This is a genomic window from Acinetobacter sp. HY1485 (assembly GCF_027568475.1).
Lineage (GTDB): Bacteria > Pseudomonadota > Gammaproteobacteria > Pseudomonadales > Moraxellaceae > Acinetobacter.
This window is the reverse complement of sequence record NZ_JANKZG010000006.1, coordinates 57,672-139,542: the sequence shown is the minus strand read 5'-3', so window position 1 is coordinate 139,542 and position 81,871 is coordinate 57,672. Positions and strand designations below refer to the sequence as shown.

The following is an 81,871-nucleotide window of genomic DNA, read 5'->3' as shown; positions in this document are numbered from 1 at the left end:
TCTTATTGGTTTGGCTGTGCAAGCACTGTACGGCTACCTGTAATTGTAGCAAATACACGACGGTTCATCGCACGACCTTCTTTTGTGCTGTTATCAGCAATCGGTTGATCCCATGCAAAACCTTGTGTGCTTAAACGAGCTGCATCAATGTTGTACTGACCTACCAACGCAGATTTAACAGAGTTTGCACGTGCAAGTGATAAACGTTCGTTTAACTTACGTGGACCTGTGTTATCTGTGTGACCATCAATACGCGCTGTTGCATTTGGATACTCATTCAGTTTCTCTGCAACTTTTGCAATCTCTGGACGGTATTGCGCTTTGATATCTGACTTGTTCGTGTCAAAGAACACACGAAGTTCCATGTTCAAGTCTTCTGTCAATTCTTGTGGCTGTGGCGCAGGCTCAACCACTACTGGCGCTGGTGCAGGTGTTACTGGCTGTACATCAACTACTGGTGCAGCTGGCTTCAAGTGACCGCCAATTACAACGTTTAAACCAGCAAGTGCTGTATAGTTCCAGAATTGCTCATCAAAGTTATATGTTGCACGTGCTTCTGTACGTAGTGATAAAGCATCGTTCAAACGCCAAAATGCACCAATACCTGTGTTTGCAAGTGTACCTTCTTCTTTGTTACCACGATTGCGTGTACCATCTGTATTTACACGCTCAACGCCATCAAATGTATATTTGTAGTGACCTGCACCACCTAAAATATACGGCTTGATTTTGCTGTCATAGTTCTTCGTGATTAAATCAGAAGTAACGTAAAAGTTACCATTGATTTGTTGTTGTTTGTATTCTGCACCTTGCTCTACACGGTTTAAACCGTTTGAACTTGGCTTAGCATCTACATCGCCTTTAACCTGCATGTATTCTGCTTCAAAACCTAACCATGGCGTAAGTTCAACACCAATTGACGCACCTACTGCTAGTGCATCTTGTGCTTCACCTTGACCTAATTTAGATGATAATAATTGTGATTGACCATTATTATGTTTTGAGTCTTGGAATGTATAACCAAGTAATAATGGTGTTACTGTTACGCCTGCATTTGCAACAAATGGAGCCGCTGCAAGTACTGTAGCTAAAGCAAGACGATTTAATTTCATGGATATCCTCCAGAGATAACAATTATTTTTAAGCTCAGCCTAAAATTTTTGTTCGATTTACTGAGATCCTTTTTATGTATCTCAGCTTTATTAAACTAATGAATAGATATAATACAAGGTCTGTTTAAAAAATTAAACTTTTTCTCACAATATCATAAACCAATTATCAGCTTTATTTAAGCTAAGTATTATTATTTTATTGTTAAACATAAAAAAATAGCATCCCTTGGGATGCTATCTTTTTTTAATCTATCTTATTGGTTTGGCTGTGCAAGCACTGTACGGCTACCTGTAATTGTAGCAAATACACGACGGTTCATCGCACGACCTTCTTTTGTGCTGTTATCAGCAATCGGTTGATCCCATGCAAAACCTTGTGTGCTTAAACGAGCTGCATCAATGTTGTACTGACCTACCAACGCAGATTTAACAGAGTTTGCACGTGCAAGTGATAAACGTTCGTTTAACTTACGTGGACCTGTGTTATCTGTGTGACCATCAATACGCGCTGTTGCATTTGGATACTCATTCAGTTTCTCTGCAACTTTTGCAATCTCTGGACGGTATTGCGCTTTGATATCTGACTTGTTCGTGTCAAAGAACACACGAAGTTCCATGTTCAAGTCTTCTGTCAATTCTTGTGGCTGTGGCGCAGGCTCAACCACTACTGGCGCTGGTGCAGGTGTTACTGGCTGTACATCAACTACTGGTGCAGCTGGCTTCAAGTGACCGCCAATTACAACGTTTAAACCAGCAAGTGCTGTATAGTTCCAGAATTGCTCATCAAAGTTATATGTTGCACGTGCTTCTGTACGTAGTGATAAAGCATCGTTCAAACGCCAAAATGCACCAATACCTGTGTTTGCAAGTGTACCTTCTTCTTTGTTACCACGATTGCGTGTACCATCTGTATTTACACGCTCAACGCCATCAAATGTATATTTGTAGTGACCTGCACCACCTAAAATATACGGCTTGATTTTGCTGTCATAGTTCTTCGTGATTAAATCAGAAGTAACGTAAAAGTTACCATTGATTTGTTGTTGTTTGTATTCTGCACCTTGCTCTACACGGTTTAAACCGTTTGAACTTGGCTTAGCATCTACATCGCCTTTAACCTGCATGTATTCTGCTTCAAAACCTAACCATGGCGTAAGTTCAACACCAATTGACGCACCTACTGCTAGTGCATCTTGTGCTTCACCTTGACCTAATTTAGATGATAATAATTGTGATTGACCATTATTATGTTTTGAGTCTTGGAATGTATAACCAAGTAATAATGGTGTTACTGTTACGCCTGCATTTGCAACAAATGGAGCCGCTGCAAGTACTGTAGCTAAAGCAAGACGATTTAATTTCATGGATACTCTCCAAACTGCAACATTAATTATTAGACTTACAAAAATGTAAGGATATGAGTTGTTAACCCTATTATTGAAAAATTTACTTACATATTCCGTTGTATTTTTGTATTTATAACATTATGTTTCAAATATCATATATTTATTTTTATAATATAATTTCATGGATTTATTTCGTGGTTTTACTTTATTTGAGTGTATAGTTGTCATTTTTATTCTTAGTATAATTAGTTTTTACGCAGTGCCAAGCTTTCAAAACTACCAAGCATTGCAAGAAAGTAAATTTATCTTAGAACAATTTCAAAATCATTTAAATTTCTGTAAGAATCATGCTCGTTTATATAAAACTAAAATTATGATCTGCCCAAGTAGCGATCAAAGAACATGTAACACAAACAATTGGAATGAAGGATATTTAGTTTATTCAGACTCAAACTACAATAATCAATTAGATACAAATGAACTCATTCTTCACAATGTTCATTTAAATTTAAAATATGGAACATTAAAATGGGTTGGACTTCACAAAAAAATAGCTTTTCAAAATGATACTGGATTACCACGTGGTTCAAATGGCAGTATCGAATATTGTAGTAATACAACCCACCACAAGAGACTCGTTCTTAGTATGATGGGTCATACTCGTATTGAAAAATTTAAAAAATGCGCTTAGTGGTCACTTTAGGTAACTGTTCTAGCTGATTCAAAAGTTTATCTGCAATGGCAGAATAATGCTCAGAAATCGTATTTTGTTGTAAGGCTGTGGGATTACCACTGTCAACATCTGATCTAATTGTTGCATTTAATGGTAGATGCCCTAACAGTGGAATCTTGTATTGTTGAGAAATTTCGTCTCCACCACCTTGTCCGAAAATTTGCTCCTCAAAACCACAATTTGAACAAATATGAGTCGACATATTTTCAATAACACCTAATACAGGAATCGATACTTTCTTAAATAGTTCAATCCCTTTCACAGCATCTAACAATGCAATATTTTGAGGTGTAGTCACAATTACAGCACCCGACACAGGAATGCGTTGAGCAAGCGTGAGTTGAATATCACCTGTACCTGGTGGCATATCAATAAGTAGAACATCTAAATCTGGCCATAATGTTTGATTAAACAGTTGCATTAGAGCACCCGTTGCTTTTGGACCACGCCATGCTACTGGTGTATTGTTATCTCCTGTTAAATGCCCAATAGACAGTACAGGCATACCATGTGCTTCTAATGGTACAAATTGCTCTGCTTCAATCAGTGGTGTTTGTCCTGCATTACCTAGCATCGTTGGAATACTTGGGCCATATATATCGGCATCTAAAATACCAACACGTTGTCCTAACTTTTTAAGAGCAAGTGCAAGATTCACTGTCGTTGTTGATTTACCTACACCACCTTTACCTGACGATACTAAAATAATATGCTGAATACGTGGATGAGGTTTCAGGTCTTTTTGTTGAGGAACTGCATTGGTCACTTGTGGCTGTTTTTTTTGTTGAACCACATGTAAATTTAATTCATGTATGCCATGCGGTTGTAACTGTTGCACAAGTTCGTCATGTACTTTTTGCAAGTTTTCTTCTTTGTACGCTTTAATCGTGAGTTGTAAAACGTTCCCTTGTAATTGTATAGCGGTGATTCTTTCTTTTAGCGCTACACCTGAAATTTGATAATTTTGTAGTACCTGCTGTATATCGTTTTCGTTTATCTCTGGTGCAGGCGAAAAAACAGATTTAATCGAAGATAACCACGACATACTTTACTCCAAGAATTTTTGCCTTAGTTTAACAGCAAAAAAAAAGCCCCGCTGATGAAAAGCGAGGCAATTTAGATTATTTCTTTAAGTTGTCGAGTTTGTCATGTACTGCTTTTTTGAACTCATCAAACTTTTCTGAAGCTTCTTCTTTAAGATCATGCATTTTCTCTTTAGCTTCGTCTACTTTTTCCTCAAAACATGACTTTGTTTCATCGTGTTTTGCTTCTGTATCACGTTTAAGGTCAGAAACTGCTTTCTCACCTTTTAATTTTGCTTCTTCAGCTTCGTGTTTCAAATCACTTACAGCTTTTTCACCATCTAATTGAGCTTGTTTCGCTTTATGTTTTACATCATCGCCAAATTCTGCTGCTTTTTGTTTCATATCATCTAAGTTTGACATGTGTTTTTTCCTTATATAAATCAAAACTTAATTATTAATACTCTGCTAAAATATTGTTATATTCAATAGCAGATATAAATACGCTACGTTTTAATAACAAACAGTATACATTAAGGTAGATTTATCATTTTTTAGCACGCTTGTCTTCACTGAAATTGCACATGCAAGAAACCATAAACTCAGGTAAAATCACCCACTTGTGAATACGACTAAGAGAATGATTTCCGTGCGTAAAATACTTGTTACAAATGCTCTTCCTTATGCAAATGGCCCAATTCATATGGGACACCTACTTGGCTATATCCAAGCCGATATTTGGGTGCGTGCCATGCGCGCAATGGGACATGACGTAACATATGTATGTGCAGATGATGCACACGGCACCGCAATCATGCTACGTGCTCAAGCCAATGGAATTACACCTGAAGAACAAATTGCGAATGTTCAAAAAGAACATGAACGTGACTTTGCAGGCTTTGGGATCAGTTTTGATCATTACGATTCAACACATAGCAAAACAAACCAACGTTTAGCACAAGAAATTTATATTAAAAACCGAGAAGCCGGACACATAGCTGTACGCCCTGTAAGTCAATTATTTGACCCCGAAAAACAAATGTTTTTATCTGACCGCTTTATTAAGGGAACCTGCCCAAAATGTGAAGCAGAAGATCAATACGGTGACTCATGTGAAGTGTGTGGTACAACCTACAATGCCATAGAACTGATTAACCCACGTTCTACACTCAGTGGTGCAACACCTATTGAGAAATCATCAGATCACTATTTCTTTAAATTACCTGATTTTGGGAAATATTTACAAACATGGACACGTGATGAAGGACGTTTACCTGTTTCGATTGCTAACAAATTAGATGAATGGTTTGAAGCAGGACTAAATGATTGGGATATCTCACGCGATGCACCCTATTTTGGCTTTGAAATCCCTGATGCACCCAATAAATATTTTTATGTTTGGGTAGATGCGCCAATTGGTTATATGGCAAGTTTTGAAAACTACATTAAAACCAAACGCCCAGACTTAAACTTTGATGACTATTGGAAAAAAGACAGCCAAAACGAAGTCTATCACTTTATTGGTAAAGATATTGTGTACTTCCATGCCCTCTTTTGGCCAGCAATGCTTGAAGGTGCAAATTACCGTACGCCAAGTGGTTTATTTGTAAATGGCTTCTTGACGGTAAATGGTCAAAAGATGTCAAAATCTCGTGGCACATTTATCAAGGCAGAAACATATCTTGAGCATTTAAACCCTGAATATCTACGCTACTACTTTGCATCTAAACTGTCTGATAAAGTAGAAGATTCAGATTTAAATCTTGATGATTTTACGCAAAAAGTAAACTCAGACCTTGTGGGTAAAGTGGTTAACATCGCAAGCCGTTGTGCCAAATTTATTAACAAAGACTTCAATAACACATTGTCTGCAACATGTGCAGAGCCTGAGTTAGTTCAAAGTTTTATTGATGCAGGTCACTCAATTGCTCGTGCTTATGAAGCTCGCGAATTTAGTACCGCCATTCGTGAAATTATGGCGCTTGCCGATAAAGCTAACCAATATATTGATGAGAAAAAACCGTGGGCATTGGCAAAAGTTGAAGGAAACGAACAACAAGTACATGAGGTTTGCTCTGTTGGCATTAACTTATTCCGTCAATTAGCCATATACCTTGCACCTGTATTACCCGAACTTGCAACTCAAGTGCAATCTTTCTTAAAGCTTGAGCAATTTGACTTTGCATCTCGTACGCAACTTCTAACTCAATACGAAATTGAAGCATTTAAGCCTCTAATGCAACGTGTAGATAAAGCCAAAGTTGAAGCAATGGTCGATGCCTCTAAAGACTCTTTAGTTACAGAAGCACCAAAACCAGTTAAAAAAGTGAAAGAGAAAAAACCTGTGCAAGCAGCAGAGATCATCAATATAGATGATTTTGTTAAAATTGATTTACGTGTTGCGAAAGTTTTAAGTGCAAGTACGGTAGAAGGCTCAGATAAACTTTTACAACTAACACTAGATGCAGGCGAAGCTGAACCACGCAATGTATTTAGTGGTATCCGTGGTAGTTATGCCCCTGAAGATTTACAAAATAAATTGGTGGTATTGGTCGCAAACCTTGCACCACGTAAAATGCGTTTTGGTATTTCTAATGGTATGGTGCTTTGTTCAGGCAATGGGCTCATTGTATCCCCTGCAGGTGATGCAAAACCTGGCGATAAAGTTTCTTAAATCTTAAACCTGCCCCGAAAGGGGCTCTTATTCTTATGACTGCACCTATTAATTTTCAAGCAATTCAAACCATTTATGCTTTAGAACACAAAAAAGATTTCTTTTATTTACGCGTTTCACCCTTTTTCTTAACCCAGTTCAATTTCGACTTCTGTATTCAAAGTCTCCTCGATATTCAAACTGGCTTACTCCATAGCCATACATATTGGGATGAAGATGAATTACGCTGTCTCGCATTCTATATTGTAGAAATATTTGCACGTATAAAAGCATACAATATTATCTGGGAAGGAGATTTTGGAGATTATCATGCAGTTTTTTCAGATCAAGAGCAGGTTATTCTGAATCTTGCTATTTTTGAAGACTTAGAACAGAGTGTTGTTGATTTAATTTTTAATCTTTCACAAGAGTTCAATATAGATTTAATAAAAGAAACCGACCTCACAACGCCTTTACGCTTTAAAGCAACAAAAAGCACAAAACACTTAGAAAAAGTAACTAATTTAACCACCAAGCAAAAACAACAACTTTATACAAAAAAACCTGCATGGCTAGTCTCTCAACAAAGAGATTCTTTACACGATTATTTTGAAAAAATTCCTACACTGCTTGAACGTGGCTATAAAGCCAAGGCACATATAGTCCAAGCCAATCAATTACTGTTTAATCCTGATTCAATAGAAAGTTGTCCTGCTGAGGTCGTTTTTGACTTACAAAATCGTCTGACTTATACCGATCTTAAGAGCATTATTAACTATTTATTTGACTTACGTTCTCGTGCACCTGAAACACTAAATAGCGATGAAAGAAGATATGCAAGTCATTTAAACCATGAAAAAGATCGTTGTTTTTTCTATCAACTTCCTTATGAATTATTAGGCTATCCTTTACGCAGTTCTACTATTTTCATTGATCGAAGCTATTTACCAACTCGTTCATTAATTACAGGCGAAATCGAAATTCTACTCAATCCCGAAAAAATACGCTATGTCATGTTATATCCCTCTATATTATGGGAAGCAGAAAAAATTAATGAATGGAAAGCACTAGCACAGGCAGAAAATGAATCACCTCTACCTAAATTTAAACTTAAGCACTCTATACTACAGGTATTTGCCAATATCAAAGCAGTTTGTGTAGAACACCCAATTTGGACGTTTTTCGTCCTGATGTTCGTCATCAAAATAATGGCTGCAATTGCAAAAACAATTGAGTAACTTTTATTTGAAATTTCAATAAGCAAATCATAATCTCTGTATTTGCTTTATTTTCCAATCTTTACGGTAATAATTTATAGCCAAATACACCACTTCACTTTATTAATCTAAACACAAGTTAGTTAGGTTTTGCTATGCTATGCAAACGCATTAAGCCCACCTCATTTTTGCTCTGTATAAAACTTGTTTTTAAAAAATCAAATAATAAAAAGTCAATCTTGATCTTAATAAAAAGTCAATCTTGATCTTCAATTTTTTTTACCGTATCTTGTGCCTAAATCAAATCTAAACCACTAAGTCTTGTGTTTATCCCTCATCTATCGTGTTTTTTAATACGGTGCAAACGGTCCATAAACATAACAATGGAGCTAAGCTGACATGAGCGTAATCTCATCAACCCCAGGTCAACTGCAAGTGATTAAACGCACGGGCGATGTTGTCTCTTTTGATGCAGAAAAAATTTCTGTTGCAATCGGTAAAGCCTTTTTAGCAGTAGAAGGTCAACAGAGTGCTGATTCAAGCCGTATCCACGACCGTATTACCGAACTTACCGAAATGGTAACCAACACATTTAACCGTCGTCTCCCATCTGGCGGTACAATTCACATCGAAGAAATTCAAGACCAAGTTGAATTGGCACTGATGCGTACAGGCGAACAAAAAGTTGCTCGCTCATATGTTATTTACCGTGATCAACGCTCAACAGCTCGTCAGCAACGTAACGAAAATCATCATCCAACACTACAAGTAACGGATCAAAATGATCAGCTTCAACCTTTAGACTTATCTGCTTTAACCGCAGAAGTAGCAAAAGCTGCCGAAGACTTAGAAGGCATTAGCGTTCAAGCCATTGTTGATGAAACTGTAAAGAATTTATATAACGGCGTAAAACAAAGCGATATCGCAACCACCATGATGATGGCAACGCGTACTCGTATCGAACAAGAGCCAAACTATAGCTATGTAACTGCACGTTTGTTACGTAACGAGCTTGTAAAAACAGGTTTAGAATTTTTAGGTTTAGACGCAGAAACTTCAGAAGCAGATGCACTTGAAGCATTCTTGAAAAAAGGTGCAGAACTTGACCTTCTTTCTCCAGAACTTCTTAAATTTGACCTTAAGAAACTCTCTGATGCGATTAAACCTGAACGTTCAAATCAGTTTACCTACTTAGGTCTACAAACATTATTTGACCGTTATTTTATTCATTCAAACGGCGTACGCTTTGAACTTCCACAATTGTTCTTTATGCGTGTTTCAATGGGCTTAACGCTCAACGAAGAAAACCGTGAAGAACGTGCAATTGAGTTTTATGACTTACTGTCTAGCTTTGATTACATGGCGTCTACACCTACCCTGTTTAACTCAGGTACGTTACGTCCACAACTTTCAAGCTGTTATTTAACTACTGTACCAGATGACTTATACAACATTTATGGTGCAATGCGTGACAATGCCATGCTTTCTAAATGGGCAGGCGGTTTAGGTAACGATTGGACACCTGTACGTGCTTTAAACTCATATATCAAAGGCACAAATGGTAAATCTCAAGGTGTTGTACCGTTCTTAAAAGTAGCAAACGATACAGCAGTTGCGGTGAACCAAGGTGGTAAGCGTAAAGGTGCAGTATGCGCATACTTAGAAACATGGCACTTAGATATCGAAGAGTTTTTAGAACTTCGTAAAAACACAGGTGATGACCGTCGTCGTACACACGATATGAATACAGCAAACTGGGTACCTGACTTGTTCATGCAGCGTGTGATTGAAGACAAAGAATGGACACTCTTTACGCCATCAGAAACACCTGACCTACACGATATGACAGGTGATACATTTGCTGAGCGTTATGCACACTATGAAAGCATTGCCAAAGAGCAAAACATGCTTCACAAAAAAGTACGTGCAAAAGACTTATGGCGTAAAATGTTGTCGATGTTGTTCGAAACAGGACACCCATGGATTACCTTTAAAGACGTATGTAACTTACGCTCACCACAACAACACGTAGGCGTTGTACATTCATCAAACTTATGTACAGAAATTACGCTGAATACAAGTGCTGATGAAATTGCTGTATGTAACTTAGGTTCAATTAACCTAGTACGTCATATTCAAAATGGTAAGCTAGACCGTGAAAAGTTACAACGTACCATTAAAACAGCAGTACGCATGCTAGACAACGTGATTGACATCAACTATTACGCTGTCCCACAAGCAAAAAATTCAAACATGAAACACCGCCCTGTGGGCATGGGTATCATGGGCTTCCAAGATGCACTATACGAAATGGGTATGGCATACGGTTCTAAAGAAGCTGTAGAATTTGCTGATGAATCTATGGAAGTGATTAGCTACCATGCAATCCAAACGTCTAGTGAGTTAGCTGTTGAACGTGGTGTTTACTCAACGTTTAAGGGTTCGCTGTGGGATCAAGGTGTTTTACCAATCGATTCATTAGAACTTGTTGCAAAATCACGCCCTGAAAAAATGTTTGAAGTTGACCGCACACAACGTCTTGATTGGGATACATTACGTACCAAAGTGCAAAAAGATGGTATGCGTAACTCAAACGTGATGGCGATTGCTCCAACAGCAACCATTTCTAATATTTGTGGTGTATCTCAATCGATTGAGCCAACATTCCAAAACTTATATGTAAAATCTAACCTTTCTGGCGAGTTTACAATCATCAACCCGTACCTTGTTCGTGCATTAAAAGAACGTGGTTTATGGGATGTGGTGATGGTAAATGACCTTAAACATTACGAAGGTTCTGTACAGAAGATTGCGCGTATTCCTGAAGATTTAAAAGCAATGTTTGCAACAGCGTTTGAAGTAGAGCCACGCTGGATTGTAGATGCTGCATCACGTCGTCAAAAATGGATTGACCAAGCACAATCACTTAACTTGTACATCTCTGGTGCAAACGGTAAAAAGTTAGATATTACGTACAAAATGGCATGGTTACGTGGTTTAAAAACAACGTATTACCTCCGTGCATTAGGTGCAACATCAGCAGAAAAATCAACAATCAATACGGGTGCATTAAACGCAGTAAAACCAAATGCACCACAAAAAGTTGAAGAAGAATTTGCACAAGCAGCACCTGTGCCACAAGCATGCTCAATCGACAATCCTGATTGCGAAGCGTGCCAATAAATTTAGTTTAAGAGGTCGTCTTGTGCGACCTCTTTGTCATATAGGCAAAGACGATGTTTGATCATTTATCTGCAAATTATGAATTAGGTTTAATCTTATACGTCTTTACCTATATTTTTCTTTGTATCCCTATTGCTTATATCTTTTTCCACTTACGCAAAGAAAAACGTAAACAAGACAAACGTCTTGACGAAAAAAGATAACACAACGAAGAGAGCATCAATATGTCAATCCTCAGTTGGGACGATTTTGAAGATGATTCGAAAACACAGACTAAATCAACCGAGTCTAAAAGCGTCGAACCGCAAAAAGCGCCTGAGCAGAAAGTGGTATCTCATTCGCAGCCATCGTCGTCGGATATGGCTGATTCTGAATCCGCTCGAACCCATCAAACAACCACAAACCATTCAACCGATTCGTTGGTTCGAGCATCTGAAGCACTAAAAAATTTAGATGTTGCACCAGGTCTAGAAGAACTTGAAATGGGTGCAGGTCGTGTAGAAGTTGATGATAAAGCAATGATCAACTGCCGTGCAGACTTGAACCAACTTGTCCCATTTAAATACGAATGGGCATGGCAAAAATACCTAGATGGTTGTGCAAACCACTGGATGCCGCAAGAAGTAAATATGAACCACGATATTGCATTGTGGAAGTCTGAAAATGGCTTAACTGATGACGAACGTACGATTATCAAACGTTCTCTAGGTTTCTTTTCAACAGCAGATTCGTTGGTTGCAAACAACCTTGTACTTGCCATTTACCGTTTGATTACAAACCCTGAATGCCGTCAGTACATTTTACGTCAAGCATTTGAAGAAGCCATTCATACACATGCTTACCAATACTGTATTGAATCATTGGGAATGGACGAAGGCGAGATCTTCAACATGTACCGTGAAATTCCATCAGTTGCAAAAAAAGCAGCATGGGGTCTTAAATATACAGAATCGTTAAGTAATCCAACGTTTCAAACAGGTACTATCGAAGCAGATCGTCAGCTTCTTCGTAACCTAATTGCGTTTTATTGTGTACTTGAAGGTATTTTCTTCTACTGTGGCTTTACCCAAATTTTAAGTATGGGTCGTCGTAATAAAATGAATGGTGTTGCCGAGCAATTCCAATACATTTTGCGTGATGAATCTATGCATGTGAACTTTGGTATCGATATGATTAACCAAATCAAAATCGAAAATCCACAGTTATGGACAGCAGAATTCCAAGAAGAAGTGACTCAAATGATTCTTGAGGGTACCTTGCTTGAAATCGAATACGCTCGTGACACAATGCCACGTGGTGTATTGGGCATGAATGCTGCGATGATGGAGGAATATTTAAAATTCATCTGTAACCGTCGTTTGGCACAGCTTGGCTTACCAGAACAGTATCCAGGCGTAAACAATCCATTCCAGTGGATGTCTGAAATGATGGACTTACGTAAAGAGAAAAATTTCTTTGAAACGCGTGTAACGGATTACCAAACTGGTGGTGCGTTAAGCTGGTAATAACCAATAAGAACCGCTAACTAAAGCGGTTCTTATAAACCAAACTGTTTTTTATTTTACACCACCTACTTGTACATTTAAGCGATACAAAGATGTCCCTCCCGCCACATACATAATCTTTTTACCATTTTTATCAGTGGCAAAGACCATATTAGCTACTGTGGTTGGAAACTGTAAGTTGCCTAACGGTTTACCCTTTTGATCGAACACATGAATATATTGACCGCCTGTTACCCAAATATTGCCTTTTTCATCAACCGCAATACCATCGGGTACACCTGTGTCAATCTGTGCAAGCATTTTTCCGTTAGTTGTTTGCTTGTTCTTGTCGATGTCATAAACAAACAGATGACGATGTAGACCAGTATCTTTTTGATCATGCGCAATTTGAGAATCAGTTAGGTATAATTTTTTACCATTAGGACTAAATGCAATTCCATTTGGTGTTTTTACTTCAGGTGTATTTAAACGCACAATTTCATTGGTTTTAGGCGAAAATCGATAGCTAAACTCACCACCCACTACGGCATTACCACCATAACCCTCATCTGCTTTTTTAATGCCAAATGTCGGGTCAGTGAACCAAATGTCACCATCATGATCTACAATCACATCGTTTGGACTATTGAGTTTTTTATCGCCATATAAATCAACCAATACACGCCAAGAACCATCTGTCTCTAAACGCTCAATTGCACGCTTACCATGAGAAGCAGCAATAATACGTCCTTCTTGATCAATCGCATGTCCATTTTGAAACTGAGCAGGCGCAAACCAAGTTTTTACACCTTCTTTTTCATTCCACTGTAAAACACGGTTATTTACAATATCACTCCAAACCACTGTACCATCTTTAAGTACAATAGGTCCTTCACTCCATTTGGCCTGATCAGTTAAACGTTCAATTTTGGCATCTTGCGCAACAGGAAACTGTGCCTGTGCATAAAAACTGACAGTACAAAGTACAGCTAAAAATGTTTTTTTAAACATAATACAACCTCACTTATTATAGTAAGTGAGGATTATATCAAGCTTTTCCTGTTTGATAGTGAGCGTCTGTTACAGCCAAAGATTTTTGATAAGGTACTTTAAAGTCTTGCAAGCCTTTTGCTGTATCTTCGATATCTTTACCTTCTTTTACTGTAAAACTATCAAAACCTGAACGTTTTAAGTAGTTCAATACATCTTTAAAAATATCACCTACCGCACGTAACTCGCCTTCAAATCCATAGCGACGTAATAGTGTAGCCGTAGAGTAACCTCGCCCATCGTTAAATCCTGCAAAATCAATAAAAAAGGCATCTACGTCTAATGGAAGTTGGTCTAAAGCGACATCGGGTGTTACAAAAATTGCTTTTTTTCCTGTTATTTCAGGTAGCAAATCTAGTTGCTCAAACGTGAGTAATACATCGCCTTGTGGTAGTTGCTCTGTTACAGTTTGATAAGTATCTTCGATAATCGTGCCATCTTTTAAAATTACATTAAGCATATGCACGCTCCTTAAATGGCTTAATCCCAACACGGCGATAGGTCTGCAAAAATTGCTCATCTTGCTCACGCAAATCTAAGTAGGTATTGAGTATTTCTTCAATCACATCAGGTACTGCATCTGCGGCAAATGATGGTCCTAAGATATCGCCAATAGAAGCATCATGGTCAGAATTACCACCTAACGTAATTTGATAAAATTCAGCACCTTTTTTATCAACACCTAAAATACCAATATTGCCAACATGGTGATGACCACACGCATTCATACAACCTGAAATATTCAGATCGAGTTTACCTAAATTATAGATAGTGTCTAGATCGTCAAAACGACGTGTAATTGCTTCAGAAATAGGAAGCGATTTGGCATTGGCAAGAGAGCAATAGTCTCCACCCGGACAACAGATAATATCGGTTAAAAAGCCAATATGAGCACGTGCTAAATTCTGTGCTTCTAATTTTTGCCATAATTCAAATAACTTACGCTGTTGCACATCTACAAGCGAAATATTTTGCTCATGTGTTGTACGTAATTCACCAAATGTATATTCATCTGCCAAATCAGCAATAAACTGCATTTCTTGTGTTGTCATATCACCAGGTGCAACCCCTGCACGTTTGAGGTTAATATTAACAATACGATAACCTGCAACTTTATGAGCATGGGTATTAATGTTGAACCATTGTTTAAACTTTGGATATTGCACAAATAGCTCATCAAATGTTTCATCTTGCAATGTGTCATATACAAATGGTTTGAACACTTGATCCATCTTCGCAAGTAATTCAGGTTCTACTTTTAGAGCATCACAGGTAAAAGCAAATTCATCTTCTACTTTTTGCGCAAACACCTCAGGTGTCATCGCTTTTACTAAAATTTTGATACGTGCTTTATATTTATTATCACGGCGTCCGTGCAGATTATATACACGTAGTACCGCATCTAAATAAGCAATTAATTCGTCGCGCGGTAAAAACTCGCGAATAACACTACCAATAACAGGCGTACGACCTAAGCCCCCACCTACTTTAATTTTATAACCCAACTCACCTGTTTGATTTTTAACAATGTACACGCCAATATCATGAAATGACGTTGCAGCACGGTCTGTTTCTTCTACAGCAGAAACTGCTATTTTAAATTTACGCGGTAAAAAAGCAAATTCAGGATGGAATGTACTCCATTGACGAATCAGCTCACACGTTGGGCGTGGGTCTGCAATTTCGCCTGCAATAACACCTGCATACTGATCGGTTGTGGTATTACGAATACAGTTACCGCTCGTCTGAATGGCATGCATTTGTACAGTTGCAAGCTCTGCTAAAATATCAGGTACATTTTCAAGTGCTGGCCAGTTAAGCTGAATATTTTGGCGTGTCGAAACATGTGCATAGCCACGGTCATATTGCTGTGAAATATCCGCAATTTTACGCAACTGTTTACTGTTCATTAAGCCATAGGGTACTGCAATACGAAGCATTGGTGCATAACGCTGTACATACAGTCCATTTTGTAAACGTAACGGACGATATTCATCTTCCGTCAGCTCACCTTTTAAATAGCGATTAGTTTGATCACGAAACTGTGCAACTCGTTCATCCACCAGTTGCTGATCGAATTCAGTATATGAATACATGGCGTTCAGCTAGTAAGTTTTATTAGCACTAAGCATAAATAACTCATGTGTATCAATAAAATGCTTTTTTCATATATTTAATAACGGTTTTTCTTATAAGGCAAAAAAAAGCCCAGTCTAAACTGGGCTTCTTTCAATTATTTTTGATCAGGTAAAGCATAAGCAACTACAGAATCGCCCATCTTCGTACCAAATGAACCATGACCACCTGCCATGATTACAATGTACTGTTTACCATCAATTTCATACGTCATTGGTGTCGCTTGACCACCAGCAGGTAAACGCGCTTCCCAAAGTTGTTCACCGTTTGTTACGTTAAACGCACGGATATAGTTATCTTGAGTTGCAGCTAAGAACATTACATTTCCTGCTGTTGAAACTGCACCACCTAAACCAGGAACACCAATTTTTAACGGTGGTAACTGGAATAATTTAGGTAAGCTATCGCGGATTGTACCTACACGTTTTTTCCAAACCACTTCATGTGTATTTAAATCAACGCTAGAAATATAACCCCAACCAGGTTGTTTACACGGTAAACCAAGTGGTGATAAAAATGCAGAGATGTTAACTGCATATGGAACACCATAGTTTGGTTGTAAACCATGCTCTGTACCTGCACCACGTGCTTTAATTTCACGATTTGGATCTTGTGGTACTAATTTACTTACAAAAGGAAGTGCTAGTGTATTCATCGTTGCAACTTGACGGTCTGCATTGATTGAAATACCACCCCATTCTATTACACCCAAATTACCTGGGAACACTAACGTACCATTTTCAGATGGTGGTGTATAAGTTCCTTCGTAATTCAATGTTTTAAAGTATGCACGGCAATAAAGCTGATCAAACATAGTGGCACCCCACATATCTTTATCAGTCAATTTTTCTTTTGGTGCAAGGTTTAAATCAGAGAATGGTTGTGTTTTAGAGTACCACTCACCTTTTGTTTGTGGACCATGTTTAACCGATTGTGGAACTTCACGCTCAGTAACAGGTACAATTTCTTTACCTGTATAACGGTTAAGAACAAAAATATTACCTGTTTTTGTTGGTACATAAACAGCAGGAACCGTCTCACCTGATTTAGTTTTAACATCAGCAAGTGATGGTTGAGCAGGTACATCCATATCCCAAAGATCGTGATGCGTTGTTTGGAAGCTCCAAACCAACTTACCTGTAGAGCCATTTAAAGCCAATACAGAGTTTGCATAACGCTCTTTTAGCTTGCTACGATCACCACCCCATTGGTCTGGCGTACCCACACCTGTTGGAATATAAACAATATCTGCTTTAGCATCATAAGATAATGGTGCCCATGCATTTGGTGAGTTATGTGCAAATGTTTGACCTGGCGCAGGAATCGCATTTGGATCTTCAGCACCTGTATCAAATACCCATAACAATTTACCTGTGTTCACATCATAACCACGAATTACACCAGATGGCTCTTGAGTAGAGTAATTATCTGTTGTAGAACCCGCAATAATAATGGTTGTACCTGTAATCACTGGTGGAGATGTTGGGTTATACCCCCCTGGATATGGATTCGGCATATCTTTTTGCAAATCAACTTCACCGTTGATACCAAAATCAGTACAACGCTGTCCATTATCTGCATTTACAGCCACTAAACGACCATCATTTACAGGTACAATCACTTTACGTGGACACTGTTCAGACGTCGATTTTTGCTCTTTTAAACTTGTTGCAAATTCAGTTTTATTGTTTGCATCAAAATAAGATACACCACGGCATGTTAAATGCTGGAAAGTTGTATCTGCTTTGAGCTTAGGATCAAAGCGCCATTTTTCTTTGCCTGTTTTAGGGTCTAAAGCAACCAATTGCTGATGCATCGTACACATGTAAATATTGTTACCAATTTTAATTGGTGTTACTTGGTTCGTTGCTTCAGCTGCATCATGTGCAGTTTTTAGATCACCTGTATGGAATGTCCACGCTTCTTTCAACTGACCCACGTTTTTATCATTGATTTGGGTCAATGGAGAATAACGTGTACCTTCTTGCGTACGTCCATAAGCAGGCCAATCGCTGTCTGCCACGCCATCAATTGCTTTTGCTTGAGCAGGTTGTGCCGTTTTTACTTCCCCATTAATTTCTTGTGGGTCATTAAAAATTGAATAAACCAATACAATAACTGCAAAAGCCAGTGTTGCACCCAATGTCATACGACTTGGTGTTGTTGGATGTTTAACGTTATTAGTTACTGCTGGAATTAACATCCAAATACCAATAACACCTAATACATCTAAACGAGGCACAAGTGCCCAAAAATCTGTACCAACTTCCCATAGGCCCCAAATTGTGGTACCTAGCATGAGAACTGCATAAACTAAATAAGATACGATTGAGCGGCGAAATAATAAAATTCCTGATGCAAGAAGCATTAAACCTGCTACTACGTAATAGAAAGAGCCACCTTGCAACGCAAGAAAAATGCCTCCTCCCAGTAAAATAAGACCACATACCGCTAAAACAAAAGCAGTAAAGTTTCTCATTCCTGAACTTTTTGAGGGCTGATCCATAATCACCTCTAAATATTCGGGTTAGCCCTAAAACAGGATCACATCCTTGAACTAAACCCACTCAAATAAAAAACGTTAAGCCCACTCAAAATGGAGTAGGCATTTGCAAACGTCATTAAAGAAATACCCTTAAACAGCCGAATTTAAGGGCACAATGAAAGTATGCTTAGAAGGCAGTAATAAACTTAACTCCACCCACCCAAGCATTATTACCATCTTTTTCTGCACCAATATGACGAACATATTGCACATTAGGACGGACTGTCAGCCAATTCGTTGCTTGTAAGCCGTAATAAATTTCAGCATCATATTCACTACCAAAACCATCACGACCTTTATGAATACGACCAAGTCCCACAGCAATTTCATCTTGCGGACGTGCATCAGCAATCCCTTTATAACTCAATGCAACATTCTGCATGTCAGAGACATTGTTTGTTGCTTGATCAAAGAAAACTGCATTAATAGAGCCTGTTAAACCTCTTGATGCATCGTCTTGATGTGCAGTTAACTGCTGTTTAATTGATATCCAACCACCATGGCGATGCCCTGTTTGACTAGGATCATCAAGTTTTGGAATATCTGCTGTACTATAAAAATACCCTATACGATACTGACCGGGCAAATTTTGTGCTGTGAACTTAGGTAACCATACAATTTCTGTTGGCACGATTGCCCCATGAGAGCCATCTGTACTTAAATTAAAACCTTTACCGCGTTCTAAATTTTCAGGATTATATTCAAAACCGCCTGTTTGAACAAATAATTCAGGTGTAAGATTATATTTCACACGCATTGCCCATTGGCTAACTGGCCAGTTATACCATTGGTCACCAGACCAATTTCCCATTTGAGAGCCACATAGCGCTAAATTTTGGAAATCACAAGCAAAGCTATTAAACTCCTCTGCTACACCATAGCGACCCACTTTTATGTCTAATTTTTCATCTAAAAATTTCTTTTTAATCCAAAAATCGGTAAGTCGCCAAGTTTGCCCTCGTCCCCACACTTCTTGTGCAGAGCTGAGTTGGCCATTTAATGCATCAGACTCATTTGTTACGTTACGTCCATGACGTTCTGTAACCGTGATTTGTGCTTCTGTATCTGCCCAACCTAGAATTTTCTCTAAATCAAAGTTAGCACCAAATGTAAGTTGTCCTGCATATTCTGTATCATGTCCTGAGGTATCCTTAGAATGCAAAACATTGCCAAGTTCACCTGTATAGGCCATAGTAAAGTCGTAGCCTTTTTCTTTAAGTGCAGTACGCTCACCATTCCAATCGCCCAACATGTATGGACTATTTGGATCAAATGCTTGTGCGGCATGCGTTTGAGACAATCCAATTGTCGCAGCAACGCATAATAAACGAAAGACAAACGGATTCTTTCCCATCTTTCTTAACCTTTGTTTGTTGTTTTGTTTAAGTTGTTAGAATACTATTATTTTTGTAAAAAAAATCGAAGATTTTGTTAACAACTTACTGACCAATCATATTTTGCTTACTCAATATACATTGAGGTAAATAATCTAAAATATATATAGATATAACAATAACTTAATGCTTAGTAGAAAATTGAATTTTAGCAAATTTGAAATAATTTGTTACAAAAATATGAATACACTTTGTTATATAATAAATTTCTTTAATAGATATTTCATTTTACTACTGTACTATTCCCAAGCACTTAATCTAATTTGAGTCTTTACAGTACCCCTTTATTACTTAGATAATTTTAACATCATTAATTAGGTCAATTATTTGTGAATATTAAAGCTGTAGAAGGTCTCAACGTTAGCCGAGATACCATTAGCATCTATTTTGTCAATGCAGCCCTTGCAGGCGTCAAGAAACTCGGTATGGATGTTGATACTCTTTTATCACACGTTGGTATTGAAGCAGAATTACTCAATCAGCCCAAAGCACGTATTTCGCCAGAGCAATATACGCGTTTTGTCAAAATGTTGTGGATGGTAACGCAAGACGAACATGCTGGTTTTTCGAGTCAACCACGGCGTTTGGGTTCTTTTGCCATTATGTGCCAGTTTATTATTCATGCTAAAACATTAGGTGAAGCGTTAGAACGCTCAGTTCAATTTTATCGCTTGTTTGGGGATGATTGGTTTGTGCATGTAGAACGTGATAAACATGAAGCACGCTTTATCCCTCATATTCCACTCAAAGATGATCCTAATCATTTTATGACCGAAAGTATGCTCATGATTTGGCATGGATTAGCATCTTGGTTAATTGATCGTCGTATTCCTTTAGAACGTGTAAACTTTGAATACCCACGTCCAGAACAAGCCGATGAATACGATGCCCTATTTTTTGCACCTGTCATGCAATTTGATGCAAATCGTACAGAAGTTATTTTTGCAGTCGATTATTTAGACCTGCCTATTCGTCAAACAGAAGCGACTTTAGAAGAGTTCTTGAAAAGCGCGCCTGCTCAGCTTCTTGTTAACTTTAAAAATACTAACTCTTTAACTTCTCGTATTCGTGATGTATTAAAAAGTCATATTGGCGAAGAAATGCCAACGCTTAACGATGTAGCATCTATGCTTTATTTATCACCACAAACATTACGTCGTCGTTTAGCCTCAGAAGGTAAAAGCTATCAAGGGGTTAAAGATGCACTACGTCGCGATGCTGCTATTCACTTATTATTACAACCACGCTTAACCCTTGAAGATGTGGCACAACAAGTGGGCTTTAGCGAAACCAGTACGTTTCATCGTGCATTTAAAAAATGGACGGGTGTTACCCCGGGACTATATCGCCAACTACACGGCAGTCTATAAAAACAGCCCCTTAAAAGGGGCTTTTTTTTAACAACGGCAACCTAGTTTTTCATTGTCTACAGTTTCATCTAACAACAAACGCTCTAAACTATGTGTTTTAATTCCATACAATGCTTTAAGCTCTTTAATCTGTTGCATAATCTTGGCATCAGGTACGGTCACATTTTTACGTTTAATTGCCAAAATCATTTTATTTTTACTGGTATGCTCAAGTGCCACAAACTCAAAAACTTTTGTTTCATAACCATAAGCATTTAATAACATTGCACGAATCGTATCAGTAATCATCTCTGCTTGTTGCCCTTGATGAATACCATAGCTCAACATTGGTGCTAAAACTTCAGGACTTTTAAGCTGTGGTCGCAACTCTTTATGACAACATGGCGCACACATAATCATAGATGCATCTAAACGGATCCCACAATGAATTGCAAAATCTGTTGCAATATCGCATGCATGTAATGCCACCATCACGTCTAAGGCTTGTGGCTGATAAGTACGAACATCGCCCTTAAAAAATTCAAGCGAATTGAAGTCATTTTTTTGAGCAATATTTTGGCAAAATTCAACTAAATTTTCTCGAAGCTCAACCCCTGTAATATAAGGTTTTAACTGCTGTTGTTGTAAATAGTCATACATTGCAAAGGTTAAATAACCTTTACCAGAACCAAAATCGACCACATGTAACTGTTCAGATTTTTGAGGAATCTGAGTTACAGCACTGGCAAAAATTTCGATAAATTTATTAATTTGTTTCCATTTTCTTGCCATTGTGGGTATCAGTTGTGCTTTTTGGTCTGTAATACCTAAATCCTGTAAAAATGGTTGTTGTTGATCAACATAACGCTGTTTTTCACGATTATGTGTTTGCTCGACTTGCATTGTTTTAACTTTTTGCGTGGTCAATGTTGTGCGCTTCTTATTACGTTTTAATTGTACTTCTTCACTACTTAGCCATAAATTTATTTGTTTACAGTCTTCTAATCGGCTTTGCATTTCACTTAAAGCATCATCAATAGCATAATTTTTTGTAATATCCTGAGTTTTATAACGATATACAAAACTTATTTTTAGTTGATCTTGTAACATTATAGGTCTGCAAGTAATTTTCTCTAATTCTGCCTCTTCTCCTTGATACTGACTAAAAATAATACGCTGAAATGTTTGGCTTGTAAGGGATTGAGTCAAAATGGCTAAAAATTCGTGATAATGCGACATGCGAGCAACCTAAATAAATTTACAAATCCATTTTAAATCTTCTTACTTTAAAAGCAAAATTGAATTAATATACAAGTGTATTTTTAATTAAAGATCTTTTATGACTGACTACCATGACAATGAAGAACGCTTAAATGTCCTCACGCACGGTGTAGGTTTTATAGTTGCTTTATTTTCAAGTATCATTTTAATTTTAAAAGGAATTTATCTACCTACAGGCCAATGGCTTAGCTTATGGGTATATTGCTTTGGACTACTGTTTGTTTTAGGTGGATCAACACTTTATCATTTTGCAAAAACAACTGCCAAAAGACGGCTTTATAAAAAATTAGACCATACTGCCATTTATTACTTAATTGCAGGCACATATACCCCTTTTTTATGGATTTCTATTCCAACAGCTCAAGCACATTATTTACTTATTGCCCTTTGGGTCATTACTGCTATTGGTACCGTTTTTAAATTAGGTTTTGCACATCGTTTTCAGAAAATTTCTCTTATTGCTTATTTAATAATGGGCTGGTTTGCTATTCTCATTTTTGATGATATGAAACACTATTTGCCAGAAATATCTTTCAAGTACGTGGTATGGGGTGGTATTGCTTATAGCGTAGGCGCTATCTTTTACGCACTGAAGAAAATTCCCTACACCCATGTAATTTGGCATGTTTTTGTTTTATTGGGTGCAGGGTTACACTTTATGGCAATTTACAGAATTCTTTAAAATCCTGTCAGCAATACACGCGCAACTTCATTCATTAACACTTCTGCAATATATAGCGCTAAGAATGCCAAAATAGGTGATAAATCAATCATCCCCATATTTGGAAAAATACGGCGAAACGGTGCAAGTAATGGTTCTGCAAGTTCTTGAACCACTTCAATATAGGGCGAACGAGATTGCGTTAACATAATAATCCAGCTCACAATAATTGAACCAAAAATTAAATAACGGCAAATTGTGATTAGTGACTGAATCATGGTTATAAATGTGTATAACAACAAATACACTGCGCTACTTGGCGGTATTCCGTTTAAATACATATCACCAAAGTTTTTAAGCAAGCACAACACCACAAGCAAAATCAGTGCTGCTAAATTCACTCGCCCCTTGCCAAGTGTTGGAAAAATTCTTCCAAAGATATCCACAATTTTTGTGGACTTCATTGTGGATAACACAACAGGGTTGTATGGATTAACCATCGCAAGTTGCATTAAAAATCTAAAGAATACCAATAAGATAGCCACATTAATGACAATATCAAAAACAGGCGTGACGGTATTTTCAACCATATAGATTCCTTAAATCGTTTTATCGCTAAATTCTTGTGCAAGTTCTTGGCTACGTTTCTTTGCAGCCGCCAATGCTACCTGAATATTTTGTGAAATATGCATGCGGTCAAACACTTCTAACGCTGCTTGTGTTGTACCATTAGGTGAGGTTACATTTTTACGAAGTTCAGCAGGAGACAAATCACTATTGATTGCCATTTGAGCAGCACCTAATGCGGTTTGTAAGGTTAATTGCTTTGCCGTTTCTTCATCTAAACCTAAATTTTTCCCTGCACGGATCATACTGTCCATCATATAGAAAAAATAAGCAGGACCTGAGCCTGAAACAGCAGTCACCGCATCAATTTGGTCTTCTGCATTCACCCAAATACCCATACCTGTCGCTTCAATAATTTGTGTTGCTAATTCACGATCTGCCTGATTAACAGCATCTGTAGCATACAATCCATGCGCACCTGCCTGTACTAAGGCAGGTGTATTTGGCATTACACGTACAATACGGGCGGTTTGTGCAAGCTTCGCAATCGTTTCTACTTTTGCTCCTGCAATCACAGAAATCAGAAGCTTGTTATCCAGCTTACCTTGTAGTGATGCAAGTGCAATCGGTAAGATTTGTGGCTTAACAGATAAAATGACCACGTCTGCTTGCTCTACTGCCTCTGCATTATCAGCAAATGTTTGAAGTCCTTGCTCAGCCAAGCGTTGACGTGTTTTTTCTGAAGGTGCTGCTGCAATGATATTTTCAGGTGCCACACCTTGTGCAATTAGCCCACCAATCAGGGCTTGTGCCATATTACCTGCACCAATAAAACAAACTTTACACGCTAAACTCATACACTGACTCCATCTAATTTGGGTAACCACCCGTTGGGTACACAATAATCTGATTGTGCTAACCAAAAACCTTGCGGTGTAATTATGCCTAGAATAACATCTTCTTTCTTTAAAATTTGAATCTGATCACGCTGCCAAGGAAAAATTTGAGCTTCTTGAATAGCTTTTTTCAGTGGCCACGTTCCTACTCTGCCATGTAGATGCACACGTTCGCCACCTATGCGAGGATATAACATCAAACTTTCCTTAAGAAGATCTTTGTTTAACCCATATTTTTGATTTAACACAATATTTTGGCAATCAAATATCTCAATTTCATACTGTTTTGGTTTTTTTTGTTGCTCAGTTAAACGGTAAATTTTGCCTTGATAACGCACATACCAAAAGGGTTTCACAAAAAATTGAGCTTGTGCATCTGTTCGTGCATACATCACTTCATTTTGTAACCGATCAACTGTATCTAAACTTGGACGATACTCTGTTTTCAACCACCAAGAGAGTAATTGCCGACGGCGTGCAGGTGTTAGGTCATTTAAAGCTTGAATATCAAGTGAATTTTCATTACCACAACACTTAAAATCTTGCTGTAATACTTCATACAAAATTTCATCTGCATCTTGCATTAATAAAGCTGTACGTGTAATTGCTGTTTGCATTTTTGGAAAACGTGGTTTTATGACATTCCAAAGCGTATGCCTTGCCCATGCCCGATCATAATGCTCATCAAAATTAGTTTGATCCGTCACATAAGGAATAGAATCTTGTTTAATCCATTGCTCTATTTTTTCACGAGGTACATCTAATAACGGACGCCAAATTTTTATATTTTCTTTAACTGCAATTTTTTGCATAGCTTTTAAGCCATTCACGCCTGCACCAGAGAATAAGCGCAATAAAAATGTTTCTGCTTGATCTTGTTGATGATGTGCTAAAACTAAAATTTCCTCAGAGCAAATAGTCTGTTGAAATGCGTTAAAACGTGCATGACGCGCTTGAGCCTCTAAATTGCCTTTTGCAACTTGCACTTTTTTTATTAAGTAAGGAATATTGTGCCATTCACAAAAATTCTGAACAAAGGTTGCCCATACCTCGTTATCAGGCTGTAATTGATGATTGACATACATTGCCCGTACCCGTTGCGGAAATAGGCAATGCAATAAGCACAGTAGTAGCATGGAATCCATACCACCACTGCATGCAACTAAAAACGTATTTTTTGAAAAAAACTGTTTTTCGTCACTTAAGATACTAGACCGACATTGTCGCTGCCAAACTTCATTAAACGTTGGTAACGTGCTTCGCATCTTTCATTAGCATCCATTTGTTGTAGCTCTGCAAGGTTCTGCTTGAGTACTTCACGTAAGCGATCCATCACAGTTTCAGGGTCTAAGTGTGCACCTTCACCTTCATCTACAATATGTTCAACAATTCCTATTTTATGGAGTTTTTCAGCCGTTAAAGCCAACGCTTCACTTGCTTGCTCTGCTTTTTCAGCCGTTTTCCATAAAATAGACGCACAGCCTTCAGGTGAAATAACAGAATAAATACTATGTGAAAGCATAATCACACGGTCTGCCACGCCAATTCCAAGCGCACCACCAGAACCACCTTCGCCAAGCACTGTTGCAATTACAGGTACTTTTAAGCTAGAAAGCTGTGCAAGACTTGTTGCAATTGCTTCTGCTTGTCCACGTTCTTCTGCACCTACACCTGGATATGCACCCATCGTATCAATAAAGGTAAATACAGGTAGGTTAAAACGCTCTGCTAAATCAAGTAAACGCTGTGATTTACGATAACCTTCAGGATTACACATCCCAAAGTTATGATGTAAACGTTCGCGCGTTGAACGACCACGGTGTTGACCTACAACCATTACAGGTTGTCCTTCAAAACGTGCCAAACCACCAATCATTGCACCATCATCACCAAAGAGACGGTCGCCATGTAGGGTATCAAAATCGTCAAAAAGCTCATTTGCATAGTCTAAAAACTGTGGACGGTCAGAATGACGTGCAATTTGCACAGTTTTCCACGCTTTAGATTGAGCAGATTTATTTTTCATAGGTCTAATATTATCCGTCATTAATCGATAAACTTTTCAGACTGAATGATCAAATCAATGTCCCAATGCCTAAATTGCGCTTGCTCATCATGCAGATCTGCAACCAGTAATGGCCATTGTTTCGCATCGCCAGAAACACTTAGCTGCCATTGTTGCTCATTCAGCACGTGCAATTCAATGGCAGGAAGCATCTGATCACTACGGCTATGGTTGAGTAAAACCGCAAGTCGTAACAATAGACATAAGTACACTAAACGAATACTTGCACTCTTTAAAACGTCTACTTTTGTTTCATTTTTAATTTTACGACGATGATGCCCAACAAGGTGCGATAAATAGTTTTGATCAATTTGTGAGAAACCAGGAATGTCTGAGTGTTCTAGTAAATATGCACCATGACGGTGATAGCCCCCATGACTAATCGCAAGTCCAATCTCATGCAAATAGGCCGCACGGCGCAGTAAGTCACTGTCTTCATTGGTTAAATTAAGCTTTTCTGCTACATCATCAAACAACTTTTGTGCAGTTTTAACCACGCGCTCTGCTTGTTTTAGATCTGCGCCATATCGCCCAACCAATGCTTGTACACTACGGTCACGAATATCCTCATGTTTAAAACGCCCTAATAGGTCGTACATCACTCCTTCACGCAATGCACCATCAGAATAGGTTAAGCGATCAATTTGCATCGTTTCAAAAATAGCGTACAAAATTGCCAACCCAGCTGGCAAAACTGCTCGTCTATCTTCTTTTAAACCCGAAAAATCCAATTCAGAAATGTGTTTATACTTTAAAATTTTGTCTTTAAGTTTTTCTAAACCCTCACGCGTTACAGACTCTTGCTCATCACTCAAACCCATTCCAATCAATAGTTGACGACATGCCTTGATTGTACCGCTTGAACCTACAACGGTTTCCCAACCTTTTTCCTTATAACGCGTTGCAATTGCAGAAAGCTCTTTTGTTGCTGCCACAACTGCTTTATTGAATGCTTTTACCGTAATATCACCATCAGCAAAATAAGCCTTGGTAAATGCGACACAGCCCATTTGTAATGATTCAGTGTAAATCGGCTCAAACTCTTCACCAATAATAAACTCAGTAGAACCACCACCAATATCAACAACTAAGCGTTTGCCGCCATTTGCCATCGTATGCGAAACGCCTAAATAAATCAGACGTGCTTCTTCACGTCCTGCAATAATTTCAATGGGCTTAGGTAAAATTTCTGCGGCTTTTTCAATAAACTCTTGACCATTTTTTGCCTGACGCAGTGCATTTGTTGCAACAATACGCAAACGTGTTGGTTGTACAGAACTTAAACGTCCAACAAAACGTGCTAAACAACTTAATCCTCGTTGTTGTGCGGCTTCCGTTAAATTTTTATTTTCGTCTAATCCTGCACCTAATTGTACTTTTTCCGACATTGATACGACTTTTTTCACTTCCCCATGATCCACACGAGCAATGGCTAAGTGAAAACTATTTGACCCCATGTCAATTGCTGCTAGCAATTCTTCATCAATCAGAAAGTCAGACATTGTGCATAAAACTCAAAAAGATGTGTTTGCTAGAGTAGCCAAAAATTGAAAAAGTGTAAATTGATAGAAACGATTAAAAATATCAGCAAAGCCCATTAGACAAATGACTACAAAATTCTAAAATACAAACAGCGCTTGAAAATGGCATGATTATCCCTAATATACAAAGAAACAACATTGGAGCAAAACACATGTCAAACCTTGTGAATACAACAGATAACGATTTCAACACAGACGTACTAGAGTCTGAAACGCCTGTACTCGTTGATTTTTGGGCAGGTTGGTGCGGACCATGTAAAGCAATTGCTCCTGTATTAGAAGATTTATCTCGTGAATACGAAGGTAAAGTAAAAATTGTTAAAGTAGATGTAACAAACTGCGAGCAAACAGCTGTTAACTATAATATTCGTAATATTCCAGCACTTTTACTCTTCAAAAATGGTGAAGTAGTTGCACAACAAGTGGGTGCTGTACCCCGCTCTAAACTTGTTTCATTTATTGATGAAAACATTTAAGCTTAAGTGATAAAAAAATACGCCATTTTTATGGCGTATTTTTGTTTTAAAATTGACAATTTAGTATTAGTCACTTATATTTCTGTCTGAGAAAGCAAACCTTCGCTTTCTTATAAACACAACACATAAAATCGCCATTCGGCAACAGAATTCTTCTCTTCGAAACAATTCACCTGCAAAGGTTATGCTACGGCTGATTTTTACCTCTTTAGTACTCCCGATGTTTTTATCAACACATTGAATCACCTATGAATTTAACTGAACTCAAGAAAAAACCGATTGGCGAACTCATTAAAATTGCAGAGTTCATGGGCCTCGAGGGGATGGCACGTAACCGCAAACAAGACATTATTTTTGCTATTTTAAAGCGCCATGCAATGAACGGCGAAGAAATTTTTGGTGATGGCGTATTAGAAATTTTGTCTGATGGTTTCGGCTTCTTACGCTCGGCTGCTGGCTCTTATTTAGCAGGTCCAGACGATATCTACGTAAGCCCTTCTCAAATTCGTCGTTTTAACTTACGTACAGGCGACACCATTACAGGGACAATCCGTCCACCTAAAGAAGGTGAACGCTACTTTGCACTTTTAAAAGTTAACCAAATTAACTACGATACCCCAGAAAACTTACGTAATAAAATCTTGTTTGAAAACTTAACGCCACTTTTCCCAACAGAACAGTTGGTGATGGAGTTAGGTAACGGTACAACAGAAGATTTAACATCACGTGTAGTCGATTTAATTGCTCCAATTGGTAAGGGGCAACGCTCTATTATTGTTGCACCGCCAAAAGCGGGTAAAACAATGTTACTTCAGAACATTGCACAATCTATTGTACGCAACAATCCTGAAGTATTTTTAATTGTACTTCTAATTGATGAGCGCCCTGAAGAAGTGACCGAAATGGAACGTAGTGTGCGTGGTGAAGTAATTGCCTCTACATTTGACGAATCCCCTGCTCGTCACGTTCAAGTTGCTGAAATGGTGATTGAAAAAGCAAAACGTCTTGTCGAACATAAAAAAGACGTTGTCATTTTACTCGATTCAATCACACGTCTTGCGCGTGCTTACAATACGGTTATTCCTTCATCTGGTAAAGTTTTAACAGGTGGTCTTGATGCACATGCCTTAGAACGTCCTAAACGCTTCTTCGGTGCTGCACGTAATATTGAAGAAGGTGGCTCACTTACCATTATTTCTACTGCCTTAATTGAAACAGGCAGTAAAATGGATGAAGTGATTTACGAAGAATTTAAAGGAACAGGTAACCAAGAAGTTACACTTGACCGTCGTATTGCAGAAAAACGTGTTTTCCCTGCGATGAACCTGAAAAAATCAGGTACACGCCGTGAAGAACGTTTAATGTCGGAAGAAAACTTACGTAAAGTTTGGATTCTACGCAAATTATTACATCCAATGGATGAATTAAATGCAATGGAATTCTTACTTGATCGCATGAAAGAAACCAAAACTAATGATGACTTCTTTGAACAAATGAAGCGTAAACAGTAAGCTATTGACCGAAGTTCTTATAAATTAGGGACTTCGGACATTAATTTTTACATAATTTCACAAATTAAAGTTAATATATTTTTTAATATTTTGAATATTTTTTCCTAACTATCTAAAAAACCCCGATTTTTAAGAGACTTAATCGATAATTAAACCAATATAACTCGCCTTTTAATTGTTATTTTCTGTTAAAAATTATGCAAAAACTGGTCATTTTTTCATTTTTTTTCAATATGCCTAGTAGTATTTCTATAGGCTCAGTGATAGCATACTCGCAGGCCAGTTGATTTGCTCCATGCGTTGTTACCTATCGGACGTGTAGGGATAATTAGAGCAAAAACAAATCAGCTTAGGTTTTTTTTATCTCTACTATATTATGAGAGTGATGCCATGTTATTCAAAAAAATTGCTACTGTAGCAGCTATCGCTACAACTTTAGCTTTCGTTGGTTGTGCAAAAAAGCAAGAAGCTGCTCCTGCTGCGTCTGAAGCAACTGCTGCTGCGTCTGAAGCAACTGCTGCTGCGTCTGAAGCTGCTGCTACTGCATCTGAAGCAACTGTTGCTGCATCTGAAGCAACTGCTGCTGCTGCGTCTCAAGTAGATGCTGCTCCTGTTGCTTCTCAAGCTGCTCACTAATTCGGTTTTACCGTATTAGAGAAAAAAGAGAGCATCTGCTCTCTTTTTTTACATTTAAAAAAAGCCCTCAATTGAGGGCTTTTTATTAATCTTGCTCGCTACCTACGCGCTGTCTAAACTTTTGACCTGCACGAAACGTAACAACACGGCGTGCAGAAATTGGAATTTCCTCACCAGTCTTTGGATTACGCCCAGGACGCTGACGTTTGTCACGCAGTTCAAAATTGCCAAAACCCGAAAGTTTTACATGTTCACCTGAAATTAATGCTTCACTAATCTCATCAAAAAATAATTCAACCATTTGTTTAGCTTCACGGCGGTTTAGGTTCGTAAGCTCGCTTAAATGGTCTGCCATTTCTGCTTTTGTTAATGCTGTCATGACGCCCTCAATGTTGCTTCATAAGTGTTTTGTAACACTTCAATAATCTTATCCATGCCTGATTTAATTTCAGCGTCCTCTAAGGTACGTGATGGATGCTGCCACAATAAAGCAAATGCCAACGAACGTTTATTTTCTTCAACACCTTTGCCTGTATAAACATCAAACAACCATGTTGAATCTAATAAGTCCCCACCCGTTTTCTTAATTAATTGCTGAATTTCTTTTACACTTATCTTATCATCAATTAAAAGTGCAATATCACGTCTAACTGATGGAAAACGTGATAATTCTGTAAAATTAGATACATAAGATTGCAAAACTGCATCTTGATCAAGTTCTGATACCCACGTTATTCCTAAATCTAGGCTATCTTCTAGCGATGGATGTAAACGACCGAGATAACCAATCGACTGCCCATCTACCAAAATTTCGGCAGATTGTCCTGGATGTAGCCATTCACGTTCAGAACGAACATATTCTACGTTAATGCGACCTGCTGCTAAAATTTCTTCTACTTCACCCTTAAAGTCAAAGAAATCCATCTCTTGAGCTTTACCATGCCATTGTTCTGGCACACGAGAACCCACAGCAATCAGTGCAAGCGTTGGTGTTTGTTTAAGTTCATCAATAGTTTGTGCGTTTTGATAATCAAAACGTAAACCTAGCTCAAAGAAACGTACACGATTTTGCTGACGGTTTAAGTTATATTGCACACATGGAATTAAACTCGATAGCAATGTACTACGCATTGCTGCCAATTCACTTGAAATTGGATTTGCCAACATCAGCGGTTTAACGTTTGGATTAAGCTGTTTTTCTAATTTTGCATCGGCAAAACTAAAACTAATCGCTTCTTGATAACCCAAAGTTGCTACTGTTTGACGTAACTGTGCAAGTTCAAAACCATCTTGGTATTTAGCAAGTTGGATATCCATAACAGGTAAACGTGTTTGGATATTGTCATACCCATGGATACGTGCAATTTCTTCAATAAGATCTTGGTAAATAACCATATCATAACGATGAGATGGTGGAACAACATGCCACTGTGCATCTAAAACTGTTACTTCACACCCTAAACGCTTCAATGCATCGGTAATAAAATCGCCCGCAACTTCATAACCTAAAAGTTCATTTACTTGTGTTTGTTTCAGCGTAATCGCTTCACGCTTTGGTAATAACTCAGTTTTCTCTACAACCGTAATTTCACCAAATTCACCACCTGCAATCTCTTGAATCAATGCAGAAGCACGATTCATCGCTATCATTGGTAGTTCAAAGTCTACACCACGCTCAAAACGTTGTGATGAATCTGTATGTAAACCTAAACGGCGTGCACGTCCTGCAATAGCAAGTGGTGCAAAAAACGCACTTTCCAAGAAAATATCTTGTGTGCTATCTGTTACACTCGATTCTAAGCCACCCATAATACCTGCAATTGCCAATGCTTTTTGAGCATCTGCAATCACCATCGTATCTTCGCTAAGCTCAACATCTTGCTCGTTTAAAAGCTGTAATTTTTCTTTTGCAGTTGCTTGACGTACCGTAATATCACCCGACACTTTTGCAAGATCAAATGCATGCATCGGTTGACCAAGTTCTAAAAGTACATAATTGGTCACATCAACTAAAAAGCTATGTACACGCGTACCAGAACGTGTCAGTGCATTGGCCATCCATTCAGGCGTTTGTGCTTTTACATTTACATTTTTAATCACACGCCCTAAATAACGTGGCGCACCATCAGTGGCAAGTGTGACTTTTTTGTGATCGGTAATTGTTGCAGGTACTGTTTTAATTTCAGGAGCTGTTACAGCAATTTGGTTAATCACACCCACTTCACGGGCAATACCACGAATACTAAAACAATCACCACGGTTTGGCGTAATTGAAATATCAATCACTTGATCATCAAGATTTAGATATTCACGAATATTTGTACCAATCGGTGCATCAACAGGTAGTTCTAATAACCCATCAATTTTATCTTCTAAATCAATTTCAGATGCACCACAAAGCATACCGTGTGAAGCAACACCACGCAGTTTACCTTTTTTAATTTTAAAATCGCCCGGCAAAACTGCACCAACGGTGGCAACAGGTACGCGCATGCCTATACGGACATTTGGCGCGCCACACACAATTTGTAATGGCTCATCTGTACCAATATTTACGGTTGTTACACGTAAACGATCTGCATCAGGATGTTGCTCTACGGTGAGTACTTCACCCACTACAACACCTGTAAATGGTTTTGCTACAGGTGCAAGCTCATCAACCTCTAAACCTAACATGGTTAGTTGATCGGCTAATGTTTCACTATCAACCGCAGGATTTACCCACGTACGTAACCAACTTTCGCTAATTTTCATTACACTAAAACCTTTTTTAAAACTTAAGCAAATTGACGTAAGAAACGCACATCGTTTTGATAGAACATACGCAAATCATTAATGCCATAACGCAACATTGCAAAACGCTCTACCCCTAAACCAAAAGCAAAGCCTTTGTATTTATCAGGGTCAATCCCTGCTGCACGCAATACATTTGGATGCACCATGCCACAACCTAATACTTCTAACCATTTGCCACGCTCATCCATAATATCCACTTCAGCACTTGGCTCTGTAAATGGAAAATAAGATGGACGGAAACGTACTTTTAAGTCTTTTTCAAAAAATTCATTCAGTAAATTTACAAGTAAGCCTTTTAATTCTGCAAAACTTGTATTTTCTGCAACATATAACCCTTCAATTTGATGGAACATCGGTGAATGCGTTTGATCTGAGTCACAGCGGTATACACGCCCAGGACATACAATACGAATAGGCGGTTGTGAAGTTTCCATGGTACGAATTTGCACGCCCGATGTATGTGTACGCAACAAATGCGATGCATCAAAATAGAATGTATCGTGCATTGCACGTGCAGGGTGATGCCCCGGAATGTTTAAAGCTTCAAAATTATGGTAGTCATCTTCTACTTCAGGACCTGTTGCAACAGTAAATCCTGCTTTGGTAAAAAATTGACAAATACGATCTTGTACTTGCGTTACAGGGTGAATACTCCCCATCTGCTGACCACGACCCGGTAAGGTAATATCGATGGTTTCGCTTGCAAGTTTTGCATCAAGTGCTTGTTGTTGTAATTCGGCTTGGCGTTCAGTTAACGCTTTATTAATTGATTCACGCACTGCATGAATTTTTGCCCCTTCAACTTTACGTTGTTCAGGATCCATTTTACCCAAAGCTTTTGATTGCTCTGCAAGCTGACTTTTTTTACCTGTAAACTGCACTCGAACTTGGTCAAGTGTTGCCAGATCTTGGGCTGCACCAATGGCAGCAAGTGCTTCAGTGGTCAAGGCTTCCAGTGACATAATTACTCTCAAAGCATCTAAATACGTTGTATTCTAACAGCTTTTAAATACTTTGATGTAAATTTTGGCGTACTTACATTAAAGCAAAACCAAGTAAATTAAGCCCTTGCCAATGTTAAGGTTGCTCTGTATAAATCCAAGCCAATTCCCCTTGAAGCTTCTACAAGAACACGAATTTTTATCTCTTCAAGCAAAATGTTGACTAAATTTTGCATCAACCACTATTTAAAAATGATGTGCTTGCCCTACGTTTTCACCATAGTTTTTTATACTTGATTAGGGTGGCTCACACAATTTTACTTTTTATGTCTGTATATAACTATATCCATCAACTTTAAATATTAAAAAAATCATTTTTATTTACAGCTTCGGTATATTTCTCAAAAAACTTATGTCTTTAATCAAAATCCTGTTTAATATTAAAATCAAAAAAATTTAGAGCGTATAATCTTGTTTTTTTGGGCAATGTAAAAGATCTTCAGTATTTAAATAATATGTCTTTTTTACCTAGTTTTTAACTGTGTACTAAACCAAAAGCGATGGTAAATGGGATACCTTTAAAATTAAGTTTTATTTTTTCGTGTACTGTCAAAGTCAATGGTTTTTCTCTTAAAAATTCAAAAGAAATCTGTTTATCATTTAAAGTTCGACAATTTCTCAAATAATCTGTTTGATATATACGCCCAATCCAAAATGAATCTATCACTTTTTTTTGGATGAATATCAATTAGTTTCTTCCAATGAACAATCATATGTAATAAAAAAATTTGAGTCGTTATAATGAGGTGCTCACTCCAAAATTCTCCCTATCGATTGATCTTTATAATACAGCTACGACGTCGTACAACTTCGCTCTTCAACTCTAAAATCATTATTTTTTCTATAAAAAAAGACCACTAAACAGTGGTCTTTTTTGAATCTCTAAGCTTATGCAGCTAAAGCAGTTTTAGCTTTTTCAGCTAAAGCAGCAAAAGCAACTGCATCATGCATAGCGATGTCAGCTAATACGCGACGGTCAACGATCACTTGCGCTTTTTTCAAGCCAGAGATCATACGGCTGTAAGATAAACCGTTTTGACGAGCACCAGCGTTGATACGTGCAATCCATAAAGAACGGAATTGACGTTTCTTGTTACGACGGTCACGGTACGCATATTGACCAGCTTTGATTACCGCTTGGAACGCTACACGGTAAACGCGCGAACGAGCACCATAGTAACCTTTAGCACGATCAAGAATTTTTTTGTGACGACGATGCGCCACTACACCACGTTTTACACGAGCCATTTAATATCTCCTTAGATGTATGGGCACATACGACGAACTGAAGCAACGTCACTTACGTGAACCATTACACAGCCGCGTAATTGACGAATACGCTTAGAAGACATTTTGGTTAAAATGTGACGTTTGAACGCTTGTTTGCGTTTGAAACCGTTTGCAGTCGCCTTAAAACGTTTAGCTGCACCACGGCGAGTTTTCATCTTAACTGCCATAACAACCTCTTTAAAACACCTGTTTGGAGTATTTACACCATGTAAATATCCTGCAGGTAAGGAAGGCAGTATTTTATAGGAAGTTTAGCTAAAAAAAAAGCAATATTTTTGGTTACTAAACTTGCTTGTATGGCAGATAATTTTGCAGTAAATTGACTAAAAATAAAACAAAAAAGAAGGTCTTATGATTACACTCAATAGTCCCATTATGGTGGTTACAGACCTAGATGGCTCCTTACTTGACCATTTTGATTATACTTGGCAGCCTGCTCAATTATGGTTAGATCGCCTGCAACAGCATAATATCCCCATTGTATTTTGTACCAGCAAAACAGCCACCGAAGTCTTTAAATTACAAAAAAATATGAAAATTACTGCCCCTTTTATTGCCGAAAATGGTGCAGTTATTTACTTATCACCTCAACAAAAACATATTCTTGGACAAGTTAAAGACCTAGGCACGACAGTGCAACATATCAAACATGCGTATCATTTTAATTTCACTACGTTTTCTGAAATGACAAATGAACAACTAATTAAATGTACAAACTTAAATAAAGACCAAGCAGATGATGCCAAACAACGTGATGCTTCAGAACCTTTACTGTGGCAAGACACAGCACAAAATTTAAAACTTTTTGCCTCAATTTTAAAACGTCAGCATTTAAAACTCATTCAAGGAGGTCGTTTTTGGCATGTCGTGTCCGAACAAAGCGGAAAAGACAAAGCTTTAGCTTGGTTACTTAGACAATATCCACAACACACTCAAACCATTGGTTTAGGTGATGCACCAAACGATAAAAGTTTTTTAGAAAAAACTGATTACAGCGTGGTGATCAAAACTTACGCACCAACCGAATTACGCTTAAACAAAGAAGCCTACTACACACAACATTATGGTCCTCAAGGTTGGAGTGAGGGGCTACAACACTTTATACAATTATAAGGAATAATCATGTCAGATTTTTACCAAAATGGTGTTGTGGCAAATTTCCATAACCTAACTAAACGGCGTACCGAAGATTTAGAAGAAGAACTACTTGCCTTTTCTCAACGCAGAAAGATGGGGCTTATCTTACCTTCGTTATTTTCTGAGCTAGAACGCCCTGCTCTGACTAAAATTGTAGATGAGCTAACACAAGTACCTTATCTAGAAGAGATTGTAATTGGGTTAGATCGCGCAACAAAAGATCAATTTTTGTATGCACAAGAGTTCTTTTCTCGTTTACCACAACGTCACCGTATTTTATGGAACGATGGTCCGCGTTTGACTGCGATAGATCAAAAATTAAAAGCACATGGACTCTCACCTACGCAATTAGGTAAAGGACGAAATGTTTGGTTTTGCACAGGTTACACGCTTGCCTCAGACCGTACTGACTGTGTGGCACTACATGACTGCGACATTGTCACTTACGAACGGAGTATGCTTGCACGATTGTTATACCCTGTGGCTAATCCTACTTTTCAATATATATTTTCCAAAGGTTATTATTCACGCATTGCAGATCAAAAACTAAATGGACGTGTGTGCCGCTTATTGGTCTCTCCGCTTCTCAAAGCACTTAAAACTGTATACGGCGACAGTGAATTTTTAGAATACCTGTCTAGTTTTCGCTATGCATTATCAGGTGAGTTTGCAATGCGAACGCGTGTGCTCAACAGCGTTAAACTGCCAAGCGATTGGGGTTTAGAAATTGGCGTACTGTCTGAGGTCTATCGCAATTACAGCCCTAAACGCAGTTGCCAAGTTGATATTTCAGATAACTACGACCACAAACACCAGTCTCTTACCACTGCCGATGGTATGGGCGGTTTAAAGCGTATGAGTTGCGATATTATCGAGTCTTTATTACGCAAATTAGCCACCATGGGCGTGAATATTACCCATGACTCGTTTAGGGTTTTAAAAGCAACGTATTACCGTAATGCGCTTGATCTTGTAGATATTTACCGACACGATGCTGAAATGAACGGTTTAAAGTTTGATCAGCACAGCGAAGAAGTTGCTGTAGAACTATTTGCACAGTGTATTATAGAAGCAGGACAAGCATTTATGGCAAAACCAAACGAACAGCCGTTTATCCCAAGTTGGAGCCGTGTTGAATCTGCTTTTCCCCAAATTTTCCAAGAACTTTATGATGCTGTAGAAGAAGACAATCTCTAAAATGCAAATTCAACCCTTAACTGCTCAACTTGATATTCAGCGCCTTGATCTTGTACATCCATATATTTCGGGCAATAAATTTTATAAGCTCAAATATAATTTGATTGAGGCACAAGCACAGCAGTTTAAGGGTGTACTTACATTTGGCGGTGCTTATTCTAATCATATCGCTGCCACTGCTTATGCAGCACATCATTACGGTTTAAACAGCATTGGTATTATTCGTGGCGATGAATTAAAAGATGCACCACTTAATCCAACGCTTGCCAATGCCACACGTTTAGGCATGCAACTTATCTTTGTATCTCGGCAAACTTACAAGCAACGCCACGAACCTAATTTTTTAGAACAACTTCAACAGCAATATCCACAATATTATTTAATCCCTGAAGGCGGCACAAACGCACTTGCGATACAAGGTTGCAAAGAAATTTTACCTTACGAGTGTAATTACGATTATATCTGCTGTGCTGTGGGAACAGGCGGAACCATCACAGGGCTAATTGAGTCAACCGATGCCCATATCATTGGGTTTTCTGCACTTAAAGGGATAGCGTTTAACCTTAATACGCAAAAAAAAAATTGGCATATTACAGATAATTATGCCTGTGGTGGCTATGCTAAAATGACACCAGAACTACGCGAATTTATACAAAAATTTGAACAACAATACGATGTTTTACTTGATCCTGTTTATACTGCCAAAATGATGTACGGGATTGATGACTTATTTAAAAAAGGCTATTTCCAACCCAATGACCGTGTACTTGCCATTCATACAGGTGGCTTACAAGGACGTCATTCTCTTATATAATGCACCGCTTTTACGAGTTGCAAGCATATGTTTGATGTTATTGTTTTAGGTGCAGGCGCGTCTGGTTTAATGCTTGCAGCACAGGCAGCAAAGCGAGGTCGCTCGGTTTTGGTATTAGAAAAAGCCAATAAAGTGGGTAAGAAGATTTTAATGTCTGGTGGTGGAAAATGTAATTTCACTAATTTAGATGTCGAACACCATCATTACCTTTGCCATAACCCCCATTTTGTAAAGTCCGCTTTATCACGCTATACGCAATGGGATTTTATTGGACTAGTATGCGAACATGGTATTGAGTATGAAGAGCGTAAGCATGGTCAATTGTTTACCATAAATGGTTCAAAAGATATTTTAAATATGCTCCTCAAAGAATGTGAGCAACCTAATATTACAATTAAAACGCAAGCCGAAGTCAAAGCAGTTAAACAAATGCCTCAAGGTTTTGAAATTACCACTCAACAAGAAACCTTAACTTGTACTTCTTTTGTAGTCGCAAGTGGTGGCTTGTCTATCCCTACATTGGGTGGCTCAGGCATTGGCTACGATATTGCAAAGCAGTTTGGACATCATATTTTTCCAACACGTGCAGGGCTTGTGCCATTTACTTTTTCAGATCAGTTTAAAGAAATCACCACACGTTTAAGTGGTAATGCACTCAACGTTACTCTGAGTAATCAACATACAGCGTTCAACGAAGCCATGCTATTTACACATCGTGGTTTAAGTGGTCCAAGTGCCTTACAGCTTTCTAATTATTGGCAAGCAGGTACCGCTATCAATATTAATTTTTTTCCAAGTACGGACATTAATCTTGTACTTAAACAAAAAAAAGTACAGCAACCCAAAGTATTACTCAGAACTATTGTTAATGAGATGACCACCAAAGCTATTACAGTTGAACTACAAAACTTAATTTGGCAAAGCGAAGCAGAAACACCAATTGGGCAATTAAGTGACCAAAGAATTGAACAGATTGCTACTCAATTACATGAATTTAGTATTAAACCATCAGGTACAGAAGGCTACCGTACAGCAGAAGTCACATTAGGTGGTGTAGATACCAAAGAAGTTTCTTCAAAAACAATGGAAAGTACGCGTGTAAAAGGCTTATTTTTTATCGGAGAAGTATTAGATGTAACGGGGCATTTGGGAGGATATAACTTTCAATGGGCGTGGGCTTCGGCAGTCGCAGCTGCCGAATACGTTTAGTCTTTTTGTTCTGCTTGTTCGCGTTTTGCTTTTTTTGCAGTACAGCACTTTTTACAGGCTTTTACTGCAACGCCAACAGCAACACCAGCAACGATCAGTTTACATAATTTCATAGTATTCTCCTAAGTTGAAGGGTCACGCGTTACCGCGTGACCTCATTAATTATACATGTGGGTCTTGTTTATTAGATTCTGCTTTATCTAGTAGTTTTGTAAGCAAACGTTCGGCAGGTTGACGACCACCTAAACCAAATGCAAGCGCAAATGCAACTGCAACTGCACCTAACGTTAAACCAAATGCCAAGTTTACAATTGAATCTGCAATACCCATTGCACGTAAACCCATTGCAAGCACTAAGCCCATAATCAGAATACGAACAAGGTTACCTAACCAACGTGTATTTTGTGCTTCACCACGTTGCACAATATTTGCAACAACGTTTGCAAGCCAAAAACCAATCACTAAAATCACAGCGCCTAACAAAATGTTTGCGCCAAATTCAATGAACGTTGCAATTAAATGGCTAACTTGATCAAAGCCTAAACGGTTTGCTGCTTCTGAGGTTGCAAACAACATTGTAAAAAATACAATTAGTGTTGCAACAGTACCAGATACCGTCGTATTACCTAAAAAGCGTTGTACACCTAAACGCTCAGGTACATTATCTACACCTGTGCCAGAAAGTACGTCACGTACTAAACCTGCTACAAAGCGAGATACAACATACGCTAATACTAAAATTAAGCCCGCTGCAATAATATTTGGAATTGCAGACATAATCTCGTTAAGCATTGATGTTGCAGGTTGAGAAATTGACTCAATACCAAGCGCTTCAAATGCAACAATAAGTGCTGTAATAATCACTAAAGCAAATACAAAAGAACCTAAAACACGACCAATGCTCGTATTTTTAAACATTCCAATGCGTTCTGCTTGTGCTTGTAAGCCAACACTGTTCACTAAGCCTTCAATAATACCGCGTACAATTTTTGCAAGAATATAACCAACAAATACAATTACACCTGCAATAAAGATATTTGGTACATAGCTAATTGCTTCGTTTACCATGTTTTGTACAGGAATAAGTAAGCCTGTTAAGCCTAAAATTGAGAGTACAATTGGTAAGAACAATAATAAAATTAACCAGTAGCTAATTTCAGCAATATTTTCGCTAATTGGCTGTACACCTACATCGGCACTTAACTTTTCGTCAAGCTGTGTTTTTGCAAGCCCACGTGTTAAACCTGTACGTACTAAACGTGCAATGATCCAACCTACAAAGCCCACAATAGTGGCAGCAATAATATTTGGAATAAAGACAAGAACTTGTGCAACCATAGCACTAAATGGTCCACTTACGCTATTGATGTTCAATACGTTAAGTGCGCCAACAACTGCCATTATGAATACAAACCAAAATACGAATTTTGAAATAATTTTTTCGTAATCAGGCGAGTCTTTTCCTGTTGCGCTTGAAAGATGACGGTTGGTACCGATCATGTTAAGTACTTTTTTTGTGCCTGCTCCAATCGCAAGCGCAATGATCCAACCTAAAATAAAAACTAAAATAGCTGCTAAAATAGGTTGAAGTTGATCCCAGTAATAGTGGACGTCAAGTCCCCTTGAGAAGTAATCATTCATTGTTATCCCCTTTCGTTTTTATTAGGATGTGGTTACACGACTTGCAGGTGCTGAACTTGCAGGGGCTTCTGTTTCTGCAGGCTCATGATGCGTTGCCATGTAAATTAAAACTGCTGCTAAGAAGATAACAACCACTATAAAAATATTACGAGTAATCGTCTTTTTTTCTTTTCGTGATTCTTGATTATTACCATTCTCGTGAGGTGATTGTTGTGAATAATCGGGCATGATTGTTCCCCTCTCTTTTATTAAAATGATTATTTTTTATAGTAACATTGCGAAATTTAAGTTTTGTATCAATATGTGAAGAAGCATTACGTTTACGCTATAATGTATTTTTTATGTATCCAATTTTATGTCCTATAAACTCAAACCAGTCTCGTTAGATTTAACCACCGATGTGACACATGAGTGTTTTTTACACTATACACGCGATGCCCATACGATTGGTATTATTGAGTTTAACAAACCTACTTATCAATTAAGTTGGTCGGATTTAGAATATTTTCGTAGACGTACTGAAGAACTTTCAGTTATGCCATTTCCTGATTGCATTGGTGCAATGGTCATTGATATTCGTAATGTGGCACCTTTTATTGATCAAGATACACCTTTAGTCCCATGGCGTTTACTTGAAGAAGAATGCCCCATTCGTTTAATTGTACCGACTGAACGTCTAGAATTTTATGCAGGCTTTATAGAACCAACATGGCTGAGTTCGGACATCAACACAGCGCTAGAAGAAATCCGAACGTACTTAGATATGTTTGTGCACTAATTTACCAATAGTTTTCAACTGCAATATTTCCAACGCCACGGCGGTTCATGGTTAAGCCACGTTGTTTAAGTGCTTCTTTGGTATCTTCAACCATTTGAGGGTTACCACATAACATGATGTGGCTCGTTTGCGGATTAAATTGATATCCCACCGCTTGCTCTAAGTTACCATTTTCAATGAGTACAGGTAATCGTTGATGAAGCATTGCGCTTGGATCACGCGTAACAACAGATATAAATTTAAAGCCTGTATCATCCTCACCAAATGTTTGACGGATTTGTTCAATTTCATTGACGTATGCCAATTCATTTAGCGTACGCACGCTATACACTAAAAAAATATTTTTATAGTTTTTCCATGTATCAAAATCTTGAAGCATCGACAAAAACGGTGCAAGTCCTGTTCCTGTTGCCAATAGCCATAAATCTTGTGGTATTGGCTCTTGGTAACGTGCAAGTGTTAAAAAACCATACGGAATTTTTTCTAGGTAAATCTCATCTTCTATTTTTAAATGCTGTAAATGCGAGGTAAATGCACCATTTGGGACAACAATTGAAAAAAATTCGAGTGTTTCATCATAAGGCGATGAAACGAGCGAATAAGCACGTACCACCAGTTCATCATTTACTTTAATACCGATACGCGCAAACTGTCCTGCAGTAAATTTAAAATGATTAGGACGCGTAATTTTAAAACTAAACAGGTTTTCTGCCCAGCGATGCACAGACAAAACTTTTTCTATCGTAAATTTTTCAGAAGTCATATTTTCAAGGTGCAACTAATTATAAGCTCATGGTAGCATGGCACAGAAAATGATTCACTAAGGCTCTAACAACCATGCGCATGACATTACGCCAACTTGCTGTTTTTGTGGCAGTTGCCCAAGAAGGAACTGTAACCAAAGCCAGTGATGCCGTAAAACTCACCCAAAGTGCTGCAAGTATGGCACTTGCAGATCTTGAAGATGGTTTAGGTGCGCCTTTGTTTGATCGTTTAGGCAAACGATTACAACTTAATGATTTAGGGCGCTATTTATTGCCTCAAGCATTAGAAATTTTGGGGCGTTGTGAATCATTTGAGCAAATTGCGAAAGGTGAATTACAGAGCATCGATTTACGTTTAGGCGCAACCCTCACGATTAGCGACTATTTAATGCCCGATTTAATGGCGGGATTTTTAAAAAAACAACCTCAAGCTCACCTACAACTGCAAGTTGGCAATACTAGACAAATGATTGAAGCGGTCAGCCAGTTTCAACTAGATCTTGCGATGATTGAGGGTTCTTGTCACTTGCCACAACTGCACAGTATTCATTGGCGTGACGATGAGCTTGCTATTTGTTGCTCACCTGACCATCCATTAGCACAACTTAAACGTGCTTTGACCATTAGCGATTTTGAAAATGTCGATTGGATTTTGAGAGAAGAAGGTTCGGGCACACGCGAAGTATTTGATCATGCAATTTTAAAAGACTTAAAACACGCCAATATTCGACTCACACTTGGTCATAACGAAGCAATTTTGAAAATTTTAGCAGGCGGTCTTGGACTTTCTTGTATTTCTAAACTTGCACTTGTACCTATGCTTGCTTCTAAGCAATTAGTGGCGCTTAAAACTCCATTTTGGGAGCTTAAACGTCCACTTTATATGCTTGTACATCGTCATAAATATCAAGGACCAGGTTTAAAGGCATTTATGCAGTATTGCTCAATGCCAACGTGAGTCACTTTCGCATGGTTCACCATCATGATCTCCATCCATTTTAGTATTTGGACAGTGACGTACAAACCATCTTGCCTCTTCTAAGCTGTGCATTTGGGAACAATATGTACGTCCATCGCATACATATGATGTTGTATCCGTTTTGCTTTCAGCTATTGGCGTATTTTCTACTAATTTTTTTCTTTCGGCTATTGGCGAATCATCTACTGATTTTTTTCTTTCAGCCATTGGTAAACGACCAAGTTGTTTTCTTTGCTCAATGACTTGTTGGCGTTGTTGTTCAATGAGTTGTTGGGTACGCGCTTGTTGTTCTAATTGTTGTTGTTGCATATGGTCATAAAAATAATATAGCCCACTGCCTGCACAAATAATAAATACACATAAAGCTAAGATAGCTTTCATAATAACCCCAAAAAAAGCACCTAAATAGGTGCTTTCAATATTAATCTTTTTGTACGCTACCAAAAATTTTGTCGCCTGCGTCTCCTAGACCCGGCACAATATAACCATGCTCATTTAAACCCTCATCTACCGATGCAGTGAATATACGAACATCAGGATGTTTCGCTTCTACTTTTGCAATGCCTTCAGGTGCTGCAACAAGTACCATCACACGAATATCTTTACATCCACTTGCTTTTAACTCATCAATTGCAGCAATTAATGAGCTACCTGTTGCCAACATTGGATCAATAATCATCGCAATACGGTTTGCAACGTCAGGCACTAATTTTTTGTAATAAGTACGAACTTCTAATGTTTCTTCATCACGCTCTAAGCCAAGCACACTCACTTTTGCACTTGGCATTAAATGCAAGAAACCATCTAACATGCCAATACCTGCACGTAAAATAGGCACAACTGTAATTTTTTTACCCGCAATACGCTGTGTGGTTACTTTACCTGCCCAGCCATCTATTTCATGATCAACCATAGGTAAATCTTGAGTTGCTTCGTAGGTTAATAGCACAGTAACTTCTTGCGCAAGCTCGCGAAAGTTTTTGGTACTAATATCAGCACGTCGTAATAAACCAATTTTATGACGAATAAGTGGGTGGCGAATTTCGTGGATGGACACGGGAGAACACCTGAAAATGTTATCAAATTAGACGTATTATAGCTTTTTATCTGCAAAATAAAAAAGCCCTCATATTGAGGGCTTTTAAATTAATGTCCGAATAATGCAATTTGGATTGGTGCAAGTAACTGAGAAACAGTGGAAATTTTAATAAATGGGTCGGGATAAACACCCATCAATAAAATTGCCAACATGGTCAATACCAACATTACAGTTACACCAAATGGTGCTTTTTTAGTTTGAAGAACGTTTGGTTTTACATATAACGCAATGGTTACACGTAAATAGTAATATAACCCCAAACCACTTCCCACAATCACTGCTGCTGCCAAGTACCAATGTCCTGCATCTACAGCAGCTTTAATCACCATAAATTTAGCAATAAAGCCACCTGTGAGTGGAATACCTGCTAAAGAGAGCATCATTACCGTTAAAACAGATGCAAGTACAGGATTTTTCCAATACAAACCACGGTAATCGCTACCCATTACGCTCACCACACCAAACGCGCCTACTGTTGTCAGTGCATACACAATGGTATAAAAATTAATTGCATCAACAGAGAAATAATTTTTACTCACTAATGCAATGAGCAAATAACCAAAATGTGCAATAGATGAGTACGCAAGTACACGTTTTAAATGATCTTGACGCAATGCAAGTAAGTTACCTGCCAAAATAGATAGCACCGCAATTACTGTTAAAATTACAGTAACCGATGGAATAAGCACACCTGCTGCTAAGCTATAACGTACCAACAAACCAATTGTTGCCACTTTAGCAGCAGAAGCTAAAAATGCAGCAAGCGGTGTTGGCGCACCTTCATAAACATCAGGTGTCCATTTATGAAATGGCGCAAGCGATAGCTTAAATGCCATCGCAAACAACACCATTGCAATACCCAATACAACCACAGGGTTACCCGCCTGAATAGCTTTAAGAAGTTGCTCAAAGCCGTTATAAAACGAGAGTGTACCTGTATAAGCATAAATATAGGCAATACCCATCAGTAATATTGCTGATGCTGTTGCAGATAAAACCAAGTATTTTAGACCTGATTCTAATGATTTTTCACGTTCATGTGTGTATGCAAGCAAGCCATAAACAGGCACAGACATCAACTCTAAGCTAATAAAGAACGATGCATAATGTGCACTTGCCACCATGAGCATGGCACCTGAAACCGATAACAAAAGCAGTAAATACAGCTCTTCTTTGTTGTTTTCATAGTGCTTAATAAAATGATGCGATAACGTACAGCATGCAAGTGATACCACCACAATGAGTAATTGATACAGCATTGTAAATGGGTCAACCACAAACATACCCATCACATCACTTGGTTTAAAATGACCACCAAACATGGTCAAAATAATATAAAGCCCCGATAAATTGAGCCCAAGCGCTGTCACTGTAGAAACAAGCGCATGATGACGTTTAATCGCAATTAAAATCATAACCACAACAGATGTGAGTGAAACAATCATCACAGGTGCAAGTGGCATAAATTGTTGTGTGAAGTTCATATTAACGCATCTCCACTTGATCGAGCTGACTTACAGCATGTTGCATAAGCTCAGGCGTATGTTGAACTGGCACATAACTATTGGCAATCCACTGCATACTTGAGTTTGATACATCTAAGAACGTTTGTGGATGTAAACCTAACCACAACAATCCAAACGCACAGATCAACAACAACACACTTTCACGAACATTTAAGTCTTGAATAATTTGCGTTGTTTTTGGCTGACCAAATAAAGAACGGTGAATTAAAATTAAACCGTACAACCCTGCAAATACTAAGCTCACTGCAGCAATAATGGTAAACACAGGGAAACGTGCATAAGACCCCATCAAAATAAGGAATTCACCAATAAAGTTTCCTAACCCCGGAATACCGACCAATGCTGCCACAAAGAACATTAAGAAAAATGACAAATATGGTAATTGACCACGAAGCCCACCGAGTTGACTTAAATCGCGCGTACCAAAACGTGCATAAATCTGACCTGTCATCATGAATAATGCTGCCGATGCCAATGCATGTGCCAACATTAAAATCATGAGACCTTGATAGCTAATGAGTGTTCCTGAGTAAATCCCAAGTACCACAATACCCATGTGCGAAATAGATGCGTAAGCCAATAAACGCTTCATGTCTGTTTGACGATACGCACACAATGCACCGTAAAAAATTCCAATCACACTCAGCAAAATGGCAGTATGTGCAAATTTTTCAGATGCTGCAGGAAAGAACGGAATGACAAAACGTAATAGACCATACACAGGTGTTTTAATCAGCAAACCTGCTAAATCAATCGAACCTGCAGTTGGGGCATGCTCATGTGCATCAGGCATCCAACCATGAAATGGAAATAACGGAAGCTTCACCACAAAACCAATAAACATGCACAACATAAAGCCATAGGCAAATGGTGCAGGTACTTGATGGGCAACGGTCATTAAGAAATTATAATCAAAGCTCATCGTACCGTTGGTGAGTAAGTAACCCCACACCACAAGCCCTAAAATGCCTACAAGCATAATTAAGCCACACACTTGTGTGTAAATAAAAAACTTGGTTGCAGCTTTAATGTGCGCGTCTTGTGTTGTTCCTTGATGTCCCCAAATTGCAATTAAGAAGTAAATTGGTATCAGCATCACTTCCCAAAATAAGAAGAACACAAATAAATCAAGCGCAAGGAAAATACCAATAACGCCTGCCAAACTCCAAAGCAAATGAAAGTGGAATGCACCCACTTTAGTTTGGATTTCATTCCAAGAACAGCCTACTGCTAAAATACCCAATAAAGCAGTTAGTCCCACCATCAGTAAAGATAAGCCATCTATACCAAAGTGAATGGTTATGCCAAGCGGTTGAATCCAATTCGTTTGAAATTCAGAAGCAAATGTAGGTGCACCCAAATTAAATTGATATGTACCATGGTTCCACAACATGAGTGTTAAAACAAACGTAACAACCATGCCAATGAGTGCAAGCCAACGTGGCAGTTGTGAGCTGATCTTGCCAACTAACCAACACCCAATACCTGTTAAAAATGGAATTAAAACAAGTGCGGGTAGCATTAAATTATTTTCCATTTTATTGCCCCATTCCTTGCATAACAATCAAGATCATCAAGAGCACAACCATGCCCAAAACCATACTTGATGCGTAATCACGTAATAAGCCTGTTTGGCGTGAACTTATGAACTTATGACCGCCTTTTGCAAGTGCAGGAAGCACTAACCACATGCCATCAATTGGATCACGTCCAACCATTTTGCTTAGGAATAAATATGGCTTAACAAATACAATATCGTACAAAATATCAAAGCCAAATGCGCCATACCAAATACTTGATACACCTGCACCTAACGATGTACGAGCGGTTGTTTTAACAGCCTTATAACCCACAGTAAACAGTGCAATACCAATCGCTAAGCCAATTAATGCAATCACTACTGCAATATGTTCGGCACTGCTAGCATCTACATGCTCCACAGCAGGAATACGCGCTGAAGTGAGTAAACGCTCTACAGGTGCTTTAAGTAAGCCCCCAACAAAGGTAGACAATACAAGTAAAATACCCAATGGTGCCCAATATGTTGCCCCTGAGATTTGATGCGCATGCGTCTTTTCTTCACCAAAAAATACCACCCAAATTAAACGGAAGGTATAAATAGAAGTTAAGAACGCACCTGCAACGCCTGCCCAATAAAAGCCATGATTACCATGAGCATACACTGCACCTAAGATGGCATCTTTTGAGAAGAAGCCCACGGTTACAAATGGAATGGCTGCAAGCGCACCACCACCAACCACAAAACACGCAAACACAAATGGAATTTTTTTCCATAGTCCGCCCATTTTGAAAATATTTTGCTCATGATGACAAGCTAAAATAACCGCACCAGACGACAAGAATAACAATGCCTTAAAGAACGCGTGGGCAAGCATATGGAATAACCCTGCTTGATACGCCTCTGCACCCACTGCCATAAACATATACCCTAACTGACTCATAGTTGAGTAAGCCAAAATACGTTTAATATCTGTTTGTACTAATGCAGCAAAACCTGCCACAAGTAACGTGATTGCACCTGTTAAAGAAATAAACTGCATCACAGCAGGGGTAATTTCAAATACGGTGTGTAAACGGCATGTCAGATACACACCTGCAGTTACCATAGTTGCAGCATGAATTAAAGCCGATACAGGTGTTGGACCTGCCATTGCATCTGCAAGCCAAGTTTGTAATGGAATTTGTGCCGATTTACCTGCTGCACCCAAAAACAGCATCATTGCTGTCCAAAATGCATAATTACCTGATAGTACATGAGATGCGTTTTCTACAATTGTTGCCGTATGTAATGTACCAAATGCTTGGTATAACAAAAACATCCCAATCAACAAGAACACATCACCCACACGCGTTACAGTAAAGGCTTTAATTGCAGCCCAACCATTGTCTGGGTTTGAATAATAAAAACCAATCAATAGATAAGAGCAAAGACCAACGCCTTCCCAACCTAAAAACAATAACGACAAGTTATCTGCAAGTACAAGCACCAACATGCTTGCCACAAACAAGTTAAAGTAAGAGAAAAAACGCGCATAGCCTGCTTCACCACGCATATACCAAGAGGCAAATACGTGAATTAAAAAGCCCACACCTGTAATCATGCCTGCCATCAACAACGACAAGCCATCAAGCTGTAAATTAATTTCAGATGAGAAATTGCCTGCGCTAAACCATGTCCATAAATGCTGAACAAACGCACCATGTTCTGTAAATGCTAAACCTGCTAACAATGTAAACAGTGCAGATAATCCAACTGAACCTACCCCAATGAGTGCAGATACATTTTCAGATAATTTTTTTTGTCCTACCGTCAAAAGCACAAAGCCAATGAGCGGAAATAAAATTGTTAAATATAAAGAATTCATCCGCGCATCTCACTTGCAGCATCCACATCCAAATGATGGAAGCGATGATAAAACTGAAGAACGATCGCAAGACCAATACACGCTTCGGCGGCTGCGAGTGTCAGCACTAAGATAAACATAATCTGTCCATCAGCTTGTCCCCACGCACTACCTGCACATACAAAAGCAAGTGCAGCAGCATTCATCATGATCTCAAGGCTCATTAAAATGAAGAGAAAATTACGACGTACCATCACACCATAAAAACCAAGTGCAAATAAAATCGTCGCAACAATCAAACCATGCTCTAAAGGAATATGACCCATTAGTTTTGCTCCTCTTCGCCTGGTTCACGTTTGCCAAGATGATATGCTGCTACTAAACCTGCAAGCAGTAACATCGCTGCTACCTCAACAATCAGCACATATTGCGTAAACAACACTTGCCCAATGGCTTTTGGCGAAATCAGTTCTGCACCTAGATACATATTGTTTGGTGCTTTACCTAGCATCCAAACCAATGTTAGTCCAAGTAAAAAACTCATGAGTGCAGGAATTGCCCACGCATCAGACGTTAACCATTTGCTTTCTTGCTCTACGGTGTGTTGCCCTAAATTGAGCATCATCACCACAAATACAAACAGCACCATAATAGCGCCTGCATAAACAATCACTTCAAGCGCACCTGCAAACGGCGCACCCACGGTCATAAAAATACCCGCAACTGCAAGTAAGGACACAATTAAGCACAGCAGTGCATGAATTGGATTAGTATTGGTCACCACGCGAATGGTTGACACGATAGCCACAAGGGCCATCAAATAAAATGGCCACATCATGGTAATAAACTCCGTACGTCCACAGGTTTACTTTCTTTTTGTGCCTGTCCTTTATCTTTACCGTCTACTGCCATACCTGTCACACGGTAAAAGTTATAATCTGGATATTTCCCTGGTCCTGAAATCAGTAGGTTTTCTTTTTCGTAGACCAAATCCTGACGTACATATTCACCCATCTCAAAATCTGGGGTGAGTTGAATTGCAGTTGTTGGACAAGCTTCTTCACACATACCACAGAAGATACAGCGTGAAAAATTGATGCGGAAAAACTCAGGGTACCAACGCCCATCTTCTTTTTCTGCTTTTTGTAGTGAAATACATCCCACAGGGCAAGCAACTGCACATAAGTTACACGCCACACAGCGTTCCTCGCCATCGGGGTCGCGCGTTAGAACAATACGCCCACGATAACGGGGTGGTGCAATTTCTTCAGCGGGTACTTCAGGATATAAAATGGTGTCTCGTTTGCGTGTTGCATGGCTAAACACCATAACCAACGACCGAACGATTGACCCAACACCAGCTAGAATTTTAAACATATTCTTCTCCCTGCTGCCTTAGGTCGATTTCAATAAGATAACTGCACCTGTCACCAAAAGGTTAACGAGTGCAAGTGGTAAACAAATTTTCCAACCAAAGTTCATCACTTGATCGTAACGCGGACGCATCAACGCACCACGTGCCAGTACAAACATCATCACAAAAAACAATGTTTTACCAATGAACCAAAATGAATCTGGAATAAACGGAATCTCAATATTAAACGGTGCAAGCCAACCGCCAAAAAATAGCGTCACAATCAGTGCCGAAATTAAAACAATGTTTACGTATTCTGCAACGAAGAACATCCCCCATTTCATACCACCGTATTCAACGTGGTAACCTTCTGAAAGTTCTTGTTCTGCTTCGGGTTGGTCAAATGGATGACGATGCGTTACAGCGACACCTGCCACCACAAATATCATGAAACCAATAAATTGCGGGATAATATTCCAAAGATCACGCTGTGATTCTACGATATCACGCAAGTTAAAAGACCCAGCAATTGCCACAACACCCATTAACGAAATGCCTAAAAACACTTCGTAAGAAATAGTTTGTGCAGAAGAACGTAAAGCACCTAACAATGCATATTTGTTATTTGATGACCAACCACCAAACAACACGGCATAGACTGCAATCCCCGCCATTGCCATAAAGAACAATAGCCCAACATTCATGTCTGCCACACCTAAATATGGGCTAACAGGAATCACCATGAATGATAAAACTGCCGTTGCCATGGCTACACCAGGGGCTAAACGGAATGTCAGTTTATCGGCAAATTTAGGCGTCCAGTCTTCTTTGAACATGATTTTAAGCATGTCCGCCACAATTTGCAGTGAACCAAATGGCCCAACACGGTTTGGCCCATAACGGTCTTGCCAAAGTGCCAGTAAACGACGCTCAAAAAATGAAAGTAGCGCAGCAAAAACCACCACCACCAACATAATTACAACCGCTTGTACCACACTGTACAAAATTGGCCAGTCTGATGCCCACTCAGGAAGTGCACGTATACTCATGATGCTACTCCTACTGAAACAGCCACAGGCTCAGCCAATGACACTGTTGGCGCTAAACCAATTGGATAACCAATATAACCTGTTGGTAAATATTCAATTACTTGTACAGGTAGGTTCACTTGCATGTCGCCTGTTTGTACCGTAATGGTTTCACCATCTTTTACATTTAAACGTGTTGCATCTTTTTCGCTTAAAGCAAACATGGCTTCAGGAATACGAGACTGCATCGCAGGCGTTTTAACTGTAAATTCACCTGATGCAAAAATGTGATGCATTGGCACTAAACGGAAACTATTTGGATTATTTAGCACTTGAGAGGGTGCAACATAAGTCCGCATTGCACGTTTTGGTAAACGGTCAAATAAACGGATACCTGAGTCACCACCTTTAAGATGTCCACCTACTTCATCTTGATATTTGTTCCAAGATTGTGGCGAATTCCAACCCGGCGCCCATGCAAATGGCACAAGTGATGACGCTGTTTCTGCACCCACATAACCTTCCATAGAGAAAGTTAAAGCGGTATCTACATCCACAGGTTGTTTAGGTTCATGTACAGAAATTGGCGCACGCATTGACGTACGACCTGAATAACGGCGTGGTTCACGTGCGACTTTCAACCCATGTACACGGTAGCCTGCGTTTGGTGCAACATCTTGAATAGCATCTAAAACAGGAACATTTTTTGCTACTTGTTCAATCACATCGTCAAGCACTGTCCAAGAAATGGCTGTATTTTGCACACCTGTATGAAGGGCATGCAACCAACGCCAAGATTCTTTAATAGCATATTCAGGCTTGTAGTAGCTTGGGTCATACACTTGATAAAAACGTTGCGCACGCCCTTCTTGACTCACGACTGTGCCATCACCTTCGGCAAAACTTGATGCAGAGAGTAAGACATCTGCTTTTACAGTGGTTGCTGTTGGGCTATGGTCAAGCACAATCACATCTTTGGCTTTAGCAAGTGCTGCATCTGCTTGTGCTTGCGGTAAACGACGGTATAAATCATTTTCCATCACAATCACAGTATCAAAATCTTCTGTAAAGGCTTGCTCTAAACTTTGCCCGCCTAACAGTGCTACACCAACTGAGTTTACCTCTGGTACAACCAAAGTGAGCCCTGCATTAATGTTTTGTGCTACTGCTGCTGCCGCTTCCATAATGGCAGGGTCTTGTAAGCTTGTCCCTGCAATAACTAATGGTTTTTTCGCATCTTTAAGCGTTTGTGCAATCGTTGTTGCAAAGTCTTGTGCATCTTGGTCTAAGCCATGTAACGTTTCATTTTTTAATGCAGATGCTACAGCAAAACCTAAACGTGCAATGTCATTTGGCGATGCAACTACTTCACCTGTTGCAACATCAGCCAAACGGGTTTGTGTTGCAGCTAAAATGTAAATCGGGGATTTTTCATCTTGCCCAATCCGTGCTACAGGCTCTGCCAACCAATCTGGTGTACGGCGGTCTGCTGCCATTTGCTTGGCTTTATTTTTTGCCGCTTGACGTACAGACAAGGCAATACGTGGAGCAGTTTGTGTCAGGTCTTCACCTAAAATTAACACCGCGTCGTAACTTTCGATTTCACGCATATTCGGTGTATATACACCTTCAGTTTGTAAAATAGACGTTGCAAGTTCTACCAAAGATTGCTCTTTTTGGCTCATACCTGTTGAGTAAGTTGTCGCAAGTTCACGTAGTGCATAGTTTGATTCTAAACTTGCACGTGGTGAACCAATACCGAGTACTTTTTTGCCTTGTAACTTACCAATTACACTGTCTAGTGCATCATCAACCGACACTACAGTATTACCAATTTTTGGCTGACGTGGACGGTCTTCGTTATTCACATAACCTGCACCGAAACGTCCTTTATCACATAAGAAATACTGGTTTACTTCACCATTAAAGCGGTTTTCAATACGGCGTAATTCACCATAACGCTCGCCTGGTGAAATATTACAACCTGAAGAACAGCCATGACACACACTTGGTGCGTACTGCATATCCCACTTACGGTTATAACGTGCAGAATGGGTTTTATCGGTAAATACACCTGTTGGGCAAACTTCAGTCAAGTTACCTGAAAATTCGCTTTCTAACGTACCCGATTCTGGGCGACCAAAATACACACGCGATGCATTGGCAAATACACCAAAGTCTGTACCGCCTGCATAGTCTTTGTAATAACGTACACAACGGTAACACGCAATACAGCGGTTCATTTCATGTGCAATGAATGAGCCGAGTTCTTGGTTATAGTGCGTGCGTTTGGTAAAGCGATAACGACGACGATCGTGACCTGTCATCACAGTCATATCTTGTAAATGACAATGACCACCTTCTTCACAGACAGGACAGTCATGTGGGTGGTTGGTCATTAAAAATTCAACGATTGACTCACGAAAATCAGTCGCTTCTTTATCTTCAATTGAAATATAGGTGTTGTCTGATGCAGGCGTCATACATGACATCACTAAACGACCACGCGTATCTTCAGGATTTGCGTATTGTTTAACGGCACATTGACGGCAAGAGCCAACAGAACCTAAGGATGGATGCCAGCAAAAGTAAGGAATATCAATTCCCAAAGACAAACACGCTTGTAGCAAGTTTTCTGAGCCATTGACTTCGTACTGTTTTCCATCGACATGAATTGTAGCCATAGTCGAGTTCCTTTATTCTACGTGGCTTGCTTGAGGGATTTTTGCCTCAAACTCACTGCGGAAATGTTTAAGTGCGCCCATTAAAGGTTCCATTGCACCCGGCGCATGCGCACAAAACGTTTTACCAATCCATAATTTTTTGGTTAGCTCAGACAAGTGATCAATATCTTCTTGTTTGCCTGTACCATCTTCTAATGCTTTTAAGGCTTTCACTGCCCACGGTAAACCATCACGGCATGGCGTACAAAAACCACAAGATTCGCGTGCAAAAAACTCTTCAAGATTACGTGTTGCAGACACCATACATTGTGTCTCGTCCACCACCATGAGTAAGCATGTTCCCAAACGTGAACCTGCTTTCATAATACTTTCAGAATCCATCGGCAAATCAATATGTTCTGCGGCTAAAAAGTCGGTTGATGCGCCACCCGGTAACCATGCTTTGAGGGTTAAACCATCACGCATACCGCCTGCATGTTCTTCAATTACTTCACGTGCGGTTGTACCAAATGGTAACTCCCACAAGCCCGGAAATTTTACTTTGCCTGATGCACCATAAATTTTTGTACCCGGATCTTTCGATTTTCCTTCTGAAAGTCCGATGTACCATTCGGCACCACGCAACAAAATTGCAGGCAAGTTGTTAAAGGTCTCTACGTTATTTACGATGGTTGGACGACCCCAAGCCCCCGCCACTTGCGGAAATGGTGGTTTAGTACGAGGATTGGCACGGCGACCTTCTAACGAATTAATTAAAGCTGTTTCTTCACCACAAATATAACGCCCTGCACCTGTATGCACGTGTAGATCAAAATTCCAACCTGTATCTAGGATATTTTCACCTAAATAGCCTTTGGCACGAATTTGCTCTAACGCTTCATTTAAATACTGTGCAGCTTCAATGTATTCACCACGAATAAAGATATAGCCTTGCGTTGCTTCAAGCGTATACCCTGCAATCAACATGCCTTCTATGAGTTGATGCGGTAGCTTTTCCATCAGCAAGCGGTCTTTAAACGTACCTGGTTCCATTTCATCGGCATTACAAATTAAATAGCGTGGGCCACCGTCATTCGGTGCCATTAACGACCATTTAATCCCTGCGGGGAAACCTGCACCACCGCGACCTTTTACCGTGGCAGCTTTAACTGCTTCTAACACTTCAGCAGGTTGCATCGTTAGTGCTTTTTTAAAGCCTGCATAACCTTCTAATGCTTCGTAATCGTCTGCAGAACGTACATGTTCTTGACGGCTTAAACGCCATGTTAAAGGATGTGTTTCTGGGTTGCCATCGCCATAAATTGGTTTTGGTTCAGTATTCATACATACTTCTCCAATAACTGTTTTACTGATGAAACATCAACAAGTCCGTGTGTATCTTCATCAATCATTAAGGTTGGCCCTTTATCGCAATTACCCAAACAGCAAATTGGCAGTAAGGTAAAACGATTGTCTGGCGTAGTTTGCCCATAAGCAATGCCTAATTCACGCTGAAATGCTTCTGCAAGTGTTTCTGCACCCATCAAAAAGCAAGCAATAGAATCACACAATAAAATGACATGACGCCCAACAGGTTGACGGTAAATACGGTTATAAAACGTTGCCACACCCTCAAGGTCTGCCACACTGATGGTGAGCAGTTGAGCGATGGCATTCATTTGTGCATCGTCTACCCAACCATGACGGCGTTGTACGCATTTGAGTGCATCTAAAGATGCCGCACGTGGGTATGGATAGTGCTCAATGTGATGTTGAATTTCGTGAATTTCTTCGTTTGTTAAAATTCCTTCAACATTCACACGAGGCTTTTTATCAGTCAAAATCATCATAATACGTTACCCCTAGCGATCCACGTCAGCCATAACAATGTCGATGGTTGCTAAGTAAATGATTAAGTCAGATACCAAACTGCCATTAATTACAGAAGGCATTTGCTGTAAGTGCGTAAAAGTTGGTGTACGAATACGAGTACGGTAACTCATCGTTGCCTTATCTGAGGTTAAGTAGTAATTACTTGCCCCTTTTACCACCTCTGTCATCACAGATGCTTCGCCTGCTGGCATGACAGGTCCCCAAGACACGCTCAAGAAGTGCGTAATTAAGGTTTCAATATCTTGTAATGTTTTATCTTTTGGCGGTGGTACAGCTAAAGGATGGTCTGCTTTATACGCACCTGATGGCATATTATCTAAACATTGTTTGATAATTTTAAGCGACTCACGAATTTCGTGGAAATGCACCATCACACGCGCAAGTGCATCACCTTCGTACTCTACAGGCACTTCAAAATCGTAATTTTCGTAACCGCTATACGGACGATATTTACGAACATCAAAGTCAATTCCTGTTGCACGCAAGCCTGTACCTGTCACACCCCAAGCCAATGCAGATTTTGCATCGTACTGTGCCACATTACGGGTACGCCCAATAAACACGGAGTTTTTAAGTGCTGCTTTATGATATTCATCAAGGCGTTTTGGTAACCAATCTAAAATTTCACGAATCAGATGTTGCCAATTATTTGGTAAATCGTGTGCAGTACCACCAATACGGAACCATGCAGGATGCATACGAAAACCTGTAATGGCCTCAATGGCATCATAGATTTTTTGACGGTCGGCAAACATATAAAACACAGGGGTCATACCGCCTGTATCTTGAATGGCTGTACCAATAAACAATAAGTGGTTATTAATACGGAATAGTTCCGACATCATTACACGGATACATTGCGCACGCTCAGGCACTTTAATACCTGCAAGCTGTTCTACACCCAACACGTACGGCATGTTTTGTGCACAACCACCCAAGTAGTCCACACGGTCTGTATATGGAATAAAAGAGTGCCATGTTTGACGCTCTGACATTTTTTCTACACCACGATGGTGATAGCCAATATCAGGCACACAGTCTTTTACTTCTTCGCCATCAAGCTGCAAAATTACACGGAATGCACCATGCGCAGATGGATGGTTAGGCCCTAAGTTCAAGAACATGAAGTCCTCGTCCTTATTGCCACGTTTTAAGCCCCAATCTTCTGGCACAAAGCGTAAATGCTCTTGCTCAAAATCTTGTTTGGCTTGGTTTTGCATATACGGTGTATATTCAGTTGCACGCGCAGAATATTCTTTACGAAGTGGATGACCTTCCCAATACGTTGGCAACAAAATACGACGTAACATGGGATGTCCATCAAAATGGATGCCAAACATGTCATACGCTTCGCGTTCGTACCAATTGGCATTTGGCCAAATATTGGTTGCTGTTGGAATATTCAAATCGCTTTCGCTTAGGGCAACTTTAATACGAATATCCGTATTACGCTCTAAAGAAAGTAAATGATAAAAGACCGTGAAATCTGATGCAGGCAAACCTTCGCGATGCTGACGCATACGCTCGTCTACCGCAGATAAGTCAAATAACATCACATAAGGACGCGCCACTGTACGCAAAAACATAAGGACGTCTTGTACGCGTGCACGCTCTACCCAAACCGTTGGAAAGTCTTCACAGGTGGTTTGCACATAGAAGTTATCGCCAAATTTGGTTTTTAATTCTTCTACAATTGCAAATGCTGGACGAACATCTGGCTTAGCAATTTCAGTTTCAGCCATTGTTTTGGCTTCCTTTTTAATACAGTTTTTATTCATTTTAGCTGCACATTCCGATCGTGCATGTTGTGCTAAAACTATTTAATCTCATCCATAGAACGTAGATTTTTTACCGCAATGCGCTCTGCATTTTTACGGTCACGCTCAGGCATCATCTTTGGCTTATAAATTGGCTTAAGATCATCCCCGATCACCGCAGAAAGCGGACGGCGTTCTAATTGAATTTGATCTTGTAATAACATTAGTGCTTGAATCAGCGCTTCTGGACGTGGTGGACATCCTGGCACATAGACATCAACAGGAATAATTTTATCTACACCCTGCACGACAGAATAAATATCGTACATACCACCAGAGTTGGCGCAAGCACCCATTGAAATAACCCATTTTGGCTCAAGCATTTGCTCGTACAAACGCTGAATAACAGGTGCCATTTTAACAAAGCATGTTCCTGCCACAATCATCAAATCTGCTTGACGAGGTGAAGCTCGGATAACTTCTGCACCAAAACGTGATAAATCATGTACACCGGTTAAAGTGGTTGCATATTCTACATAGCAACATGATGTACCAAAGTTAAATGGCCAAACTGAGTTTTTACGTCCCCAGTTAACTAAATTATGTGCCACGTCTTCTAAACGGGTCATAAATACGTTTTTATTCACTTCTTCCTGAAGTGGGTCAGTTACGACCTGTCTTTCTTGTAACGGATACTCGTCCGCTTCTGGATTAGCACGGGTTAATGTGTACTTCATCCCGTATTACTCCTTATTTTTTGCGCGTGATTGTGCTGGAATATGTCCCGTAGGATCTCGTACAAGTTCATCAATTGAATTAAAGCGTGTAATTTCTGCAATATCCATATTGGCAGAACCAATTTTTGGTAATGTGCCTGCAGCTTTACGGCGGTCAAAAGGCGACCAATTTAAAGCACCTGTTGATAAGGCATAAACAAGACCAATCAACAAATCAATAATAAAAATAGCAACGGTGGTAAAACCAAACCATCCTACTTCACGCACAGATGTTGCCCATGCATATAGATACAGTGCTTCAATATCAAAAAGAACAAAGAAAATTGCCACAAGATAAAACTTGGCAGACAGGCGGATACGTGCACCACCTGCGCCGACAATTCCAGACTCAAACTGCTCTTGTTTTGCGCGACCCCATGCACGACCACCGAGTAATTGCGGTACAGTCAGCATGAAAACGCAAAGGAATGTAACACCGATGACAAAGGCAGTAATTGCCCAGTCGTATGGAGTAATGGCACTCATGCGGGGATAACTCCTGGCAGGCCTGTTTGAACAAAAGAATGTATGTATTGGCCTATAAATACACCAAACATAACTTAACTTAAACGTTCTGATTGTACCCGATTTCTGTTTTGACTGGCTATAAACCAAAAACCTTGCTTTTACTGTGTTTTACCCAATTTTAAGACAGATAATGCCGAAACTACTTAGAATATATACTTATTGGTTTCTGCTATTATTTTTTGATCAATTCACTTTTTTTTCAATCGTTATCATTTTTTGTCACTTACATTCACAATTTCATTACATTCTTTTTAAATCTGCTTCGTTATATTAAAAGCATAAAATAACAAGCAATTATTGGAGACAGATCATGAACTTAGAATACACACATAAACCAAATTATTTTTTAGCTGCACAACTTTTGATTCGTTATGTACAAACAAAAGTACAAAAAACTCAAAGTAATGAAATTGAAATTGCCTTTCAAGATTTAACAAAAGTATTTCAAGGTGATTTTGCCTCTTCATCTACCAACTTAGAAAGTATTTTAAATATTGCAGATGAATATAAAGTAGAAACAATTTCAGGCGATCAACGTATTATTGAACGTTACGATATTGATAGCGAAGAAAAACATCTGCATATTTTTGTCTACCCGCAAGCAGGTCAAGCACTGCTTGATGGTAAAGACCTGATTAATCCAGATGCTTCATCATATGAATAAATAAGGGCGACTACTTAGTCGCCTTTTTTACAGGCCATGTCATCATAAAGCGTGCACCTCCTAAATCTGGGCTTGCATCAACTTTAATTTCGCCACCAAACCAAAATGCGATACGGCTCACAATAGATAATCCTAGTCCATAACCACCTGATGCCCGTGTACGGCTATCATCTAAGCGCGCAAAGGCTTCAAACACTCGCTCACGGTCTGCTTCTGCAATCCCTTCACCATCATCTTCTACGCATACATAGGCATCACCACGATCGTCTATACCGCCTGTAAGCCTAATTTTTGTATCGCAATGACGAATTGCATTGCCTACAAGATTTTGTACTACACGGTGTAAATATCGACGTTCTGCTTCTGCAACTACACTCTCATCTGGTGCAACTAATTCAATTTCTTTTTGCGTTTTCAGTGCTTGTGTCTCTTTCTCAACTTGACACAATACATCTGCAATTGAAATATTTTGAATATCTAAAGATGGCGTACCCTGCTCTAGTTTAGCATAGGTCATAATCTCATCAATAAGCGTATTGAGTGCTTCAATATCCTCATCAATCAGCTTCACTTGACTTAAACGAAAGTCATAATCGTCCTCGTCCGCCAACATTTCCATACCAAAGCGAATACGTGCAACAGGTGTTCTTAATTCATGAGAGACCGCACGCATCAATTCTCTTTGTGCTTCAATTAAACGTTCAATATGACTTGCCATATCATTATAACTTGAAGACAAACTTGCCATTTCGTCTGAACCTTCAACAGGTAACCGAGATGATAAGTCACCACTTTTGGTTTTATCTAAGGCACGAATGGCTTGTTTGATTTTCTTTTGAAGGGGCAAAATTAGACCATACACGCCTAAACTCAATAAAAACAAACTTAGTAATGTAATTCCTGCTGCAAGCTGGAATGGCATCCAATTAAACATGGGTACAGGACCAATCACCAATACTTCAGATGGATTATTGGGTACAGGCGAGACAATAGAGATTGTTGTACCACGTACAGATGCACTATCACGGTAAAGTAAAATGCTTTGGTCTTGGCGCAAGCGTCCTATTTGTTCTGAATCTAAACCTAGACTTAAAATAGATTGAATTTCTATTGGGTAAGAAAAATGTTCGCGAATTTTATCTAAATATTGTTTTTCTTGTCCGGGATAATAAATAAGATAATCTAAAATAAAAATTGGAAGTGCCTTAATTTGACGTTCACCAATCTTATTAACGTTTACAAAAACCAAATGCTGAGGGTCATGCGGTAAACCAATATACATATTTGCATTCATGGTTTGCGTGTCATAACGTACAACCGCTTGTGCTTGTTCTATGCGTTTTTTTTCAGAACGAGAAAGCTCAATTTTGTTACTGTCAATCATTGAAATCGGAAGCTCTAACAAATCAGAAGCATCCGATAACCAATCTTTTTTCTGCTGCTCAGTTGACTGACGCTCTACCCCTTGGGCAATTACATAAGAAATGCCATCTGTAAGAGATTCACGATATTCTTGCGCTCGTTGGTAGTTAATAATTTGCACGAGCAAGTAACCAAATGCAGCTACTAGGGCAACTAACACCACAACGCCAGCATAAATACGCAAGAATATACTGTGTTTAAACACGAATCGTCAGCCTCTTAAATTATGCTTCTTTTACAAACAGATAACCCTTACTACGTACTGTTTTAATACGTTTTGGATTTTCTGGATCATCCCCAATTTTAGGACGAATACGTGAAATACGTACATCAATAGAACGATCTTGTCCATCGTATTCAATACCACGCAAACGTTCAAAAATATCTTCACGCGATAAAATTTTGCCTGCATTCGATGCAAGTAACCATAATAAATCGTATTCTGCGCTTGTAAAATCAACAAGCTCATCGTTTAGCGTAACAGAGCGACCACCGTTATCAATCACAAGATCATCAAACTCGATACGCTGTGCAACTTCATCTTCTGCTGCTTTGTCTGTACGGCGTAATAACGCACGGATACGCGCTAAAAGCACACGAGGTTGTACAGGTTTTGCCACATAGTCATCTGCACCCATTTCTAGACCAAGAACTTGATCCATATCTTCTGTGCGAGCAGTCAACATTAAAATTGGATGATGATAGTGAGCACGTACTTCACGACACACTGTTAAGCCATCTGCGCCCGGTAACATTACATCAAGGACCACCATGTCAGGCTGCTCTGCAATGATGCGGCGAATTGCGCGGTTACCGTCTGGTTCTACAGCGACTTCTAAACCATTACGAATTAGATATTCTTGCGTAAGACGTGCTAGACGCTCATCATCTTCAACAATTAAAATTTTTGGTAACTTTTCTTCTTGGCTCATGTATGCCCCCTTATCATCTGTTCGATAAGCTAATGTACTAATTTATATTGAGCAATATACACAGGTTTACATTGTAAACAAGCCACTTTTCACCAAACTGATACATGAGCGTCAATTTTTGTAAGTATAGGTTTAATAATTGAATTGATTGAATTTTTATCAAAAATCTATCAACTCATTCTAAAAATTGGTTTTTTCTAAAAAAAAGCAATAAAAAAACAATTATTTATAATAATATTACTTCTATTTATTGATGATTGTAAAATTATTCTATGCAATAGAAATGAGTTACTAAAACTCACAAAAAAAGCCAGCAAAATGCTGGCTTTTTGAATGGATGGCTTACTTTTTCTTTTTAGGTCCAAGTAGCATACCCATTTGACGACCTTCCATTTTTGGTGCTTGTTCTACTACACCCATCTCAGCCACGTCAGCTTCAATTTTTTGTAGTTGCGCAAGACCTAATTGTTGGTGCGCCATTTCACGTCCACGGAAACGAAGGGTAATTTTTACTTTATTACCATCTTCTAAGAAGCGAGTGATTGCACGTAATTTTACGTTGTAGTCACCTACGTCTGTTCCCGGACGCAATTTGATTTCTTTAACTTGCACTTGATGCTGTTTTTTCTTCGCATCTTTTTGCTTTTGCTTTAAATCAAACAAGTGCTTGTTGTAGTCCATGATTTTACATACAGGTGGCTCTGCATTTGCAACGATCTCAACAAGATCAAGATCTGCTTGTTCTGCCGCACGAATTGCTTCGTCTAACGACACGATCCCTGCTTGTTCTCCATCAGCACCAACTAGACGTACTTCTTTAGCACGAATTTCCTCATTGATTGCTGGACGATTGCTTTTTCCACCTTGTTGGTTACGATCAGGCTGTTTAATCTTTCTTACTCCACAATATACCGGCCATGTTCGGCTACGGCTGTTTTCACTAAGTCAATAAATGCATCAATTGACATAGTACCCAAATTCTTTCCTGAGCGAGTACGAACATTCACTGTTCCTTCTTCCACTTCACGGTCACCAAGAACCACTAAATATGGAATGCGCTCAAGTGTACGCTCACGGATTTTAAAGCCAATCTTCTCGTTTCTTAAATCTGAAACGGCACGAAGACCGTGTGCTTTAAGTTGTGCCACCACATTATCACATGCTTGTGATTGCGAGTCTGTAATATTCATGACACAGACTTGTGTTGGCGCTAACCATGGTGGCATAAATCCAGCATAATGTTCAATCAGTATACCAATAAAACGCTCAAAACTACCAAGAATTGCACGATGTAACATAACAGGTTGGTCACGATCGTTATCTTCAGTCACAAATGATGCGTCTAAACGTTCTGGTAAATTGAAGTCACATTGAATTGTACCACACTGCCATACACGTCCTAAGCAGTCTTTAAGCGAGAATTCAATCTTAGGACCATAAAACGCACCCTCACCCGGCTGAAGCTCCCACTCAAGACCTGCATCATCAAGTGCATCAGCAAGTGATTTTTCTGCCATGTCCCAAAGTTTGTCATCACCTACACGTTTTTCTGGACGTGTTGAGAGTTTCATCTGAACATCTTCAAAACCAAAGTCTTTATAAACATCTAATGTTAGTTTAATAAAGTCGGCAACTTCTTGTCCAATTTGCTCTTTGGTACAAAAAATATGTCCATCATCTTGGGTAAAGCCACGCACACGCATAATACCGTGTAAAGAACCAGATGGCTCATTACGATGGCATGAACCAAACTCTGCCATACGAATTGGTAAATCACGGTAAGACTTTAACCCTTGGTTAAAAATCTGAACGTGACATGGGCAGTTCATAGGTTTTACAGCATAGTTACGACTTTCTGAATGAGTCGTAAACATGTTTTCTGCATAGTTTGCTGCATGTCCAGAGCGCTCCCAAAGGGAGAAATCTACAATTTGTGGTGTACGCACTTCTTGATATGCATTATCCGCCTGTACTTTACGCATATATTGCTCAAGTACTTGGTAGATTGTCCACCCATTTGGATGCCAAAATACCATACCTGGCGCTTCTTCTTGTATATGGAACAAGTCTAACGCTTTACCAATTTTACGGTGGTCGCGTTTTTCTGCTTCTTCAATACGCTTGATATAAGCTGATAACTGTTTTTTGTCTGCCCAAGCTGTACCGTAAATACGTTGTAGTTGCTCATTTTTAGCATCACCACGCCAATAAGCACCTGAAATTTTAGTGAGCTTAAATGACTTTAAAAATTTTGTATTGGGTACGTGTGGACCACGGCACATGTCTACATATTCTTGATGGTAGTACAAGCCCATTTGTGTTTCGTTAGGCATGTCTTCCACAAGACGTAATTTGTATTCTTCACCACGCGTTTTAAATACTTCAATCACTTCGTCACGCGGTGTCATTTTTTTAACAACGTCGTAATCTTGTGCAATTAAAGATTTCATACGTTCTTCAATGGCTGCCATATCATCTAATGTAAATGGACGTGGCATTTGAATGTCGTAGTAAAAACCTTCTTCAATAACAGGACCAATCACCATTTTCGCTTCTGGAAACAACTGTTTAACAGCATGTCCCACTAAATGCGCACAAGAGTGACGAATGATTTCGATACCTTCATCATCTTTTGGAGTAATAATCTGTAATGTTGCATCTTCAGTGATGATGTCACACGCATCAACTAAATGCCCATTTACACGACCAGCAACTGTGTTTTTTGCAAGACCCGGTCCAATACTTTGGGCAACGTCCATCACAGAAACTGCTTGGTCAAATTGTTTTTGATCGCCATTTGGCAATGTAATAATTGGCATAAAAAATCCTTAAGGAGTGATGCCCCATACGAAGGAGCATATCACCGCGAGATTATGATCGAGGAAAACCTCAAAAATATAAAAACGGTGGTTTATTTGATTTTACACATCTGATAGGGTTTGTGAAGCCTTTATTTTGCTTTACCCTGATCAGACAACAGCGCCACTTGCTGAACATAGTTCAAAATACGCTGACGTGCTTCTTCAAGTTCTTCAGGCGTCGCTTGTAAACTTTGATCACGATGGTAGCGCAAAATATGTTGACGTAAAGTATGGCGATCGGTGGCATTAAATGCTTTGGTAAACTCATGTAATGCAGGGTCACCTTGCTCAATCATACGGTCTACCCAACGATTAAGTTGTGCCGTTTTTTTAAGCCCTTGTTGTGGCGTTAAGTAAGATAAAATTACGGTTTCATCTTCACTACGCAACAATTTACCAATACGCTGAAATTGGCGACGACGCGCCTCAAACGAGCTGATCAGCTTTACATCAAGTAAGGCTTCAATTAAGCGCTCTTCTACAGGAAGTTGCTCAATTTGTTTGTTTGAGAGTTCAGCAAGCTGCTCTCCAAGTGCCGCCATACGTTGTACAGCTTTTTTTTGCTCAGTTTTACTTGCACGACCTTCTAATGATTGAAAGTCTTCGGTGCTATAACCTTTTTGCGGTCGACGTGCCACGTTTAATCTGCCTCGTTAAATTTTGCTGCAAAGAGTGCTAAAACTTCGTTTAACGCCTCTTGTTCATCTGGTCCATCAACAACCAAGCGCAAAGTGGTTCCTTTACCTGCACCTAACATAAGCAAAGCCATGATATTTTTCGCATCAATCAACTTTTCGCCTTTTCCAATTTGAATATTGGAGCGAAATTTGGTGGTTACCTCAATGAGCTTTCCAGATGCGCGTGCATGTAAACCAAGTTTGTTAATTACATCTACTGTTGTGTCAATCATGACCAGTGCTTCATTTCTCTATGTAAAATTTGAATAGACCATTTTGCTTGAAGTGCCTTTTGAAGTCTATCCACCATATATACAGAACGGTGTTGTCCACCCGTACAGCCGATAGAAATGGTCATATAATGACGATGTCCTTTGGAAAATACAGGCAACCATTTTTCTAAAAATTTAAAAATGTCTTGATACATTTCATTTGCATCGTCATTGGCACTTAAAAAGGCTTGAACAGGTTCATCTAACCCTGACAATTTTCTCAAGTTTAAATCCCAATGCGGATTAGGCAAATGTCTGACATCAAAAACATAATCGGCATCTAATGGAATGCCATGTTTATAACCAAATGACTGTAAAATTACAATTAAGCGATCAGATTGGTCTAATTTAGATAACAAGGTATGTTTTAAATCGTGAACGCTTTTATTGGTTGTATCAATATTGACTGTTGCACGTAACTGAACAGGTAAAAGTAAGCTTTTTTCTTCTTGGATACATTCGTTTAAGCTAGTACAACGCCCCGTTAAAGGATGCGGACGGCGCGATGCACTAAAGCGTGTAATGAGCTCTTGGTCTTTAGTCGTCAGATAAATAACGTCTACCGTTCCATGTTTTTGTAGTTGCTCAAAAACACCATCAAAATCTTGTAAATCGGCATGGGTACTGCGTACATCTACACCTAATGCAAGTTGTTCTAAATTATTTTCACGGTCAAGTTTAGAAACAATTTCTGGGAGTAATGCCAACGGTAAATTATCAATACAATAATAACCTAAATCTTCTAGCACCTGTAATGCCGAAGATTTTCCCGAACCCGACTGTCCTGTTACAATCAAAATACGTTTCACGGCACTATCCCCTTCATTTAAGGTGAATATTTTATTTGTAGGTTATCAATTAAGCGGGTATTTCCAAGCTTGGCTGCCACCAAAATAACCACATCTTGATTAAACTGTTCTATACGTTGTAATGCTGGTGTACGTGCTTCTACATAATCTACATTAAAGCCATTCTGCGCAAGTGTATTTTTTACGTTATTCATTACATCTGTTAGGTCTTGACCTGTTATCAGCTGTTGTTCGGCAGTTTGTAGGCTTTGATAAATAATGGGTGCTGTTGCGCGCTGTACTTCTGTTAAATAACCATTACGCGAACTCAACGCTAAACCATCTTTTGCACGTGTAATCGGTACACCAATCACTTCAAGTGGTATATTTAAATCACACACTAATTGTTTAATAACAGCAAGCTGTTGGTAGTCTTTTTCACCAAAAAATGCATAGTGTGGCTGAACCATATTAAATAATTTGGTTACCACCACAGCAACACCATCAAAGTGCCCTTCGCGACTTGCACCACATAAATCTTGAGTAATCTCACCTACAGTAATATTCGTCAAACGTGGCTGTGAGCCGTACATTTGCTCAACCGTTGGTGCAAAAATAATATCGCACCCAACCTCTGCTAATAATTGGCTATCTTGGTCTAATGTCCGCGGATAATTTTCAAAATCTTCATTGGGTCCAAACTGAATTGGATTGACAAAAATACTGACTACCACCACATCACATAGGTTTCTTGCTTCTCGCACAAGGTTTAAGTGTCCTTCATGCAAATTACCCATGGTCGGTACAAACCCAATAATTTTACGGTTTGCCCGTGCAGGGCTTAAAGATGCAGATAAACCTTGGATTGTGGTTTCAGTTTTCATGTTACAACTCGATTTGAAAAGTATGTTCAGGGCTTGGAAATGTCCCTGCAATCACGGCTTGATGATAGGCACGAAACGCATCTAAAATTGCATTTGAACCTGATTGGTCAGTCATAAAGTTACGTACAAATTTTGCAACTTTACCTTGGGTCAGTCCTAGCATATCTTGTACAACTAACACTTGGGCATCGGTATAGCGTCCTGCACCAATTCCAATCACAGGGATATGCGGAAAAAGTTCTGCCACTTCACGCCCGACTTGCTCAGGTACACATTCTAAAAGTAAAACAGCCGTACCTGCCTCAACTAAGGCTTTGCAGTCTGCAATCAATTGGTCTGCTGTTTCACGCGTACGCGCTTGAACCTTGTAACCACCAAACACATGCACAGATTGGGGTGTTAAACCTAAATGCATACAGACAGGCACACCGTTTTGCGTTAGGGTACGCACGGTATCAGCAAGCCATGCACCACCTTCAATTTTAACCATTTGTGCACCTGCCTGCATGACCTCACGTGCATTTTTAATGGCATCAGATGGTGTGGCATAGCTCATAAAAGGTAAATCGGCAATAATAAGTGCATGTTGATTGGCACGGCGCACACAAGCGGTGTGGTATGCCATGTCTGCAACCGTCACAGGCAAGGTTGAATCATGTCCTTGCATGGTCATTCCAACTGAATCACCAATTAAAATCGTATCAACTTGGGCAACTTCCATCGCTTTTGCCATGCTTGAGTCATAACACGTCAAACAAGAAAATTTGCGACCTTCAGTTTTAAATTTCTTTAAGTTGCTTAAGCTAATCATTTTTTCTCCGATACAACGTAGATTGGCGTACAACCTCAAGTGTTGCGACAGCTTGACCATTTATACTAAGATTTGGATTCAAATCTAACAACGGCACCAATACAAAATCACGCTCTAAAATACCCACATGTGGCACGGTTAAACGTGGATGATCAATACTGTGTGTGCCATACAGCAATAAGTCTAAATCAAGTGTACGTTCACCCCAATGGCGTAAACGTACACGACCCGACTCATTTTCAATACGCTGTAATTCATCTAGCAATGCCAAGGGTTCAAGTATTGTTTGTAGCTCTGCCGCGGCATTTAAGTAATCAGGCTGATCTTGTGGTCCCATAGGAGGCGTACGGTAAAATCGAGATACTCGTACTTGTCCAAGTTGTTCAAGTTGACTCACTGCATCGTTTAAAATTTGCTGTGAGTCACCTAAATTACTGCCTAAACCAATATACGTGGTGATCATTATTGCGTTGGTCCGAAAATCACTTGGCTTAAATCACGTTTAACACGTTTACGTTTTAGAATTGGGTGATTGTCTGCCACATCTGTTTGTTGCGTTGGACGTTCACGCTCTACACGTTTACGACGTGGTTTAGGCTCAGGTTCTTGTACCAATGGTTCAATTTCAACATCGACCACTTTTTCAGGTTTACGGCGATCTTTTAAACGCTGACGATTGTATTTACTAATCGCTCGTTCTTTTTCATCGCTTGATAAATTCTGATACGTCTCCCACCACTGCCCCATACCTTGTGTATCTGGATCACCTACTTTTTCACGTAACAACAAAAAGTCGAACCCTGCACGAAAACGTGGATGTGCCGCGAGGGCGGGAATTTGCTGTGGTTTTGGATTAAGTAAACGCGTTTGCATTTCCCACACTTCACGAATAAAGGTTTCGGCAAAACGTGGAATAACGGTACGTGTTGATTGACGTTTTAAAACATCTAAGCCCGCTTGTGCGCGTGCCTCAGCCGCCACTAATCCTTTTTTAATATAGAATTCGTAACGTTGTAAAAAGTTTTCCCACAGTAACACAGCATAAAAGAATGCAGGGTTAATGGTTTTACCCACCTGAATACGTTGATCTGTATTTTTGGCAGCCAAATCAATAAATGGAGTAATGTTTGGTGAAATATCAGCAAACAGTTGTTGCCAAATATCAAACTCAATCATCAAAGGTAAAACTTCTTTTAAACGCCCCATCGTAAAGAGTTTTTGCGACTCATCATACAAACGGTGAGGTGACACATCACGCAACAAACGCGTCATTTTAGGTGTAAAAATCTCTAAAATGTCATCTGCAATTTTGAAGTTAAGTTTTGCTGCAAAACGTAGCGTTCTTAGCATACGCACAGGGTCTTCTTCAAAACGTCGTGCAGGTTCACCAAGTAAGCGTAATATTTTTGTTTTTACATCATCAATGGCATGACAAAAATCTAAAATAATGCCTTTGCGTGGTTGGTAGTACATCGTGTTAATTGAAAAATCACGGCGTACAAAGTCTTGCTCAATGGTTCCCCAATTATTGTCACGTAAAATCATGCCTGCCGCACTCGTTACCACTTTTTTAGGTGGCGCACGAAACGTGGCAACTTCAATCAACTCACGTCCAATAAAAACATGTGCAAGCTCAAAACGTCGTCCAATAATACGGCAACGACGCCCAAAGACTTCTTTAATTTGTGCAGGTGTTGCGTTAGTCACTGCATCAAAATCTTTTGGGTTTAAGCCAAGCATTAAGTCACGTACACCACCACCAACGATGTATGCGTCATAACCTGCTTTTGTTAAACCATCAATCACTTCTGTAATGGATGGGGGTAATTTTTTTATGGATAGTCCATATTTTGACGCGCGTAAAGTGTGCAAAAGACGCTCTCTCCTACGTCTGGGTAAATTTTGTTGCTAATCATAGAGCATCGCCCCATAAAGGGCAATTACTAAAGTCCGTGCTGTTTAGCTTCGTCCCAAAGTTTATCCATTTGTTTAAGCGACATTTTATCTGTCATGTGCTGTTCAATATAGGCAAAACGTTGTCTAAATTTATGAATTGTGCCTAATAAAGCCTGTTCGCTCGAAACATTAAGTTTACGCCCAATATTTACCAACGAAAATAAACAATCGCCAAACTCATCCTCGACTTCTTTTTGGGTTTGATGTGTCAGTGCATATTTAAGTTCTTGCCATTCTTCATCAAACTTATCCATTGCTTCTTCTACCGTTGGGAAATCGAATCCAATCTCAGCTACATTTTTTTGTATAGCTTGGGCTTGAAGCAATGATGGCGCATGTTTAACGGTACTTAAACGGCTTTTTTGCGGTTGTTCTTGCGCTTTGGTTTGTTGCCACAATGCCTCAACCTCTGCTTGTGTATGCGCTTGCTCATCTCCAAATACATGCGGATGACGGCGAATCAGCTTTTCATTGAGTGTTTTAACCACATCATCAAAGTTAAATTCATTTTGTTCGCTATACATTTGGGCTTGAAATACAACTTGTAATAATAAATCTCCAAGCTCTGCTTTTATGTCTTCTACATTACCCGAACGGACTGCATCTTCCACTTCATACGCTTCTTCAATAGTATAACGAGTTAGGCTTTCGGGGGTTTGTTTTTTGTCCCATGGACACTCTTGGCGTAAGCGTGCCATCGTTTTTAATAACTCTTGCATGATGCTCCCTCAAACAAAAACCAGCAGTTAAACTGCTGGCTTGTTTTGTACCAAACGTCTGGCACTGATAATACCGGGTTGTTGTTCTAAGCGTGCCAATAATCGAGATAGCTGCGATAGTCCTTTGACCTCAATCAACAACTTCATATTGGCAATTCCATCTGTTTCAGAAATAGTATTTACCTGACGAATATTGATTTGATCAGCAAAAATCACTTGTGTTAAATCTCGCAATAAACCACGGCGATCATATGCTTCTACCACAATTTGAATACTTTGCCCACGCGTCGGTTGTAGTTCCCAATCGGCATCTACAGCGCGCTCAGGCTCTTGAGTAATCATACGATTATAATCTGGGCATTCTTTTTTATGAATACTCACACCACGATTAAGCGTGATATAACCACCAATTGGCTCGCCATGAACAGGCTGACAACATTGTGCAATATTGAGCTCAACATTATCTAAACCATCAACCAAAATTCCATGTGCAGACAATGTATGGCTTGCACGCGGATTAAGCGCAGGTTTTAATACCAACTCAGGTTCGTCTTGATCAAGCTTCATATGGCGATTGACTTGGTTCATTAAAGAATGAAGCCCAATATCGCCACTGACCAAGCCCACCAAAATGTCATCACCTGTTTTGACATTAAAATGTGCACAATATTCGTTTAAATCAATACTTTTAGGATGAATCGCTAAGCGTTGTAACTCTTTAGTTAAGAGCTCATGCCCCACTTCTAAATTTTTGCTACGGTCTTGCTGTCTAAACCAATGACGCAACTTATCACGCGCACGCGCTGTTTTAATATAACCTAAAGAGCTAACCAACCAATCACGGTTAGGTTCACGGTCTTTTTTGGTTAAAATTTCAACCTGCTCACCCGTTTTTAAAGTATAGGTGAGTGGCACATAACGTTGATTAACCCGTGCCGCATAACAATGGTTGCCTACTTCGGTATGCACATGATAAGCAAAGTCTAGAACTGTCGAACCACGTGGTAATTCTTTAATGTCACCATCACGGCTGAACACATAAATTTTTTCGAAATCTTCAAAATCTTGTAATTTTTCAAAATCATCTTCTTCATCTTTAGGATGTGCACCTGTTTCATTGCGCTCTTGATAATGCTCAAGTACAGCACGTAATGAATGCAAACGATGATTAAATGAGAAATCCGTGCCTTTTGCGCCTTCTTTATAATTAAAATGCGAGCACACACCCAATTCTGCTTCTTCGTGCATTTCATGGGTACGAATTTGAATTTCTAACGATTTGTTTTCTGCTATCGCTGCCGTATGTAACGAACGATACCCATTGGCTTTTGGGTTGGTAATGTAATCATCAAATTGATTTGGAATATGTCGCCAAATTTGATGCACAATCCCTAAAACGTGGTAACACACAGGCACATTAGGCACTAAAATTCGAAGCGCACGAATATCGTAAAGTTGGTCAAAGCTTAAATTTTTGCTTTTCATCTTACGATAAATTGAATAGATGTGTTTTACACGTCCACTAATATCTGCTTCAATATCGTGCTTTTTGAGTTCATCTCCTAAGCGATCCATCACACATTGAATGTATTGCTCACGCTCCAAACGCTTTTCATTGAGTAATTTTGCAATCTCTTTATAACGCTCAGGAGCTAAATAACGAAATGCCAAATCTTCAAGTTCCCACTTGAGTTGAGCAATACCCAAGCGATGGGCAAGTGGCGAGTAAATGGTTAAAATTTCACGTGCAACACGTTCTTGACGCTCTTTAGGCGATTTTGCAAGCTCACGAAGCTCGTAAGTTCGCTCAGATAACTTAATTAAAACAACACGGACATCTTCAGTTACTGAGATGAGCATTTTATAAATGCCTGTTAGATGCTCACGTTGATTATTATTAAAATGATCTTCTAGACGTTTATTTTGTTCAATGAGTTCAGAAAGTTTACCCATTGCCAGTGTGCCTTGCACAAGGCTTAAGACTTCTGCACCATAACGAGTCTGAACTTCTTCAAGTGAGGTTAACCCCTCACGGACACTGCGATAAAGTACAGCAGCAATTAGCGTATCTTCATCCACATGTAAATGGGCTAAAATATCAGCAACACCAATCCCTGTAATAAAAGTGTTATTACGATGTCGGACATTTGTGGCTTGTAATTCTTTTTCTAAGGTTAAACGTGCAACTTGTTCCAAACGCTTTAACGGTGCACCATCGATATGCTGACGCACTCGCTCTAGCCAATCCGTCAAATCTTGTTGTTGCAGGGCATGTTCTACAGTCGTTTCTTCCGACAACTGAGTTAGTCGTTCAGGTAACTGCTCACGCACTGTGACCATACCTATCTCCTGTCACGTTCAAATAAGGTAATTGATTCCACATGTCCTGTATGTGTAAACATATCCATTACACCTGCTTTTATTAACCGATATCCGTATTGGGCTAAAATTCCTGTATCCCGCGCAAGTGTAGCAGGATTACATGACACATAAACGATGCGCTTTGCATTAAAATTTGATATGTATTGCATAACTTGTTCTGAGCCAGAACGTGGTGGATCAATGAGTAATGCATCAAAGCCTTGTTGTGCCCATGGCTGCTGTGAAAAATCTTGTGTTAAATCTTGTTCGTAAAATTTAAGCTGAGATAATCCATTCAGCGTTGCATTTTTTTCGGCACGGCGCACCATTTCAGTGCTTCCTTCCACGCCAACCACCTCACCTGTTGCACCCACACGCGTTGCTATTGGTAAAGAAAAATTACCTAATCCACAAAATAAATCCAAAACACGCTCACCCTCTTTAAGCGCAAGCAAGTCACATGCCAATTTTACCATTTGCTCGTTTACGCTGGCATTCACCTGTGTAAAATCAAGTGGAGAAAATGTAAATTTTGTTGCAAAGTCAGCCAAGCTATACGTTAAGCCAACATGCTTTGCATCTAAACGATGCACTTGGTTTGGACGAGGCTGTAAATACAACTGCCATCCTCGCTCTAAAGCAAAATCAAGGAGTCGTTTTTTGTCTGAACGGCTTAATGGTGCTGTATGGCGTACCAACAACGCCACATCAGTATCGCCCATTGCCAATTCTACATGACCAATCACTGCCTTGCCTGTTAGACTTTCGAGTAATAGACGCAAATGTGGTAATGCTTGATTGAGAGTACTTTCTAAAACAGGGCATTCAACAATGTTGGTCAAACGGTTCGATTGACGCTCACGAAAACCCATTAATAGTTGATTCGATTTTTCCAAATAACGCACGCCAATGCGAGCACGGCGTCTGTATCCTGTTTGTTTGGAACGAATAGGCGCTAACCAGCTTTCAGGTTCAACTTGCGCAAAATGCGTAAAGTGAGATTTAAGCACATCTTGTTTAAACCGAATTTGCTCATCAGGGTGCATATGTTGCAAACTACAGCCACCACAGGTTTTAAAATGCTGACAAATGGGCGTTACGCGTGTTTTTGCAAACTCACCAATAACCTCAATGGCATCGGCTTCTTCTAAACGTTTTGTATCTCGCGTAATTTTAGCCACAACCGTTTCGCCCGGAAGCGCAAACTGAATAAATACTTTTTTCCCATTTTTTTCTACGGGTTGCTCGTAAAGTGCGATACCTCGTCCTTCATGAGAAAGAGACGTTACCTGAAAAGTCTGTTGGTTCAAAATATAACCTAATCAAAAAAAGTTTGGCTAAATGGCGTGCTTTGGGCACTTTGTTGCCATTGGGCTAAAAAGCCTTCGTGTTGAGGCTGTGTTGCTAAATATTGCTGTGTGCTTTTAATCAAATCTTGGTGATCTTCACGCAGAAGCTGTCCTTTGAGTAACAACCAACGCAAGTAAATAAACCATGTGTTTAATACATTTCCCTCGCAATACGAGGTTAAGCCTAACCAATCTTGTTGTTTAATCTGCTCAGGGACTTGATAGCCTTTACCCTCTCGTTTACCTGCAAAACCAAACATATGTGCCACATCATCTAACTTTTGAAAGTTACGTCCATTAAATAGCGCAAGCGCATCCATTAAATCGATATGCTGATGATGATAACGGTTTTGGTAATTGTTATAACGGCGTTGTTGATCAATCTCACCTTGATCAAGCAAACTTGGTGCAGACAGCCCATGATACATGGCACGATACAAAATCACAGGTAAATCAAACTGCGCGCCATTCCAACTGACTAAAACAGGTTGACGTTTTTCAAATACAGATAGAAATTTTTCTAAAATTTCAGCTTCAGTATTATCTTTTTGGCTTAATGAAAACAAACGCATGCCCTTTTCATCTATCCAAAACCCCGAGATACATGCAATTTGGTGCAAAGGTAATCGCTGAAAATCAGAGCCACTGTCTTGACGTCGAATTTTATTCAGTGCTTGCGTTTTGTCGTCATCATTTAAATTATTTAACTGATATAAATGCGCGCCTGCTTTTAAATCTGTGATGGTTTCTATATCAAATACAAACACTGGTAAACGCATGTTTAATCCTGTACAGAAAACAAACCTGTTGATAAATAACGGTCGCCTCGGTCACAAATAATGCAAACAATCACAGCATCAGGTTGCTCTTGCGCAATTTTTAACGCTGCCCAAACTGCACCACCCGATGACACCCCTGCACTGATTCCTTCTTGACGTGCAAGCTGACGCATGGTTTTTTCTGCCGCAATTTGTGGAATATCAATGGTGCGATCTACACGAGAAGCATCAAAAATGGTGGGTAAATATTCTTTTGGCCAACGGCGGATACCTGCAATGCTTGCGCCTTCTTCAGGTTGTAAGCCAACAATTTGAATATTTGGATTTTGTTCTTTTAAATATTTAGACACGCCCATAATGGTGCCTGTTGTACCCATCGAACTGACAAAATGCGTAATTTTACCTTGCGTTTGTTGCCAAATCTCTGGGCCTGTTGTGAGGTAATGTGCCTCTACATTATCAGGATTACCAAATTGATTCAGCACTAAACCTTTGCCTTCAGATTGCATTTTCAAAGCAAGATCACGCGCACCTTCCATGCCTTGGGCTTGTGTAACTTCAATGAGTTCTGCACCATACGCTTGCATGGCATCTTTACGTTCTTGGCTCATATTGTTGGGCATAATGAGCTTCATTTTATAGCCACGCATTGCTGCGACCATGGCAAGGGCAATGCCTGTATTGCCACTGGTTGCTTCAATTAAAGTGTCACCTGGTTTGATATCCCCTCGTTTTTCTGCTTGCATAATCATATTGTAAGCAGGGCGATCTTTTACCGAGCCCGCAGGATTATTACCTTCTAGTTTTGCCAATACGGTGGCTTGTGTTGCCATACGCTTTAAACGCACTAAAGGTGTTTTGCCTACGTAATCATCTAACTCGAGATTTTGATCGCTCATAATATCTACCTTGAAAGGGACATCCCTATTGTATGAAAAAAAGTACATGCCTGCACAGCTTTTTACCTGCATTGTGTCACAAAAAAGCATGCTAATATGGCTTGGTTGAAAAATAGCTTATAGCATTATGGCGGAATCAAAAAAGTCTTTATTACAGCGATTGCAACTTAACCAAGCCTATGGTCAATTGGTTGCCCTTATTTTTATTCCGATTGTGATCTTGGCAGGTGTCGGTGCTTACTTGGTGTTAAGCGAAACCAATCAAGCATCCTTAAGCCAACAACGTCACATTGCCATTGCTATTTTGTCACGCTACCAACACACCGCAGAACTTTTGGTCGATGCTATTCATAAAGACCCTAAAGAAACGCAAAAAGCGCAAACTATTTTACTTAGAATGCTCAATGAACGCTATTTACAACGCGTGAGTTTAGTTGACCAAGATATCCATATTAATATTGGTTTGCAACCTTACAAAAAATGGCCTGAATTTAATCAAGATGCGGGATTTATTGGCCCTATTCACGTCAACAGCAATAGTGTATATGGGGTTAAACTTCAATCGGGTTGGCTACTCATTGAGCTTGATAACCAACCCATGGAAGTTGCACATTATCATGTGTTTATGGTGTTACTTATCACTGCATTTATTACGCTATTATTGTTAATGCTATGTTTAAGTTTTTATTCAAGACGTTGGATTGCACCTCTTTACGAAATCCGTATGCAGCTACAACGCCTCAATGCAGACAATCTTGATGAGCCTGTCACCATTAACAGTAGTGGCGAGCTAAAACTATTACAACTTGATATTGAAAGTACATTAAAACGGTTACATCAAAGTTTTTTAGAACTTCAAGAACATACCGAACAAACCGAAGACGATTTAAGACGTACCCTTGATACACTTGAAGTTCAAAATATCACTTATCGTCAAGCGCGTGACCAAGCCATTTCTGCTAATCAATCCAAGTCGGTGTTTTTAGCCAATATTAGCCATGAGTTACGTACGCCTTTAAATAGTATTGATGGTTTTATTCATTTAATGCTGAGACAACATAATCTCACGAATGAACAAAACTTATACTTACAAACCATTCGTAAATCATCAGCTCATTTACTTGCGCTTATTAACGATGTGCTTGATTTTTCTAAGATTGATGCAGGCAAACTTGAACTTGAAATGGCACCGTTTGATCTTGAAGAAGCCATGTTTGATGTGATGGATATGCTGTCACCTTTAGCGGCTGAAAAAAATATTCATTTGGCATTTTACTTTGCTCACAATCTACCGCACCAAGTAACAGGTGATATTTTACGCTTTAAGCAGATCCTCACGAATCTTATTTCTAATGCCATTAAGTTTACCCCCGAGGGTGAAATTATTGTTCGTACACGTTTAGAACAAGAGCAAAATGGCAACTGTTTAATCCACTTTAGCGTACAAGACAGTGGTATTGGCGTAAACGAAAGTGAGCGCAAACACTTATTCAAGTCGTTCTCTCAAGGTGATGCATCTGTAACACGGCAGTTTGGCGGTACAGGTTTGGGGCTTGCCATTTCAAAACAACTTGTCACTTTAATGAAAGGGCAAATTGGCTTTGAAGATAATCAAGAACGCGCACCCACCGAAAAAGGCTCAACCTTTTGGTTTACCGTACACTTTGCAGTGAACAAATACCTAGAGATTTCCAACGAAGATTTCCATCATATGAATGTGGTGTCTTTTATTTCGCATGCGGCAACTGCAAATGTATTGCGTCATTATTTAGAAAATTATCAAGTTCAACACACAGAAGCCTCATCGTTATTAGATTTATTTGCGCGTCTTAAACAACTTGAATATGATGAAAATACATGGGTCATTGTCGATCATGGGAGTGATACGCAAGCTTTACTGACTGAAATTCGAACACGTTATCAAGGTAAGTTGGCAATTTATGGCTATCAAATGGCTTTGGAGCCAAATACGCTCAAAGAGTTCCGCGCCAATCCGTTGTATCAACCACTCAGCCGTCATGCGCTAATTCAACTACTTACCAATCAGGTCAATATCGACCATGAAAAAAGCAAAACTTTTAATGGCGAAGGCTTACAAATTTTAGCGGTTGATGATCATCTTCCTAACCTCATTGTACTGGAAGCACTATTAGGCGAACTTAACGTCACAACGGTTAAGGCACTGAGTGGACAAGATGCGATTAATCTTATTCAACAACGCATCGATAACAAGCAACCGTTATTTGACCTTATTTTTATGGATATTCAAATGCCTGTAATGTCAGGTATTGATACCACACGCGCCATTCGCTCGCTAGAAACTACGCTTGAGTATCAGACACATCTGCCTATTATTGCACTCACTGCACATGCCCTATCTGATGAAAAGAAAAAATTACTTGCAGTAGGTATGGATGATTACGTTACTAAACCAATTCAAATTGAACAGCTCACACAAATTTTAGCAACATGGACAGACAAAAATTTTGAAACGGTTGAGCCACTTCCAATTGCCCCTGAACCTGTACAATCGACAATCCTTGATTGGGCACAAAGCATACAACTTGCTGCCAATAAAGAAGAACTTGCTTTAGATTTATTACAAATGTTGGTTGCAAGTTTTGATAGTGAAATTGAAGAAATGCAACAACTCATTGAACTTGAAGATTTTCCACATCTAGAACATGTTTTACACCGTTTATATGGTGCAACACGTTATGTAGGTACACCTCAACTTCAACAAGTCACGGGTGATTTTGAATTGTTCATGTCAACTTTACGCAAAGAGAAAAAAGTCGCAGATGACGCATTTATTGATGAAGTGCTCACTCGTTTTGATACCCTAAAAAAGGTGATTGAAACAACACGCCAAGCTGCACTTAAAAAAATTGAAGATGCCAATACATAACGATTGAATTTTCACCTAAGAAACGCTATATTACAACATGAGTAATTGTCAGGAAATATTGACTCAATATGAATTTAGAACCATCGCCCGCGATGAACCAAGACGCAAAAGCTTGCTTAAAAGTCATTCATGAAGCGCTTGCAGATGTAAAAGCAAAAGATATTTTAGAGCTTGATGTAAGCGACATTAGTAATGTTGCAGATGCCATTGTCATTGCAAGTGGTACATCAACGCGTCATGTTAAAGCCCTTGCAGATAACGTTGCAGACGAAGCACGTAAAGCAGGTTTTCGCCCGCTTGGGGTTGAAGGCGAGCGTGATGCTGAATGGATTTTAGTTGATCTTGGCTACGTTGTGGTACATGTAATGCTACCTACAGCGCGTAAGTTCTATGACCTTGAGAGCCTTTGGCGTTCAAACACACCCGAATTAGCGTAACAAAAAGCGACTCTTATAGTCGCTTTTTTTGTGCCATTACATCGTTAGGATTACGTAATGGACAATCTTCTAAAGACAAACACCCACAACCAATACACCACTGCATTTGTTCTTTCATTTGCATCAATAACGTAATGCGCTCATCTAGTTTAATTTGCCATGCTTTAGACAATTGTTCCCAATCTGCTTTAGTTGGGTTGTGATCTTTAGGTAAAACCTTAAAACCCTCTTGAATTTCTGCCAAACTAATTCCTACTTTTTGCGCTACCTTAATAATAGCAACACGCCTTAATACACCACGCAAATAACGGCGTTGATTGCCATTTGTACGGATACTTTGGATCAGTTGCTTTTCTTCATAAAAACGTAATGTGGGCACGCTAACACCGCTACGCTTTGCGACTTCCCCAATCGTTAACATTTTACTTGACCTCAAGTTAACTTGAGATTTGATACTAGCACAACTCAAATTAAGGACGATACGATGATGCAAAGAATTAATCCAATAGGCTGTTATGACCCCACACCTAATGCTTACAGCCATGCTGTACGAGTAGGTAATGTCTTACATATTTCGGGGCAAGGTGGCGAAAATGTCTATGGTGAACTTAGTTTAAATTTTGCCAAACAAACCAAACAAGCAATTCAAAACCTAATCACTATTTTAAATACTCAAAATGCCTCGCTTGAACACATTGC

At 39.3% G+C, this 81,871-nt stretch carries 74 protein-coding genes and 1 pseudogene (1 of these 75 running past the window's edge); 20 read left to right on the top strand and 55 right to left on the bottom strand.

The genetic code is table 11. The features are described 5' to 3' along the window. Window positions 1-2 precede the first annotated feature (2 nt). Together omp38 (PCI70_RS08805) and omp38 (PCI70_RS08800) are read right to left on the bottom strand one after the other, a co-directional pair. Window positions 3-1,112: an outer membrane protein Omp38 gene (omp38, locus tag PCI70_RS08805; RefSeq protein WP_269914964.1), complete on the bottom strand. Its 1,110-nt coding sequence runs from the start codon at window positions 1,110-1,112 to the stop codon at window positions 3-5. Between the two features lie 254 nt (window positions 1,113-1,366). Continuing rightward, the gene (gene omp38, locus PCI70_RS08800; protein ID WP_269914964.1) at window positions 1,367-2,476 is read right to left on the bottom strand and encodes an outer membrane protein Omp38; all 1,110 of its coding nucleotides are present in this window, start codon (window positions 2,474-2,476) and stop codon (window positions 1,367-1,369) included. Window positions 2,477-2,639: 163 nt separating this feature from the next. On the opposite strand from omp38 (PCI70_RS08800), the gene PCI70_RS08795 reads away from it, so the two are divergent. Then, window positions 2,640-3,149, top strand: a complete 510-nt coding sequence (locus PCI70_RS08795; protein ID WP_269914963.1) for a pilus assembly FimT family protein — start codon at window positions 2,640-2,642, stop codon at window positions 3,147-3,149. Here the strand turns inward: PCI70_RS08795 and apbC are convergent. Both apbC and PCI70_RS08785 read right to left on the bottom strand, forming a co-directional pair. Then, window positions 3,133-4,236: an iron-sulfur cluster carrier protein ApbC gene (gene apbC / locus PCI70_RS08790; protein WP_269914962.1), complete on the bottom strand. Its 1,104-nt coding sequence runs from the start codon at window positions 4,234-4,236 to the stop codon at window positions 3,133-3,135. The genes PCI70_RS08795 and apbC overlap by 17 nt on opposite strands. Window positions 4,237-4,312: 76 nt before the next feature. Continuing rightward, window positions 4,313-4,636, bottom strand: a complete 324-nt coding sequence (locus PCI70_RS08785; RefSeq protein WP_269914961.1) for a hypothetical protein — start codon at window positions 4,634-4,636, stop codon at window positions 4,313-4,315. Window positions 4,637-4,862: 226 nt separating this feature from the next. Between PCI70_RS08785 and metG the strand changes: the two genes are divergently transcribed. The 4 genes from metG to PCI70_RS08765 all read left to right on the top strand — a co-directional run bounded on the left by metG (window position 4,863) and on the right by PCI70_RS08765 (window position 12,771). Then, on the top strand, window positions 4,863-6,887 hold the full coding sequence (gene metG / locus PCI70_RS08780; protein ID WP_269914960.1) for a methionine--tRNA ligase: 2,025 nt from the start codon (window positions 4,863-4,865) through the stop codon (window positions 6,885-6,887). Window positions 6,888-6,922: 35 nt separating this feature from the next. Next, window positions 6,923-8,104, top strand: a complete 1,182-nt coding sequence (locus PCI70_RS08775; RefSeq protein WP_269914959.1) for a hypothetical protein — start codon at window positions 6,923-6,925, stop codon at window positions 8,102-8,104. Window positions 8,105-8,482: 378 nt separating this feature from the next. Next, on the top strand, window positions 8,483-11,266 hold the full coding sequence (locus PCI70_RS08770) for a ribonucleoside-diphosphate reductase subunit alpha (protein ID WP_269914958.1): 2,784 nt from the start codon (window positions 8,483-8,485) through the stop codon (window positions 11,264-11,266). Window positions 11,267-11,490: 224 nt separating this feature from the next. Next, the gene (locus PCI70_RS08765) at window positions 11,491-12,771 is read left to right on the top strand and encodes a ribonucleotide-diphosphate reductase subunit beta (protein ID WP_269914957.1); all 1,281 of its coding nucleotides are present in this window, start codon (window positions 11,491-11,493) and stop codon (window positions 12,769-12,771) included. A 51-nt stretch (window positions 12,772-12,822) separates the two neighbouring features. Here the strand turns inward: PCI70_RS08765 and PCI70_RS08760 are convergent, their stop codons facing one another. The 5 genes from PCI70_RS08760 to PCI70_RS08740 all read right to left on the bottom strand — a co-directional run bounded on the left by PCI70_RS08760 (window position 12,823) and on the right by PCI70_RS08740 (window position 19,835). Continuing rightward, on the bottom strand, window positions 12,823-13,761 hold the full coding sequence (locus PCI70_RS08760) for an SMP-30/gluconolactonase/LRE family protein (protein WP_269914956.1): 939 nt from the start codon (window positions 13,759-13,761) through the stop codon (window positions 12,823-12,825). 37 nt (window positions 13,762-13,798) lie between these two features. After that, window positions 13,799-14,260 (bottom strand): DUF934 domain-containing protein, encoded by a 462-nt coding sequence (locus PCI70_RS08755; RefSeq protein WP_269914955.1) that lies wholly within the window; start codon window positions 14,258-14,260, stop codon window positions 13,799-13,801. Continuing rightward, window positions 14,253-15,896 carry a nitrite/sulfite reductase gene (locus tag PCI70_RS08750; protein ID WP_269914954.1) on the bottom strand — a complete coding sequence of 548 codons (1,644 nt, stop codon included), beginning with the start codon at window positions 15,894-15,896 and terminating at the stop codon, window positions 14,253-14,255. Before PCI70_RS08750 ends, PCI70_RS08755 begins: the two co-directional genes overlap by 8 nt. Before the next feature lie 137 nt (window positions 15,897-16,033). Next, window positions 16,034-18,442 carry a glucose/quinate/shikimate family membrane-bound PQQ-dependent dehydrogenase gene (locus tag PCI70_RS08745; protein ID WP_269914953.1) on the bottom strand — a complete coding sequence of 803 codons (2,409 nt, stop codon included), beginning with the start codon at window positions 18,440-18,442 and terminating at the stop codon, window positions 16,034-16,036. A gap of 166 nt (window positions 18,443-18,608) precedes the next feature. After that, on the bottom strand, window positions 18,609-19,835 hold the full coding sequence (locus tag PCI70_RS08740; RefSeq protein WP_269914952.1) for a carbohydrate porin: 1,227 nt from the start codon (window positions 19,833-19,835) through the stop codon (window positions 18,609-18,611). Window positions 19,836-20,204: 369 nt separating this feature from the next. Between PCI70_RS08740 and PCI70_RS08735 the strand changes: the two genes are divergently transcribed. Beyond that, window positions 20,205-21,245 (top strand): AraC family transcriptional regulator, encoded by a 1,041-nt coding sequence (locus PCI70_RS08735; RefSeq protein ID WP_269914951.1) that lies wholly within the window; start codon window positions 20,205-20,207, stop codon window positions 21,243-21,245. Window positions 21,246-21,272: 27 nt separating this feature from the next. On the opposite strand, the gene PCI70_RS08730 is transcribed toward PCI70_RS08735, so the two are convergent. After that, window positions 21,273-22,463 (bottom strand): class I SAM-dependent methyltransferase, encoded by a 1,191-nt coding sequence (locus PCI70_RS08730; protein ID WP_269914950.1) that lies wholly within the window; start codon window positions 22,461-22,463, stop codon window positions 21,273-21,275. 100 nt (window positions 22,464-22,563) lie between these two features. Between PCI70_RS08730 and trhA the strand changes: the two genes are divergently transcribed. Further along, a complete protein-coding gene (gene trhA, locus PCI70_RS08725) occupies window positions 22,564-23,187 on the top strand; it encodes a PAQR family membrane homeostasis protein TrhA (protein WP_269914949.1) in 624 nt (207 codons plus the stop codon). Here trhA and PCI70_RS08720 read toward each other — a convergent pair. Genes PCI70_RS08720 through ppx form a run of 5 tightly spaced genes read right to left on the bottom strand, consistent with a single transcriptional unit; the run spans window position 23,184 to window position 28,196 of the window. Next, window positions 23,184-23,756, bottom strand: coding sequence for a YggT family protein (locus PCI70_RS08720; RefSeq protein WP_269914948.1), 573 nt, complete (start codon window positions 23,754-23,756; stop codon window positions 23,184-23,186). The genes trhA and PCI70_RS08720 overlap by 4 nt on opposite strands. Before the next feature lie 9 nt (window positions 23,757-23,765). Continuing rightward, window positions 23,766-24,590, bottom strand: a complete 825-nt coding sequence (gene proC / locus PCI70_RS08715) for a pyrroline-5-carboxylate reductase (protein WP_269914947.1) — start codon at window positions 24,588-24,590, stop codon at window positions 23,766-23,768. After that, the gene (gene tilS, locus PCI70_RS08710) at window positions 24,587-25,894 is read right to left on the bottom strand and encodes a tRNA lysidine(34) synthetase TilS (RefSeq protein WP_269914946.1); all 1,308 of its coding nucleotides are present in this window, start codon (window positions 25,892-25,894) and stop codon (window positions 24,587-24,589) included. Before tilS ends, proC begins: the two co-directional genes overlap by 4 nt. Continuing rightward, entirely contained in the window at window positions 25,831-26,655 is an 825-nt protein-coding gene (locus tag PCI70_RS08705) for an acetyl-CoA carboxylase carboxyltransferase subunit alpha (RefSeq protein WP_269914945.1), read from the bottom strand. Before PCI70_RS08705 ends, tilS begins: the two co-directional genes overlap by 64 nt. A gap of 20 nt (window positions 26,656-26,675) precedes the next feature. Next, the gene (ppx, locus tag PCI70_RS08700) at window positions 26,676-28,196 is read right to left on the bottom strand and encodes an exopolyphosphatase (protein ID WP_269914944.1); all 1,521 of its coding nucleotides are present in this window, start codon (window positions 28,194-28,196) and stop codon (window positions 26,676-26,678) included. 191 nt (window positions 28,197-28,387) lie between these two features. Between ppx and trxA the strand changes: the two genes are divergently transcribed. The 3 genes from trxA to PCI70_RS08685 all read left to right on the top strand — a co-directional run bounded on the left by trxA (window position 28,388) and on the right by PCI70_RS08685 (window position 30,858). Further along, window positions 28,388-28,711: a thioredoxin gene (gene trxA, locus PCI70_RS08695; protein ID WP_269914943.1), complete on the top strand. Its 324-nt coding sequence runs from the start codon at window positions 28,388-28,390 to the stop codon at window positions 28,709-28,711. A gap of 248 nt (window positions 28,712-28,959) precedes the next feature. Next, complete coding sequence (gene rho, locus PCI70_RS08690; protein ID WP_269914942.1) at window positions 28,960-30,222, top strand: transcription termination factor Rho; 1,263 nt, start codon at window positions 28,960-28,962, stop codon at window positions 30,220-30,222. 390 nt (window positions 30,223-30,612) lie between these two features. Further along, on the top strand, window positions 30,613-30,858 hold the full coding sequence (locus PCI70_RS08685) for a hypothetical protein (protein WP_269914941.1): 246 nt from the start codon (window positions 30,613-30,615) through the stop codon (window positions 30,856-30,858). An 85-nt stretch (window positions 30,859-30,943) separates the two neighbouring features. On the opposite strand, the gene PCI70_RS08680 is transcribed toward PCI70_RS08685, so the two are convergent. The 5 genes from PCI70_RS08680 to rpmI form a co-directional block, all read right to left on the bottom strand. Continuing rightward, window positions 30,944-31,237: an integration host factor subunit alpha gene (locus PCI70_RS08680; RefSeq protein ID WP_269914940.1), complete on the bottom strand. Its 294-nt coding sequence runs from the start codon at window positions 31,235-31,237 to the stop codon at window positions 30,944-30,946. Beyond that, complete coding sequence (pheT, locus tag PCI70_RS08675; RefSeq protein WP_269914939.1) at window positions 31,234-33,612, bottom strand: phenylalanine--tRNA ligase subunit beta; 2,379 nt, start codon at window positions 33,610-33,612, stop codon at window positions 31,234-31,236. The genes PCI70_RS08680 and pheT overlap by 4 nt, the downstream gene beginning before the upstream one ends. A gap of 23 nt (window positions 33,613-33,635) precedes the next feature. Beyond that, window positions 33,636-34,616 carry a phenylalanine--tRNA ligase subunit alpha gene (gene pheS / locus PCI70_RS08670; protein WP_269914938.1) on the bottom strand — a complete coding sequence of 327 codons (981 nt, stop codon included), beginning with the start codon at window positions 34,614-34,616 and terminating at the stop codon, window positions 33,636-33,638. Window positions 34,617-35,543: 927 nt separating this feature from the next. Beyond that, complete coding sequence (gene rplT / locus PCI70_RS08665) at window positions 35,544-35,903, bottom strand: 50S ribosomal protein L20 (RefSeq protein WP_269914937.1); 360 nt, start codon at window positions 35,901-35,903, stop codon at window positions 35,544-35,546. Between the two features lie 11 nt (window positions 35,904-35,914). After that, window positions 35,915-36,112 (bottom strand): 50S ribosomal protein L35, encoded by a 198-nt coding sequence (rpmI, locus tag PCI70_RS08660; protein ID WP_269914936.1) that lies wholly within the window; start codon window positions 36,110-36,112, stop codon window positions 35,915-35,917. Between the two features lie 184 nt (window positions 36,113-36,296). Here rpmI and PCI70_RS08655 point away from each other — a divergent pair, with 184 nt between their 5' ends. The 4 genes from PCI70_RS08655 to PCI70_RS08640 are packed head-to-tail and all read left to right on the top strand — an operon-like array spanning window position 36,297 to window position 40,302. Beyond that, a complete protein-coding gene (locus PCI70_RS08655; RefSeq protein ID WP_269914935.1) occupies window positions 36,297-37,058 on the top strand; it encodes an HAD-IIB family hydrolase in 762 nt (253 codons plus the stop codon). Between the two features lie 9 nt (window positions 37,059-37,067). Then, window positions 37,068-38,279: a glycosyl transferase gene (locus PCI70_RS08650; RefSeq protein ID WP_269914934.1), complete on the top strand. Its 1,212-nt coding sequence runs from the start codon at window positions 37,068-37,070 to the stop codon at window positions 38,277-38,279. Between the two features lies 1 nt (window position 38,280). Next, the gene (locus PCI70_RS08645; protein WP_269914933.1) at window positions 38,281-39,093 is read left to right on the top strand and encodes a 1-aminocyclopropane-1-carboxylate deaminase/D-cysteine desulfhydrase; all 813 of its coding nucleotides are present in this window, start codon (window positions 38,281-38,283) and stop codon (window positions 39,091-39,093) included. A gap of 27 nt (window positions 39,094-39,120) precedes the next feature. Beyond that, window positions 39,121-40,302 (top strand): NAD(P)/FAD-dependent oxidoreductase, encoded by a 1,182-nt coding sequence (locus tag PCI70_RS08640; protein WP_269914932.1) that lies wholly within the window; start codon window positions 39,121-39,123, stop codon window positions 40,300-40,302. Between the two features lie 168 nt (window positions 40,303-40,470). Here PCI70_RS08640 and PCI70_RS08635 read toward each other — a convergent pair. Further along, window positions 40,471-41,943 (bottom strand): annotated as a pseudogene (locus PCI70_RS08635) (mechanosensitive ion channel); the annotation flags it as partial. Window positions 41,944-41,964: 21 nt separating this feature from the next. Continuing rightward, entirely contained in the window at window positions 41,965-42,171 is a 207-nt protein-coding gene (locus PCI70_RS08630) for a hypothetical protein (protein ID WP_269914930.1), read from the bottom strand. 127 nt (window positions 42,172-42,298) lie between these two features. Between PCI70_RS08630 and PCI70_RS08625 the strand changes: the two genes are divergently transcribed. Next, window positions 42,299-42,721, top strand: a complete 423-nt coding sequence (locus PCI70_RS08625; protein WP_269914929.1) for a hypothetical protein — start codon at window positions 42,299-42,301, stop codon at window positions 42,719-42,721. A 1-nt stretch (window position 42,722) separates the two neighbouring features. Here PCI70_RS08625 and PCI70_RS08620 read toward each other — a convergent pair whose 3' ends face one another. Then, a complete protein-coding gene (locus tag PCI70_RS08620) occupies window positions 42,723-43,484 on the bottom strand; it encodes a ferredoxin--NADP reductase (RefSeq protein ID WP_269914928.1) in 762 nt (253 codons plus the stop codon). Window positions 43,485-43,558: 74 nt separating this feature from the next. Between PCI70_RS08620 and gigC the strand changes: the two genes are divergently transcribed. Then, window positions 43,559-44,443, top strand: a complete 885-nt coding sequence (gigC, locus tag PCI70_RS08615; RefSeq protein WP_269914927.1) for a LysR family transcriptional regulator GigC — start codon at window positions 43,559-43,561, stop codon at window positions 44,441-44,443. On the opposite strand, the gene PCI70_RS08610 is transcribed toward gigC, so the two are convergent. From PCI70_RS08610 to ndhC, 15 genes are all read right to left on the bottom strand, one after another. Continuing rightward, window positions 44,429-44,845: an excalibur calcium-binding domain-containing protein gene (locus tag PCI70_RS08610; protein ID WP_333473564.1), complete on the bottom strand. Its 417-nt coding sequence runs from the start codon at window positions 44,843-44,845 to the stop codon at window positions 44,429-44,431. The genes gigC and PCI70_RS08610 overlap by 15 nt on opposite strands. 40 nt (window positions 44,846-44,885) lie before the next feature. After that, entirely contained in the window at window positions 44,886-45,521 is a 636-nt protein-coding gene (upp, locus tag PCI70_RS08605; protein ID WP_269914926.1) for a uracil phosphoribosyltransferase, read from the bottom strand. An 89-nt stretch (window positions 45,522-45,610) separates the two neighbouring features. Beyond that, window positions 45,611-47,047, bottom strand: coding sequence for an NADH-quinone oxidoreductase subunit N (locus PCI70_RS08600; RefSeq protein ID WP_269914925.1), 1,437 nt, complete (start codon window positions 47,045-47,047; stop codon window positions 45,611-45,613). A 1-nt stretch (window position 47,048) separates the two neighbouring features. Beyond that, entirely contained in the window at window positions 47,049-48,626 is a 1,578-nt protein-coding gene (gene nuoM / locus PCI70_RS08595) for an NADH-quinone oxidoreductase subunit M (protein ID WP_269914924.1), read from the bottom strand. A gap of 1 nt (window position 48,627) precedes the next feature. Continuing rightward, window positions 48,628-50,475 carry an NADH-quinone oxidoreductase subunit L gene (gene nuoL, locus PCI70_RS08590; RefSeq protein WP_269914923.1) on the bottom strand — a complete coding sequence of 616 codons (1,848 nt, stop codon included), beginning with the start codon at window positions 50,473-50,475 and terminating at the stop codon, window positions 48,628-48,630. Beyond that, on the bottom strand, window positions 50,472-50,780 hold the full coding sequence (gene nuoK, locus PCI70_RS08585; RefSeq protein WP_269914922.1) for an NADH-quinone oxidoreductase subunit NuoK: 309 nt from the start codon (window positions 50,778-50,780) through the stop codon (window positions 50,472-50,474). Before nuoK ends, nuoL begins: the two co-directional genes overlap by 4 nt. After that, the gene (gene nuoJ, locus PCI70_RS08580) at window positions 50,780-51,289 is read right to left on the bottom strand and encodes an NADH-quinone oxidoreductase subunit J (RefSeq protein WP_269914970.1); all 510 of its coding nucleotides are present in this window, start codon (window positions 51,287-51,289) and stop codon (window positions 50,780-50,782) included. The genes nuoK and nuoJ overlap by 1 nt, the downstream gene beginning before the upstream one ends. Continuing rightward, entirely contained in the window at window positions 51,289-51,831 is a 543-nt protein-coding gene (gene nuoI / locus PCI70_RS08575; protein ID WP_269914921.1) for an NADH-quinone oxidoreductase subunit NuoI, read from the bottom strand. The genes nuoJ and nuoI overlap by 1 nt, the downstream gene beginning before the upstream one ends. Before the next feature lie 18 nt (window positions 51,832-51,849). Then, window positions 51,850-52,857, bottom strand: coding sequence for an NADH-quinone oxidoreductase subunit NuoH (nuoH, locus tag PCI70_RS08570; RefSeq protein ID WP_269914920.1), 1,008 nt, complete (start codon window positions 52,855-52,857; stop codon window positions 51,850-51,852). Next, window positions 52,854-55,520: an NADH-quinone oxidoreductase subunit NuoG gene (gene nuoG / locus PCI70_RS08565; RefSeq protein ID WP_269914919.1), complete on the bottom strand. Its 2,667-nt coding sequence runs from the start codon at window positions 55,518-55,520 to the stop codon at window positions 52,854-52,856. The genes nuoH and nuoG overlap by 4 nt, the downstream gene beginning before the upstream one ends. 12 nt (window positions 55,521-55,532) lie before the next feature. After that, entirely contained in the window at window positions 55,533-56,843 is a 1,311-nt protein-coding gene (nuoF, locus tag PCI70_RS08560) for an NADH-quinone oxidoreductase subunit NuoF (RefSeq protein WP_269914918.1), read from the bottom strand. Continuing rightward, window positions 56,840-57,349 (bottom strand): NADH-quinone oxidoreductase subunit NuoE, encoded by a 510-nt coding sequence (gene nuoE, locus PCI70_RS08555; RefSeq protein WP_269914917.1) that lies wholly within the window; start codon window positions 57,347-57,349, stop codon window positions 56,840-56,842. Before nuoE ends, nuoF begins: the two co-directional genes overlap by 4 nt. Before the next feature lie 12 nt (window positions 57,350-57,361). After that, complete coding sequence (gene nuoC / locus PCI70_RS08550; protein WP_269914916.1) at window positions 57,362-59,134, bottom strand: NADH-quinone oxidoreductase subunit C/D; 1,773 nt, start codon at window positions 59,132-59,134, stop codon at window positions 57,362-57,364. Window positions 59,135-59,208: 74 nt separating this feature from the next. Then, entirely contained in the window at window positions 59,209-59,886 is a 678-nt protein-coding gene (locus tag PCI70_RS08545) for a NuoB/complex I 20 kDa subunit family protein (protein WP_269914915.1), read from the bottom strand. A 6-nt stretch (window positions 59,887-59,892) separates the two neighbouring features. Further along, window positions 59,893-60,411 (bottom strand): NADH-quinone oxidoreductase subunit A, encoded by a 519-nt coding sequence (gene ndhC, locus PCI70_RS08540; protein WP_269914914.1) that lies wholly within the window; start codon window positions 60,409-60,411, stop codon window positions 59,893-59,895. Window positions 60,412-60,763: 352 nt separating this feature from the next. Here ndhC and PCI70_RS08535 point away from each other — a divergent pair, with 352 nt between their 5' ends. Further along, the gene (locus tag PCI70_RS08535) at window positions 60,764-61,117 is read left to right on the top strand and encodes a hypothetical protein (RefSeq protein WP_269914913.1); all 354 of its coding nucleotides are present in this window, start codon (window positions 60,764-60,766) and stop codon (window positions 61,115-61,117) included. Window positions 61,118-61,127: 10 nt separating this feature from the next. Here PCI70_RS08535 and bfmS read toward each other — a convergent pair whose 3' ends face one another. From bfmS to cysM, 16 genes are all read right to left on the bottom strand, one after another. Next, window positions 61,128-62,744, bottom strand: a complete 1,617-nt coding sequence (gene bfmS, locus PCI70_RS08530) for a sensor histidine kinase BfmS (protein WP_269914912.1) — start codon at window positions 62,742-62,744, stop codon at window positions 61,128-61,130. 19 nt (window positions 62,745-62,763) lie between these two features. After that, window positions 62,764-63,471 carry a response regulator transcription factor BfmR gene (bfmR, locus tag PCI70_RS08525; RefSeq protein WP_269914911.1) on the bottom strand — a complete coding sequence of 236 codons (708 nt, stop codon included), beginning with the start codon at window positions 63,469-63,471 and terminating at the stop codon, window positions 62,764-62,766. A 342-nt stretch (window positions 63,472-63,813) separates the two neighbouring features. Then, window positions 63,814-64,362, bottom strand: coding sequence for a translation initiation factor IF-3 (infC, locus tag PCI70_RS08520; protein ID WP_269914969.1), 549 nt, complete (start codon window positions 64,360-64,362; stop codon window positions 63,814-63,816). Window positions 64,363-64,367: 5 nt separating this feature from the next. After that, the gene (gene thrS / locus PCI70_RS08515) at window positions 64,368-66,290 is read right to left on the bottom strand and encodes a threonine--tRNA ligase (RefSeq protein ID WP_269914910.1); all 1,923 of its coding nucleotides are present in this window, start codon (window positions 66,288-66,290) and stop codon (window positions 64,368-64,370) included. A gap of 131 nt (window positions 66,291-66,421) precedes the next feature. Next, window positions 66,422-66,970, bottom strand: coding sequence for a ribosome biogenesis factor YjgA (gene yjgA, locus PCI70_RS08510; protein ID WP_269914909.1), 549 nt, complete (start codon window positions 66,968-66,970; stop codon window positions 66,422-66,424). 2 nt (window positions 66,971-66,972) lie between these two features. Continuing rightward, window positions 66,973-67,242, bottom strand: coding sequence for an HPr family phosphocarrier protein (locus PCI70_RS08505; RefSeq protein ID WP_269914908.1), 270 nt, complete (start codon window positions 67,240-67,242; stop codon window positions 66,973-66,975). Continuing rightward, window positions 67,239-68,090 carry an RNase adapter RapZ gene (gene rapZ, locus PCI70_RS08500; RefSeq protein WP_269914907.1) on the bottom strand — a complete coding sequence of 284 codons (852 nt, stop codon included), beginning with the start codon at window positions 68,088-68,090 and terminating at the stop codon, window positions 67,239-67,241. Before rapZ ends, PCI70_RS08505 begins: the two co-directional genes overlap by 4 nt. 17 nt (window positions 68,091-68,107) lie before the next feature. Further along, window positions 68,108-68,953: a pantoate--beta-alanine ligase gene (gene panC / locus PCI70_RS08495; protein ID WP_269914906.1), complete on the bottom strand. Its 846-nt coding sequence runs from the start codon at window positions 68,951-68,953 to the stop codon at window positions 68,108-68,110. A gap of 1 nt (window position 68,954) precedes the next feature. Then, on the bottom strand, window positions 68,955-69,764 hold the full coding sequence (gene panB / locus PCI70_RS08490) for a 3-methyl-2-oxobutanoate hydroxymethyltransferase (protein ID WP_269914905.1): 810 nt from the start codon (window positions 69,762-69,764) through the stop codon (window positions 68,955-68,957). Then, window positions 69,757-70,230 (bottom strand): 2-amino-4-hydroxy-6-hydroxymethyldihydropteridine diphosphokinase, encoded by a 474-nt coding sequence (gene folK / locus PCI70_RS08485; protein ID WP_269914968.1) that lies wholly within the window; start codon window positions 70,228-70,230, stop codon window positions 69,757-69,759. Before folK ends, panB begins: the two co-directional genes overlap by 8 nt. Further along, window positions 70,227-71,636, bottom strand: a complete 1,410-nt coding sequence (gene pcnB / locus PCI70_RS08480) for a polynucleotide adenylyltransferase PcnB (RefSeq protein WP_269914904.1) — start codon at window positions 71,634-71,636, stop codon at window positions 70,227-70,229. Before pcnB ends, folK begins: the two co-directional genes overlap by 4 nt. A gap of 71 nt (window positions 71,637-71,707) precedes the next feature. Further along, on the bottom strand, window positions 71,708-72,439 hold the full coding sequence (gene mazG, locus PCI70_RS08475) for a nucleoside triphosphate pyrophosphohydrolase (RefSeq protein WP_269914903.1): 732 nt from the start codon (window positions 72,437-72,439) through the stop codon (window positions 71,708-71,710). A 27-nt stretch (window positions 72,440-72,466) separates the two neighbouring features. Then, window positions 72,467-74,779 carry a RelA/SpoT family protein gene (locus tag PCI70_RS08470; protein ID WP_269914902.1) on the bottom strand — a complete coding sequence of 771 codons (2,313 nt, stop codon included), beginning with the start codon at window positions 74,777-74,779 and terminating at the stop codon, window positions 72,467-72,469. A gap of 2 nt (window positions 74,780-74,781) precedes the next feature. After that, window positions 74,782-76,110, bottom strand: a complete 1,329-nt coding sequence (rlmD, locus tag PCI70_RS08465; RefSeq protein ID WP_442865183.1) for a 23S rRNA (uracil(1939)-C(5))-methyltransferase RlmD — start codon at window positions 76,108-76,110, stop codon at window positions 74,782-74,784. Between the two features lie 8 nt (window positions 76,111-76,118). Further along, a complete protein-coding gene (locus PCI70_RS08460; protein WP_269914901.1) occupies window positions 76,119-76,928 on the bottom strand; it encodes a 3'-5' exonuclease in 810 nt (269 codons plus the stop codon). Between the two features lie 2 nt (window positions 76,929-76,930). After that, the gene (cysM, locus tag PCI70_RS08455) at window positions 76,931-77,827 is read right to left on the bottom strand and encodes a cysteine synthase CysM (protein WP_269914900.1); all 897 of its coding nucleotides are present in this window, start codon (window positions 77,825-77,827) and stop codon (window positions 76,931-76,933) included. Window positions 77,828-77,954: 127 nt separating this feature from the next. Here cysM and PCI70_RS08450 point away from each other — a divergent pair, with 127 nt between their 5' ends. Continuing rightward, window positions 77,955-80,735: an ATP-binding protein gene (locus PCI70_RS08450; RefSeq protein WP_269914899.1), complete on the top strand. Its 2,781-nt coding sequence runs from the start codon at window positions 77,955-77,957 to the stop codon at window positions 80,733-80,735. 68 nt (window positions 80,736-80,803) lie between these two features. After that, window positions 80,804-81,172 carry a ribosome silencing factor gene (gene rsfS / locus PCI70_RS08445; protein WP_269914898.1) on the top strand — a complete coding sequence of 123 codons (369 nt, stop codon included), beginning with the start codon at window positions 80,804-80,806 and terminating at the stop codon, window positions 81,170-81,172. 13 nt (window positions 81,173-81,185) lie between these two features. Here the strand turns inward: rsfS and soxR are convergent, their stop codons facing one another. Beyond that, window positions 81,186-81,593: a redox-sensitive transcriptional activator SoxR gene (gene soxR, locus PCI70_RS08440; protein ID WP_269914897.1), complete on the bottom strand. Its 408-nt coding sequence runs from the start codon at window positions 81,591-81,593 to the stop codon at window positions 81,186-81,188. A 63-nt stretch (window positions 81,594-81,656) separates the two neighbouring features. Here soxR and PCI70_RS08435 point away from each other — a divergent pair, with 63 nt between their 5' ends. Beyond that, on the top strand, window positions 81,657-81,871 hold the 5' portion of the coding sequence (locus tag PCI70_RS08435; RefSeq protein ID WP_269914896.1) for a RidA family protein. The gene runs 169 nt beyond the window's last position; only the first 215 of its 384 coding nucleotides appear in the window; it begins with the start codon at window positions 81,657-81,659; its stop codon lies off the right edge, out of view.

Excerpts from the sequence above, each read along its gene's own strand:
- omp38 (WP_269914964.1), bottom strand. The coding sequence starts at position 1,112 with ATGAAATTAAATCGTCTTGCTTTAGCTACAGTACTTGCAGCGGCTCCA.
- omp38 (WP_269914964.1), bottom strand. The coding sequence starts at position 2,476 with ATGAAATTAAATCGTCTTGCTTTAGCTACAGTACTTGCAGCGGCTCCA.
- PCI70_RS08795 (WP_269914963.1), top strand. The coding sequence starts at position 2,640 with ATGGATTTATTTCGTGGTTTTACTTTATTTGAGTGTATAGTTGTCATT.
- apbC (WP_269914962.1), bottom strand. The coding sequence starts at position 4,236 with ATGTCGTGGTTATCTTCGATTAAATCTGTTTTTTCGCCTGCACCAGAG.
- PCI70_RS08785 (WP_269914961.1), bottom strand. The coding sequence starts at position 4,636 with ATGTCAAACTTAGATGATATGAAACAAAAAGCAGCAGAATTTGGCGAT.
- PCI70_RS08775 (WP_269914959.1), top strand. The coding sequence starts at position 6,923 with ATGACTGCACCTATTAATTTTCAAGCAATTCAAACCATTTATGCTTTA.
- PCI70_RS08770 (WP_269914958.1), top strand. The coding sequence starts at position 8,483 with ATGAGCGTAATCTCATCAACCCCAGGTCAACTGCAAGTGATTAAACGC.
- PCI70_RS08765 (WP_269914957.1), top strand. The coding sequence starts at position 11,491 with ATGTCAATCCTCAGTTGGGACGATTTTGAAGATGATTCGAAAACACAG.
- PCI70_RS08760 (WP_269914956.1), bottom strand. The coding sequence starts at position 13,761 with ATGTTTAAAAAAACATTTTTAGCTGTACTTTGTACTGTCAGTTTTTAT.
- PCI70_RS08755 (WP_269914955.1), bottom strand. The coding sequence starts at position 14,260 with ATGCTTAATGTAATTTTAAAAGATGGCACGATTATCGAAGATACTTAT.
- PCI70_RS08750 (WP_269914954.1), bottom strand. The coding sequence starts at position 15,896 with ATGTATTCATATACTGAATTCGATCAGCAACTGGTGGATGAACGAGTT.
- PCI70_RS08745 (WP_269914953.1), bottom strand. The coding sequence starts at position 18,442 with ATGGATCAGCCCTCAAAAAGTTCAGGAATGAGAAACTTTACTGCTTTT.
- PCI70_RS08740 (WP_269914952.1), bottom strand. The coding sequence starts at position 19,835 with ATGGGAAAGAATCCGTTTGTCTTTCGTTTATTATGCGTTGCTGCGACA.
- PCI70_RS08730 (WP_269914950.1), bottom strand. The coding sequence starts at position 22,463 with ATGTCGCATTATCACGAATTTTTAGCCATTTTGACTCAATCCCTTACA.
- trhA (WP_269914949.1), top strand. The coding sequence starts at position 22,564 with ATGACTGACTACCATGACAATGAAGAACGCTTAAATGTCCTCACGCAC.
- PCI70_RS08720 (WP_269914948.1), bottom strand. The coding sequence starts at position 23,756 with ATGGTTGAAAATACCGTCACGCCTGTTTTTGATATTGTCATTAATGTG.
- proC (WP_269914947.1), bottom strand. The coding sequence starts at position 24,590 with ATGAGTTTAGCGTGTAAAGTTTGTTTTATTGGTGCAGGTAATATGGCA.
- tilS (WP_269914946.1), bottom strand. The coding sequence starts at position 25,894 with ATGCGAAGCACGTTACCAACGTTTAATGAAGTTTGGCAGCGACAATGT.
- PCI70_RS08705 (WP_269914945.1), bottom strand. The coding sequence starts at position 26,655 with ATGAAAAATAAATCTGCTCAATCTAAAGCGTGGAAAACTGTGCAAATT.
- ppx (WP_269914944.1), bottom strand. The coding sequence starts at position 28,196 with ATGTCTGACTTTCTGATTGATGAAGAATTGCTAGCAGCAATTGACATG.
- trxA (WP_269914943.1), top strand. The coding sequence starts at position 28,388 with ATGTCAAACCTTGTGAATACAACAGATAACGATTTCAACACAGACGTA.
- rho (WP_269914942.1), top strand. The coding sequence starts at position 28,960 with ATGAATTTAACTGAACTCAAGAAAAAACCGATTGGCGAACTCATTAAA.
- PCI70_RS08685 (WP_269914941.1), top strand. The coding sequence starts at position 30,613 with ATGTTATTCAAAAAAATTGCTACTGTAGCAGCTATCGCTACAACTTTA.
- PCI70_RS08680 (WP_269914940.1), bottom strand. The coding sequence starts at position 31,237 with ATGACAGCATTAACAAAAGCAGAAATGGCAGACCATTTAAGCGAGCTT.
- pheT (WP_269914939.1), bottom strand. The coding sequence starts at position 33,612 with ATGAAAATTAGCGAAAGTTGGTTACGTACGTGGGTAAATCCTGCGGTT.
- pheS (WP_269914938.1), bottom strand. The coding sequence starts at position 34,616 with ATGTCACTGGAAGCCTTGACCACTGAAGCACTTGCTGCCATTGGTGCA.
- rplT (WP_269914937.1), bottom strand. The coding sequence starts at position 35,903 with ATGGCTCGTGTAAAACGTGGTGTAGTGGCGCATCGTCGTCACAAAAAA.
- rpmI (WP_269914936.1), bottom strand. The coding sequence starts at position 36,112 with ATGGCAGTTAAGATGAAAACTCGCCGTGGTGCAGCTAAACGTTTTAAG.
- PCI70_RS08655 (WP_269914935.1), top strand. The coding sequence starts at position 36,297 with ATGATTACACTCAATAGTCCCATTATGGTGGTTACAGACCTAGATGGC.
- PCI70_RS08650 (WP_269914934.1), top strand. The coding sequence starts at position 37,068 with ATGTCAGATTTTTACCAAAATGGTGTTGTGGCAAATTTCCATAACCTA.
- PCI70_RS08645 (WP_269914933.1), top strand. The coding sequence starts at position 38,281 with ATGCAAATTCAACCCTTAACTGCTCAACTTGATATTCAGCGCCTTGAT.
- PCI70_RS08640 (WP_269914932.1), top strand. The coding sequence starts at position 39,121 with ATGTTTGATGTTATTGTTTTAGGTGCAGGCGCGTCTGGTTTAATGCTT.
- PCI70_RS08630 (WP_269914930.1), bottom strand. The coding sequence starts at position 42,171 with ATGCCCGATTATTCACAACAATCACCTCACGAGAATGGTAATAATCAA.
- PCI70_RS08625 (WP_269914929.1), top strand. The coding sequence starts at position 42,299 with ATGTCCTATAAACTCAAACCAGTCTCGTTAGATTTAACCACCGATGTG.
- PCI70_RS08620 (WP_269914928.1), bottom strand. The coding sequence starts at position 43,484 with ATGACTTCTGAAAAATTTACGATAGAAAAAGTTTTGTCTGTGCATCGC.
- gigC (WP_269914927.1), top strand. The coding sequence starts at position 43,559 with ATGCGCATGACATTACGCCAACTTGCTGTTTTTGTGGCAGTTGCCCAA.
- PCI70_RS08610 (WP_333473564.1), bottom strand. The coding sequence starts at position 44,845 with ATGAAAGCTATCTTAGCTTTATGTGTATTTATTATTTGTGCAGGCAGT.
- PCI70_RS08600 (WP_269914925.1), bottom strand. The coding sequence starts at position 47,047 with ATGAACTTCACACAACAATTTATGCCACTTGCACCTGTGATGATTGTT.
- nuoM (WP_269914924.1), bottom strand. The coding sequence starts at position 48,626 with ATGGAAAATAATTTAATGCTACCCGCACTTGTTTTAATTCCATTTTTA.
- nuoL (WP_269914923.1), bottom strand. The coding sequence starts at position 50,475 with ATGAATTCTTTATATTTAACAATTTTATTTCCGCTCATTGGCTTTGTG.
- nuoK (WP_269914922.1), bottom strand. The coding sequence starts at position 50,780 with ATGGGTCATATTCCTTTAGAGCATGGTTTGATTGTTGCGACGATTTTA.
- nuoJ (WP_269914970.1), bottom strand. The coding sequence starts at position 51,289 with ATGTGGCCATTTTATTTGATGGCCCTTGTGGCTATCGTGTCAACCATT.
- nuoI (WP_269914921.1), bottom strand. The coding sequence starts at position 51,831 with ATGTTTAAAATTCTAGCTGGTGTTGGGTCAATCGTTCGGTCGTTGGTT.
- nuoH (WP_269914920.1), bottom strand. The coding sequence starts at position 52,857 with ATGAGTATACGTGCACTTCCTGAGTGGGCATCAGACTGGCCAATTTTG.
- nuoG (WP_269914919.1), bottom strand. The coding sequence starts at position 55,520 with ATGGCTACAATTCATGTCGATGGAAAACAGTACGAAGTCAATGGCTCA.
- nuoF (WP_269914918.1), bottom strand. The coding sequence starts at position 56,843 with ATGAATACTGAACCAAAACCAATTTATGGCGATGGCAACCCAGAAACA.
- nuoE (WP_269914917.1), bottom strand. The coding sequence starts at position 57,349 with ATGATGATTTTGACTGATAAAAAGCCTCGTGTGAATGTTGAAGGAATT.
- nuoC (WP_269914916.1), bottom strand. The coding sequence starts at position 59,134 with ATGGCTGAAACTGAAATTGCTAAGCCAGATGTTCGTCCAGCATTTGCA.
- PCI70_RS08545 (WP_269914915.1), bottom strand. The coding sequence starts at position 59,886 with ATGAAGTACACATTAACCCGTGCTAATCCAGAAGCGGACGAGTATCCG.
- ndhC (WP_269914914.1), bottom strand. The coding sequence starts at position 60,411 with ATGAGTGCCATTACTCCATACGACTGGGCAATTACTGCCTTTGTCATC.
- PCI70_RS08535 (WP_269914913.1), top strand. The coding sequence starts at position 60,764 with ATGAACTTAGAATACACACATAAACCAAATTATTTTTTAGCTGCACAA.
- bfmR (WP_269914911.1), bottom strand. The coding sequence starts at position 63,471 with ATGAGCCAAGAAGAAAAGTTACCAAAAATTTTAATTGTTGAAGATGAT.
- thrS (WP_269914910.1), bottom strand. The coding sequence starts at position 66,290 with ATGCCAATTATTACATTGCCAAATGGCGATCAAAAACAATTTGACCAA.
- PCI70_RS08505 (WP_269914908.1), bottom strand. The coding sequence starts at position 67,242 with ATGATTGACACAACAGTAGATGTAATTAACAAACTTGGTTTACATGCA.
- panC (WP_269914906.1), bottom strand. The coding sequence starts at position 68,953 with ATGAAAACTGAAACCACAATCCAAGGTTTATCTGCATCTTTAAGCCCT.
- panB (WP_269914905.1), bottom strand. The coding sequence starts at position 69,764 with ATGATTAGCTTAAGCAACTTAAAGAAATTTAAAACTGAAGGTCGCAAA.
- mazG (WP_269914903.1), bottom strand. The coding sequence starts at position 72,439 with ATGCAAGAGTTATTAAAAACGATGGCACGCTTACGCCAAGAGTGTCCA.
- PCI70_RS08470 (WP_269914902.1), bottom strand. The coding sequence starts at position 74,779 with ATGGTCACAGTGCGTGAGCAGTTACCTGAACGACTAACTCAGTTGTCG.
- PCI70_RS08460 (WP_269914901.1), bottom strand. The coding sequence starts at position 76,928 with ATGCGTTTACCAGTGTTTGTATTTGATATAGAAACCATCACAGATTTA.
- cysM (WP_269914900.1), bottom strand. The coding sequence starts at position 77,827 with ATGAGCGATCAAAATCTCGAGTTAGATGATTACGTAGGCAAAACACCT.
- PCI70_RS08450 (WP_269914899.1), top strand. The coding sequence starts at position 77,955 with ATGGCGGAATCAAAAAAGTCTTTATTACAGCGATTGCAACTTAACCAA.
- rsfS (WP_269914898.1), top strand. The coding sequence starts at position 80,804 with ATGAATTTAGAACCATCGCCCGCGATGAACCAAGACGCAAAAGCTTGC.
- soxR (WP_269914897.1), bottom strand. The coding sequence starts at position 81,593 with ATGTTAACGATTGGGGAAGTCGCAAAGCGTAGCGGTGTTAGCGTGCCC.